113 protein-coding genes, 7 pseudogenes and 2 riboswitches (1 of these 122 running past the window's edge) are annotated in these 115,343 nt (G+C 36.1%); of the genes and pseudogenes, 33 read left to right on the forward strand and 87 right to left on the reverse strand.

Annotated features, from left to right (window positions below; all coding sequences use genetic code 11):
* Positions 1-40 precede the first annotated feature (40 nt).
* The 4 genes and pseudogenes from JMM81_RS10915 to JMM81_RS10930 all read right to left on the reverse strand — a co-directional run.
* On the reverse strand, positions 41-589 hold the full coding sequence (locus tag JMM81_RS10915) for a M20 metallopeptidase family protein (protein ID WP_256241611.1): 549 nt from the start codon (positions 587-589) through the stop codon (positions 41-43).
* Positions 567-719, reverse strand: coding sequence for a M20/M25/M40 family metallo-hydrolase (locus tag JMM81_RS10920; protein WP_256241612.1), 153 nt, complete (start codon positions 717-719; stop codon positions 567-569). Before JMM81_RS10920 ends, JMM81_RS10915 begins: the two co-directional genes overlap by 23 nt.
* A 32-nt stretch (positions 720-751) precedes the next feature.
* Positions 752-1,060 carry a BC1872 family protein gene (locus JMM81_RS10925; protein ID WP_256241613.1) on the reverse strand — a complete coding sequence of 103 codons (309 nt, stop codon included), beginning with the start codon at positions 1,058-1,060 and terminating at the stop codon, positions 752-754.
* Between the two features lie 387 nt (positions 1,061-1,447).
* A pseudogene (locus JMM81_RS10930) lies at positions 1,448-1,627 on the reverse strand (IS5/IS1182 family transposase); the annotation flags it as partial.
* Between JMM81_RS10930 and JMM81_RS10935 the strand changes: the two are divergent.
* The 4 genes and pseudogenes from JMM81_RS10935 to JMM81_RS10950 form a co-directional block, all read left to right on the forward strand.
* Positions 1,622-1,795: pseudogene (locus tag JMM81_RS10935) on the forward strand (IS3 family transposase); the annotation flags it as partial. The pseudogenes JMM81_RS10930 and JMM81_RS10935 sit on opposite strands and share 6 nt — an antisense overlap.
* A 188-nt stretch (positions 1,796-1,983) precedes the next feature.
* Entirely contained in the window at positions 1,984-2,619 is a 636-nt protein-coding gene (locus JMM81_RS10940) for an FMN-dependent NADH-azoreductase (protein WP_256241614.1), read from the forward strand.
* 124 nt (positions 2,620-2,743) lie between these two features.
* A complete protein-coding gene (locus tag JMM81_RS10945) occupies positions 2,744-2,890 on the forward strand; it encodes a hypothetical protein (RefSeq protein ID WP_256241615.1) in 147 nt (48 codons plus the stop codon).
* 430 nt (positions 2,891-3,320) lie between these two features.
* On the forward strand, positions 3,321-3,680 hold the full coding sequence (locus JMM81_RS10950) for a DUF805 domain-containing protein (RefSeq protein WP_256241616.1): 360 nt from the start codon (positions 3,321-3,323) through the stop codon (positions 3,678-3,680).
* 353 nt (positions 3,681-4,033) lie between these two features.
* Here the strand turns inward: JMM81_RS10950 and JMM81_RS10955 are convergent, their stop codons facing one another.
* Both JMM81_RS10955 and uidA read right to left on the reverse strand, forming a co-directional pair.
* Entirely contained in the window at positions 4,034-4,288 is a 255-nt protein-coding gene (locus tag JMM81_RS10955) for a DUF2164 domain-containing protein (RefSeq protein ID WP_256241617.1), read from the reverse strand.
* 266 nt (positions 4,289-4,554) lie between these two features.
* Positions 4,555-5,706: pseudogene (gene uidA, locus JMM81_RS10960) on the reverse strand (beta-glucuronidase).
* Positions 5,707-6,039: 333 nt separating this feature from the next.
* Between uidA and JMM81_RS10965 the strand changes: the two are divergent.
* Positions 6,040-6,480: a YaiI/YqxD family protein gene (locus JMM81_RS10965; RefSeq protein WP_256241618.1), complete on the forward strand. Its 441-nt coding sequence runs from the start codon at positions 6,040-6,042 to the stop codon at positions 6,478-6,480.
* A gap of 499 nt (positions 6,481-6,979) precedes the next feature.
* Here the strand turns inward: JMM81_RS10965 and JMM81_RS10970 are convergent, their stop codons facing one another.
* Both JMM81_RS10970 and JMM81_RS10975 read right to left on the reverse strand, forming a co-directional pair.
* A complete protein-coding gene (locus JMM81_RS10970; protein ID WP_256241619.1) occupies positions 6,980-7,249 on the reverse strand; it encodes a 2Fe-2S iron-sulfur cluster-binding protein in 270 nt (89 codons plus the stop codon).
* A 924-nt stretch (positions 7,250-8,173) separates the two neighbouring features.
* Entirely contained in the window at positions 8,174-8,410 is a 237-nt protein-coding gene (locus JMM81_RS10975) for a hypothetical protein (protein WP_256241620.1), read from the reverse strand.
* A 294-nt stretch (positions 8,411-8,704) separates the two neighbouring features.
* Between JMM81_RS10975 and JMM81_RS10980 the strand changes: the two genes are divergently transcribed.
* Positions 8,705-9,211, forward strand: coding sequence for a CBO0543 family protein (locus JMM81_RS10980; RefSeq protein ID WP_256241621.1), 507 nt, complete (start codon positions 8,705-8,707; stop codon positions 9,209-9,211).
* Positions 9,212-9,263: 52 nt separating this feature from the next.
* On the opposite strand, the pseudogene JMM81_RS10985 reads toward JMM81_RS10980, so the two are convergent.
* Positions 9,264-9,811, reverse strand: a pseudogene (locus tag JMM81_RS10985) (IS3 family transposase); the annotation flags it as partial.
* Positions 9,812-10,015: 204 nt separating this feature from the next.
* Between JMM81_RS10985 and JMM81_RS10990 the strand changes: the two are divergent.
* Genes JMM81_RS10990 through JMM81_RS11000 form a run of 3 tightly spaced genes read left to right on the forward strand, consistent with a single transcriptional unit; the run spans position 10,016 to position 12,592 of the window.
* Positions 10,016-11,014 (forward strand): ABC transporter ATP-binding protein, encoded by a 999-nt coding sequence (locus tag JMM81_RS10990; protein WP_256241622.1) that lies wholly within the window; start codon positions 10,016-10,018, stop codon positions 11,012-11,014.
* Positions 11,011-11,802, forward strand: a complete 792-nt coding sequence (locus JMM81_RS10995) for an ABC transporter permease (protein WP_256241623.1) — start codon at positions 11,011-11,013, stop codon at positions 11,800-11,802. Before JMM81_RS10990 ends, JMM81_RS10995 begins: the two co-directional genes overlap by 4 nt.
* 4 nt (positions 11,803-11,806) lie before the next feature.
* Positions 11,807-12,592: an ABC transporter permease gene (locus tag JMM81_RS11000; protein ID WP_256241624.1), complete on the forward strand. Its 786-nt coding sequence runs from the start codon at positions 11,807-11,809 to the stop codon at positions 12,590-12,592.
* A gap of 460 nt (positions 12,593-13,052) precedes the next feature.
* Here the strand turns inward: JMM81_RS11000 and JMM81_RS11005 are convergent, their stop codons facing one another.
* Positions 13,053-13,394: a hypothetical protein gene (locus JMM81_RS11005; RefSeq protein WP_256241625.1), complete on the reverse strand. Its 342-nt coding sequence runs from the start codon at positions 13,392-13,394 to the stop codon at positions 13,053-13,055.
* A gap of 425 nt (positions 13,395-13,819) precedes the next feature.
* Between JMM81_RS11005 and JMM81_RS11010 the strand changes: the two genes are divergently transcribed.
* Positions 13,820-14,566 carry a coiled-coil domain-containing protein gene (locus JMM81_RS11010; protein ID WP_256241626.1) on the forward strand — a complete coding sequence of 249 codons (747 nt, stop codon included), beginning with the start codon at positions 13,820-13,822 and terminating at the stop codon, positions 14,564-14,566.
* 66 nt (positions 14,567-14,632) lie between these two features.
* On the opposite strand, the gene JMM81_RS11015 is transcribed toward JMM81_RS11010, so the two are convergent.
* The 19 genes from JMM81_RS11015 to JMM81_RS11105 all read right to left on the reverse strand — a co-directional run bounded on the left by JMM81_RS11015 (position 14,633) and on the right by JMM81_RS11105 (position 33,923).
* Positions 14,633-15,316 carry a SurA N-terminal domain-containing protein gene (locus tag JMM81_RS11015; protein WP_256241627.1) on the reverse strand — a complete coding sequence of 228 codons (684 nt, stop codon included), beginning with the start codon at positions 15,314-15,316 and terminating at the stop codon, positions 14,633-14,635.
* A 746-nt stretch (positions 15,317-16,062) separates the two neighbouring features.
* The gene (locus JMM81_RS11020; RefSeq protein ID WP_256241628.1) at positions 16,063-16,533 is read right to left on the reverse strand and encodes a YjdJ family protein; all 471 of its coding nucleotides are present in this window, start codon (positions 16,531-16,533) and stop codon (positions 16,063-16,065) included.
* Positions 16,534-17,129: 596 nt separating this feature from the next.
* A complete protein-coding gene (locus JMM81_RS11025) occupies positions 17,130-17,465 on the reverse strand; it encodes a 2Fe-2S iron-sulfur cluster-binding protein (protein ID WP_256241629.1) in 336 nt (111 codons plus the stop codon).
* Positions 17,466-17,503: 38 nt separating this feature from the next.
* A complete protein-coding gene (locus JMM81_RS11030) occupies positions 17,504-18,418 on the reverse strand; it encodes a catechol 2,3-dioxygenase (protein ID WP_256241630.1) in 915 nt (304 codons plus the stop codon).
* Between the two features lie 113 nt (positions 18,419-18,531).
* The gene (locus tag JMM81_RS11035) at positions 18,532-19,557 is read right to left on the reverse strand and encodes an NADH:ubiquinone reductase (Na(+)-transporting) subunit F (protein WP_256241631.1); all 1,026 of its coding nucleotides are present in this window, start codon (positions 19,555-19,557) and stop codon (positions 18,532-18,534) included.
* Between the two features lie 108 nt (positions 19,558-19,665).
* Positions 19,666-19,950, reverse strand: coding sequence for an EsaB/YukD family protein (locus JMM81_RS11040; RefSeq protein ID WP_256241632.1), 285 nt, complete (start codon positions 19,948-19,950; stop codon positions 19,666-19,668).
* 26 nt (positions 19,951-19,976) lie between these two features.
* Positions 19,977-21,470, reverse strand: a complete 1,494-nt coding sequence (locus JMM81_RS11045) for a ferritin family protein (RefSeq protein WP_256241756.1) — start codon at positions 21,468-21,470, stop codon at positions 19,977-19,979.
* 24 nt (positions 21,471-21,494) lie between these two features.
* Positions 21,495-21,800, reverse strand: coding sequence for an MmoB/DmpM family protein (locus JMM81_RS11050; RefSeq protein ID WP_256241633.1), 306 nt, complete (start codon positions 21,798-21,800; stop codon positions 21,495-21,497).
* Between the two features lie 9 nt (positions 21,801-21,809).
* Positions 21,810-22,931, reverse strand: a complete 1,122-nt coding sequence (locus JMM81_RS11055; protein ID WP_256241634.1) for a ferritin family protein — start codon at positions 22,929-22,931, stop codon at positions 21,810-21,812.
* 369 nt (positions 22,932-23,300) lie between these two features.
* A complete protein-coding gene (gene prpB / locus JMM81_RS11060) occupies positions 23,301-24,209 on the reverse strand; it encodes a methylisocitrate lyase (protein WP_256241635.1) in 909 nt (302 codons plus the stop codon).
* A gap of 135 nt (positions 24,210-24,344) precedes the next feature.
* Entirely contained in the window at positions 24,345-25,781 is a 1,437-nt protein-coding gene (gene prpD / locus JMM81_RS11065) for a 2-methylcitrate dehydratase (protein WP_256241636.1), read from the reverse strand.
* A 100-nt stretch (positions 25,782-25,881) separates the two neighbouring features.
* On the reverse strand, positions 25,882-27,000 hold the full coding sequence (gene mmgD, locus JMM81_RS11070) for a citrate synthase (RefSeq protein ID WP_256241637.1): 1,119 nt from the start codon (positions 26,998-27,000) through the stop codon (positions 25,882-25,884).
* 69 nt (positions 27,001-27,069) lie between these two features.
* Entirely contained in the window at positions 27,070-27,285 is a 216-nt protein-coding gene (locus JMM81_RS11075; RefSeq protein ID WP_256241638.1) for a 2-hydroxymuconate tautomerase, read from the reverse strand.
* 390 nt (positions 27,286-27,675) lie between these two features.
* Positions 27,676-29,583 carry a XylR N-terminal domain-containing protein gene (locus JMM81_RS11080; protein WP_256241639.1) on the reverse strand — a complete coding sequence of 636 codons (1,908 nt, stop codon included), beginning with the start codon at positions 29,581-29,583 and terminating at the stop codon, positions 27,676-27,678.
* 770 nt (positions 29,584-30,353) lie between these two features.
* On the reverse strand, positions 30,354-31,316 hold the full coding sequence (egtD, locus tag JMM81_RS11085; RefSeq protein ID WP_256241640.1) for an L-histidine N(alpha)-methyltransferase: 963 nt from the start codon (positions 31,314-31,316) through the stop codon (positions 30,354-30,356).
* Position 31,317: 1 nt separating this feature from the next.
* Positions 31,318-32,580, reverse strand: coding sequence for an ergothioneine biosynthesis protein EgtB (egtB, locus tag JMM81_RS11090; protein ID WP_309143493.1), 1,263 nt, complete (start codon positions 32,578-32,580; stop codon positions 31,318-31,320).
* Positions 32,581-32,943: 363 nt separating this feature from the next.
* A complete protein-coding gene (locus JMM81_RS11095) occupies positions 32,944-33,189 on the reverse strand; it encodes a YkuS family protein (RefSeq protein ID WP_256241641.1) in 246 nt (81 codons plus the stop codon).
* 204 nt (positions 33,190-33,393) lie between these two features.
* Entirely contained in the window at positions 33,394-33,552 is a 159-nt protein-coding gene (locus JMM81_RS11100) for a hypothetical protein (protein WP_256241642.1), read from the reverse strand.
* 119 nt (positions 33,553-33,671) lie between these two features.
* Positions 33,672-33,923, reverse strand: coding sequence for a DUF1292 domain-containing protein (locus JMM81_RS11105; protein ID WP_256241643.1), 252 nt, complete (start codon positions 33,921-33,923; stop codon positions 33,672-33,674).
* Positions 33,924-34,310: 387 nt separating this feature from the next.
* Here JMM81_RS11105 and JMM81_RS11110 point away from each other — a divergent pair, with 387 nt between their 5' ends.
* Complete coding sequence (locus tag JMM81_RS11110; RefSeq protein ID WP_256241644.1) at positions 34,311-34,484, forward strand: hypothetical protein; 174 nt, start codon at positions 34,311-34,313, stop codon at positions 34,482-34,484.
* 222 nt (positions 34,485-34,706) lie between these two features.
* Positions 34,707-35,138 (forward strand): CHRD domain-containing protein, encoded by a 432-nt coding sequence (locus JMM81_RS11115; RefSeq protein ID WP_256241645.1) that lies wholly within the window; start codon positions 34,707-34,709, stop codon positions 35,136-35,138.
* A 79-nt stretch (positions 35,139-35,217) separates the two neighbouring features.
* Here JMM81_RS11115 and JMM81_RS11120 read toward each other — a convergent pair.
* The 6 genes and pseudogenes from JMM81_RS11120 to fabG all read right to left on the reverse strand — a co-directional run.
* Positions 35,218-35,385: pseudogene (locus JMM81_RS11120) on the reverse strand (cell division protein FtsZ); the annotation flags it as partial.
* A 209-nt stretch (positions 35,386-35,594) separates the two neighbouring features.
* Entirely contained in the window at positions 35,595-37,163 is a 1,569-nt protein-coding gene (locus JMM81_RS11125; protein WP_256241646.1) for a long-chain-fatty-acid--CoA ligase, read from the reverse strand.
* Positions 37,164-37,340: 177 nt separating this feature from the next.
* Positions 37,341-38,633, reverse strand: coding sequence for a GntP family permease (locus JMM81_RS11130; protein WP_256241647.1), 1,293 nt, complete (start codon positions 38,631-38,633; stop codon positions 37,341-37,343).
* Between the two features lie 202 nt (positions 38,634-38,835).
* Positions 38,836-40,431, reverse strand: a complete 1,596-nt coding sequence (locus JMM81_RS11135) for an acyl CoA:acetate/3-ketoacid CoA transferase (protein WP_256241648.1) — start codon at positions 40,429-40,431, stop codon at positions 38,836-38,838.
* A 124-nt stretch (positions 40,432-40,555) separates the two neighbouring features.
* Positions 40,556-41,776: a thiolase family protein gene (locus JMM81_RS11140; RefSeq protein ID WP_256241649.1), complete on the reverse strand. Its 1,221-nt coding sequence runs from the start codon at positions 41,774-41,776 to the stop codon at positions 40,556-40,558.
* 139 nt (positions 41,777-41,915) lie between these two features.
* A complete protein-coding gene (gene fabG / locus JMM81_RS11145) occupies positions 41,916-42,662 on the reverse strand; it encodes a 3-oxoacyl-ACP reductase FabG (RefSeq protein ID WP_256241650.1) in 747 nt (248 codons plus the stop codon).
* A 424-nt stretch (positions 42,663-43,086) separates the two neighbouring features.
* Between fabG and JMM81_RS11150 the strand changes: the two genes are divergently transcribed.
* Entirely contained in the window at positions 43,087-44,004 is a 918-nt protein-coding gene (locus tag JMM81_RS11150) for a LysR family transcriptional regulator (protein ID WP_256241651.1), read from the forward strand.
* A gap of 238 nt (positions 44,005-44,242) precedes the next feature.
* On the opposite strand, the gene JMM81_RS11155 is transcribed toward JMM81_RS11150, so the two are convergent.
* The 4 genes from JMM81_RS11155 to JMM81_RS11170 all read right to left on the reverse strand — a co-directional run bounded on the left by JMM81_RS11155 (position 44,243) and on the right by JMM81_RS11170 (position 47,882).
* A complete protein-coding gene (locus tag JMM81_RS11155) occupies positions 44,243-44,455 on the reverse strand; it encodes an aspartyl-phosphate phosphatase Spo0E family protein (protein WP_256241652.1) in 213 nt (70 codons plus the stop codon).
* A 548-nt stretch (positions 44,456-45,003) separates the two neighbouring features.
* On the reverse strand, positions 45,004-45,966 hold the full coding sequence (locus tag JMM81_RS11160) for a DUF561 domain-containing protein (RefSeq protein ID WP_256241758.1): 963 nt from the start codon (positions 45,964-45,966) through the stop codon (positions 45,004-45,006).
* A gap of 48 nt (positions 45,967-46,014) precedes the next feature.
* Positions 46,015-46,794, reverse strand: a complete 780-nt coding sequence (locus tag JMM81_RS11165; RefSeq protein ID WP_256241653.1) for an enoyl-CoA hydratase/isomerase family protein — start codon at positions 46,792-46,794, stop codon at positions 46,015-46,017.
* Between the two features lie 662 nt (positions 46,795-47,456).
* Positions 47,457-47,882 carry a DUF4395 domain-containing protein gene (locus JMM81_RS11170; RefSeq protein WP_256241654.1) on the reverse strand — a complete coding sequence of 142 codons (426 nt, stop codon included), beginning with the start codon at positions 47,880-47,882 and terminating at the stop codon, positions 47,457-47,459.
* 899 nt (positions 47,883-48,781) lie between these two features.
* Between JMM81_RS11170 and JMM81_RS11175 the strand changes: the two genes are divergently transcribed.
* From JMM81_RS11175 to JMM81_RS11185, 3 genes are all read left to right on the forward strand, one after another.
* The gene (locus JMM81_RS11175) at positions 48,782-50,020 is read left to right on the forward strand and encodes a saccharopine dehydrogenase family protein (RefSeq protein WP_256241655.1); all 1,239 of its coding nucleotides are present in this window, start codon (positions 48,782-48,784) and stop codon (positions 50,018-50,020) included.
* 1 nt (position 50,021) lies between these two features.
* On the forward strand, positions 50,022-51,149 hold the full coding sequence (gene nspC, locus JMM81_RS11180) for a carboxynorspermidine decarboxylase (RefSeq protein ID WP_256241656.1): 1,128 nt from the start codon (positions 50,022-50,024) through the stop codon (positions 51,147-51,149).
* A gap of 229 nt (positions 51,150-51,378) precedes the next feature.
* Positions 51,379-51,630 carry a DUF2535 family protein gene (locus tag JMM81_RS11185; RefSeq protein WP_256241657.1) on the forward strand — a complete coding sequence of 84 codons (252 nt, stop codon included), beginning with the start codon at positions 51,379-51,381 and terminating at the stop codon, positions 51,628-51,630.
* 141 nt (positions 51,631-51,771) lie between these two features.
* Here JMM81_RS11185 and JMM81_RS11190 read toward each other — a convergent pair whose 3' ends face one another.
* The 4 genes and pseudogenes from JMM81_RS11190 to JMM81_RS11205 all read right to left on the reverse strand — a co-directional run bounded on the left by JMM81_RS11190 (position 51,772) and on the right by JMM81_RS11205 (position 54,467).
* The gene (locus JMM81_RS11190) at positions 51,772-52,626 is read right to left on the reverse strand and encodes a gamma-glutamylcyclotransferase family protein (protein ID WP_256241658.1); all 855 of its coding nucleotides are present in this window, start codon (positions 52,624-52,626) and stop codon (positions 51,772-51,774) included.
* 74 nt (positions 52,627-52,700) lie between these two features.
* The gene (locus tag JMM81_RS11195; protein ID WP_256241659.1) at positions 52,701-53,087 is read right to left on the reverse strand and encodes a hypothetical protein; all 387 of its coding nucleotides are present in this window, start codon (positions 53,085-53,087) and stop codon (positions 52,701-52,703) included.
* A 47-nt stretch (positions 53,088-53,134) separates the two neighbouring features.
* Positions 53,135-53,440 (reverse strand): annotated as a pseudogene (locus JMM81_RS11200) (transposase); the annotation flags it as partial.
* 235 nt (positions 53,441-53,675) lie between these two features.
* A complete protein-coding gene (locus tag JMM81_RS11205; protein ID WP_256241660.1) occupies positions 53,676-54,467 on the reverse strand; it encodes a DUF2268 domain-containing putative Zn-dependent protease in 792 nt (263 codons plus the stop codon).
* 306 nt (positions 54,468-54,773) lie between these two features.
* Between JMM81_RS11205 and JMM81_RS11210 the strand changes: the two genes are divergently transcribed.
* Positions 54,774-55,046 carry a class I SAM-dependent methyltransferase gene (locus tag JMM81_RS11210; RefSeq protein ID WP_256241661.1) on the forward strand — a complete coding sequence of 91 codons (273 nt, stop codon included), beginning with the start codon at positions 54,774-54,776 and terminating at the stop codon, positions 55,044-55,046.
* Positions 55,047-55,213: 167 nt separating this feature from the next.
* Here the strand turns inward: JMM81_RS11210 and JMM81_RS11215 are convergent, their stop codons facing one another.
* Entirely contained in the window at positions 55,214-55,471 is a 258-nt protein-coding gene (locus JMM81_RS11215; protein WP_256241662.1) for a hypothetical protein, read from the reverse strand.
* A 336-nt stretch (positions 55,472-55,807) separates the two neighbouring features.
* Here JMM81_RS11215 and JMM81_RS11220 point away from each other — a divergent pair, with 336 nt between their 5' ends.
* From JMM81_RS11220 to JMM81_RS11235, 4 genes are all read left to right on the forward strand, one after another.
* Positions 55,808-55,924, forward strand: coding sequence for a YjcZ family sporulation protein (locus tag JMM81_RS11220; RefSeq protein ID WP_256241663.1), 117 nt, complete (start codon positions 55,808-55,810; stop codon positions 55,922-55,924).
* A gap of 37 nt (positions 55,925-55,961) precedes the next feature.
* Entirely contained in the window at positions 55,962-56,111 is a 150-nt protein-coding gene (locus JMM81_RS11225) for a YjcZ family sporulation protein (protein ID WP_256241664.1), read from the forward strand.
* Between the two features lie 510 nt (positions 56,112-56,621).
* Positions 56,622-57,191, forward strand: a complete 570-nt coding sequence (locus JMM81_RS11230; RefSeq protein WP_256241665.1) for a TetR/AcrR family transcriptional regulator — start codon at positions 56,622-56,624, stop codon at positions 57,189-57,191.
* 68 nt (positions 57,192-57,259) lie between these two features.
* Positions 57,260-58,372, forward strand: a complete 1,113-nt coding sequence (locus JMM81_RS11235) for an NAD(P)/FAD-dependent oxidoreductase (protein ID WP_256241666.1) — start codon at positions 57,260-57,262, stop codon at positions 58,370-58,372.
* A 141-nt stretch (positions 58,373-58,513) separates the two neighbouring features.
* Here JMM81_RS11235 and JMM81_RS11240 read toward each other — a convergent pair whose 3' ends face one another.
* Complete coding sequence (locus JMM81_RS11240; RefSeq protein ID WP_256241667.1) at positions 58,514-59,071, reverse strand: NAD(P)-dependent oxidoreductase; 558 nt, start codon at positions 59,069-59,071, stop codon at positions 58,514-58,516.
* A gap of 988 nt (positions 59,072-60,059) precedes the next feature.
* Here JMM81_RS11240 and JMM81_RS11245 point away from each other — a divergent pair.
* Positions 60,060-60,275, forward strand: coding sequence for a hypothetical protein (locus JMM81_RS11245; RefSeq protein ID WP_256241668.1), 216 nt, complete (start codon positions 60,060-60,062; stop codon positions 60,273-60,275).
* Between the two features lie 77 nt (positions 60,276-60,352).
* Here JMM81_RS11245 and JMM81_RS11250 read toward each other — a convergent pair.
* Positions 60,353-60,615, reverse strand: a pseudogene (locus tag JMM81_RS11250) (aldehyde dehydrogenase family protein).
* 308 nt (positions 60,616-60,923) lie between these two features.
* Here JMM81_RS11250 and JMM81_RS11255 point away from each other — a divergent pair.
* Positions 60,924-61,286, forward strand: coding sequence for a hypothetical protein (locus JMM81_RS11255; protein ID WP_256241669.1), 363 nt, complete (start codon positions 60,924-60,926; stop codon positions 61,284-61,286).
* Between the two features lie 128 nt (positions 61,287-61,414).
* On the opposite strand, the gene JMM81_RS11260 is transcribed toward JMM81_RS11255, so the two are convergent.
* Complete coding sequence (locus JMM81_RS11260) at positions 61,415-61,765, reverse strand: hypothetical protein (protein WP_256241670.1); 351 nt, start codon at positions 61,763-61,765, stop codon at positions 61,415-61,417.
* A 170-nt stretch (positions 61,766-61,935) separates the two neighbouring features.
* Here JMM81_RS11260 and JMM81_RS11265 point away from each other — a divergent pair, with 170 nt between their 5' ends.
* Positions 61,936-63,132 carry a glycosyl hydrolase family 18 protein gene (locus JMM81_RS11265; protein WP_256241671.1) on the forward strand — a complete coding sequence of 399 codons (1,197 nt, stop codon included), beginning with the start codon at positions 61,936-61,938 and terminating at the stop codon, positions 63,130-63,132.
* Between the two features lie 540 nt (positions 63,133-63,672).
* Here the strand turns inward: JMM81_RS11265 and JMM81_RS11270 are convergent.
* The 13 genes from JMM81_RS11270 to folE all read right to left on the reverse strand — a co-directional run bounded on the left by JMM81_RS11270 (position 63,673) and on the right by folE (position 79,718).
* Positions 63,673-65,343, reverse strand: a complete 1,671-nt coding sequence (locus tag JMM81_RS11270; RefSeq protein WP_256241672.1) for a hydrogenase maturation protein — start codon at positions 65,341-65,343, stop codon at positions 63,673-63,675.
* 23 nt (positions 65,344-65,366) lie between these two features.
* Positions 65,367-66,938: a methyl-accepting chemotaxis protein gene (locus tag JMM81_RS11275; protein ID WP_375162374.1), complete on the reverse strand. Its 1,572-nt coding sequence runs from the start codon at positions 66,936-66,938 to the stop codon at positions 65,367-65,369.
* Between the two features lie 210 nt (positions 66,939-67,148).
* A riboswitch (cyclic di-GMP riboswitch) is annotated at positions 67,149-67,234 on the reverse strand.
* 230 nt (positions 67,235-67,464) lie between these two features.
* On the reverse strand, positions 67,465-70,329 hold the full coding sequence (locus tag JMM81_RS11280; RefSeq protein WP_256241674.1) for an EAL domain-containing protein: 2,865 nt from the start codon (positions 70,327-70,329) through the stop codon (positions 67,465-67,467).
* A complete protein-coding gene (locus tag JMM81_RS11285) occupies positions 70,322-70,633 on the reverse strand; it encodes an STAS domain-containing protein (protein WP_256241675.1) in 312 nt (103 codons plus the stop codon). Before JMM81_RS11285 ends, JMM81_RS11280 begins: the two co-directional genes overlap by 8 nt.
* A gap of 18 nt (positions 70,634-70,651) precedes the next feature.
* Positions 70,652-72,742, reverse strand: a complete 2,091-nt coding sequence (locus JMM81_RS11290) for a flagellar assembly protein A (RefSeq protein WP_256241676.1) — start codon at positions 72,740-72,742, stop codon at positions 70,652-70,654.
* An 11-nt stretch (positions 72,743-72,753) separates the two neighbouring features.
* Positions 72,754-73,593 carry a PP2C family protein-serine/threonine phosphatase gene (locus JMM81_RS11295; protein WP_256241677.1) on the reverse strand — a complete coding sequence of 280 codons (840 nt, stop codon included), beginning with the start codon at positions 73,591-73,593 and terminating at the stop codon, positions 72,754-72,756.
* A complete protein-coding gene (locus JMM81_RS11300) occupies positions 73,593-73,910 on the reverse strand; it encodes an STAS domain-containing protein (RefSeq protein ID WP_256241678.1) in 318 nt (105 codons plus the stop codon). Before JMM81_RS11300 ends, JMM81_RS11295 begins: the two co-directional genes overlap by 1 nt.
* 14 nt (positions 73,911-73,924) lie before the next feature.
* Positions 73,925-75,490 (reverse strand): methyl-accepting chemotaxis protein, encoded by a 1,566-nt coding sequence (locus JMM81_RS11305; RefSeq protein ID WP_256241679.1) that lies wholly within the window; start codon positions 75,488-75,490, stop codon positions 73,925-73,927.
* A 22-nt stretch (positions 75,491-75,512) separates the two neighbouring features.
* Complete coding sequence (locus tag JMM81_RS11310; RefSeq protein ID WP_256241680.1) at positions 75,513-76,571, reverse strand: alpha/beta hydrolase; 1,059 nt, start codon at positions 76,569-76,571, stop codon at positions 75,513-75,515.
* Positions 76,572-76,637: 66 nt separating this feature from the next.
* Positions 76,638-77,576, reverse strand: coding sequence for an ATP-binding protein (locus JMM81_RS22915; RefSeq protein WP_256241681.1), 939 nt, complete (start codon positions 77,574-77,576; stop codon positions 76,638-76,640).
* Positions 77,577-77,609: 33 nt separating this feature from the next.
* Positions 77,610-78,311 (reverse strand): SDR family oxidoreductase, encoded by a 702-nt coding sequence (locus JMM81_RS11320; protein ID WP_256241682.1) that lies wholly within the window; start codon positions 78,309-78,311, stop codon positions 77,610-77,612.
* A 4-nt stretch (positions 78,312-78,315) separates the two neighbouring features.
* Positions 78,316-79,134: a 6-carboxytetrahydropterin synthase gene (locus JMM81_RS11325; RefSeq protein ID WP_256241683.1), complete on the reverse strand. Its 819-nt coding sequence runs from the start codon at positions 79,132-79,134 to the stop codon at positions 78,316-78,318.
* Positions 79,135-79,148: 14 nt separating this feature from the next.
* On the reverse strand, positions 79,149-79,718 hold the full coding sequence (folE, locus tag JMM81_RS11330) for a GTP cyclohydrolase I FolE (protein ID WP_256241684.1): 570 nt from the start codon (positions 79,716-79,718) through the stop codon (positions 79,149-79,151).
* A 112-nt stretch (positions 79,719-79,830) separates the two neighbouring features.
* Positions 79,831-79,916, reverse strand: a riboswitch (cyclic di-GMP riboswitch).
* Positions 79,917-81,152: 1,236 nt separating this feature from the next.
* Between folE and JMM81_RS11335 the strand changes: the two genes are divergently transcribed.
* The gene (locus JMM81_RS11335; protein ID WP_256241685.1) at positions 81,153-82,175 is read left to right on the forward strand and encodes an FUSC family protein; all 1,023 of its coding nucleotides are present in this window, start codon (positions 81,153-81,155) and stop codon (positions 82,173-82,175) included.
* A 309-nt stretch (positions 82,176-82,484) separates the two neighbouring features.
* Here the strand turns inward: JMM81_RS11335 and JMM81_RS11340 are convergent, their stop codons facing one another.
* On the reverse strand, positions 82,485-82,820 hold the full coding sequence (locus tag JMM81_RS11340; protein WP_256241686.1) for a hotdog family protein: 336 nt from the start codon (positions 82,818-82,820) through the stop codon (positions 82,485-82,487).
* Positions 82,821-82,833: 13 nt separating this feature from the next.
* Complete coding sequence (locus tag JMM81_RS11345; protein WP_256241687.1) at positions 82,834-83,712, reverse strand: enoyl-ACP reductase FabI; 879 nt, start codon at positions 83,710-83,712, stop codon at positions 82,834-82,836.
* Between the two features lie 501 nt (positions 83,713-84,213).
* Here JMM81_RS11345 and JMM81_RS11350 point away from each other — a divergent pair.
* On the forward strand, positions 84,214-84,351 hold the full coding sequence (locus JMM81_RS11350) for an FbpB family small basic protein (protein ID WP_256241688.1): 138 nt from the start codon (positions 84,214-84,216) through the stop codon (positions 84,349-84,351).
* 118 nt (positions 84,352-84,469) lie between these two features.
* On the opposite strand, the gene JMM81_RS11355 is transcribed toward JMM81_RS11350, so the two are convergent.
* Together JMM81_RS11355 and JMM81_RS11360 are read right to left on the reverse strand one after the other, a co-directional pair.
* Positions 84,470-86,557, reverse strand: coding sequence for a transglycosylase domain-containing protein (locus JMM81_RS11355; RefSeq protein ID WP_256241759.1), 2,088 nt, complete (start codon positions 86,555-86,557; stop codon positions 84,470-84,472).
* A 257-nt stretch (positions 86,558-86,814) separates the two neighbouring features.
* Complete coding sequence (locus JMM81_RS11360; protein ID WP_256241689.1) at positions 86,815-87,069, reverse strand: hypothetical protein; 255 nt, start codon at positions 87,067-87,069, stop codon at positions 86,815-86,817.
* Positions 87,070-87,296: 227 nt separating this feature from the next.
* Between JMM81_RS11360 and JMM81_RS11365 the strand changes: the two genes are divergently transcribed.
* The 4 genes from JMM81_RS11365 to cccB all read left to right on the forward strand — a co-directional run bounded on the left by JMM81_RS11365 (position 87,297) and on the right by cccB (position 89,247).
* On the forward strand, positions 87,297-87,704 hold the full coding sequence (locus JMM81_RS11365; RefSeq protein ID WP_256241690.1) for an Rrf2 family transcriptional regulator: 408 nt from the start codon (positions 87,297-87,299) through the stop codon (positions 87,702-87,704).
* Positions 87,705-87,770: 66 nt separating this feature from the next.
* Positions 87,771-88,409 (forward strand): NAD(P)-dependent oxidoreductase, encoded by a 639-nt coding sequence (locus JMM81_RS11370; protein ID WP_256241691.1) that lies wholly within the window; start codon positions 87,771-87,773, stop codon positions 88,407-88,409.
* Between the two features lie 165 nt (positions 88,410-88,574).
* Positions 88,575-88,733 (forward strand): hypothetical protein, encoded by a 159-nt coding sequence (locus tag JMM81_RS11375; protein WP_256241692.1) that lies wholly within the window; start codon positions 88,575-88,577, stop codon positions 88,731-88,733.
* 151 nt (positions 88,734-88,884) lie between these two features.
* Positions 88,885-89,247, forward strand: coding sequence for a cytochrome c551 (gene cccB / locus JMM81_RS11380; protein WP_256241693.1), 363 nt, complete (start codon positions 88,885-88,887; stop codon positions 89,245-89,247).
* Positions 89,248-89,470: 223 nt separating this feature from the next.
* Here cccB and JMM81_RS11385 read toward each other — a convergent pair whose 3' ends face one another.
* From JMM81_RS11385 to JMM81_RS11415, 7 genes are all read right to left on the reverse strand, one after another.
* Entirely contained in the window at positions 89,471-89,947 is a 477-nt protein-coding gene (locus tag JMM81_RS11385) for a PNPOx family protein (protein WP_256241694.1), read from the reverse strand.
* A 184-nt stretch (positions 89,948-90,131) separates the two neighbouring features.
* Positions 90,132-91,442, reverse strand: coding sequence for an MFS transporter (locus JMM81_RS11390; protein WP_256241695.1), 1,311 nt, complete (start codon positions 91,440-91,442; stop codon positions 90,132-90,134).
* Positions 91,443-91,627: 185 nt separating this feature from the next.
* Entirely contained in the window at positions 91,628-92,503 is an 876-nt protein-coding gene (locus JMM81_RS11395) for an alpha/beta fold hydrolase (RefSeq protein WP_256241696.1), read from the reverse strand.
* Between the two features lie 51 nt (positions 92,504-92,554).
* Entirely contained in the window at positions 92,555-93,538 is a 984-nt protein-coding gene (locus tag JMM81_RS11400; RefSeq protein ID WP_256241697.1) for a DODA-type extradiol aromatic ring-opening family dioxygenase, read from the reverse strand.
* 251 nt (positions 93,539-93,789) lie between these two features.
* The gene (locus tag JMM81_RS11405) at positions 93,790-94,638 is read right to left on the reverse strand and encodes an FAD synthetase family protein (RefSeq protein WP_256241698.1); all 849 of its coding nucleotides are present in this window, start codon (positions 94,636-94,638) and stop codon (positions 93,790-93,792) included.
* A gap of 99 nt (positions 94,639-94,737) precedes the next feature.
* A complete protein-coding gene (locus tag JMM81_RS11410; protein WP_256241699.1) occupies positions 94,738-95,922 on the reverse strand; it encodes an acyl-CoA dehydrogenase family protein in 1,185 nt (394 codons plus the stop codon).
* Between the two features lie 325 nt (positions 95,923-96,247).
* Complete coding sequence (locus JMM81_RS11415) at positions 96,248-98,116, reverse strand: XylR N-terminal domain-containing protein (protein WP_256241700.1); 1,869 nt, start codon at positions 98,114-98,116, stop codon at positions 96,248-96,250.
* A 572-nt stretch (positions 98,117-98,688) separates the two neighbouring features.
* On the opposite strand from JMM81_RS11415, the gene JMM81_RS11420 reads away from it, so the two are divergent.
* Both JMM81_RS11420 and JMM81_RS11425 read left to right on the forward strand, forming a co-directional pair.
* Positions 98,689-98,862, forward strand: a complete 174-nt coding sequence (locus JMM81_RS11420) for a hypothetical protein (RefSeq protein WP_256241701.1) — start codon at positions 98,689-98,691, stop codon at positions 98,860-98,862.
* A 142-nt stretch (positions 98,863-99,004) separates the two neighbouring features.
* Positions 99,005-99,565 (forward strand): sugar O-acetyltransferase, encoded by a 561-nt coding sequence (locus tag JMM81_RS11425; protein WP_256241702.1) that lies wholly within the window; start codon positions 99,005-99,007, stop codon positions 99,563-99,565.
* A 54-nt stretch (positions 99,566-99,619) separates the two neighbouring features.
* On the opposite strand, the gene JMM81_RS11430 is transcribed toward JMM81_RS11425, so the two are convergent.
* Together JMM81_RS11430 and JMM81_RS11435 are read right to left on the reverse strand one after the other, a co-directional pair.
* Entirely contained in the window at positions 99,620-100,015 is a 396-nt protein-coding gene (locus JMM81_RS11430; protein WP_256241703.1) for a (deoxy)nucleoside triphosphate pyrophosphohydrolase, read from the reverse strand.
* Positions 100,016-100,272: 257 nt separating this feature from the next.
* Complete coding sequence (locus JMM81_RS11435; protein WP_256241704.1) at positions 100,273-100,893, reverse strand: RraA family protein; 621 nt, start codon at positions 100,891-100,893, stop codon at positions 100,273-100,275.
* 893 nt (positions 100,894-101,786) lie between these two features.
* Between JMM81_RS11435 and JMM81_RS11440 the strand changes: the two genes are divergently transcribed.
* Positions 101,787-102,395: a hypothetical protein gene (locus tag JMM81_RS11440; RefSeq protein ID WP_256241705.1), complete on the forward strand. Its 609-nt coding sequence runs from the start codon at positions 101,787-101,789 to the stop codon at positions 102,393-102,395.
* Between the two features lie 49 nt (positions 102,396-102,444).
* Here JMM81_RS11440 and JMM81_RS11445 read toward each other — a convergent pair whose 3' ends face one another.
* The 14 genes from JMM81_RS11445 to JMM81_RS11510 form a co-directional block, all read right to left on the reverse strand.
* On the reverse strand, positions 102,445-103,098 hold the full coding sequence (locus JMM81_RS11445; protein WP_256241706.1) for a potassium channel family protein: 654 nt from the start codon (positions 103,096-103,098) through the stop codon (positions 102,445-102,447).
* A gap of 16 nt (positions 103,099-103,114) precedes the next feature.
* Complete coding sequence (locus JMM81_RS11450) at positions 103,115-104,422, reverse strand: TrkH family potassium uptake protein (RefSeq protein ID WP_256241707.1); 1,308 nt, start codon at positions 104,420-104,422, stop codon at positions 103,115-103,117.
* A gap of 828 nt (positions 104,423-105,250) precedes the next feature.
* On the reverse strand, positions 105,251-106,060 hold the full coding sequence (locus tag JMM81_RS11455; protein WP_256241708.1) for an HAD family hydrolase: 810 nt from the start codon (positions 106,058-106,060) through the stop codon (positions 105,251-105,253).
* A 15-nt stretch (positions 106,061-106,075) separates the two neighbouring features.
* On the reverse strand, positions 106,076-107,185 hold the full coding sequence (locus JMM81_RS11460; protein ID WP_256241709.1) for a cysteine protease StiP family protein: 1,110 nt from the start codon (positions 107,183-107,185) through the stop codon (positions 106,076-106,078).
* A 35-nt stretch (positions 107,186-107,220) separates the two neighbouring features.
* Positions 107,221-108,606: a phosphoribosyltransferase family protein gene (locus tag JMM81_RS11465; RefSeq protein ID WP_256241710.1), complete on the reverse strand. Its 1,386-nt coding sequence runs from the start codon at positions 108,604-108,606 to the stop codon at positions 107,221-107,223.
* Positions 108,603-109,811: an HpcH/HpaI aldolase/citrate lyase family protein gene (locus tag JMM81_RS11470; RefSeq protein WP_256241711.1), complete on the reverse strand. Its 1,209-nt coding sequence runs from the start codon at positions 109,809-109,811 to the stop codon at positions 108,603-108,605. The genes JMM81_RS11465 and JMM81_RS11470 overlap by 4 nt, the downstream gene beginning before the upstream one ends.
* 61 nt (positions 109,812-109,872) lie before the next feature.
* Positions 109,873-110,646: a TerC family protein gene (locus JMM81_RS11475; RefSeq protein ID WP_256241712.1), complete on the reverse strand. Its 774-nt coding sequence runs from the start codon at positions 110,644-110,646 to the stop codon at positions 109,873-109,875.
* A gap of 87 nt (positions 110,647-110,733) precedes the next feature.
* Positions 110,734-111,312: a TerD family protein gene (locus JMM81_RS11480; RefSeq protein WP_256241713.1), complete on the reverse strand. Its 579-nt coding sequence runs from the start codon at positions 111,310-111,312 to the stop codon at positions 110,734-110,736.
* A 196-nt stretch (positions 111,313-111,508) separates the two neighbouring features.
* Positions 111,509-112,243, reverse strand: coding sequence for an SDR family oxidoreductase (locus JMM81_RS11485; RefSeq protein ID WP_256241714.1), 735 nt, complete (start codon positions 112,241-112,243; stop codon positions 111,509-111,511).
* Positions 112,244-112,556: 313 nt separating this feature from the next.
* Positions 112,557-113,645, reverse strand: coding sequence for a GerAB/ArcD/ProY family transporter (locus tag JMM81_RS11490; RefSeq protein WP_256241715.1), 1,089 nt, complete (start codon positions 113,643-113,645; stop codon positions 112,557-112,559).
* 27 nt (positions 113,646-113,672) lie between these two features.
* Complete coding sequence (locus tag JMM81_RS11495) at positions 113,673-113,897, reverse strand: hypothetical protein (RefSeq protein ID WP_256241716.1); 225 nt, start codon at positions 113,895-113,897, stop codon at positions 113,673-113,675.
* Positions 113,897-115,078, reverse strand: a complete 1,182-nt coding sequence (locus JMM81_RS11500; protein WP_256241717.1) for a Ger(x)C family spore germination protein — start codon at positions 115,076-115,078, stop codon at positions 113,897-113,899. The genes JMM81_RS11495 and JMM81_RS11500 overlap by 1 nt, the downstream gene beginning before the upstream one ends.
* Before the next feature lie 4 nt (positions 115,079-115,082).
* Positions 115,083-115,214, reverse strand: coding sequence for a hypothetical protein (locus JMM81_RS11505; RefSeq protein ID WP_256241718.1), 132 nt, complete (start codon positions 115,212-115,214; stop codon positions 115,083-115,085).
* Positions 115,215-115,229: 15 nt separating this feature from the next.
* A protein-coding gene (locus tag JMM81_RS11510) for a spore germination protein (protein WP_256241719.1) crosses the window boundary here: on the reverse strand, positions 115,230-115,343 show its final stretch. Its footprint extends 1,455 nt past the window's final position; the window shows 114 of its 1,569 coding nt (coding positions 1,456-1,569); its start codon lies off the right edge, out of view; its stop codon occupies positions 115,230-115,232.

Below are 115,343 nucleotides of genomic sequence, written 5' to 3' on the forward strand. Positions count from 1 at the left end.
GGAGGATAGGTAGCCTGAATCGCTGGATTCATACCTCCTACTAGAAAGAAGGCTCCCGGTCGTTCGATGACATAGTAAGCAAAATCCTCCATTGCATTTGTAAAGGAATTTCCAAAACATTTTCTTTTCCCGCAACCACCTCGGCCGCCATGCGTCTTACACGCTGAGCTTCCTGTGGATGATTCCAAACGGAAGGGTAGCCACATTCTGCCCCTGCCATATGACATACCGATTCAGCCATGTATCTGATATTCTTTTCCACCGACTCCCGTGCTTCCTTAGAAAAGGTTCGAACCGTGCCGGACAATATCGCTTGATCAGGAATGATATTATAGGTATCTCCTCCCTGAAACGAACAGACAGTCACCACAGTCGGATCTGTAGTATTTATACGACTGTCTTCAATTTTCTGGAAATGCATTACAATCTGACTTCCAATAAGGACTGGGTCAATGGCAAGATGTAGCATAGAACCGCGGCCGCCTCTCCCCTTAATCCGGATTTCAAACTTATCACCGGCAGCCATCATATACTCTTCTCTGTAGCCAATCTGTCCAACCGGAATATTAGATAAGCACATGTGCACCATAAACGACGTCCACCCCATCTAAACATCCATCCTCAATCATTGCTTTAGCCCCACCTGGAATTACCTCTTCAGCAAACTGATAAATAAATAGTACGTTTCCTGCGAGATCTTCCTTTATCCCTTTTCGCATCTTAATCGATTTAATGAATGTTAGACAACTTACTAATATCTGTTTTCAGGTATTGAGTAATAATTTTCGATCAGGGAGTAAGCTGCATTTGTGATTGCTTCTGGTAAAGTAGCACCTGTTCCGGTTACATCATCAAAATGAACCTCAGAAACCCCATTTGTACTATATGTAATCCCGAACATATCTAATCTTTTTACAATTAACATAGCATGTTTCATGTATTTCTCAGGTTTAAAGTAAGATTCATGAACAAAGACATCTTTTTCAACATCATACCAACTATCCTGACTACGAGTTTTCCAGCCTAGTATTTCACGAGCGATTGTATCTTTTTTGTTCATCTCCCATTACCTCTTTCTGTAGTTTTTTAGTTTAATTGACCTCCCCTCTGTTATACATCATTATATTAGAATATAATACAATTGTATAACAGAGTGTTTTTAATTTCCACTATTTTTTTAAAATTTATCTATCTTCAATATATTAAATGACATCATTTTTATTGTTATTATATAAATCAAAAAGGAGATAACTAAGTTCTGAACTGCGCCCTATAAAGTAGACAGTTTAATAAAAAGGGATGCTGCTCTACGCAGCGATGAGATGACTTCGGTAAGCTACGAGGCCACTGAAAAACTTACATTTTTAAAAGTCATAAGTGTCCCTCAAATTAAAAAGGCGACATTTCGTTCAATTTTGACGAAATATCGCCTTTCTTTTTATACTTTTTACTTTGATTCTTTCATCAGGGTAATGATTCGCTTGAGATTAACAGAGAATATTGCCATAACACCTTGCATCTGCATACCAATAAGACCCGAGGAAGATGCCACATCATACCCGTGTCTGTGTTTAAGTTCACTATTTTTGGCCTCGATTTTATAACGCTCTTTCGCTTTTGCTTTAAAATCATCAAAACAGAGTTTGTGAAAGGTCAGCATTTTAATCGTTTAGAAGAATTAACAAGGGAATTACATGACTATGTCCACTGGTTTAATTACATACGAATTCATGGAACACTTGGTTATGTAAGTCCAATTGATTACAAACTTGAACACCTTAAAAAAGCTATCTAGTTTAGTGTTGACATACCAGAGTACCTGGTTGATTATTTTCATTCAGTATACTCTATGAAGTAACGACGCATCTTCATTCAAGTAGGACTTCTTTTTGCGCCTTTCATTTTACTTATGAATAGATTTTGGATAGTTGTTACATATTAAAAAAGGTAGAAAAATCCATATGAGATAAAGGTGATAAAATTATGGCAAAATTATTGTATATTACAGCTCATCCAAATGATGAAACACAATCATTCAGTATGGCAGCAGGAAAAGCATTCATTGAGACATACAAAGAAGTAAATTCAAATGATGAAATCGTTCATATTGATTTGTATAAAGAGAGTATCCCACATATCGATACGGATGTTTTCAGTGGATGGGGAAAACTTCAATCTGGTAAAGGATTTGAAGATCTTTCGGCAGAAGAAAAGTCAAAAGTAGGACGTCTGAATGAACTGAGTGACCAGTTTATATCAGGAGATAAATATGTATTTGTAACACCTTTATGGAATTTCTCATTCCCTCCAGTAATGAAAGCGTATATTGACTCCATTGCTGTTGCGGGTAAAACATTTAACTATACGGAACAAGGTCCAGTTGGTCTATTAACAGATAAAAAGGCACTTCATATTCAAGCTCGCGGAGGTGTTTATTCTGAAGGTCCAGCTGCAGATGTAGAAATGGGTCATCGCTTCTTAAGTGTGATCATGAATTTCTTTGGCATTCCTTCTTTTGAAGGTTTATTTATCGAAGGACATAATGCGATGCCTGATAAAGCACAAGAAATCAAAGAAAATGGAATGGCGCGCGCAAAGGACTTAGCTCATACTTTCTAAATGGTATCTAATAGGATCATTTTAGACTTTCCTTACTTTTAAAAAGAAAAATACTATAAAGTCTGAAATTTTTAGCAGGATACGGTTCTAAATAGTCAAATATGATTAGTATGGAGGTGAAAAAATGGAAGATAAAGCTATTCATTATGATGGCAGTGTACAAATGAATGATCAAAATAAGACGAACTCGGTTGCAACCGCCCATGAACCGTTCGAAATGACTGATGAAATACGAAAAAACATTAGTGGAAACCCCTTTGTAATAGAATAAACATTTGCAGGATTTGGCTTATTGAGCAAATTCTTTTTTCCTTTTTGTTTATTAGCTAGTTGATTAAAAACGCAAATATAACTGATAGAAAAGCTGAAAAGTAACATTAATCACGAATGAAATGGGACAGGTGACAGATCCACTGTCCCTATTTACTATTTACGAACAGTAACAGGGACTATTCGTATTTTCTTCCTTGTTCTTTTCCTGCCCTACGTTCACCCATTATGTTTGAAAGTTGGTCACGTAAATCCTTTAATCTCACTTCATATAATATATAATAACTAGGGGTCTCCCATTCAAACTCAGGCTTCACGTGCTTCCTGTTCGTTTAACGTAAACTCCTCCAGTTCATAAATGTGGGAATAAAATATGGGAACCGTACATATCTACTAAGAGTACCATATTTTTCTTTCAAGGGGGTTCTTACATGCATTGGTATGTAAAAGGATTAAAGAATTACGTAGGATTTCAAGGTAGGGCAGGACGTAAGGAATACTGGATGTTCGTTCTTATCAATTTCATTATTGCCATTATACTTTCAATAGTGGAAACAATCGCAGATCTTCCTTTAGTCTTGACAAGTCTCTATTATCTGGCTGTTCTGCTACCGTCTTTAGCTATTACCGTTCGTAGATTACACGATACCGGGAGAAGTGGCTTGTGGCTCTTAATTTCCTTGATTCCATTTATTGGTGCCATTGTTTTACTTGTATTTGCGTGCCAAAGTAGTCAAGAGTCTGATAATCAGTATGGATCCAATCCTCAAAATTCCTTTCAAACCATTTAGCTAATAAAGAACAGTCGTTTACAATGGAACCGTCTAAACATAGGCGGTTTTTTATAATGCCTTTCAATCTTCTGTTACATACGAACAGTCACAAGCACTGTTCTTAACCTAGCTTCTACTTCTTTTCTTTCTTTTCTTTTAGTGTTTTCTGTTGTGTAATTTGAAGGGGTAGTTGAGTTATATTTTTTGTAACACAACTCGCTTAGAAATGATCATTAATTGAATGGACACCCTCAACAATGAATGGTATTCTAATGGTAAGATCTTGGGTTTCAAAATCAAATTCAGTGTCTAGAGCACACTCATTGCATTCAACGGTCGAAGATATAAGTGCTTCAGAGCTAACAAGAAAATCAACCCCTATTATGTAGAATAGGTCTTTCGAGAGATTGAATATCCTCTTCTAAACTTATCATTTTTTGTTCAAACATATCTTTCGCATCTTTAACCCCTTGGTTATAAAGGTAAGGTCCAACTTCTTTTAAAATAAAATCAAGTACGTTTTCTGCTGCTAAATCCCCTATTTCTTCAGAACGTTCATTATAAAAAAATTCTTTTAAGTTATCTTTGATTTGGTCCTTATTTTCCTTTGGAAGCCTAATATACATTGAGTTCTCCTCTTATCTTTTAGTTATTCTTTTATGTATGTACCTACACTAGAATTAAAGAAAACAATCATTTAAACACCAACAGACTGAAATAAGGTTCAAAATAACGTTTAACATTCTTTAAAACCGTATCATACATCATATTATTTAGTACCCATTCCTACCTATTCTCCACTTTAACATAGATAAAAAAACAAAAAAATCATGCTTCAAAAACAGTCACGGATATGTGGAGTAACATATCCATGACTTTTTGAAACATGAAATCAAAAATTATTTCTTGTACCCAAAGTTTGAAAATCTGCGAAATTCCATAATTGTTCACCAACAAAGTTAGGAATTTCATCAAATACCTTACTATTCATATGATAGTAATCTTCTTGATATTCTTCACTAAATGGTTCACCATATGGACTATGGAACCCGGCTACCGTATCCGCACCATATTCGGTATACATAATTGGTTTATCTGGGTATTTTTCTTGCCATTCTAGCAGCTCTTTAGGTGTCTTTTCCTCCGCCGTCTTCAAATCACCTGTTTGTACATACCAGCCATAGTAGCGGTTCAATGTAATGACATCAACCAAGTCTGTACATTTGTCAGCCTTTAGATTTGCGAACATGATATTGACAAAGGTGCATGGACGGTTCTGCGGATCCAATTCACGGACCAGATTAAACAACGGTTCAAAGTACTCATGAGATCCGGTTTAGTAAGTGGCAGGCTCGTTGGCAATAGACCATATTACCACACAGGCATGGTTTTTATCACGAGCAATTAATTCACGAATCACCTGTTGATGGGCTTCAGTCGCATTCATTTTTGTCCAAGTATCGTCCTCTATGTCTTCACCCTTTTCTAGTGCGGACACATCAAAGGAGAAGGCTGCGAACAATCCGACAGCAGGTGTTTCATCAATGACGACAATTCCTTCACGGTCACATAACCGCATCATTTCTTCAGAATACGGATAGTGAGATGTACGGAATGAGTTGGCACCCATGTCTTTCATTAAATTGATATCAAGTACATTATAAGCTTCGTTAAGGCCACGACCATTGACATATGTATCTTCATGTTTACCAAAACCTTTAAAGTAGAAAGGCTCTCCGTTGATTAAGAATTTCCCATCCTTCACTTCTACCGTACGAACCCCAAACGGTTCTTCATACACATCTTCTACTTTTCCATCTTTAGTCCCTTCAATTCTTGCAGTATATAGATAAGCATTCATTGGCTGCCATAAATGAACGTTTTCTAACGTAACATTTACATTCGTTCCAGTAGCATTCGCGACCGCTTTGTCTTGTTCATCTAAAACAGTCATTCGTACTTCATCGAAATCTCCTACTGTTTTAACAGAAACTTGAACATCTGCCTGTTGTTTGGCTAAGTCTACATTGGGCACAATCGCAATATCTTCTACATAATGAAAAGGAAAGGAAGTTTATTAAAATAAAGATTCTCTGTTTAAGCTCTTTTATAAAAACTCATTTTACATAAACCCTATTTGCAAGAGCATGAATCCATTATAGTAAATCATGGAATTTTATAATCGTACTTTTTACATTATTAGTAATAATATTGCTTTTTTTCATTTTTCTATGTAAATTAGAAAAGGGAAAAAGAAAGGTGAATTCCTTTGGAGGAAGATTTTAGCTATAAAGATTTAATAAAAATTAGCCGAATTTTAAATTCAATTGCAAAAATAGCCATCTATCATTCAAACTTATTTATGGGAGAGATGAAGATGAAAATTTATATTGATGCAGATGCTTGTCCGGTAAAAGATATTATTATCTCTGAAGGTACGAATGCAGAAATACCGGTTATCCTTGTTACTAGCTTTTCTCATTTTTCTAGTTCGGAAAAACCATCAGGAGTAGAAACCATTTATGTGGATTCTGGAGCAGATGCTGCGGATTATCGGATTATGAAGTTAGTAGAAATAGGGGATATAATCGTTACGCAAGATTATGGTCTTGCTTCGCTAGGTTTAGCAAAAGGGTGTACGGTTCTTCACCATAAGGGATTTATCTATACAAATGAAAACATTGACCAATTATTACAAACACGTTATTTGAGTGCAATGGCTCGAAAAAGCGGAAAGCGTACAAAGGGGCCAAAACCATTTACATCAGAAGATAGGGAGAAATTTAGGGAGCTTTTTAAAAAAGCGATTTCACGTTAAAAAACCGTCCATTTTTAAGGATTTAAGGAAAACCCAGAAAAATAATATTGTGACATGTATTTCAGTTCTTTTTTGAAGTCTTACACTACACTCACAAGCTTATCTATTATTCTTGTTTTCCCTTTATATGAAATCGTTATTTCCACTTCGAGTAAACGATTCACTAATTCTAACTTCATCGGCTCATACCTCTTAAGCCTGTTGGGTTTCTCACTTCAATAACAATTTTTTCGGAACCTATATGATAAACAATGGTATTTAAAGATTAATTTAATCACCACAGACAATAATAGATTACCGAACCATGAGAACCCTGGAAATATAAGAAAAAGAACACTTTCTTTACTAAAGAAAAGCGCCCTATATAGTTGAATAGACTTGGTAGTTATTCAATAAGTTTTGGTTGTCTCTTTTTGTATTTAATAATTAAAAAAGCAAAATAAATTGGTAAGTATCCCTATACTCCTCCAATAGATATCTAATTTTCTTTATAGATAAGCTACTTCCTAATCCACTCGAGTTGCAGGTCACTCAAAGGGTAGGTTTTACAGAGGAATACAAACCCATTCTTTCTTTCTTCATCTGACAACGCATTTTTTGCATCATTATCCAATTTATATTGCCCTTCTACTACTTTCATTTTACAAATTCCGCAACCACCACCAATACAACCATAAGGAACTTTTGCCGTTTGTATCTTAGCTGCCTCAACTATTGTCATCGTTTCAGGACAAAGAAAACTTTCATTATTCAAAGTTATTTTAAACATTTCAATCCACTCCTTTCTATAAATCGGCTCTCTATATAAGTCTAGCTTAATTTTTCGACATAGTATAGAAACCGTCGGCCAACCATTTCTTATGTCGATTTAACAAGTTTAGCTTATGAATTAACAGACCATTTATCATGCTTTACTGAAAAGACGAATTTCTATGCGAATTCTCCTTAAAATGGACTTATTATTTCTATTTTTCTACCGCTTAACCGAACTACTTAGAGAACCCCTACGATCTTAATACTTTCACTAACTACTAATCATTCTCGTTTTTTTATGTACTTGTGAAAGTAATTCTTTCCTTACCACTTGTGCATGATTATGGATGGAATCCTTTGCTGCATATAATATTATTATTCTTTGCTCTTCTGCCATTTTTAATATTTAATATTCCTAATTATAGCACTCACCATTAACATTATTCACTACACGCTTAAAGAATCCTTTCACGTCCTAACCATTCCTTTACGAACAGTGCCTTGCCTGTGACTGTTCGTATTCAATCGAGGTATTCTGTCACAGGACCCAATCATTATATGGTTAAGGCTAATGTTCCATCCATTAGAGAGTTAAAAGCCTTAGTTGATCACTTAAAAAGGAGCAAGAGATGACCCTCCTGCTCCTTTTTGCGAAACACCCTCGGTAAAACCAGATTATCAAATTGTGTGATAGACACAACTAAGTATCAAAAATCTTACATTCTATCACTTCATTTATATTGTTCTGTGTTCAAACAAAAACTTCATTCTTATGAAGGGGTTGCATCATTCTTTGTCTTTTTTCGAAGGTTGCGATCTTTTTAACACAACAAGACAACAGTCCTTTTCCGTTATAATCATTTAAGAGCATTAGATATATCTAAAATGTACGTTATGAAGTAGCTTGTTATAAAACTAAGCTTGCATAAGTTGAAGAACATTACAAACTTGTTTCTCTTTCTCCTATTCTTTTCCTTTGTTCAAGATACCCACCAATTTTTACTGATTTATTTTTATAAATAGAACGTAAATTCATGTCAATTAGTGACCCAGCAATTAACCCTAGAAAAACGACTGCTATTGAAAAAACATCGGATCTTAAAGCGTAAAACAGCGCCACAACACATAAGGTTATACTAAAGAAAAACTCACTTACTAAAAAATGTATTTTTTCCATATTAGCACACTCCTTTATATTAATACTTAACTTTAAGTTCTTTGAAAAACGTCTGTTTCCTGCCTTTTTTTGAATTATCCTACTTCGTTTTTAAAAAACAATACTTTTCTCCTTGTTGAAACAAAACACTCGTTTCCCTTTTATCCACATATTTAACTGGGCCTAATGAAACATTCAAATGAATAAACAGGTTTTAAAACTCACCTCTCGCGGTTCCTGAGAAGAAAGTCTACTCATTATAATATTTCTACTCTTTGGGAAATATAAAATAAAACTTTCTAAAGGAATGAAATTATGTATATTTTCATTAATGCTTTCTATCTGATAGCAGGAATTATATGGGGTGATTGGAGGAATTGGAAAAAGTATTATCCTACCATTCTTTTCTTTATTTTGGGAGATTTTTTATATAATTTTTTACTTTATAATAAATCAACGTGGATGTTCCATGATTTAATCCTACCTAACCATACAACGATTACCATTTTAGCTATGACTATTTCTTACACTGCAACAGTATTGATCTATTTAGGAAGGTTTCCTAGTGGTTGGAAAAACCGTTTTTTATGGTTTTTGTTGTGGTCAGGTATATTCTTGGTAGCTGAGTATGTTAACAGTAAGTTAGGGTTTATTACATACCATAATGGTTGGAATATCTGGTGGTCTGTTTTATTTACAGGTATTATCTTTCTGATTTTACCCATTCACCACAAAAGACCGTTGATAGCTTGGTTATTATCAATTGTAATTATATTCACGTTGTTGAGTATCTTTGACGTGAAAATGAGTGATATGAAATAGAATGAGAAGGATATAAAAAAATGGAGACAAAAGGATCGTTAACATGACAGAGAAATATCCAACTTTCGATGTTTTTAGAATGCAAATCCAAAACAGAAGCTAAATAGCACCCACCATTGATATCTGCCGCCCATTTCTCATTAATGGTTGTCGTGCTGAAATCCTGATCTAGAAGATTTTCGCTCTCTACCACTTTTTATTTACTAGGCTGAGGACGGAATTTTTTTATTGTGATCGAACGGACATCCGTTTTATTCATAAGACGTTGAACTCGCTTGAGGCTTACGAAATAGCCTTCTTTTTGAAGAGTTTTATGGATCTTAGGTGCTCCATAAATTTGATTACTTTCCGTATGAATCTCAATGATTCTTTTCGTTAATTCTTTGTTTTCACGTTCGCGATTAGACTCTTCCTTTTGGGAAATCTGGTAATACGTACTTCTCGGTATTTCTAATACGTCACATAAAGTTTGAATGGCGTAATGATCCTTTTAATCAATTTATAAATCGTCACTTCAGATACGCCATATTCGCTGCTTAAATTTTCCACTGAGCTACCAGTATGATAAAGGTCAACCACCATTTTTTTTGAAATCATCATTTTAAATGCAATTCCAGATAGGACGACCTTCTTCCAATTTCCGGTTTGAGGGCAGCGTAATCATCATATAACTTCTGTTTGCCTAGATGTTTCTTCTAGTGCACTATACTTGCTTGAATACTAAGCTCACGATAAAATTAAATTTTGTGAAACACTTGCTTCGAAAATGTCTATTTTTCATAGTGAGTCTTTAGGGGGATCGAAATGAATGTAATTGAAGTTCAGAATTTACGTAAAGAATTTAAGTCTTTTTCAAGCCGGTCTGGGTTATCCGGAGCTTTTCGAGACTTATTTACAAGAAATTATAAAATCCATGCGGCCGTTGATAACATTTCCTTAACCGTCAAACAAGGGGAAATGGTCGGCTACATTGGGGAGAACGGTGCGGGAAAATCAACAACGATTAAAATGTTAACAGGAATTCTTACACCTACATCAGGTTCCATTATCGTCAATGGAATGAACCCGCATAAACAACGAGAAGAATTCGTGCGAACCATCGGAGTCGTATTCGGACAGCGGTCACAGCTATGGTGGGACATTGCGGTTCAAGAGTCCTTCCGATTATTGAAAAAGGTATACCGTGTTTCCGATGAAGATTATGACAGACATATGGGCCATGTCATTGAAACATTAGAAATTGGTCCTTTATTAAATAAACCCGTCCGAAAGCTGTCACTTGGGCAACGAATGCGCTGCGAATTAGCCGCCGCTCTTATCCACAATCCTCCCCTCCTCTTTTTAGACGAGCCAACGATTGGACTAGATGTATTAGTAAAACTAAGAATTCGTAAGTTTCTAAAGGAAATTAACGAGCAATATAAAACGACGATTCTGTTAACAACACATGACTTAACGGATATCGAAGCTCTTTGTGAACGAGTGGTTTTATTAGATGAAGGAAAAATTATTTATGATGGGAAGCTCAATCAGCTTCAATCACAGGCGGTTGAAGGAAAACAAGTAGAATTTGAGTTTTTAACAGAAATCGTAAAAACCAGCCTACCTGCGACAGAAAAAATTCAATGGGAACAAAAAAACGCAACAACATGGCTTGCTCATATCAATGGGGATGAACAACTTGTCTCACAATTAATTAGCGAGGTCGTGCAAAAGAATCCGATACAAAATGTTCGAATCAATGAGGTTTCTACTGAAGAGATTGTCCGTAAGATTTATGAAGAAGGAATGGCCCTCTCATGAGTATGTATCTAGAAATGATCCGGATGCGTTTTTTAATGATGCTTGCCTATCGGACCAACTATTATAGTGGAATTTTAATTTATAGCATTAACATCGGGGCTTACTATTTTTTATGGTCTGCGATTTATGGAGGGAAAGAGGAAATTGAAGGGTTATCCGTCCTTCAAATGACAACCTATATCGCAGTAGCGTGGATGGCGAGAGCTTTTTATTTTAACAATATTGACCGAGAAATTGCGGCTGAAATCCAAGATGGGAAAGTAGCCATAGAAATGATTCGTCCTTATAACTATTTAGGGATGAAAACGATGCAGGCCTTAGGAGAAGGAATCTTTCGATTATTGTTTTTCTCTGTCCCAGGCATGATGATTGTCGCCTTAATTTTTCCAATTAGCTTTTCTGCTAGCCCTGCGACATGGCTGTTTTTCTTTATCTCGCTCGTATTTAGTTTTATCGTGAATACGCAAATCAACTTACTAACCGGTATGATGACGTTCTTTTTATTTAATAACGCAGGATTAATTCGAGCGAAACGTGTCGTCATCGATTTATTCTCAGGTCTACTACTCCCCATCTCTTTTTATCCAGTGTGGGCTCAGGATGTGATGATGTATTTACCGTTTCAAGCGATAAGCTATATTCCCAGCATGATTTTTACAGAAGGCTTTATCGGGAAGGAGATTTATCAAGCTGTGTTGTTACAAGCGGTCTGGGCTTTACTCTTACTGATTCCGATTCGACTGTTATGGTCTCAAGCAAAAAAACAATTAATTGTACAAGGAGGCTAAGGGAGTGTTTTATGTTTCAATGTTCTTTCAATACGCCTCTCAATATTTAAAAACAAGGCTTACCTATCGCACGGATACGGTGATTGAAATCCTTTCTGATTTATTATCTCAAGCCGTGAATTTAATCTTCATTTTAGTCGTATTTGGTCATACGTCCTTTTTAGGCGGCTGGAACCGGGAAGAAATCATTTTTATTTACGGGTTTTTCCTTGTTCCTTATGCGTTATTTTCGGCCTTTTTTAATATATGGGACTTTAATGAGCGCTATATTGTCAAAGGAGAAATGGACCGTGTCTTAACCCGCCCCATTCATAGTCTTTTCCAAATTATTATGGAACGCATGGAGCTAGAATCTTTATTTGGTGTCATTACCGGATTAGTGGTGATGGGATATGCTGGGATGAACCTGGGGTTAACCTTCGCTTGGTATGATGTGTTGATCTTTATCGCTATGGTGATTGGCGGGGCTTTTATTTATGCAGGGCTTTTTATTAGCATCGCAACGATTGGGTTTTGGTCAGATAGTCGTACCGATATTATGCCAATGATGTATAATATCAGCAACTACGGCCGATACCCAGTTGATATTTATCACCGAGTGATTCGATTTGTGTTAACGTGGATTTTACCATTCGCCTTTGTCGGTGTGTATCCTGCTTCTTATTTTTTAAAAAGAGAGGAATGGTATGGGTATGCCTTTTTAACACCTGCCATGGGGATCCTTTTTTTCGGTATCGCTATTTTTCTATGGAATACGGGAGTGAAAAAATATCGTGGGGCTGGTAACTGATATTTTTGAACAGCCTCAAGTTATTACTTTGGTTAGCTGAATATATCCTAAAAAGCGATGGCAAGATCGTTTTTTAGGATATATTCACTTATCTGGCAAAAAATACATGTCATGACTGTAACCTCAATTACATTTATTTGCTTTATTTTTCCCGCTTATCTCTTCGCTCAAAATACTGATATTGATGAAATTTTTGATGTAAATATGCAAACTCTTTCGAATGGTCCAGCTGTGTAATCGCTTCAAGGGAATAAGTCATATCCTGCTCCTATTCTAATTCATTATTTTGTTTAAATATAATAGATCACCAATCATCATTCAAAGATGATGTTTATTTACTATTAGTAATCTTACAAAAATAGTAGATTTTAACCGATTGATAGGATAACGGTTTTAAAATGAATCATATGGTAATCAAAAAGACAAAAGCTTGTCCCACCGAAGTGAAATGCTTTTGTCTTTAATGACTGCTTATCCATCTATAAATAAGGGTTCCTTGGCGATTTGATCTAATACCCCCTTCATCAATCCTTACAATTTCACCACCATCGGAAGCTTCTCCATCCCAAGTAATCAAATATACTTCCGCATCTTCTATGTCTTCTTCCATTTCTCTAACAAGGATACCGTGGTACTCTCCCATCAATTTCAATTTACAGATGTTTATAGCATCTTTCGTCTTGATTTTTTCTACTTCATCACTGTTCTTTAATGACTGAATGATGGTATTGGCTACTAACATTTCATCCATGATATCGATTGTTCCTTGAATATCATCTTTATCCCACGTAATAACGTCCATATACATTTTCTCTCCTTTGATGACTTTTGATCACTGTAAGTTTATTACAAATTACTCTTATCAAATAGAATAATCATTTAGTAAAAAATCCATACTGCATGAAACAGCTAATTCTCACCTCTCCCTATCGTAATCAGAATTCTCGCGATCAAAGTCATAGTCTCTGTCCATAGTCAGAATGATTTCTTTCTTCATCGAAACGATCATTTTCTAGCGATCGTGATCAAAATAATCAAGTTCACTATAGAATCTATCAGTTGTACTTAGTGCTTGCACTTTTGTGACATGGTAAATGACTTATTAAAATAAATAGGTGCCAGGTACCATCCAGATAATGGATGACGCCTGGCACCTATTTAGCTTGTGTTCCCTCTTTCGTTTTTTACACATAAAATACTAAATATAAAATAATGGGGAGGGATAAAATGGGGTTATTTATTAATCATGATCACCATCGTAATATTTTTAAAAACCAAGAAAATGTTCATGCCTCCAATCAAGAGTTTGCTAAATACAATTATTTAACGGAGCTTCTAAATGAGCAAAAGAAAGCCAATATGGAGTTAATGAGATCTATAACTGAGCTAAAATCGCGCTATAGGCAACAAGAAGTAGCACAAAAAGATCAGTGGAATCAGATTAAATATCAAATAAATGATTTAAAAATGAGTAACCTTCACCATGAGGAGTTTGAAAGCCAGTTGGGTCAAAGGTTAGAAACTCTGGACGAAAAGAGTTCGTATCTCCAAGAAGTAGTAGAAAGTAAAAATTTTGTAGCAAAATCTATTTTAGAGGAGATCAATCGTCTAAGTGAATCCGATCGAGAAATTGCCGATCGTTTGAAGGAGAGTGAGGTGTCAAATCAGGTGCTTTCCGCCCAATTGAATGAGCAGATGGATCACCAAAAGGAAATAACCGAAAAATTGTCCATTCAGGAGGAACATCAAGTAGATGTATTAAAACGATTAGACACACAAGAAGCGTTAACCGAAAAAATTTCCCGTCAACTCAACCATATTCGATCCATTATCTTTGAACGTACCAACTATTTAGCGATTAAACTAGAAGAAGGGTATAAACTAACAGCCTCCCATGTCTATAAACTCATGCATGGTAACGACCAACCTCTCAACCTCTCCCTCATGAACCATAAAAAAGAAGAACAAAAATAAGATCAGGCACCATCCATTATCTGGATGGTGCCTGTCACCTATTAGGGAAGAGCTAATAAGTTGCCTCTAGAATAAGATCTCAATGTTTTTCTCATTTGTTTTTCTTAAATCTTCGATTAGTTCACTTACTTTTTGCTCTTTTTTTTGTGCAATTGCTTGTTCTTCCATTTGAGGTTTTATTGTTTCGAAGTCTGGAATCTCTTGTTGTTGACTCAAGGCTTGCTCTTTATACTGTTCATAAATTGCTTTTACCTCGTCCTCAGAAACAGAAGAATCATCAATATTACTATCAATATATTCAGTAATCAAGAGTTGATCTCTAAATTGCTCTTCTAGTGTTTCTTCTGTTAACATACTCTCTTCTAATGCCTCTTTATACTGCTCTTCATCTTCGAACTGGGATTTAATATTATTTAATTCAGAATCAATTTCACTTTGTTTAATAGATATTCCTTTATCTTGGGCAGTTTGGAGAAGCAACTCAGTATTGATTAGTTGATCTAATACTGACTGTTCTAATTCTTTACTGTCTAGGTTAGCTAGATCTAAACCCTGTTCCTCATAGGACGCTTTTGTGAGCTCTAATTGATTATCATAATCCTCTTTTAATATTTCGTTATCATTTACGGTTGCCACTATTTCTGACTTTTTAGTAGTTTTGCCCTCTCCTGAGTTTCCGCTACTACATGCTCCTAATATAAGCGCAGTAACGCCTAATAAAATAAAAAATGATGAAATTCGTTTCAACATAATGTATCCTCTCCTTTCGATAACTTGTCCGTCATTTTAACATATTCACTTTGATAGGAGAGGCAGTGTGAAAAATTGTTATATTTTTGTAACTTAGTAACATTTATCATTTTAGGCGAGAAGACTCCCACTTCAATTTTGTGAAGGGCAACGCCCAAAAATAAGCGGGAGATGAATCGTCTTTTTGCGTAGCAAAACATGTGTTTGCATGGTATAATATACCTGTACAAGTTGTTCTTTGAAAACTGAAGATAGGAGGTTCTAGCAGGAAAAACGTCTGTTAGGTAAAATCTTCAACGTTCTTTCGTCCCACACGTACTGAAGTTGCTAATCCTTAGCTAAAGTAGGACGTATGGAGAGTCAACGTACAAGTTTGCATGACCGGCAGGAGACTGAATTAGTCGTTTGTACTGCTAACCGTCGGTGCGACGGGGTTAGCCTGCTCAATATCTGTTCGATAGAACGGAGTTCGCAGGAATCCCCCACTTCAAATTTCGTCAGAAATTAAGTGGTGAGTAGTTCAAAAGTGACAGGCACTCATTAGATATATTCAAACAAACGATAACATTCTCCCCAAAGGAAATGACAGTTTAGTAGCTCCGCTTACTTAGTACATTTGTTAATTAGTCATTTCACTTTTAATATAGGTAAAGCATAGGGACGGTTCTTTGCTTCCTTTAACAAATAAGAAGCAAAGAACCATCCCTTTGATTTTTATTATCTTTGAGCGCCAAAAGAAACAAAAGTTAATATAGCTCTTTCGTCTTCGTACTAAAAATCCTCAACAACGCTGCAACGGTCATTAAAATACCAATTAAGAAAAAAAGATTGAAAAAAGTTTGTAAACCATCGATTGGAGAATTAGCTACTAAACCACTTATTCCTAAGAACAAAATTCCCATACAAGATAGGAAACCGGCAAACATCTTTTGGCTACGTTTGAACAGAATGTACCCGATCAGGATGACCAAGTATGTACCGCTTAGAAACATGAGGATAGGGAATGTAGGGAAAAATTTGGCTGCATAGACAAAATAATCAATGAGTAAAATATCGCTTGGATGCACGACTTCTCCATTCATCAATTGAGAGAAAATAGCCGTATACTTCCATTCCCAAGAATCCCCCAATATATTGCTGCCTTCATACCATGCAACTATAGTAGAAAATAGGAAAAGCATTACAACAAAACCAAGTTGGATCATTATCTTGAACATTTCCCTCACCTCAAATATAAAATTAAGATTTGGATGTTACACCTAAACAAAAATGGACATTTCACAATCCTACTAGTTAGTTGAAAATGTTGAGCCAGTACTATCTCTTTCAATAATAAGAGCCAGAATTCCTTTAAAATGATCGAAAGAAACTTCTAAACGATTCCCTTATTTCACTTCTGCCCCATTTTTTCAAAAAAACAAACTCTCTTCTTCAAGTATAGAACCCCATTTGTTGAATAAAAAATAGGACTATTTTCAACTATCTTTCTATCTTGGCCAGTTAATCCAGGTAGTTAGGATCGAAAATACGAGTCATCTCCTCTGAAAGCAGTTGAAATTCTTCTTCCATATTTAATTCATGTCGCATAAAAAACCTATCCTTTCTAGCTATTTAGTAGAAAGGATAGGCTTTTTCCTCGGTTTTTTTCTCTAAATTGGAATAATCTGCTTAACTTGATGGCTATGGTGCTAGGCACCATCCATTATCTGGATATGGTGTCTGGCACCTATTTAGCACTTATTTAATAAACAAACAAGAGGCTTTCCCTTGAGGTGTCTAATACCTTTGCCTACGGGGAAGCCTCCGGCAACCACTACTTTGTTTCAGCCAATTTTACTGCATTCGATTCATTTTGCCGTTTCTCGTAATCTTCTACTGTGATGATGTCAAGATCGCCTTTTGGTGTCATACAGCAAGCCAACGCATAACCATTCTTTAATTCTTCATTCGATAAAACCTCATGTGAGCGGACTAATTCTTGAGCATATTGCCCATCAAGTACTTTTACCTTACACATACCGCATCCGCCCTGCTGGCACCCTGTTGGTATTGGAATAAACTGGTCACGAGCTGCTCGTAATGGCGTTACATTCGGTGGACAAGAATACCCAAACTGCTGCCCTCTTGCTTTAAGAGTCACTTTATACATGCATATCCCCCCTATTTTTTCCCATAAGATATTCTAGATCAAGTTAACGCTTTCATAAAGGATTCGGATAATTCTCTACGATGGTAGAAAATACCTTGCCCAATTTTCTCCTCGGTCCAGGTGATCGTTGGCATATCTGCATAGGTCATATATCCACCTGCAAACGCCTCATTCCGGTTTCCAGATGGGTCAAAGAAATAAATCGTTTCCCCTCTTGTAATCCCATGACGTGTCGGGGTGACATCGAATGGAACTTCATACATGGATAAAAGATCCGCTGCTTTAAAGACATCATGAAGGGAGTCAACATGGAATCCAGCATGGTGAAGCTTAGCGTCCGGACCTTTCACAAAAGCGATATCATGTGCTTTATTGGTCGTAAACAAGAAGCTTCCTAGTAATTCTTCTCCGTCTACAGTTGTAATTCTTTCACTTTGTCTGAAGTTAAGGGCTTCAATAAAGAATCTTGTGACCGTTTTTAAGTCATTACCTGTTAATAAACAGTGGTCAAGGCGATGTGGGGCAATTCCCTTTGTCCCTAACGGCCATGGATGTGGATTTAAATTACCTACAGCTGTTCCTAGGCATTCGATTTCATGATACAGTTCGCAATGATGACCTGTTGGTAGAATAAAATGAACGGCTTCCCCTTCTGCCAATCTTGTACCATTAGAAATACGGGTTGTGGTACAACCAAATTCTTCAATTTTCTTTTCATAGTAAGCTAAGTCATCTAATGTCTCCACTTTAAAAGCTAAATGAGCCATTCCAGCAGTGTTAGATTGTGTTAAAATGACACTGTGATGATCAAATTCATCCCATGCTTTTAAGTAAACACTGTTACCCATACGTCCTGTTTCTTCTAAGCCAATCACATTCGTATAATAATCTACTGATTTCTCTAAGTCTAAAACTTTTAACTCTATTCGACCCATACGCATAACTCTAGCCATTATTTTTCCCCCTAGCTATTCATTTTAGCTTAATAAGCAATATTAAGGATCTCATTGTAGCCTTATAGATTCGTAGGCTACAAATGAGATTCCTATCCAATCACTATCTTTCCTTAAAACTCATCATAAGAAATATTGGTGCCCTTCATTCCGCCTTTATAAAGAGCATCACAGGATGTTTCAATCATAATCGGTGGTCCGCAAAGGTAGGCATCCATATTAGACATGTCTTCAATCTTGCTTGAAATCACATCCGCAATAAAACCAACTTCTCCATCCCATTCATCTGTAGCATCCGGTTGGGATAAAGCCGGAACAAAGTGGAAGTTTGGATGTTGTTGCGCTAATTCCATCCATTCTTCAACGTAATACAAATCTTTTTTCGAACGAGCCCCGTAGAAGAACCACACTTCCCTTTCGAAAGACTGTGAGAATACTTCTTCTAATAACGACTTAATAGGAGCCATTCCAGAACCACCAGCAACGAATATCAAGTCTTTGTCTCGATTACGAAGCTGCATGCTTCCATAAGGTCCTGAACCACCCGCAATATCCCCCACTTGTAAGTCACACATATAATTAGAACCTTTACCTTCTGAAACACGCTTGATATGAAACTCTAAAATACTTCCATCCTGATATTTGTTGGCCAATGAATACGCGCGTGTATCTTCTAAACCAGGTATATCAAACTCAAAAAACTGGCCTGATGCATACTCAATATTTTGTGGTTCCTGTAATTTCAGCTTGATCATATGAATATCATGCGTACAGGCTACATTTTCGACTATCTCCGCTTGAAAATCATGTACGGCAAAGAATGGGAGATCTGATTCTTCTTCTTCTATTTCAATTACGAGATCACTTTCTACCAATGTACTGCACATAAGTGTAAATCCTTCTTCGCGTTCGAAGCTCATTAATGAGTATTCCGATACACGGTCCATGATTTCAAAATCTCCATCAAGGACTTGGCACTTACAGGCTGAACAACTACCATGACGGCAACCATAAGCCACTTGAATCCCATTTCGAATCGCTGCATCTAGTATCGTTTGTCCTTCCTTTACCGTAATCGTTTTACCACTTGGCTCTAGTGTCACTTCATATGTCTCAAGTGCCGTTTTAGCTTGGCTCATCGTTCCGTCTCCCCTCTCCCCTATTCTTCTATATTTTTATAGGAATAGTAGTGTATAAGCGAAAAACTATACTCTACTATTTATCAGTTTGACCACTTATAAGATTTCTTACGCTGTTATGATTTGTAGATAATCTCCATTTCGCATCCCAGCTTCTTCCACGGTTTGATCTAAAGAAATTTCTACATCTCCAGAAGCTCGTTTTAATACGAAGCGATAGTTCTTTTCTTTATCTGCTTTATACATGTCTAAACAATCATCCAGCAATTCCTTAGTTGGCATGTTATAACGAGCCCTCATCCCAATATGACTCGTACACAATTTACTTTCTGTATACGGTTTTAGTACCGGCCAGACAATAAGATGATTATCATATTTCAAGTAGTTTGCCATGATCGTTCCCCCTATTCCACTTCACTTTAGAAAAATTTCTTATCTAGTCCTAGATGTCTCCGATGCTCTAACCAATGGGCATGTTCATTAGACGAGTAATGTTCGCCCGCTTCATCTGGAGATAAACCTGTATATTTGAATAAACCAGCTACTGGATCTTCACCAAATTCTCCGCTCAAATAGGCTTCTGCCGGCCACCAAACCTGCATATATTTAAATGGTTCTTGCTCAAAAATATGCTTACATCCTGGTGAACAAGTCAGATACGTTTTATTGTTATATTCGCTGTACTGTGTCCACAACTGTGTCGGTTTATCTGGATCTGGAAATTCTGCCGGAACTTGACAAACGGTACAAATGGCTGGAATTCCAGGACTTGCACTCGCAAAGATGTTATCATCATTTTTGCGAAAGTATGGCGCATAATACTGGTCGAACAGAGGATATTCCTTTGATAACCAGTCATAATCATCAGGCTGCAGTTGGAATCCTCTAAAAAGGTTCGCATGTTTAAATTGATCCAGAATACGCATAACCGCATGAGAATAATGGTCTTTTTCTTTTATGCTGTCTTCTGCATGTAAAGGTAAACGAATCCCATATTTTCTTAAATCTTTAAACAATCCGTTAAACACCTGTTCTTCTACATAAATTTCAAATGCTTTCTTCCAAGAGATTGGACGAATACGAGGATAATAATCTACAAGTGTTGCAATGACCGAGAACATACGATAGGCTCTCCAATACCATTTATCAATCCAGCCTTGAATGATTGGAACATTACGGTCATCTTCTTCTAACAGCATTTTCAAGGCGGACATTCCTAAAGCCATATGTCGTGATTCATCTGATTGCACTGTTTTACCAACAGCAGCGAAGTTATCATCGCCCACCGCACCCGCAGATGAAGCAAACGGTAAGAAAAGAATATTTGTAAACACGTACTCGAATGAGAAAGAAATGGCGATCAATGCTTCAAATGGACCGGCTGTCATGGCATCATCAAAGAATGATTTTGGTACCGTATTAAACCATAGATTTTGAGATGTTTTAGCAAAATTATGAAGGCCATCAATTTGTTTACTCATATGAGCATAGTGTTTAATTTCAATTTGGGCATGACGTAGTTCATCAATCGCCTGATTAAAGGTGGCAAAGCGAATCGCTTCAATTGGTATGTTTCTACCGACATAAGCCATCAGGCGGTGTGCGGCGTATTCTGCAGGTTGAACGGCTGTCGCAAATACTTTTACACCTTCATACCAGCGTGAATCGACCACTTTCGCATGACCATCATTCGCCTCAAAGGCATTTCGAACGGCATGATAAATCCCATCTTTCTCCGATTGAATCTTCACATATTGATTGTAGGCCATACGGAAAGGGTCTTCCCATCTGCTTGGATCTTTCAGGATAATGCCTTCTTTTTCAATTAAAGGATACACCTTATTGATATCAAAATCTTTTGGCTCCCACATTAAATCCCTTGTCATTGCATGATACTTTTCTTTCGTCCCCATTTTAGCCACTAGTACATTCCCTCCTTATTCTGCATCTTCCCATTCTATCGTTAATTGCTCTTCGTCCCAATCTGTAATAAAACCGAAACATGAACTCATCACCATGTGTACTTGATCCATATCAAAATCGGCCCCAAGATGTTCTTCCACAGTCTCTCTGTTTAACACCAGCTTCCCTGGTACTTTTACTTTTTTATAAACCATGTAGTCTTCCACAACAACGCCTTCATTATCTTCTTGAATGGCTGCGATAATCGCTGTCACGAGACTACCTCCGCTTGTATCTAAATCCATCCCGACATACGCTTGTTTTACCGCCATATTGATCATTCCTTTCTCCTAGTTAAGGACAATCTCGTATTGTTTAAACGGAATTTTATATTTTTTATAAATAGGAATAATCGCTTCTTCTTCAATCTTTTTCAATGTCTCTGGAAGATTAATAGATATTCCGTGTTTTTCAAACAATGGAGCCAATGCAAGAACAGCTTCGAATGCCTTCGGATACCATTTATCTACCCATTCTTGAATAATTTCTACATTCGAAAGGGTTTCTTCTGGTGTCTCCCTCGGATCACTTAATGTTCTTCCCCAACGATAATCGCCTTCCCAATCTTCATAGCCTAAAGTCTTTAAATAATCCCAGCGGCTTTGTGCCTCATCACCTGCTAAAAGTTTAAAAAGAGAGAATGCCCAATCACGATGCCAATCTAATTGCTTGGCAATGACCAAGTTTAGAATGGATAAATGGGTATCTCCTTGTTTGACTGCTTCTTGATTAAATTCACGATACATCAGATTTCCTAACAGAAGGTCTAATGTTAAATTTTCAGCCACAAGAACTTCTGCCCAATCTTCTGTTACCAAAATTTCCTCTACATAATGACGCAAGGGTTGAAAAGCTGGTTCGTTTAGTAACACCTGTTTTCCATGTGCAAGGTAGTCACCATGATGCTCCTGCATATTCATCGCCCATTGAGAGATCCACTGAGCCCTTCCTGTTTTGTCGTATGCTTGATACGTCGCACATTGCTCAATGGCTGACCCTAAAGCATAACGAATGACATGTTGCATTTGCACATTCTCGCCATATTCTAAATGTCTTAATGGCGTATAAAGGTCTCTCAGAGTATCCGCCCACTGTGGTGATAGATTTTGAATGACATCAAGTTGATCGGCATAAGAAAATCCATTTTCCACTTCTTCTGCCATTTTCTTTCGATTATTGACATAGGTTGTATACCAAAACTTTTTGGGATCACGGAAGGCTTCCCAATCGGATGATTTCAACCGGGTGTAGCGCGGATCGTAAATATCAAAATCCTTTTCATCATAAACATGACGATAATGTGTGTGAACATAAGGCTGTTGTCTTACCGTTACTTCTTCATATTCATTCTTCGTTTTCCAATCCCACGGCTGCTCCCGAATTGTTTTTTTGAACGTAGATTCTTTTGTCATTCTTTTTCCTCCTTATTCGGTTTCATCGTTTTCCGAAAATGATGAATGATTCTATTAAACATTCAATCAGGTCAACGCCTTCCCAAATGATTCGATTAGCTCTCTTCTATGTTAAAAAATATCTTCAATCATTTGATCTTATTTACAAATGATTGTTAGAAATCACCGCAAACAATGTATCCGCTTTCAAAAGCTTTGTTGCGATTTCTAGATACAACATAGAAATTCTTAATGCCCAGATGGGTTTTGTCTTTCATATCCTCTATGAAGGGTATTTTTCTCAGGAAGAACATGAACAGGTCTAGGATTAATTGGATCCAGCCCTTGTCCCTATTCAACAAGGAACTGAATCCTTCATTTTTATTGCCTTTATTGCCCTTTCGATAATAATGTTTTCGCAATCTCCTGATCCATTCCCTCAAACTCATAATAAGAGATCGTTGAATACAATTCACTTCTTGTTTGCATATCATCAAGGCCTTCCTTCTGTGTACCTTGTTCTTTTATGAGCTGAAAAATACGTTCGTATGCTTTCGCAGCCACCCTTAAGGACGTAACGGGATAAATGACCATTTGATACCCCATATCAGCAAATTCAGCTGCGGTATAATAAGGAGTTTTGCCAAATTCCGTCATATTCGCTAATAAAGGGGCCGAAATAGATTGAGCGAATAAACGGAATTCCTCTTCCGATTGAAGAGCTTCGGGAAAAATAGCATCTGCTCCTGCTTCTACATAAGCCTCTGCTCTTTTAATGGCTGATTCAAGACTTTCCACAGCTCGGGCATCCGTTCGGGCCACAATCACAAGAGACGGCGCCGCTTTTTTAACGGCTCGGATTTTTTGCACCATTTCCTCCGTAGAGACCAATTTTTTCCCATTTAAATGGCCGCATTTTTTTGGTAGCTGTTGATCTTCTAGTTGAACAGCCGCTACATTCGCTTCCCACATCTCTCGTGCTGTACGAGCCACATTCAATACACCGCCAAATCCAGTATCAATATCCACTAAAACGGGTAAATCAGTCGCTCGAATTAATTCTTTGGCTCTTTGCGCCACTTCAGTCGAGGTAATTACGCCTAAATCGGGTAAGCCACAGCTGGCTGTATAAGCTGCACCGGATAAGTAAAGAGCGGAAAACCCAGCTTGTTTGGCTACAAGAGCTGCCATCGCATCATGCGCCCCTGGGATTTGCATCATATCAGGGGCATTCATGAGCTGTTTAAATCGATTGGCGAGTTCCGCTTGAGTTGAAGGTTGATCTACAATCCATGCCATGTCCATTTCCTCCTTTAAATTAAGGCTGTGTTAATGATTTCGTGTGCATGGCAGCATGTTTGATTCGAATGAATAACGTAGCTGAACGTGCACATCAAAGGCCTTTGTAGCAACAACCATATTATTTAACAAAACCTAAATGAAAAATAAATCCATAAATTTATTTACTGGCATACTGGACAATCTTTCAGAATCCGAGCATACTTCTTGAATGTTCTTTACTTGTTTTTGTGAGAAATGTGTCTGAAGATTGGAAGAAAACTTTCTGATGATTTGGGGAATCGCCTCATCTCGACGGAAACGGTGCCCTAATGGATACTCACATTCCACTACGTCCGTTTTTGAACCATCCCTAAAATGTACTTGAACCGCATTCGCAATGGAACGCTTATTTGGGTCTAAGTAATCGGCACTGTACTGTTTATTTTCCACCACAACCATCTTGTCTCTCAATTGGTCAACTCGTGGATCTGACGCTGTTTCATCTTCATAGTGATCGGCTACAATATCTCCAAAGATCAATCCGATCGCTGTAATATACTGAATACAATGATCACGGTCAGCTGGATTATTTAAAGGACCTTCCTTATCAATAATACGAATCGCTGACTCATGCGTCGTAATCGTAATACGATCGATTTCGTCCAAACGGTCAATTACTTCCGGATGAAGCTGAACCGCACATTCTGCAGCCGTTTGTGCATGAAATTCCGCAGGGTAGGACACTTTGAAAAGGACATTTTCCATGACATAGGAATCAAGTGGACGAGCTAGCTTCAATTCTTGTTTATTAAATAAAACATCCTGGAATCCCCAGCCTGGTGCTGAAAGAGCCGTCGCATAACCCATTTCTCCTTTAAGTGCCATTAAAGCTAAATGAACTCCCCTACTTGTTGCATCTCCAGCAGCCCATGATTTCCGGGATCCTGTATTCGGGGCATGCCTGTACGTACGCAAACTACTATTATCAATCCAAGCATGTGATATAGCGTTTGTAATTTCTTCTTTTGTTCCTCCCAACATTTTCGCCACAACAGCCGTCGTTGCCACTTTGACAAACAGAACATGATCCAGACCCACTCGATTTAAACTATTTTCAAGTGCGAGCACTCCCTGAATTTCATGGGCCTTAATCATACTTTCTAGCACATCTTTCATCGTTAAAGATTCCTTCCCTTCTGAAAGACGGACACGACTTATGTAATCAGCAACAGCCAAAATCCCACCTAGATTATCTGAAGGATGTCCCCACTCAGCAGCAAGCCATGTATCGTTATAATCGAGCCATCGAATCATACAACCAATATTAAAGGCTCCTCTTACTGGATCTAAACAATAGGATGTGCCTGGTACTCTAGATCCGTTCGGAACAACGGTTCCCGGCACAATAGGGCCCATCAGCTTTGTGCATTCCGGATAATTTAAAGCTAGTATCCCACAGCCAAGTGTATCTAATAGTACATAACGGGCGGTGTCAAGAGCTTCGATACTCGTAATCTCTTTATTTAGTACATATTCTGTTACATCCTCTAATAATTGATCTGTTCGATTTAGTTCGTTTGTCTTTAACATGTTTTTCTTCCCTTCCCTCGGAAATTTGATTATGATAGTAACATGAATGTTGGCCAGAACATTCATGTTACGGTGAAGCTAAAAACAATTCCTCGGTTGTTTACTTGCTTAAGGCATGTCGTTCACCAATATAGTTTACTCGCGGGCGGAACAGGCGGTTATTGGCATGTTGTTCAATGACATGTGCACATAATCCGACTGTTCTCGACCCAAAAAAGATCGGTGTATATAAGGGAATCGGAATACCGAGCATCCAATAGACAGGAGCTGCGTAATAATCTAAATTGGGATAGAGTCCTTTTTCTCTTTCCATTAACCTTTCTCCCGCTTCACACATCCGGTATAAAAGGTCGTCTCCTTTGATATCACTCAGTTGCTTTAACGCTTCCTTCATCATGAGAGCTCGAGGATCCATTTTCTTCATATAAACACGATGACCAAATCCCATAATCTTCTCTTTGTTTAACAGCTTGTTTTCTAATAACGCTTCAAACTTTTCAACACTTTCTGCTTCAAGGAGCATGTGCATCACCGCTTCATTGGCCCCTCCATGTAAGTTTCCTTTCAGGGAAGCAACCGCGCCAGTCAGTGCGCCATACAAATCGGACTGAGTAGAAGCAATCACTCTTGATGTGAAAGTAGAGTTTGGCATCTCATGTTCACTGTAAAGCACTAGTGAAAGGTCAAAAATTTTCTCTTGAATGGCTGTAGGTTTAATGCCTGTAATCATATAGTAGAAATTGGCACTATAGGATAAGTCCTTGTCTGGATGAATAGGCTCTTGTTTAGTCAGAATCCGATAACTGTTAGCGACAATGTTTGGTATCGTCCCTAATAATCGGTAAGCACGTTCTTTATTCACGTCTAGTGATCGATTCTCAATATCCTCATCGTATCCTGAAATAAAAGAGATACCTGTTCTTAACGCATCCATAGGATGGGTCTTTTCAGGGAGCAATTTAAAAACTTCATAGAGCGCTTCTTGTATTTCATAGTAACTCTTTAATTTGTTTTGCAATCTATTCTTCTCTTCTTGATTGGGTAGACTTTCCTCTAGTAAAAGATGAACAATATCTAAATAACTATATTTCTTAGATAATTCAATTAAGTCGTACCCCTTAATGACGATTTCCCCTTGTACTGTATCAAGGAAAGAAATCTTTGTTTCTGCAGCTACTACTCCATCTAATCCTGGAAAAAAATTACTAACAGTACTCATTCTTTTTCCTCCATTTCACTTAAATTAACATTCATATACATAAAACAAGAGAAGAAGCTTATGATTTTGTTACAGCTTTGCTAAGCCATTATTTTTTTCTGCACGTTTTTTCACGGATTCTCCTGCAATTCCCCAATGTTCAGGAGACATTTCTTGTATCATGACACGGACAGTTTCCACTGGTGCCTCTAACACTTCCGCGACTAAATTAGACACTTCTCGAATCAATCTTTCTTTTTTCTCAGGCGAACGCCCTTCAACAATATTGACTTGAATAAGTGGCATGATTGAAACTCCTTTCTACATCCTTTTCATAAATATGTAAATCTAGCTTGATGTTTAAAATAGCGCTTTCGTAAACTCATTCGGTCAGAACTGATAGAGAAAGGGAATAGATGAATCGTTTATCTTCTGAAATAAAAGGACTTAGTAAAACTTTCCCTCTATTTACAGCTTTAATGGAATTCATTTATGAAATTCTAAAAGGTTTGCTTGTTTTCATATTACAAATTTTTAAGAATTTAAACAATAACATGAATATTCCGATTATTTTATTTTTTTAGTAGGTTCATGTCGGTTTTTTAAACAGATAGCAAAAAAGCCTCGAATAAAGAGGCTTTTCCCTAAAATCTACTATTCTCATTAAAAATAAAACTCACTGCAAAATGTTCTCTATCATGTAAGATTCAGATCTAATTCTCCTATTAAAATTAAAGACTGAAGTGCTAAATAGAGTTGATAGTTATAAAAAGGATTTCTTAAATTTTGCTTCAGCAAATCTTCAATTCGAGAAATTCGATATCTTAAGCCACTGAGAGACAACGTATTATCACATGCCGTTTGTTCCAGGTTTCCACCATTCTCAAGAAAAATATACAGGGTTTTAATTAAATCTAATTTCTTATGATCCACATTATCGATTAGCGATCCAAGCATACTGCGAGCAATATACCTAATTTCTTTTTCATTATTTTGATTAATCAATGGCCCAACCATACCGAGAGAATCAAATAACATGATCCTATTTTTCATTGTGGTCATTCGTAGAGCTGTATACGCTTCATTGTAGCAGTCTTTTGCTTTTCCGATTCTGTCCGACTCCTTGCTAATACCTGCAAAAAAGACAGCTTCTGAAAAATTCTCTGAAAGAAAACACAAGAAATGCTCAAGATACGTATCAATTCCTTCCTGCTCTATGTAACTGTTTGGAATGAGCACAATGACGCTTTTTGTACGATGACCGACTAAGATGTTTCCTTTTTTATTCTTAAAATAACTGGACGTTGCCTTTACCATCTCTTCATGGAACATAAACTCTTTTTTTAGGTTATTCTCCTGTACTCGATACTTAACGATTGCGATTCTATAAGGCTCAGAAAGATCGAGATGAATAAAGCTGCCCCGTCTTAAAATTTCTTCTTCATCTTCGTATTCTCCCCTTAGAATTTCATCAAAAAAATTCCCCATCATCCGCTGTTCTGTCTCAAACTTCGTTGCCTCATTTAGAAGAAAATGAGAACTAACTAGAGCTATACGTTCTAATATCATTTTATGAATTTTTGAATGACTGACTTGTTCATCCAGATAAATGAATGAACAGTACCCTTTTATTTTTCTTTGCAGATAAATAGGCGTAATCAGTCGAGTATGATGATCTAAACGAACCCACTTCGTTTCGTGAATTTCCTGAAAAACTTGTTTATCTTGTTTATTTCTTGAAGTTTGTTTACTCTGTAAGTAAGATTTAAACTCTTCATTTACTTCATTTAATTGAGAAGAGGAGATTCCAGTGTAAGCTAGAGGATTATGTTTGTCATCTGTAATAATTCCAGGTGTAGTGGTTTCTTTATATACGACCTCAGCAATGGATTTCAAGTTGTTCCCTTGCAGAAGTTCTTCCGTTAATTTTTTATGGATAATCGCACTCTTCTCTAAATTACCTTTTTCTTCCAAAAGTTTTTCGTACGTTAACTCCAACTCTTTAACAATGGGTGATTCCTGATAAAATTGAAGTTCATCATCCACTTCACCGTCCCAATAATCTAATGATTGTCCAACCCATTTGCATTCACGATGACTTTCTGCCTGACACGATAGTTCTTTAAATATCACCATCTGATTACAAATCCTTGAAAGATACCCGCTAGCATACCCGATCAATGTATAGCAGACAGGTGTATGGGAAAAACCAAACTTCCTAAGATGCTCTTCAGCCTCATAGGAGTCTCTCCACACCCCTTCCATATGTACCGATATTTTATCATTTGCCGGTTTCATTTCCAGGTTTGTTACCTCAATCTCTGCATTTCCTCTCATCCTATGCAGGATCGGGCCATATTCAATCACATCTTTCATGGTATTAAGGTTTTTCTTTAATACTTTTTTGGCATCCTCTTGACCAAGCTCCCAACCATGGCGAATTAAAAAACCTTTCACTCTTTCGTTGCCAATGTTTTTGATTAAATTTTTCCGGAGTGTTCCAAATGCAGAAATAGAAATTAAAATAGAGCGATCATCTTCCATAAAAAGGGACCCATTCTCTTTTACATACAGATTTTCATTTAAATTTAGATTGATACCCATATTTCCATCACGTCCTATTCGCCTATTAACTTATTACCCCAAGCAGTGAATACTGTTTCTGATTGAATAAACACTATTAATATTGATCATACCGAGATTAAACTATATATTCATAAAATTAGGAAGGAACCTTTCTGCTTTTCGACAGAATGCGTTCCGCTCCCTCCCAACGCTGCACAATTCATGCACACAGCTCTCTTCCAGATCTCTTGTTCATGACTCTTTCTCGTATTGTCACTTATAAGGTAGTTCCTGTTATCCTATAGTTAACTCTGTACGATGTGAAATCTTTAATAGGCATATCCACGAGTTCTAAGGTTTCTTCTAAAGTTATATAGTTATCAACTGAAAAAGCACTCCCATACATACTGACAATTTGATATTTTCTTTATTACTATTATTTTGGATTAATTATCGGAATAATTCAATAATTTTATTTGAAAATAAGACTTCTCAGCATCCATCACTTTCCCAAAATACAATAATTCTTTTGCGATGCCTTGTAGGTACCGCCACCTCCTAGGATGACTCCTAATCCAATTTCAGGAAAAGCAAATAAGACTTCCTTTCTGAAAGTCAAGATACGAAGAATCTAAAAAAGCCATTCACGTATAGTGAACAGCTTCATATACAGGATATTAATTGCCAAAAGACATCTCCCACAATTTTTCAATAGTCAGAACATCTGCAGACGCCTAGTCTGGTGATTAGTTCTTCCTCCTCATTTTCATGTAATGATAAAGTAAATATCAAACCGAATCGATGCACCCTTACAATGGTTCAATATACGTTACAGCAAAATAATTGTGTTTATCGGTCCAGACTTTACGTAGGCAAAGTCCTATTTTAACCAGTATTTGTTGGAATTCTTTGAGGTCGAACTTATAAGAATTCTCTGTATGAATCGTTTCTCCTGGAAGAAAAGAAAACGTTTCATCTCCAATTGATACCTCTTGAGCAGTCTCACTGATGAGATGCATTTCAATTCGATTTTTAACATGATTAAAAAAAGCATGGTGAGTGAATTGTTCCATTTGAAAATTGCCATCGAGCTCTCGGTTGATTCGGTGTAACAAGTTCTTGTTAAATGCAGCGGTAATACCTTTTGAATCGTTATAGGCTGCCTCTAGTAAACGGGGTGATTTTTTTAAATCAATACCAATAAGCAAACCATCATTTGGGTTTAGATTTTTAGCTAACTGGTGTAAAAATCTATCTCTTTCATTTTCATCAAAGTTGCCAATCGTCGAGCCTAGAAATAAAATGACTTTCCTTTCTTCTAAACCGTGACATAAAAACGACAAGGCTTGTGTATAGTCAGCACGAATGGCTTTTACATCCAATAAAGGATAGGAAACGAGTAATTTTTCAACTGTATTGTTCAAAGCTTCTCGTGAAATATCAATGGGAATATAACGATTTCCCCTTTGCAACGATTTTAAAATTAGTTTTATCTTTTCTTCACTTCCGCACCCTAACTCAATTAGAGTTGCCGTACTTCCAATAAATGAACCAATATCATCGTGAACACTTGCTAGTACCTCTTTTTCAGCACGGGTTAAATAATATTCTGGTAATGTGGTGATCTGATTAAAGAGCCCGCTCCCTTTTTTATCGTAAAATAACTTCGGATGTAACTGCTTTTGGGTTTGACTTAATCCCATCAGTACCTCTTCTTTTAAAGAGGAGAGAGGAGGATTCAAATCAAGGATCGCATTGTCTGTTTGCGTCAAGTTATTGTTCCCCCTTAGCTAAACGAATTCCGCTAAACTGCCACCTTTTTTCAGGATGGAAGAAATTACGGTAGGTTAGTCGAATATGATTGCGGGGAGTTGCACTCGAGCCGCCACGCAATACCATTTGATTGCTCATAAATTTCGAATTATATTCCCCTAATGCCCCCTCTAGTCTTGCACTTTGCGGATAAGGGATATAAGGGCTATTCGTCCATTCCCAGACTGTCCCAAAGATGACTTTAGTCGATTCGTAGTTTTCATTAAAAAGAAGGTTTTCTAAAAATTTCCCTTCTACTGGTTCATTTCGAAAAGCATGTTCCCATTCGTGTTCAGTCGGAAGGCGGTATCCAGCCCATCTTGCATAAGCATCGGCTTCATAAAAGCTGATATGTGTTACAGGCTGATTTTTTTCAACTGGTTTAAATCCCGAAAGCGTAAAATAATACCAAATTCCATCAATGTATTCCCAATAAAGTGGTGCCTTCCATTTTTGGTTAAGAACGGTTACCCAGCCATCAGAAAGCCAGTAATCGGGTGTCTCATATCCATTGTCTTCGATGAATTGAATATATTCTCCGTTTGTTACGGGTCTGTTTGCGATGGCAAAAGGATACAGAAAGTGTTTGTGAGCAGGTTGTTCATTATCGAAAGAAAAATCTTTATGATTGGTTCCGATCATTGTGAGACCTTCTTGGAAATAATTCCATTCTAGTGGGGGTACAGTCGAATATTTAAATGGATCCTCAATGTCTTTTTTATAGACTGGCTTTAAAGGGTTGATCGAAAAATTATATTTAAGATCTGTCATTAATAGTTCTTGATGCTGCTGCTCATGCTGAATACCTAATTGAATCAAGAAAAGAAATTTTTCACCGTGGTCATCACCATGAGTGAATAGATCCAGGATTTCTTCGTCTACCGCACACCGGTAATCTAGCACTTCTTTTACAGTCGGACGAGCAATCAGTCCCCGCATTTGTCTTGGGAAAGGCTTGCTTAATGTTTCATAATAGGAATTAAACAACTTACGTGCGTCTTCTAAATAAAATTGATATCCTGGTTTATAGTTCATTAGTATAAAATCTTCAAAAAACCAAGTTGTATGGGCTAAATGCCATTTGGGAGGACTCGTATCTTCCATTGCCTGCAGGACGAAATCCTCGGTCTCTAAAGGTTCTACGATTTTTAGTGTTAAGTTCCTTGTATATTCGTATTGCTTTAACAGGACATCTCTTCTGCTTGTTCCAATAGTAATAAGGATCCCTCCTTGACGATTCTATCGGCGAATCTTTGCCTCTTAAAGTGTGTAAGTTGATAATCAGCTGTACATCATGACGAAAAGAGTATATGACTTTAGAAGATCTATATAAATAAAATATGTAGTCGTACCTCGAAGAATTTAATAAAATTGGGTGTTAAAGGTGTTATCTATTATCTATATCTATTTGATAGCTTGGTAGCTTAAGTGAAGGCCAAAACTCAATTAAAAGTAAGGACACTTTTTGATTCTCCTTTAGGGTTTGTCTTTATATTACATATATTAAGGAATTGTGATATTATGCCAAGAACCGAAAAAGGTGCCTGGCACCATCCATTATCTGGATGGTGCCTGGCACCTTTAATATCAATGATTCATTTTATTTTCAATTCGCTTGATAACCTCGTCTGCTGATAAGCCACTTGCTTCAATAACCGAACCTTTGCTTAAAGCATCTTGCATTCCCATAACATCTGCATCTAATCCTGACACAACACAACAATCCATATTTTGTATGTTCGTTCCATTATTTAGTTCAACAAAATCATAGCCTTTGTCACGCAATGCTTGCTGAATATTTGTTAATGATCCCTCAACACCTACTTTTTGCATAATTACACCTCCTCTATTTCTAATTTTTCCCTTTGGAGGCCTTAATATGTATATATTTCTATTTCATTTAGCCTAGCAACTAAACCATTCATATCTCATACTATAAATTTCTTTTGATTATTCCCCTAATTTTTGTTGAAAAGGAGACGGAGTCACCTTATACCAGCCCCGTCTCCTTGACAATCCCGAATTGATAAGTGACTTCTACTTAACTTTATTTGAATAAACCTGTGTGGTTTTTGTCGTTTGTGTTTTTTCTGTAACGATTGCATTAGAAGATCCGTTGTTCTCAATATTTTCAAGAGCTTGGTCCATTGTATTTGTAACATTTAATTTATGCTCTGGGATCCGCTGACTTTTCATAAGACCACCGCCCTCCTTCCTTTCCATTTCACTTGGATATTTGGATATACTTTTTCAGATAAATCCTTTTACTTGTGCAGCTGATTAGATTCCTCAAAAACCCACTAATCAAGCACTCTTTATTCAGCAGGTACATTTTCAACAGCGATCTCGTATGCCTCCAAAATGGCTTCACTTTCTAAGGGATCCGATATGCCTATTAAATATTGGTCACCTTCATCTTCCTCCACCTTCATGACAATGGTCTCATCCTCTGCCTTTAGGAGGGCATAAGATTCTTCCTCCATATCAAATAAGGCCTCAACCGCATAATCTTTGCACTTGCCTTTCTCATCTTCAATGGTTATATAATCCCTATGGTCATCAAGCATGATCATCTCACCTCAAGTAAAAGTTCTTAAGACATAATGTCCCCTTTACGCAAAAAGTTATAAGATAAAAAACTTTATTTCCATCCTAGTAAAAACTCCTACTTATTACATCTCTTTGATCGTTGGTTAAAATCCATTTTTTATATGCATTTTTAGAGGAAAAAAGGATAAATTAGAAATATGGGGAAATACCAATGTATACTCCAAAAGGGGATATAGAAGAAATTATAGGAATGGGTGTTCGATCTCACCAAAAGAGGAAATGTAAGTTAAGGACCCATTTAAAAAACCGATTATACATAGACAGATAAATGGGAATAAAATATACATGCCATTAACTAAAGTTCTTGATAGATAAAAAATTCCATTTAAAAAGGAGGAAATGTAATGCCAGAAGTTAATAAGGACAATAAAATAACAAAATCTAAAAACCGATCAAATGATAGTATGAGTGGGGGAGCAATTGGTAATCAATTAAACAGCGATAACGCATTTAGTGACAGTGGTCTAGAAAATACTAGGTTACTGAATAAAGCAATGAATAAAGAGAAATCTGAATAACCCTTTATAGCCCCTAATTTAGATCGTATTTAGCGAACAGGAGACTGTTCGCTATTTTTACGTTTTACGTGTCTAATCTTATAAACAATCACAGACACGGTTCGTGCTATATAAAAGAAAAAAATTAAACCTCATTTACCTTCCTCTATGATAGTAGTACAAGCCATTCATCTTCAAAAACATATAATTAAAATATATGTTAGAAATTTTGGAGGTGAAAAAATGGATAAGAATCAACTTTTTTTTGCTAAATTAGAAGGATCTGAAGAGGTTCCCCCGGTTAAAACCGATGCTGATGGCTTCGCACAATTTAAAGTAAGTAGAGATGAAAGAAAGCTTCGATATCGTTTAACCGTAAATAATCTCGACAACTTTACTCAGGCACATATTCATCTAGGTAGAAGAGGGATGAATGGTCCTGTTGTCGTCTTTCTATTCGGTCTAGTTGATCCTGGTATTAGTGTTAATAAAGGAATCGTAGAAGGTATCATTACCGCAGATGATCTTGTCGGTCCCCTACAGGGAGAACCTCTATCGACTTTAATAGACCTTATGAGAGATGGAAAAACATATGTCAATGTTCATACTACCCAAAATCCTGACGGAGAGATTCGCGGACAAATCGAGCCTATTTATCCTGAAAAGGACTATTAGAATAAACCAAAATTCTTGTATTGATAATCAAATCAATTTGTTAAAAGAGCATCTGCCTATATCCAAGCAGATGCTCTTTTAAAGCTGTTCCCTGGTTGGACATGATGGTTTTCACATCAGCAAAATCAAGGTTGATTAAACCGGGTACAGCAATTAAATCAGAAATTCCTTGTACACCCTGCCTGAGGACATTATCCGCTTCACGAAATACTTCAAGCATAGGTGTTTTTTTACCTACAACATCTAATTAATATTGTTTGAATTTCTCTTTTTTCATAATTGAGGAAAGCCTGATCAGGAACAGATTACATTTCCCCTTTTTCATTACTAACCATTCTAAAACAAGAACAGAGTGCTATGCTGGTTAGCCTACCCTATTAATAAACCCTTACCTTTATAGGTACCGTAAAGCAGAATGAGAAAGCCACGACTGAACCATCCTGATTATGTTCTTGACTATACGATATCCCTTATTCTATTTTGGTCTGAAATCATAGGAAGGAGTCTTTTTTTATCTATTTTCCCATTCGAGTTCTTTGGCAATTTATCTAAAAACTGAATTTTATAAGGTACTTTGTATTTTGCTAAATTTCTTGTACAAAATTCAATCAACGTCTCTTCTGTAATGGAAAGATTATTTACGACTACAAACCCGATAATCGCTTCTCCTGTTTCCGGATGTGGAGTTCCCACTATAGATGTTTCTATAACATTGGAATGCGTATAGAGAATTTCCTCTACCTCTTTTGGGTAAACATTGTAACCGTTTATAATAATCACATCTTTTTTACGATCAACAATGTAAAAGTATCCTTCCTGATCCATTCGAACTAAATCACCCGTATAAAGCCAGCTGTCTTTTAATGTAGCAGCCGTTTCTTCAGGCTTTTTATAATACCCCTTCATAATATGTGGCCCTTTTACAAGGAGCTCGCCTACTTCTCCCATCCTAACTTCTTTACCAGACTCATCGACAATTTTACATTCTACATGCGGAACTATTTTTCCAATCGAACCAGGTGTTGGAGGATGATCTACTGGATTATACGTAACTGGAGCTGCTTCTGTTAAACCATACCCTTCCGTTATGGTTACATGAAACGTTTTCTCAAATTTTTTCAATAATGTAAGAGGAATAGATGCACCGCCAGAAAGACATAATCGAACCCCACTAAAATCCCCTTTATACATGGGTTGATCATTTACTGTTTGAAGTAGGTAATTGTACATCGTTGGCACTCCAGCAAATACCGTTGCATGATATTGTTTAGCGATTCGAAACACTTCTTTTGGAGAAAATTTAGGCATGATTAAAAGGGTTACTCCTTTTAACAAAGGGCTGCACAATGCCGCCCCAAAACAAAATACATGAGCCATTGGCAATACACTTATTACACGATCATTTTCATTATATTTTAAATAATCAGCAGTGATCTTGGCATTCGCATAAATACTTTCATAAGATAACATGGTTCCTTTTGGTTTACCGGTTGTTCCAGATGTATATAAAATAATGGCCGTATCCTTTTCGTCCAATAGTGGGGGAATATATTCTACATCTCCATCCTTGACTAATTGTGTAAATGATTTCAACTTACCTGTTAGCACGGGTGACTGAAAAGAACGTTTATGTTCGGATGGATAAATGATATAATGTCTCACCCTCGGAAGCTCTTCGGCCATTTCTTCAAACTTGTCCAATAATGAATCCATTGCCACAATTGCTTTCACATTTCCATCGTGCAATACATACTTCATTTCATTTGCTGTCAGAACTGGCTTAATCGGAACTACTACTGCTCCCATTCGTAAAATCCCGTATAGGGCAATGACATATAATGGACTATTCCAAGCAACTAACGCAATATGATCTCCTTTTTGATAGCCTAACCGTTCTAATCCCAAGGCAAATGTATTAACCTGTCTTTCCAATTCCCCATAGCTTGTTTCTTGATGTTGATAAATAAAAGCAGTTTGACCTGGATTATTTGCTGCTATTATGGATAATTGTTTAGTAAGCTTCATCTTCCATCCCCCTCCCTTAAGATTGACTGATAGTAGATAAACTCCTAATAAAATAATCCCCTGCTTGACTCCGTCTATATTTCTCTGAGGATTTTCGCAGGGGACTGATTATTTAGATGTCCATTAAACTATCACTAATTCTTTTTACCATATTCCTATAAATGCTTATCCGATTAATTAATAGAATAATGGTCCAAATAATGCGATAGCGAGTGCACCAATTATTGGTAAAATAACACTTGTTACGAAAGCATGCTTGTATCCTTTTGCATAAGCAACTCCACTTAATGTAAATATAACAACGATTACAGAGTTCCAAGGCAATGAATCAAATCCAATTGCTGTAGCCGCCATTAATCTGTGAATGAACTCTGGACTTAATCCCATACCTAAAAATTCATTTCCAAATAAATCTAAAATCATCGTTAAACTTCCTGATGATGAACCAGTCATAGCAGAAACGGTTGATACCGTTGCCATAATTTTTAAGCTGGCATTAACCGGTAGTTCAAGCAGAACATTTTTCATTACTTCAAAGAATGGAGAAGCCTCTACAACTCTGGCTACACCAACAACGACAGAAACATAAATTAAAGGTAATATACCATTTTCAACACCTTTACTTACGGTTTCTAGTTTTTTACCAAACGACTTCCAGAATAAGATAATACTGAAAATACATGCTATAATTAACCCGTAAATAATGTCCATTTTGACAACGTTAATTAATAACAAAGCTACAATAATTGGAGTAATTGATAACCATACGTTTGGTGCTGTCTTCTCTAATTGCTCCGTATTAATATCTGTTGATTCTGCTCCGTTAAACTCCTCTAAGTTAAAATGCTTTTCAGAACTTCTTAAAATCCATTTAATATATAATGCTGCTCCAATAAGGTAAACGGCTGTGGCAAGTAATCCAACTGCTGCACCGGCCATTAAGTCAGTCTCTAGTATTTTCGTTGGAATAATATTTAATATTTGTAAAGAACCAGGCAGCATTCCTACTGGAGGGATTGTTCCGATTAAGGCAATCCCAGGGAAGTAAGACCATGGTATGCGCAGTTTTTGGAACAAACTTTTTCCAATAGGAAGAATAAAGAATACGATAACAAATATACTTACTCCTCCATACAATAACAATAAAGTAATACCGATAAATGATGGCAAAGCCCACTTTTCGCCTGCTTTATTTGCAATTGTATTTGCAAGTCTCCATCCTGCGCCGCTGTCTTCGAGAATCTTACCAAATAAAGCTCCTACACAGAAAAGCAAGAGATACTGACCAGCAAAACTTGTAAATCCACTCATATATGGACCTGCCCATGATTCTGCAACTCCCAGCCCGCTAAATACAGCAATAATAGCAGTGGTAATAAGTGTTACAACTAGTAAATTGACCTTCTTCCATGCTCCAACGGCTAGAAAAATAAACCCTAATAAAATGCCAATTCCACTCAATGTTGTCATTGAAATCCCACATTTCATATAATTATTTTTTAATCTGTTATATGTTACTTATTATCATCATTGAATCCCCAGCAAACCTTGTTTCCGTACTCTTGTATTTTAATAGTCCAGTACGGGGTATTTATGAAAGAATCCCTTAATATGTTCTCCCAATCATGTATGAAGGATAAGATATGAAGGGATCCAGTTTCGTTAAAATGGTTTAAATTTTCACTAATTGTTTTTCAACCTTATCTTTTTTAGACTCTATTACATCTTTTAGTCCACCCCAAGTTTCTTGGAAGATGGCTTTATCCATTACTTTTAAATCTTCTGCAATTAATGGCGTGAAGTCCATCCACTCAAGGATATCTTTTTTAAGATCAACACCAGGAGCGATTTCAATGAGACGCAATAAACCATCTTTAATATCGAATACTGCCCGTTCCGTTACAAATAGTACCGGAAGGTTGTTTTCACTTGCGTATATACCACTGAATGTAACTTGTTCTACATACTCGAGAAATTTCTTTGCTTTCCCTTGGTTTAAAATGACTAATTTACCATTTTCAACTGTTGCTTTGGAACCTACAGTAAATGTTCCCATGAATACAGCTTTTTTCGAATTTTGGCTGATATTGATAAATCCGCCTGGTCCAACTGCTCTCTTACCAAACTGGGAGACATTTACATTTCCGTATCGATCCATTTGAGCAGAACCTAAGAAGGTTGTATCAAGACCACCGCCATCGTAGAAATCAAACATAGAAGTATGTTCAACAATGGCCTCCGCATTATAGGCAGCACCAAAATCAAGCCCTGTTGCAGGAACTCCGCCAAATACACCTAACTCAAGGGTCATTGTTAATTGATCAGCCACACCTTCTTCTGCAGCTACATTCGCTATCCCATCCGGCATGCCAATTCCAAGATTAATCACCGCATTTGGAACTAATTCCATTGCTGCACGACGTGCGATAACTTTACGAGCATCTAATGGAAGAGGTTTAATACTATTAACCGGCACTCTAAAATCCCCTGTCAATGCTTTGTTATATTGTGTACCCATTGTTTGCATATGGTATTTTTCAGTTCCGACAACGACATAGTCGATTAACGCACCTGGAACCGTTACTCTTTTTGGATGTAAAGAACCAAATTCGGCAGTATTTTTCACTTGGGCAATCACAATTCCACCGTTATTTTTAACAGCTGTGGCAAGAGCTAATGCTTCCATTGTCACTACTTCTTCTTCAGAAGTCAGGTTGCCATTTTCATCAGCAGTCGTTCCTCTGATTAAACCAACCGTAACTGGGAAGTTTTTATAACGCAGCCATTCCTCACCATCCATTTCAATGACTTCAATAATATCTTCTCCTGTTTTTTCCGTTACTCTTGCTCCTTGAAGACGTGGATCTACGTATGTGCCTAACCCAACCTTTGTAATAACACCAGGCTTTCTGCCAGCTGTAGAACGATAAATTTGGGCAATTGTCCCTTGGGGCAGCAAGTAAGCTTCAATTTTCCCTTCCGCTACGGCATTGGCCATTCTTGGCGAACTCCCAGTGTGACCGGAAATTAACCGTTTGATTAACCCTTCATGCGCAAGATGGTCAGATCCTCTTCCTTCCTGCCCATTTCCAATTCCGCATGCATGAATAAACGTAATATCCTTCGGATGATGTTCACTAAGATACCTTTCTTCAATTGAAGCAACCACTTCTTCTGCGAATGTAGCAAGTCCCATAGTTGTTGCGGCAATAACATCATTATCTTTAATTAACTTTGCAGCTTCTTGAGCCGAAATAACTTTAGACATATATCTCTCCCCCATTCTTTTCAACAAATGAACCTCTACCGAATGAATACTGTCATGAGGACATTATTCACTACTAATCAATCAGCTTATGAACCTACTAAACTGCGTATGGTGTTGATGCAATTTAAGCATTAGGATTTTTAATTAATAAAGCAATTCCCATACCGCCGCCGATGCATGCACTGGCAATCCCGTATTTCGCTTTTCTTTCAATCAGCTCGTACATTAAGGAAATCGTGATTCTTGTACCGCTCATTCCCAGTGGATGCCCAAGTGCCACGGCACCACCGTTGACATTGATGCGGTCATATAGCAGGCTGTCTAAGTACATGTCTAGTTCTTTCATGCAGCCAAGCATTTGACCTGCGAACGCTTCATTAATTTCATATAAGTCAATATCTTCTTTTGCCATGCCTGTTTTTTCAAGCAACTTACGAATCGCAAACACCGGTCCAAGCCCCATCACAGATGGATCCAATCCTGCTACAGCAAAATCAACGATTTCTGCCATTGGCGCAAGCTCTAGTTCTTTCGCTCTTTCTTCTTTCATAACCACGACTGCTGCACCACCGTCATTTAGTCCTGACGCATTACCTGCCGTAACCGTACTGTCTTTTTCAAAAGCTGGTCGCAACTTAGAAAGCGTTTCCAAAGTTGTGTGTGGCTTTGGATGTTCATCGTGTTCAAAAATGGTAACCGCACCTTTTTTGCCTTTTATTTCAACCGGCACAATTTCTTTGGCCATTCTGCCACTTTCGATTGCTGCTTTTGCTCTCATTTGGCTGTTGTAAGAAAAAAGGTCTTGGTCTTCTCTTGGAATTTCATATCGTTTTACAACATTTTCGGCTGTATTTCCCATATGCATAATTGGGAATTGCGGATATGGCTGGGCATTATGATGGAATTTTGTATTCGCATCCCGTAACTCCTGGTTTCCCATTTTGAAGCCGTCGTAACGAACTTCTAAAGGAAGATAATATGGAGCCCGAGATAAGCTTTCTGCTCCACCAGCTACAACAATTTCTGAGTTTCCAGTTAAAATATCTTGCGTCGCATTGACAATCGATTGAATGCCTGAACCACAAATCCGGTTCACTGTATAGCCTGGTACATGATCTAAGCCGGCAAGCATCGCTGCATTTCTGCCCAAGTTCGGTGCATCACCAGATGATTCTACATGGCCTAATACCACATCATCCACTAATGCAGGAGCCAACTCATTGGAACGTTTTAACGCTTCTTTAATGGCAATCGAAGCTAGTTGTTCTACCGGCACTGTTTTTAAGCCGCCCAGGAATGCTCCTACTGCTGTTCTAGCCCCGCTTGTGATAACTACTTTACCCATTTATATACACCCCTAAATATACTTGTCTTATTTGATTAATCAACTTTATGCTAAAGCCTGTTCAGGAACGAGGTTTTTTCTTAAGAGAAGCATACTTATAATACTAGTATGCTTATATCCCTGTCCATGAAAGTTCCTCTTACATATACCAACCGCCGTTAATAGATAATACTTGTCCAGTAACATACCCCGCTTCTTTTGACGCTAAGAATGCCGCTGTAGCCGCAATATCTTCCGGTTCTCCAATTCGTTTGGCAGGGATGGATTGGATCATGTTATTTTTAATTTCTTCTGGGATTTGATCTGTCATTGGCGTTCTTACAAATCCTGGGGCAATCGCATTAACAGTAACCCCTTTTTTGGCATATTCAATCGCTGCTGTTTTCGTCAAACCAATCACACCTGCTTTTGATGCAGCATAGTTTGCTTGACCAAAGTTACCTTGTAAACCTGCAATAGAAGAAGTATTGACGATTCTTCCATATCCTTGTGCAGCCATGATTTCTGCGGCTGCTTTACACGTAATAAAAGTACCTACTAGGTTTGTATCAAGAACCATTTTAAAATTATCGACTGTCATTTTTTTCAGTGATGAGTCTCTCGTAATACCTGCATTGTTCACTAGTATATCTAATTTACCAAATGCTTGAACTGTTTCTTCCATCATGGTTTTAACTTCTGTTTCATTAGTAACGTTTGCTTTAATGGCAATCGCTTTCCCACCATTTTTTGTAATTTCACTTACAACATTTTCAGCTTTCTCTGCTTCAGAATCAAAAGGGTAGTTGATAACAACTGCAGCGCCTTTTTCCGTAAAATATTTTGCCAATCCTGCTCCGATTCCTTGACTGGATCCTGTGATAATCGCTACTTGATCTTTTAACATAAATAATACGCCACCTTTTAGATATTTTTTAATATTTTGAAACCGTTTTCAATTTATTACCTAAAATATTTATGCATTAAATTGAAAGATCATATAGCAGAATTATTTCGAACTTATAAATATATTTCTGCTATAATGAACTCATACATGTCATTACCTTACACATTTATTATCACATGGCTTAGGATTTTATTGAAATACCTTTTAGATTTTCTATCTATAATCAAATAGTTATAGCTTGGATGAACTATTTTCGTAAACGCTTTCATTTCAGATCGTCTTTTTCTAGAAAGAGCCGATAAATAACCATTAATATTATTATATAACAGACTGGTTTTACACTTCTTTTAGATAACAGATAATGAAATCGCATATGCCCAACCAGAATTATTATGATAACTAAAAGGATATATGGAGGATCTATATGACAAAAGATTTATCAGGTGAATACTTAAGAGCAATTGCTGAACAAGGGAATTTTTCCAGTGCAGCTAGAGCTTTATTTATATCCCAGCCCTATTTAAGTAAATTTATTAAAAAATTAGAGGATGAATTAGGGATTGAGTTAATTAACAGAAATGAAACTCCAATCACTCTTACCTATGCTGGTGAACGGTATTTAGCCTATACGGATGAAATCGAAAAAACATATCTAAATATGAAATATGAAATAGAAGCCATTACCAATATGAAGAAAGGCCGTCTAACACTTGGGATTAATCCTATTTTAGGCTCTCATACACTCTATAATTTATTACCTCAATATATTTCGACTTATCCTGGGATTGAAATTGATTTAATTGAAGAAACTTCTATTGTGATTGAACAATTATTGCTTCAACGTAAAATTGATATCTCTTTAAATATGCTGCCTATTTTTAATCCTGATGTCATGTATGAGAGTTTATATGAGGAAAGAATATTTCTTATTGTTTCCGAAAGACATAAATATTATCGTTCAGATCAGGGCAACAACATCATACATTTTCCTATGGATATCCAAAGTTTAACGGGAGAAAAATTTATTCTACTGAAACAAGGACTTGGTTTAAGAAGACTAACAGATCAATTTTTTTATGACTATTCTGTTAAACCTGATATTATTTTAGAAACAACCAATATTGAAAATGCCTATCGATTAGCGGATAACGGAGTCGGTTTAACCATCATTCCAGAGGTGATCCTAAAAAATAACCAACTTTCCAAATCAAATATTTATACAATTGGTAAACCACCTATTAAATATAATGTAGTTGTTGCTTATAAAAAAGGCGAAGTATTATCAGCTCCGGCACTTGCTTTTCTCAATATGGCAAAAGATAATTATAAAGTGATTAATTAATAGAAGGAAATAGAATAGAAAGACAAAAACACCACAAAAAATGTGGTATTTTTGTTGATAGCGTCTTTTTCAACAACGTGGAATATGTATGATTTCAATATGGATATGCTTCGCCCTATAGTTATGAATGATGTATGTTGTCCTGTGGTTTAGACTTCTTCTTCCATATTTTTATATCCTCCAGCTGTATCACTAATCATTTTTTTGCTATTTCAGGATTTTCGACTTCCTGAAGATTTTAAGCAAGTTCTGCTGCCTGCAGATTTTTTAGATTCTTCATTTTAAAGATGATAAGTTGATCTAATTCCTGGCTACATCGTAGGGTATCTGGGCTATTTAAACCAGCTGCTCCAGCAACTTGGATCAACTCTTCTTTCAACTCATTAATCCTGATATCTAATAGGTCCACCTCTAAATGTCTATGACAATAATGCATCCGATAATAACACATACAACAATCCCCTTTATTCAAATACATTTTATTCACTATTTTTCATCCGCCGTCCACGCAAACACCGGATGCTCCCATTATACCTTGCCTTTTACTGCCCCGTCGTATTTCATCTCACCGATAGAGATTTTATAATTCCTATTATTCAAATTGTTTTTTTGAAAAATAAAAAAGACTTCCATCAGCGGGGATTTTTCTCATCCCTCACACATTTCATGATCTTACATATTTATTATCACATGGTCCACAATTTCATTGAAATAACTATTTGATTTACTATTTATAATCAAATAGTTATAGATAGAGCGAAGTGACTCCGACACAATACGAGGCCACTGAAAAAGTCTACTTTAAAGAAAGAAGGAGTTGATTACCTACTATCTATATGTAGATGGTCAACTCCTTTTGTTTACTGTATATCGGTAAAAATACCTGTTAAGGATTTAAAGGGAATAGTTTTTCAGTGGCCTCACACAATACCGGAGTCATCTACTAACTGCTTAAACTATCCATTTTATCAGGCACGACCACGAGGAATGTAAATCAACTTATGCCAAGACTAACTCTCTTTCCACTAGTGGGCTCGATTGAATATTTTGGATAGTATCTTGTGCGCTCTCAACCATCTCCTTGATGACTTGTTCGCAAGTTTTGACTTCATGAATCATCCCACTAATTTGACCAGCCATTACCGAACCTTCATCTACGTTTCCTTCAGCTACAGATTTACGTAAGGATCCTAAAGTTAATTCTTCTAGTTCATCTCTTGTTGCATTTCTTTTCTCCATTTCAAGATATCTTTCAATCATAGAATTTTTAATGCTTCGAACTGGAGCTCCTAAAGAACGGCCCGTAACCGTTGTTGCTTCATCATCTGCATTTACAACAGCTTGTTTTAAGTTTGGATGTACAGGGCATTCTTTTGTTGCTAAGAATATCGTCCCCATTTGTACACCTACTGCTCCTAAAGCCAATGCCGCTGCTACTCCTCGGCCATCAGCAATACCGCCTGCTGCTAGTACAGGAATGTTTACTGCATCAACCACTTGAGGAACAAGTGCCATTGTCGTTGTTATTCCAACGTGACCACCAGATTCTGTTCCTTCAGCAATAAGACCATCCACACCAATCGCTTCCATTTTCTTTGCAAGTTTGACAGATGGTACAACCGCAAATACTTTCACATTATGGGCTTTTAATTTTTCCATATAAGGTTTTGGTGTACCTGCACCAGTAGTAATTGCTGTAATTCCTTCTTCACAAATAACATCAATGATTTCAGGCACAGCAGGGTTCATAAGCATTACATTTACACCGAATGGTTTGTCAGTAAGTACTCTTACTTTGTTAATTTCTGAACGTACTTCATCAGCAGACATACCGCCAGATGCGATAAAACCAATTCCACCTGCATTTCCTATAGCTGCCACTAGAGGAGCTAATGAAATACGAGCCATGCCACCTTGAAAAATTGGATACTGAATTCCTAATAATTCTGTAATTGTTGTCATCATAATCTCTCCATTCATTTTTTAGTTATCTATTATTTAATAAAGTGATTACCTATTTTGATAAATTGGTTTGCGTTTTTCTTTAAAGGCTTGGATCCCTTCTTTGCGATCCTCTGTATTGAACATATCAAGGAATGAATAATTTTCGTATTGCAATGCTTGCTTTAAATCAAGTTCTGCACCTATTTGAATAACATCTTTTACATTTGAGAGGGCAATCGGTGATTTCTCTGCTAATTCATTTGCCCACTTCAATGCTTCCTCAAGAAGTTGATCATTCGGTACAACTTTATTAACTAGTCCCCATTTTTCGGCTTCTTCAGCATTAAATACTTTTCCGAAATAGATAAGCTCTTTTGCTTTCGCTTGCCCAATTATTCTTTGAAGGCGTTGTGTTCCACCTCCACCTGGAAATATCCCAACATTGATTTCTGGAAGAGCGAAGTTGGTATTTTCACTACAGATACGAAGATCACAACTTAAGGCCATTTCTAATCCACCGCCACGAACAATTCCTTTCATAGCGACAATAATTGGTTTTAAAACGGTTTCAAAAGTTGAAAAGACTTTCCTTGAACCGATAAGATATTCATGAAGACCATTACGATCCAACCCCGTCATCTCATCTAAGTTCATACCAGCTGTATAAACCTTTTCTCCTGCAGCAGTAAAAATAATGACACGAATTTGTTCATTTTTATCACATTCAAGTACTAATTGTTGTAAATCATATAACATTTCAATGGTCATGATATTTAAAGGAGGATTATTAAGTGTAATAATGGCTACTTGGTCCTTTACTTCAAAATCAAACTTATTAATATCCATATTCTCACTCCTTATATTCAAAACAAATATACTTAATATTGCTCACAACTTCACAATAATTTTTATAAAAAGTATCTTACTATAATTAATTTGGGTTTAAATGAAAATATTACTTGCAAGTAATTTTCTTGTGAATTAATTCACATTTATCTGATACATAGAATATTACAACCTAATAAATCTTTCGTCAATTAGGTTTAGGCTATATTAGTTAGACTAATTAGGCATATAATATATACCTTAAAAGGAATACTAGTGTGTATTTTAAAAACCCTCTTTACATTTCTATTTTTTTGTCTTACTTGATGACATGATCTGTGAAAAAAACAAGCTGTCATCACAGGATAATGACCAATAGAATCGCCATTAAATTATACAAGTTATAATGAATTGTATTCAAATTATCTTAAAGAAAGATCTCAAAATACGCGTTCTAGTACATGGACTGAAATGGTGGCTTCCTTCTATAGTAAATCTTACTATAATGGGGTATCTGAAATGCTAGAAGCGGTAACGGAAAGGAAACAAAATGCAAACAATCCGGTTCCTAATGGATAAGGGAATACCGATTATCGTTAAAGAGCAAGAAATCAAAAAAATGTCTGCTTGCACAAATAGATTTTTGCATCTGTGCAAGCAGACATTTTTTAAACATATGTTATTTATTGATGTGCTCGTCTATATTTGTACTGTTTCCACTGATAATGCATAAAACAACCAATGCAAAATCCGAGAATGGCTACTAATGCTGCTGTAGCAACAAGAGTGGTAAAGACATATCCCACAATATCCCAACCAAGCAAAAAACTCAAAAATCCTGCTCCTAAGCAAACAACCGCTATTTTTTGATTAAACTGCTGTTGTTCCCACTCCTCAGGAATATAGCTCTTTATTGGTTTCTTTAAAAAACGTTTGGCGATCTGCATGATAGGATTAAAACCAAAAAGAATTCCTGACAGTCCTGCAATCAAGGGGATTAATAAAAACCACTCACTATTGGTTAACCAGGTTAAAACGACACTTATGACAATGACCGATTGATTCGTTTGAACAAGCGGTCTTGGAATCGAACGAATATTTTCTAACATAAATCCCTACATCTCCCATTGGTTTTATATATTATATACTCATTCTAACCACGTTTATACTTTTTGTACAGTATTAAGTACCAAAATATTTCATAAAGAAGACTTCCATTGTTCAAAGGGGAAAATCATGAAGAATTATTTTATTTCACTCGTACTTACGATAGCCAATCTATTGATCCTGACTTCATGTTCGAATAATAACGAAATCAAGATGCAATGGACAAGGGGATTAAATAAATATTCTACCCATGAATGATTTCACATGTCGAAATTTGTAGCAATAATCATTTTGCCTATTGCTATTATTAATATATGCTGATAATATAGAGAAGCGTTAATTGGAAAGCTACTATTCAATCAATTCGAGTCTTTCCAAGCAGATAATTTTGACCACTTCTTTAAGGGAAGTTAAGGCCATACGGACAGCCGGGTCAAATGCCGATTGGCAACTTTAGTTGCCTTATTGATTGAGTTAAAAGCTCAAATTTTATAAGTTGGTTACTTTAACAACCAGTGCATATGCACATCAACTTGTGAAACGGTCAATAAGAGTAGTAAAAGTAATTATTTGCTATACAGACTCTGATCCTATTATGATATATTTTAAATATTAAAGAGCTTTCTATCATAAAGTCCTAGAACTTTTATGATAGACGTATACATATGGCTTTTGTCCTGGATATACTTATGCTTTTTTCATATTGATATTATATCTAAAGCAAGTGTTGTGCGCGATTATGCGTTTTTCACTTGCTTTTTTTGTTGTTAAAATTTTTTCGAGGGGTTCTGACAATAATCTTTTTCCTACAAACCTCCTAAATAGTAGATATACCGCTAGTTAGGTTGTGATGGAATTCCTCTTTGCTTTGCAAAATCTATTTAGTTAGGAGATTAGAGAAATGGGAAAAGCACTTATTATTGGTTGTGGAGGAGTGGCTTCAGTTTCCATCCACAAATGTGTTCAAAACAGTGATGTATTTGAGGAAATTTGTATCGCAAGTCGTACAAAATCAAAATGCGATGCTTTAAAAGAAAAATTAGATGGTGGAAAAACAAAAATTACAACTGCACAAGTTGATGCGAATAATGTTGATGAATTGATTGCTTTAATTGAAGAAGTACAACCAGACATCGTCATGAACTTAGCTTTACCATATCAAGATTTAACGATCATGGATGCTTGTCTAGCAACAAAAACAAACTATATGGATACAGCAAACTATGAGCCAGAAGATACAGCAAAATTTGAATACAAATGGCAGTGGGACTATCGCGAACGTTTTGAAAAGGCTGGTATTACGGCTCTTTTAGGTAGTGGCTTTGACCCTGGTGTAACAGGTGTATTTTCTGCCCATGCGCTTAAACATCATTTTGATGAAATTGAATATATCGATATTCTTGACTGTAATGCAGGCGATCACGGCTATCCTTTTGCCACGAATTTCAATCCTGAAATCAATATTCGTGAAGTTTCTGCAAATGGAAGATATTGGGAAAACGGTGAATGGATCGAAACGAAACCAATGGAAATCAAACGGGTTTATAATTTCCCTGAAGTTGGCGAGAAAGATATGTATTTGTTGTACCACGAAGAACTTGAATCTCTTGCTGTAAACATTCCTGGAATCAAGCGTATCCGTTTCTTCATGACATTTGGCCAAAGTTACCTTACTCACTTAAAATGTCTTGAAAATGTCGGAATGACTTCCATTGAGCCAATTGAATTTGAAGGAAAACAAATCATTCCACTTCAGTTCTTGAAAGCTGTATTACCAGACCCTGCTTCACTTGGACCACGCACGAAGGGGAAAACCAACATTGGTTGTATCTTCCGTGGTAAAAAAGATGGAAAAGATAAAACGTATTATGTGTACAATGTTTGTGATCATGAAGAATGTTTTAGAGAAGTAGGTTCTCAGGCAGTTTCTTATACAACAGGCGTTCCTGCGATGATTGGTGCGATGATGTTGATGACTGGAAAGTGGAGTAAACCAGGCGTATACAATATTGAAGAATTTGATCCAGATCCATTCATGGAAGCATTGAACAAATGGGGACTTCCATGGAAAGAAGACCTTAATCCAGAGCTTGTTGATGGTGAGCCTGCGAAAGAATTAGAGCCGGAGCTCGTTCGTTAATATGCAGTTTAAAGAATTACCCACACCATGTTATGTAGTCGATGAACGTCTTCTGGAAAAAAATCTCAAAACCCTGAATGGAGTCATGGAACGTACAGGATGCAAGATTGTTTTGGCACAAAAAGCATTTTCAATGTATACGATGTACCCTCTCATGGCCAAGTATTTAAGTGGTACAACAGCAAGTGGCTTATACGAGGCTCGTCTAGGTTACGAGGAAATGGGGAAAGAAAATCATGTCTTTTCCCCTGCCTATCGTGAGGATGAAATCGACGAAATTATATCCCTTTGCGATCATATCATCTTTAATTCCTTCTCACAGGTGGAAAAGTTTAAAGATAAAGTTCTTCAAGCTGGTAAAAAAATGGGCTTACGCATCAATCCTGAATGCTCCACACAAGTTGGGCATGCCATCTATGACCCATGTTCACCAGGTTCTCGATTTGGTGTAACAAAAGAGCATTTTCGTCCCGATTTGCTTGAAGGTGTTTCAGGGCTGCATTTCCATACACTTTGTCAGCAAAACTCTGACGATTTAGAAACAACTCTTCATGCAGTGGAAGAAAAGTTTGGACCATGGCTTTCGCAAATGGAATGGATCAACTTTGGTGGCGGTCATCATATTACAAGAGAAGATTATGATATCCCATTACTAGAAGATTGTATTAAGAGAATGCAACACCGATATGGTTTGGAAGTTTATCTGGAGCCAGGAGAAGCCGTTGCTCTTAATGCTGGATATTTAGTTACATCTGTACTCGATACATTGCAAAATGATATGGATATCGCTATTCTTGACACTTCTGCATCTTGTCATATGCCTGATGTGTTAGAAATGCCTTATCGTCCCCCTCTTCTTGGTTCAGGGGAAGTGGGAGAGAAGCCATATATGTATCGACTTGGAGGACAAACTTGTCTTGCTGGAGATATAATCGGAGATTATTCTTTTGATCAACCATTAAAGAGTGGAGAGCGATTAGTGTTTGGTGATATGGCAATCTACACGATGGTGAAAAACACCACTTTTAACGGTATGCCATTACCAGCCATCGCCGTACAAGATAGAGATGGAGATTGTCAAATCGTTCATGAGTTTGGCTATCAAGATTTTAAGATGAGACTATCATAAAAGATTAGTAGAAATTTCATATGTTATTTCTCTATAACGGAAAGTACGATCTTGAAAATGAGACTGCTCATACAGAGTAGCCTTTAAAGAACCAGATTCTGAAACAGGAGTCTGGTTTTTTATATAAATAAGTATATTCCAATTATTTTCTACGCTTGATATTTTAGACATGTTTCGAGATGATTAATAGGTTATAATAGAAAGAAACGGGTAAAAAGAGGATGATATTTTGTTATATAAGAGCCTAGAGTTCAAAAATGTTGTCGGACAGAAGATAAAAATTATTGAAATCCCTGTATTAGGAGAAAATAATCGTTATTATTTTATGATTCAAGTTCGTTTGCAAATCTTTATTTCATCGCTTTACAATAAACCTCAAGATAAAAGCAGCTTTTCCTTTCGTGATTATTTGAAACGAAAAATGAGATGGCCTGATTTCAAGGATTTATTTAGTGTTCAAGAGTTTAGAAATAATGCTTAATCTCCGGGTGGTCTGCGTCACTGCGACCACCCGAAGATTGCTAGATTTTGTCGAAATGCTACTAGACTCCAAGATACGATAAAAAAAACCCTTCAGCCCATTCGGTTACTTTTTGATCTCCAACTTGATTTTTCATGTTTCTTAATGAAACTTTTCTTCCACATGCTTCTTTAGTTTTTCAAGATAAGCATGGCTAAGAACACCATTTCCGCCCCGTAATATTTCATGAAAATAATGAGTTGGCGGAGCGGTTTCCGCTTCTTTTTCGACGACCACAAATGTCAATACGTTTTTTGTACTCGTCCCATTTATATCGACGTCAACAACTGCTGGCCTATACCACCCTACTTCCACACCTTCTCGCTCATACAAATACTCCAAGCACTCCTTTGTCACCTCATACACTATTCCTTCCACTGTCCCGCCTTCCTCAACAATGTCCGCGCGGCCCCCATCATGAGCATGTATGGTAAAACGCAGCTGGTATCCTTCTAGAACACCACGGCCTTTTACGTTCTGAAAAAGTTCATTTACACCCGCCTTTTTAAACCGTTCACGGTCCATGCAACTGCCGTAAGCGAAATATAAAAATGTATCATTGTCTTTCAACAGACGGTATACGCTCCAGTTCCCGCTTGTCATATAGGTCAATTCCTCTATTTGCTTATTCTCCGGTAGAACATAGACAAGAGCCTGAAAGGACCCGGTATCGGTATAAACCGTTTGTACGACTCGATCGTAGAGATTATCTTCGTCCAGACTGTAATCCTCTAAATCATCTAGTACTTTCAATTGTTCTTCGTTCACCTGATAGAGTTCCCCATATACCGTTCCTTTTTTTGACTGTTTCATAAACGGGTAGCCATATGGAGAATCATAGATTTCACCGTTCGTCCAACACTGTACCGTAATAAGGATTGCATCCTTAAGTAAATGAGCATTACTTTGATGCTTTCTTAATGTTCCATATACAAAAACAAGATTCTTTTTCTCCATTCCTTTCACTCCTAACAGGATACCAAGTGCCACAAGCACCATTCCATATTTTGGATATTACCAATCATTCATCCTCACAATTCACTAAAATACTTAATAAGCTCTCTCTTCTCTATACTATCTTTAATATCCCTTAAATTAAAGGCTACCTTAACTCCTCTTTTTTTACCTACTGTTTGTATAAGATTATGTCCATCTGCATCTAATTCCTTTTTTATAGCTGTGCGCAAACGAGAAATATCTGTTTTAACAGATTTTTTATCCTTATTTCCAATACCTGTTGTGTTATCAAGGATTTCTTGGTTTATAAGTGCACCTTCCCATTCAAAAAATAACTTTAAGATATCAGACTGACCGATGGTTAACGCCATAGATCCCTCTTTTCCATGAAGCGTTGAACCATTACGCCCACCAATTTCCAACACATAGCATTCGCCACGACGGCTTCTTTCAATCAACACATCCCGTTCTGCTTTTTTGTTTACTCTTTCTCTAGAATGATTTAATTATGTTGATTATTCTTGATCACATTTACTTCCGTCCTAGTATCAGCTCGGCTTGCTTTAAAATGTCATTTTCTATTTCGAGTTGCTTATTTCGCTTTCGGAGTTCCATCAGTTCTTTTTGTTCGTCTGTTACATTGTCTTTTTCCTTAAAAGAACCAGAGTTCTGACTTTGACTCACCCACTTATCTAAAGAAGAAGGAGTCAGGTTATACTCACGAATAATCTCTTTTCTTGGTTTCCCATTTTGGTACAGCTGCCATCTGTTGTTTAAAATCTTCAGTAAATGTTCGGCGTTCTCTTTTGGTCATGTAGATTCTCCTCAAATGTATGATCTGTAGTCTACTTGACCTTAAAAAATCTGTCCAACTAAGTGTAGCCTATTCAATTCAAATGAAGCGAATAAAAGAGGTCCGTGGGACTGGTTTTGGGGGTTATCGAGATGAAGCGAAAGAAAAGTAACTCACATTAGTTTCTAATTGAATTCTTATGTGATCAATAAGTAACCACCTCTGTTTAGTTTCCTACAGTTGAACTCCCCCCCATTTAGCTAAGTGGGGGGAAGTTCAATTGAGCAATATGGGTAGCTTCGATACTTAGTAAATCTTTACTGGTAAGACTATTTGCTTCAATATAATTCTTCACTAAGTAATATCCAACACAGTATCCTGACATTTTGGGATAGTAACCTAATCCAAATAAAATATCTTGATGTTTACGGTCAGCTTTTAAAATATTTCTATTTGGGCACACTAATTTTTTCCATATTCTATCTAACTCTTCATTTGAATAATACGATGTCCAAGTAGACACAAATTCCTTGCCCAACCTTTCACGAACTGCATTTTCAGCTAATCCTTCTAAAATAATGGTGTCTAACAATACGTAATCCTCTTCTTTTTTTTGAAGTTTGGCTAACCGACAAACATGATTGTATTCATGTGTAAGCAATGCCTTTATTTCCGTTTCCTCGTTATCCTCTGAGATAAATAAGAATAGTTTATCTTGAAAGGCTAGCCCTGATTTTCCGTTAAAGTCTCGTTTGATCTTTCGGTTATTTATATCAGATGGAAAAATGAAGACTGGAACATCGGGTCCTTCCCACATATTTTGAAGTTTTCTTTTTTCCTTGTGTACAATTTCCCAGACTTTATTTTCCTGTAAGCTCCTCACGAGCTTGTTTCCATTCTGGAGAGGACGGTACATCCCATGTAGTGTTAAGTAATGATAGATTTCGGAAGCGCGAGCACCATCAAAGTACTCCTCTATCTTTTCACACATTTCAATTGGTTTATCATATAAATTTAATAACCATTTATCTGTTCGAACAACGCTCATATTAGCACCCCTAACCACATAACGTCTAAATAAAATATGCATTTATCAAATAAGCGTTACGAATCCTTCTTGATTATCCTCCAATAAGCCATCAAGGGAGTCATGAAGAAAAAGTCATACCAGTGGATCCTCTCTCAAAGCGTCAACAAAGATTTGCATAAGTTCCTTCAAAATAATGATATAGGGCAGATGCCTTCTCATAGACATTTTTTCTGAATATATATAGATCAGACTTTAAAACTTTGGATATAGACAATGAAATATTCTTTGTATTTTAGTCATTTTATAATAAGGGTAGAATTTAATTTGGAATACACATATCTTGATTGTTTGGCATTATTGAGAGTTGGCGGTGCCCACCCTGGAGGCCTTCAACTAACGAAGCATATTTTATCAAGAGAAAAAATAGATGAGACAACGAAAATTCTTGATGTTGGGTGTGGAACAGGTCAAACCTCTGCCTATATAGCAGAACAGTATCGATGTTATGTTACGTCTTTAGATTGCAACAAAATCATGTTAGATAAGGCAAATCAAAGATTTCAATCCTTTGGAGTTTTTTTAGTGATATTGTATTAAACGATTGGACAATAACAGAATAATCTACGTTTTATAAGAAAAAGCGATTTTTGTGTGCTTTAAAATAAAAAAAGGGCTGTCCCAAAAATGGATTTTCATCGACTTTTTAGCTAGGCCCTTTTATTTTTAACCTGTTTATAAGTCCTGCACTACTAAATTTAAATGAACTACCAAAAGAATAGCGGAAGTAAAGCCAATGCAGCAATAGAACCTAATGCAAGGCCCCAGCCAAAGCCCCAACCACCATAATAGTATCCATAACCAAAACCACCTAAGTTTCTGGGACGACCTAATGGCTGTAAATAAACCCTGTTGTTTCTAACATGTTGAATAATCCCTCTGTGAATTCTTCCGTCATGGGTTCTAATTTCAACAGCTCTACCTCTGTATTTTTGGCATAGTCCATAATAATGTCGAACTGACACTTTTTCACCCCCGTATCTAATGAGCATACGACATTCTATGTATCAACTTAAAATAATGTACAAGACAAATGTATTAGGGTTTTAGTGGGTATTGAGGATCCAAAATACTATTAACAAAGATAATTAAGGCAATTGTCTAGCATTAGATCAATTTCACATATCATGTTAATCAACATTTCACTTCCAGCATGTAACCCCTGCTTTTTAAGCTATCTTTAAAGGTAGTTTTATTGCATCAAATCCTATATATTCATAAAGGATGGGATACTGTCCATTTCACAAATCAGCTAAAGTGCATATATATGTTATGAATAAAGTCAATAAGGTGGTGTGGTTATGAGCGGTGTAGTTGGAGGTGCTGGATACGGTGCCTGTGGAGGATTTGCTTTAATTGTCGTGTTGTTTATCCTTCTTATTATTGTAGGAGCTTCTTTCGTTGGATACGGTTACTAAAATTCTTAAAAAATAATGAGCGTTAGGAGGATTTTTTATGGGCTTTGGTGCTGGATATGGTGCTTGTTGTGCTGGTGCATATGGCTATGGTGCACCTGTTGCTGGTGCTTATGGTGCTGGTGGAGGATTTGCTTTAATCGTTGTGTTGTTTATCCTTCTCATAATCATCGGTGCGACGTGGTGTTAGCTTCCTCTAATAAAATAAAGTGATTTTTTAAGGTTACAATGCTAGTAAAAAAGTTTCTAAAAAAGCATAATAGGCTGTCGAATCCTTCGACAGCCTATTATTATCTACACATTTAAGCGATTGCCTAATTAGTAATAATTGGAAGAACTTTTCATTTAACAAAAAAGAAATCGTAATATCCCATGGTAATTGACTAGTATTATTCATGTTTCCTTGATAGTAAAATTCCCCTTTTAGCGCATCGATTATTGACAAATACAAAAAATTGCGCCACTGATGAGATTAACGCAATGAGTACAAAAGCGAATACAACCATTTTTTTATGTTTTATAATTCGTGCTGCAATGCCGATAATAGTTCACCCTCTCTTGTTATAGCATCATTTTTACTTTATCATTATAAAGACAGAGTGTTGTTTATTTAACAAGCAGTTCCCTTACATACGTCCAGTTCGCAACACAACACTGTAGTTATGTTCGATTACGTAAAAAAAGAAAAGGATGATTCCTATTGACTTCTAAATTGGACAGACGCAAAAAATATACCCGGATGGTTTTGAAGAATAGTCTCATCACATTATTAAAAGAAAAGAAGATTTCCGCTATTACGGTAAAAGAAATATGTGAACAGGCTGATATCAATCGCTCGACTTTCTATTCCCATTACTCGGACCATTATGACCTTCTTAATAAAATCGAAGAAGAAATTATAGAGGATATGAACAAGACACTTAGTGAGTACAACCTTACTGAAGAAACAGCAGCATTACAGATGACAGAAAAATTATTAGATTATCTGGCTGCCAATAGCGATGTATGTCAAACTCTCTTAAGTGAGCACAGTGATACGTCCTTCCAAAAGAGAGTCATGATGATCACGCATCAATTTACAATGAAAAGCTGGATGCCAATCCATAACTCCAACAAGAAAGTCTCAGAATATATCAGTCTGTTTGTCGTTAGTGGAAGCATCCATGTAATTAAAAGTTGGTTGGATAATGGAATGGATAAATCTCCGAAGGAAATGACAGAAATCATTAATAATTTTACCAATAAGGGACTTTCCTCCCTACGAGCATAGGCTTTCAGGATATTTTTGAAGTGAAAAATCGATAGAAACGATTAAAGCATTAAAAAGGAGTACGAATCATGAAAAAGATCATTGTTATTGGTGGTGGGATTCTTGGAGCATCAACAGCCTACCATTTGGCCCAAAAAGGTGCAGAGGTGATCATCGTAGACCGAAAAGATCAAGGTCAAGCTACGGATGCAGCCGCGGGAATTATTTGCCCTTGGTTAAGCCAGCGCCGTAATAAAGCCTGGTATGCTTTGGCAAAGGCAGGAGCTCGTTATTACCCATACTTGATCGAAGAGTTAAAAAAGGATGGGGAAACAAAAACAGGCTACGCAAAAGTTGGAGCCCTTAGCTTACATACGGATCAGAAGAAACGAGATAAAATGATCGAACGGGCACTTATCCGCAGACAGGAAGCCCCTGAAATAGGGGAAATCACTCCACTGAGTCCACAAGAAACCAAATCCTTATTTCCACTGGTCGATGAAAAGTTTGCATCCGTTCATGTTAGCGGTGGAGCACGTGTTGACGGTCGAAAACTGCGCGATTCTTTATTGCGGGCTGCCCATAAGAACGGGGCTATCCTCATTCATGAAAATGCAGATCTATTGTTTGATGAAAAAAAGGTAGTGGGTGTTAGAGCAGGTGATGAAAATTTGTATGCAGATACAGTCATTATTTGTGCAGGTGCATGGGCACATCCATTACTGAGTCCGTTAGGGGTTGATTTTAAAATTACATTTCAAAAAGCCCAAATTGTCCATTTAGAACTTCCAGATGAACATACAGACAATTGGCCTGTTGTGATGCCCCCGGGAACTTTGTACTTATTAGCCTTCGAGGGAAATAAGATTGTAGCAGGTTCAACTCATGAAGATACAGACGTATTTGATACGCGGACCACAGCGGGAGGACTTCAAGAGCTTTTCAATAAATCCTTTGAAACAGCTTCCTGCCTAAATAAGGGTAGCTTTTTAGAAGCACGAGTTGGCTTTCGTCCTTTCACACCAGGATTTCTTCCCATTATTGGGGAATTACCAGGTTGGGAAGGGATATTGATCGCAAATGGATTAGGTTCATCAGGACTCACGGTTGGACCTTATCTAGGAGCTGAACTGGCAAAGCTGGCTCTCGGGCTCGAACTGGACATAGATTTGGAAAATTATTCAGTCGAAGGGGCCATGTAGAAGCAGGACGGTTCTCTTGCTTCAGTGAAAAGGACTGAAAAGACACGGTAGAATAGTCTGACACTACTGAAAAAGTATTCATTTTGAGTAATTAACAGGTATTTTTTTATCAACATACAGCAAATAAAAGAAGTTGATTATCTACATAGAGTAGGTAACCAGCTTCTTTTTCTCTTTAAATGGACTTTTCCAGTGGTCTCGAACCCTTCCCATTTCCCCCCATATAATAAGCGTTTTCCCCATCACTAAAAACAAATCCATACATTTTTCATAAATTTCTTTTTTACCACCAACCATAAACGTTAAAATTCCTTCAATGGCTTGTGGTTCACTCCCTGTTACGGGTGCATCAAGCATGTCAACATCATGCCGTGAAAGTTCTTCAGCCACTTTTTTACTTGTAGCAGGAGAAATCGTACTAGAATCGATCACAATTAATCCTGGATAAGCACCGTGAATAATACCCTCTTCACCAAGAATGACTTCCCCAACCGCAGCATCTGCTGTAAGCATGGTGAATATGATTTCACTTTTCGATGCCACTTCTTTAGGCGAATTTGCAATCATTGCCCCTTCTTCTTCAAGAAAACTCATTTTCTCTTTTGTACGATTATAAATCGTTAGTTCATACCCATTTTTAAGCAAATTATGTGCCATTGGAAGACCCATGGTACCCAAACCTACGAAACCAATTTTCATAACCATTACACTCCTTTAGTTAGAAATGAAATTAAAACACTTTCTAAATATAGAAACTCATAACACTTTCATAGTTAAAAGAAAAGCCAACTGAACCTTCCTTTTGATAAAAATCCCTCCGTATTAATATCTAATTAGTATGATAAATCAAAAAAATATCTTTGTAATCATCCAATTGGATTGTTCTAAAATAATCCAATTATGAAATAACTAAAATAGAAAGCAAACGTTTTTTACTTCCTATGACAAAGAAAAAGAAACAAGAGAATCGACCCTTGCTTCACTCACCAATCGTTCCCCTTAGTTCCATATGTTTACCTAAAATAAAAAGACCGCCTTATGACGATCCACTTTTAGTATCTATAAAAAACATGAGGTTAATTTTGGGGGACAGAGGGACAGGTTAACTGCCCTCTATTCTTTACTTATTTTGACTTTTTTTGGGCTCTTAATGCTATTTTTTCAAGTCCATTTTCTCCCGCAAATTCTACATCTCTTTTTGGAAGAACATTTTGATTTTTAAATTGGTTATTCTTATTTTTCACCTTGTTTTCACCACACTTGTCATTTGATTTAGTTATTCCTTCAAAGGTGCCAACCATTATAGATATACTATATAGAGATATCGGAATAGTATTTTTTCATATTTTTTTGTTATCGACACCCACGATTTTAGTTTACTTTCTTTTTTGTAGGCTATGCGATGTAAAAGGTGCTAGGTACCATCCAGATATTTGAAATTGAATAACTGGAATGCATTCTCTTTTGAATATAGAAAGAGGAAACGATAGATTTTCTTTTTGTATAAAATGTCCACTTCAATATGAGTATTTTATAATGAATTAAATTCAAATTAATTGCATAAAGTGAAAAGTTATTGGATCTTCCTAAAAATAATTTAAAAACTTAAAACTGTACATAAAAAATGTAGTAAGCGAGAAAATAGTATGGTGTTAAAGATAACATTCATTAAAAAGGAGGAATTGATATGACACAACAAATTGATACAAACCAATTAAAGAAAGCAGAAGCAGCAATGGCCATTGGTAAAGAGCTTGTTACGAAAGCTATTCAGCAATCTGCTGCAGATCAAATGCAATGTGAAGAAGCTTTAAAACAAGCTTCAACTGAGATTGCCCAAGCTCAAACGATGATCAGTCAGGCACAATCAACTATGCAAACACAATCATCTATGGAATTATAATTCTTTTGGATGTCATGCAAAAAGCAGGTGCCAGGAACCATCCAGATAATGGATGGTTCCTGGCACCTGTAATTGTCTTATAGGTCTAACGGATAGTCTCGGTATCCATTTTGAACACTAATCCATTTAATTGTCTTAAACTTTTCAATCACCCATTCACCGTTGAATCGGCCAATACCCGAGCCCTTTTCCCCTCCAAACGGTACATGTGCTTCATCTTTAACAGATTGATCATTCACATGAATCATACCTGTCTCAATCCTCTTCACTACCTCAACACCACGTGGATATCTTCTGTAAAGACAGAACCACTCGAGCCATATGGTGACTCATTCGCCATCTTAATCGCTTCTTCTTCATTTTCTGATTTACTAAAAGCTCTTGAAGTACATTTAGTTGCTCTTTTTTATTTCCAATTATCTGGATGGTTCCTGACACTTATAATAGTAAATTACATAAATGAGATATTTATTTCTTTTATTAAGCAGGGTTAACAGTTCTTTTAAAATTAGGTAAATATTCAATCATTCGACAAATTATATAGAATAGCTTGTTTATAATGGCTTTAGCTTTGAATGAAGGGAGTTGAAAATCCTCTATTATTAGATTCTTGAATAATCACTTTGAACAAAAGAAGGAGGAAGCAAAATGACATTTAAAAAATATTGGAAGCTATCGGCTCCTATCCTTGCTGTAATGCTAGCTACTGCCTGTAATAATGGTGATCAAGACATGCAAGAAGAGGATGTGAATCCCCAAGAAGAGCCTACTAGTGGAGAAGTGAGTCCTGAAAATAGTGATATCAACATAGAAGAGCCTAGTAATGAGGAATTAACTCCTGAAGAACCTACAAATGGTGATCTAAATACAGAAGAACCTAGTAGTGAAGAAATGACTCCTGAAGAACCTGCAAATGGTGACCTAAATACAGAAGAACCTAGTAGTGAAGAAATGACTCCTGAAGAGCCTGCAAATGGTAATCTAAATACAGAAGAACCTACAATTGAATAAAAACAAGCGCGAGGAACCATCCACTATTTGGATGGTTCCTCGCGCTTGTAATAACAGGAGATCATGGAAAACTATTTACATTGAAATATCTTTATCTAATTTTTACATAATTCACGTCTATTGTTGCCTTATATTTTAGTGAAAGAGCTACTAATAGACCTTAAGATATGAAGTTTCCCAGTAAAAATGAACAAATCGTCGTAATTATTTTCAATAAATTCCCCGATAATAGTAATTCCCTTTCTGAATTTATTCACTAAGATGGTCGTGTATTTCTCATCGTATATAAACTTATTGATTCTTAAAAGTTCATCTGCGATCATACGAAGTCGAAATTCCTCGACAAGAAGTTTTAGTCGATACAATTTATCAGGATCTGAAATATAGCTTTTATTTTCTTGATAATGCTTATGGACATATTCGATAAAACCCTTAATGTTTTCCGCTAGCATATTCGCTTTTATCATGTCGAAGTTCAACTTCCCCTCACCTCTCTAGAATCGTTCTTAAGAAAGTGTATGAACTTCATGACACGATATTCTTATAAAATCAAGCAGGTGCCTGGTACCTGCTTGATTTTACCATCCCCTATTGATCTACTTTTTTGATACTATTTAAATGTTATAGACTAATAGAGGAGGCCACATCCATGACGAAACGTAATCTCCTCCTATCACTGGTTCTCGTTTTGACCTTTATCGGAGGTTTTTTTACAGGAGAATGGTATTCAACGAACAACAAGCCTCAAGAGTTGACGGAGGAAGTTGAACAGATAGAGAAGAAACAAGCTTCAAAATCAACAAAGGATCAAAGTGAGAAGGAAAAGAAACAAACAATCGAAGACACTGAACCCTTGACTGAAGAAGCCGACGACAATAAGGTGTTAATGGGCTATGTTCAGGATTTTCGTGATCCTCAAACGATCGATTATTCCGAACTCACTCACATCATTTTCTCCTTTGCCCATCCAACAAAGGACGGCCAACTACTGCTAAATGGGGAAACGGCTCTAAACAACTTACGTACAACAGTTTCAAACGCACACAAACAGGATACAAAGGTCATGTTAGCAATTGGTGGATGGTTTCATATCAACAGTGGCGAATCCTATGATTATTTTAAAGTGGCTATTTCCGATCCAACAGCTAGAACGCAACTCGTTCAAGAGCTAGTCAGTATAGCAGATCGTGAAAATCTTGATGGCATTGATATCGATTTTGAACATCCTCGTTCAAATCAAGATGCCCAAAATCTAACTTCTTTTACAAAAGAATTAAGCAATATTCTACATCAAAAAGAGAAGGAACTCTCGATCGCTGTAAACGCTAAAGTTCATAGTGTTGTCGGAACTGAAATCAACAATGTCGTGTATGAACCTTCTATGTTCCAGTATGTAGATCACGTCAATATCATGGCATATGATGGTCATTGGGATGATGGGTACAATGCATCCAATTTGTCTCCTTATCCTTATACTGAGAATATCGTTAACTATTGGACGAACCTATTTGATACTCATCAGATTTCAAGAGAGAAACTTGTTTTGGGTGTTCCCTTTTATGCTCAGCCGGAAGACCCCAATAGTAAGCAGATCTCTTATGCGACGATCATCAATAATAGCTCTGATCATGCAGAAAGTGATACGGTTAGCATAAATGGAACGACTTACCACTATAATGGCGAAGCGACCATTATAAAGAAAACAAATCTAGCACTTGACCATGGTTTCGGTGGAATGATGATGTGGGAGATTGGCCATGATGCAGAAGGATCACATAGTTTAACACTCGCTATTTCCGAAGTTCTCGAGTCCGCCAATCAATATGCTTTCGAACAGAATCAGTAATACTAAAAAAAGAGAGAGTCCTTTAACTCGATTAAAAGTCCTTGTAACACTCCGAATAATCTTGTTTCATCTAAGCAGGGGTACGTTTTGTTGCTTCCTTTAACAAAATGGAAGAGAAATTATAGGATTGATGTAAACTTTTTTATAAAGAAAACTTCCATCAGTGGGGGTTTTCTTCATCTACCACTGATGGTTAGTCACGCGAAGCCTGATTGGCTTTTCTAAGAGCTCAAGCTCTAAGAAAAGACCGTATCGGATCTTTACGGACAGTTTGATCCCCAACAATCCTTCCTCGATTCTCTCGAAGTCTTGAGGTAGGGGTCTTACTGCCCGTTAAGACGGGATAAAAGAATGATTCAATTGAATATATTAAGAGCGTGTTTTGATCAATCTTTTTTCAAAACACGCTCTTTTATTGACGAATTACTTCTATAAATTTTTTTTGATATATTCGCTTCATCTAACTTCCATTAACTTAGATGAATAATCGTAGTTTCGATACCATTACTCTTATCATCCAACCCGTCTCTTTTCTCACATTTATATCTTCGTCATCTGTTCACTTAAACAAGAAATCTTATAAACAAAATTATATCTAGCTATATGATAACTTCTATCTTCTCCAAAAAAGTTTTTCCACATATGTTCTAATTCTTCATTACGATAAATTTCCAAAGACTTAATAATCTCATCTCTTGTTCTATTATCTATTTTGTTAAGTAGCAGTTTTTTATATTCTGGTAATTGGATAAGTTTTTCTGCCAACTTCCTTATGTTTAGACAAAATTCTTCTGCGGTTTCGCCAAATGTATCATCGATTAATCCTATAGACTTTGCAGTAGTTGTACTAACTGGCAAACAGTCTTCCATTAATTCCTTAGCTTTTTGATAGCCTACCCTTTTTGGCAAAAGGTAAGTCCAATATTCTGAACCATACAAGCCTCCCATTTTCTTGTAATGCGGATTTAGTACAATTCCCTCTCTGGCATATACATAATCTGCAGCTAAAGCTAAAATAACACCACCTGCACCCGCATTTCCTTGCATGGAAGAGATAACTAAGTGGGAGTCTGTTAAAATGATCTCACGGACCAAGTCATCCATTCCGTTGATATTATTCCAAGATTCTCCACCTGGATTTTCAGCATTTTCAATAACATTTAGGTGAATCCCATTTGACCAAAAATCCGAACCACCCATCAAAACAATGGCTTTTGTGTTTCTTTGTTTGGCCTCAATAAAAGCTTGTTTTAGCCGATTACACTGATCAGTACTCATAGCACCATTATAAAAGTTAAAGTGTAAGTATCCTACTTCATTTCTTTCCTCATAAAAAATTTCCCTAAATGTACGGCCTGGGTACTTTTCAAAGGGTGTTAACGGTAACTCAGGTACTCCTGTTAATTTATCTTTTAGGACTGAGGTTGCTGAAAGCTTAAAATAATTTTTTTCTTTTAGATGAGTGATCCAAACTGCTCCATTACCAGTGGCCCGGCAGATTGCTCCATCCCGCATAGCTAAAATCTCTCCTGGATTTCCTTTTAGATCACTTTCTTCATGCACACCGAATACATAATATTCTTCGTCAAAAATAGTATCTAACACACCTGGATTACTATCAGCTGCACGGATTTTTCTTATAATGACGTCAGTCTGTTGGGTCCAGTCCAATTTGCGATCTGCCTGTCTCAATTTAGGATGAAGCTGTCCTTTTACGTCCGATTTTAAGTAATCTAAAGGCTCGGGTACAAATGACTCGCTTTCGAATTTCGTAATAGTCTCCAATAAACACTTCATTGCCGCTTGTGTAACTTCGTGTCTATATAAATGGCTTTTACTTATATTTCTAACCTTAAACGTTTTAGTAGACCAAATATCTCCTGCGTCCATTTCATGATTGGCTTGAAGTAATGTTACCCCCCATTCTTCTTCATTGTTCATAATTGCCCAATCCAGTGAGTAGGGCCCACGGTCTCCTTTTATACCAGGATGTATGATAATGCATATATATTTAGTCCAAATCGTTTCAGGGATGGCTGTTTTTAAAAAAGGGGCAACAATTAAATCTGGATTAAATCTTTCCACAGCCGAACTCATTTCATATTCACTTGTAGCCAGCTGAACTTCCACACAATGACCTCTATCAGTTAATTCCACATACGATCTTTGGCTCATACTGTTATGTGCAGAGGTAATAAACAAAATACGCATAATAGCTTACTTCCTTTCTTCATTTAACTTTTAAATTCCTCTATCCCAATGACCTTTATTACATTCTCAAGTTCTTCGGAAAATTCTTTTAATCTTTTTGCTGCTTCTGTTATCTCTTCCATAGATTTTAATTGCTCTCCTGTAGCAAGTTCCACATCGTGAGTATTAGTCACAGACTCATTTGCAATCGACTCTACTTCCTCAACTGATTCTGTAACTTGTTTAAAACCAGAATGGAGTGCTTCTGTCGATGTAGAAATCCCCTGTATCTGTTCATCAGCTAATTTTGTAGATTGAAATATTTGATTAAATATCCCTCTCGTTTCCTTCACTATTTCTAATCCTGAACTAACATTTACATCTACGTCTTTCATGCTCCCAACAGAATACGAGGTATTTTTTAAGATTTCTTGTATAAGTTCTCCAATTTGTTGAGCTGATTCGGATGATTGCTCTGCCAGTTTTCGAACTTCACTCGCAACCACAGCAAACCCTTTTCCATGCTCTCCCGCCCGAGCTGCTTCAATGGCTGCATTAAGTGCTAAAAGATTTGTTTGATTGGAAATATTAGTTATCACTTCTATTATTTTAGTAATCTCTTCACTTTGCCTATTAAGCTGTATAATAGCTGAATGTGAATTCTCTACAGATGCGTTAATGGCTATCATTTGCTCCATAAGCTTTTCAACAAAGTTATTTCCTTTATCTGCTTTTTCGTATGATTCCTTAGAGACACGCGAAGCATTATTTGAAGATGACGCTATCCCTTGGATAACGATTGATATATCTTGTATAATTTTTGCGTTTTTCTCATGATCTTTTAGCTGTATTTCTGCGCCACTAGCCACTTGTTGAGTCGATTCAACAATTTTACTGTTTGCTAGTGATGTCTGCTCTACTTGTTGAGTAAGCAGATTTGCCGTATTGATGATTTGATTTGAAGCATACGCTATTCTTTGAATAATCTCATTGAGAATCGTTTTTCGTTGTTCCTTTTGTTGATCTTGCAAAGTTATCTTTATTCTTCGGCTAGAATATACTTGCCAACTTGTAGCTCCAGAAGTAAGTACTAAGAACAAAGCATGGGTAATCAACATGCTTAAATTAACACTTTTTGCCCCATATACTATTTCCGGCAGAAACCAAAATCCAATTAAGTGTTGAACCGTAAAAATTAACGTCATTATGAGTATTAGTATTAAACTCTCATAGTAAGAAAGCGCGGCTATAACCATAAAAATTGAAAAATGAAATTCGACTCTTCCAGTTGCCCCTACAATCATTGAAATACTTCCAAAAGTTAAAATCAATGTAACCAAGATGGGGATAACAGGATGATCTTCCTTCTTTCGATACCATATTGTACTAATTATCAATAATACGATAGGAATAAGAAGTAAAATATTTAATATAAATCCAAAATGCTCTTCGTTTTGAATTGATGTTACCATCCCCTCCATATGTGTATGAATATCAAATAAGGAGAAAATACGCCCTAAAACATGAAACACGATTGACAAAGCTACAACTCCCAGTGAAACAAGTAGCATTAATTTATTTTTTTCCTTTAACATCAAATCCCTCTTTTCACTCATTTACCTTTCACTAACCATATTCACAAATGAATCAGACCATTAGGAGTTTTGAATTAACATCAATATCATGAATTCTACTAAGCCTAATGATCACAGTTTCTTTTAAAAGCCCATAATTCTACTATCCATTAGCTTTTTTCCACATAAAAAGGCTAATCCTTATCAGGAATAGCCACAGATTCTCTCACCTAAAAGAAATTATTAACACTTTCCGGTAACCCAGCCGTCATAGTCATTAAGACTTTAGACCTGTGACTTTGCGTCTCCACCTTTCGATGAATTTGCCTTTATCATATGTAGATATTATCCCCTTAATGTACGATTAACAATAACACAACTATATACCTATCACTATATCAAATTGCTCAATTTTTGTAGAAAAACCACATATCAACTTTTATACCGTAGACGCCCTTCTAGGAACAGAAATTCTACTTCCATTGGATTTGAACCACAAAATCATGTGACTGCGGGACATACCCAAAAACAAATCATACGTTTGCAACCTGCTTTTTAGCTCGTATTATTATTCATAAATTGGTAATTTAACTTCTACTGTTGTACCTTGATTTTCCTTGCTTTTAAATGTAATTGTCCCATTATGTTGCCTTAAAATACGAAAACATGCCGTTAATCCTAAACCAATTCCTTTTTCTTTATTGCTAAAGAATGGTTCCCCTAATATTTGAATACGCTCTTCGCTTATCCCTATTCCGTTGTCAATAATTTTTACTAATAAATGCTTTGCTTCTGTGCAAACTTTTATAGTGATTTTTCCACCTTTAAGCATTGCTTCGATACTATTTTTAAGTAGGTTAATAAACACTAGTTTTATTTGGTTTGGATCACATAGAATTTTGGAGGTATTATGATCAAACTCCTGAAAAATCTGTACATTATTTAAATTTGCTTTTGATTCAAGTAATATTTTAACTTCTTTTAGCAAAGTTTTAACTTCTACATTTTTTAGTTCCATAGCTTGCGGCTTTGCAAAAGTTAGAAAATCGTTAATAATATCTTCAATACGATTAAATTCAGCATTAACGACATCAAAGTATTCTTGCTTTGAAACACCTTGAGAAAGCAATTGAAAAAAACCTTTAATTGAAGTCACAGGGTTCCTTATTTCGTGGGCAACGCCAGCTGCTAATTCTCCGACAACGGATAACTTTTCAGATTGCCATAATAGTTCTTCGGCTTTTCTCTTTTCAGTAATCTCTCTTGAAACCTGGACAACATATTGAACAACTCCTTTTTCATCAAATAAAGGTGTTAACACTGCTTCAAATATCTTCCCATTATTATCACCTGTAGAGGTTCGAAATTCGAACTGACAAGGTTGCTTATTTTTAACGGTTTCCTCAAAAAGTACTGAATGTATCACTTGATCATCTGAAGGAATTTCGTTTAATGAATGCTTACCTTCAAGATAGATTGGAGGATATCCCATTACACATTCATGAGAAGGTGAAGCATACAACATTGTCCTATTCAAATCAAAAACTGCGATAAGATCAGTCATATTTTCTGCGATTAGTCGGTACATTTCCCGACTTTCCCGTAATGCTTTTTCAGTTTCTTTAAGTTTTGTAATATCTATACAAGAACCAATAACCTCAACAACTTCTCCCCCTCTTATTATTGGGCTTAACGCAACAAGATAATTGATACCATTAAATTCTGCTTCATAGGTTACATTTTTTTCGCCATCCCAAGCTCGTTGATAATACTTTGTTTTTTCTATAGCCACTTCTTTTGGGAGAAAATCAATTAACTTTTTCCCTATTACTTGCTCAGGAACAAATCCTAATCGATAGACTAGTTCCCCCTCACATAGAGTATGAATAAAGTGTCCATTAATTCTTTTAAATTTTTTCGTCATACCTTGCTGAAGACGAACTGTTTCATGTATTTCTTTTTTAGCATGACTAATTAATTCTTCTGCCCACACTTGTTCATTTAGATCTTGGGAGATACCAAATGTACCCACTATTTGTTCAATTTTTATACTATTCTTTTCAAACTCAGTTGCAGAAAGTGGCTTACTGAAGAAATAGCCTTGGCCTTCCTCACAAAGATGTTGCTGAAGAAAGACAAACTGCTCATTCGTTTCGATTCCCTCTGCCACTACATGTAATTTCAAGTTATGAGCCATAGAAATAATGGTTTTAACAATCGTTTCGTCATTAGGGTTATTATGAAGTTCACGAATAAATGATTGATCAATCTTTAATGTATCAACAGGGAACCTTTTTAAATAATTCAAGGAGCTAAACCCTGTGCCAAAATCATCTATACTAATTCCTACTCCTATACGTTTTAAATCTTGTAAAGTATTGATCGTACGTTCAATATCAATTGTCATACTTTCTGTAATCTCAAGTTCTAAATAATGTGCCTCTAACCCTGTTTCTTTTATAACTTTTGCTATTATATCAACTAGATTTGCTTGTGAAAATTGCCGTGCAGATAAATTAACGGATATAACCATGTTTAAAAAACCATTATCATGCCATTTTTTATTTTGAGCACATGCAGTATACAAGGCCCACTCACCGATCGAATTTATGAGTCCAGTTTCCTCTGCTATTGGTATAAAATTTGCAGGTGAAATCATTCCCAATTCCGGATGGTTCCAACGGATTAAAGCCTCTGCCCCCACAATTCTTCCGGTTTTAAGATTCACTTTTGGTTGATAATGTAAAATTAATTCTTCTCGTTGTATCGCTTTATGCAAATCCATCTCCATCATTAATGGATTAATACTTTTGTTATCATCTTTAGACGAATAAAACTTATACATATTCTTTCCTGCAGACTTTGCTTGGTACATAGCAAACTCTGCATATTTAATTAGCGTCTCTACCGTCTCCCCATCATTTGGAAACAAACTGATACCAATACTTGGAGAAGTAAAGATGTCATTTTGATTGATCTCAATAGAAGAAGTTAGAATATTAAGAACTCGTCTAGCGACTGTTGTGGCTATATCTCCATTTGCATCATTTAAAACAACAATAAATTCGTCTCCACCTTGTCGGTAAACAACACCTTTATCATAAACAGATGATTTCAATCGTTTTGATACTTCTTGTAATAGTAAATCTCCTATAGAATAACCTAATCTATCGTTAATGACCTTAAAACGATCAAGATCAATAAATAAGATGGCCATTTTTTGATTTTTACTTTTAGATAAATTTAAATGATTGGAAAGATGATTCTCAAGCATATTTCGGTTTGGTAAGCCCGTTAAATAGTCATGGTAAGCCATATATTTGATCACTTCTTGTATTTTCTTTTGATCAGTAATATCTTTAGTAATCCCATCAATACCTACCATTTGTTCATTTAGCATTTTCATTTCGTTAAGACTAGTTGGATTACACAAAAACATCATCCCCTAGAATATCTGGTAATTGTAAAAGCTCGAACACTTCCATTACTTCTTCTCTGACATTTGAAACGGTAACTTTTGTTCCTGCCTCATTTAAGGTTTGCACCAAGTTCAATAGCAGTCCCATACCTGAAGAATCTACAAATGGAACATTTTCAAATTTTATATTTATTGCTTTTTCACTCACTAATTTTGGGATAAGTTCCTCTTCAACAACTTCTGTACTATCAATATCTAAGTCTCCCTCCAATATTACGTCTAAATGTTCTTCTCCTGGATTTAGTAAAAATCTGATCATCCTATTCTCTCCAATTCTCTAGTATTCAAATACAATTTTTTCATTCTCATCAAGACGAGCATTAAATCGATATCTAGTATCTTTTAAGGTATGTTTTACATTCCCAATTTTTATAATAGTACCTTCCATCGCTTTGTTAATGATGATTTTTTGATCACTTGGTACTGTGATGACTGTTGGTGTTCCACTTTCTGAGCCCACCTCATTGATTTCTACTCCTAATCTACCGTACACTTCACCACCACGAAGAATACCATTGATTTTTAATGTTCCCCCAGCATGTATCTTCGTGTTTATACATCCTTGCCCTAATATCAAAATATTTCCTCTGCAATATAGACTGCTATTTTGTGCATTAGGTATAGTAATATAGGAATTCGATTCAATAGGAATCTTACTAAACTCATGGAGTTCCTTTATTTTTTGAGACAATTGTTCAATCCGTTCAAGAGAGGTTATTTCATTTGTTAAACTTAGAAATAATTGAGTTAATAAAACTGAGACTTCTCTCCAATCATCATCATCTAAAAAATTTTCTCCTCTTCGAACAGCGGTAACGTATTTTTTTACTAAAGGAGGGAAATTTTTAAATTTCTTTTCTAGTATTATTCGAATCAAAGGTTGTAAACCACCGCGAGAAAAATCACTTGATTTAAAAGCTGCAGATAAAGTTAGCTGTTTTATTAGGGAAATGATTTTTTCTACTTGTTGATGAATATTGCCAAGTAAATGACCTAATTCCTCAACAAGTAGATTATTTTTTCCAGCTGATAATTCAGATCCTATGATATTGCCGAAAGTAGTAATCGCCCCTGATGCAGTAAGAAAAGCAAAATTGACTGATTTATCAACACAAATATCACCTGCTGCTTCAACTACCATTCTTTCCTCTACTTCTCCAAATATCTCGACATCGCCCACAAAGTGGATATTACCTGTGGATAGATCAACATTTCCTAAATATGTAAGCTTAGGCATATTGGAAATTTTCACTAGTTTCCCTCTTTGTTCGATTAAAGGTCGCCCAGATTCCGTTGAGACGATTTTATCCTCTACTACAGCAATTCCATTTCCTGTTTCAAGAACAATTGGGAACGTCTGCTTTGGGGGGATCGGATCATTTGTTACCGTATAACCTAACTGTCCTGGAATAGGTAGGTGAACCACTGCAATAATGGTTCCTCTTTCAACTGTTGGAATCCTTTTAATTTCACGGAAGTCAATGCGGCCATCCTCTTTTTCCTTCAGACCGGCTTGTGTATTCATGTCAACGATTACTTCAATCCATCCATCTTTTCCAGGGAGCGAATTTTGTCCATATGCAATTTCAAATGTACTAGGCTCATTGACTTCTAAGGCTTTAACTATTTCATCTTGGTTAAATCCATGTGTCACTCTCAGCAATTCTAATTTTCGCATTACATCTGTGTAATTCAACGAATTATGAATCTCTTTCGTTTCTTCAACTACTAGTTCAATATGGTGATCTGCTGCAATGTTCGGCACATTTCGAATGATTTTATAACCCGGCTCTACATGCAAATGTACTTTTAATTTATCTTTATCGATTGAGACCGTCCATTTTGTCTCTTTTTCCTCGCTTTCCACCTTAATTTGATATAAATCTTTTTCTGATATAATCGTCGTTTTTTCTTTTACAAGTTGATTATTTTTGTACAGTCTAATGCCGTTGTTTATAGTAACCATTGGGAAATGCGTTGGTGAAGATTTACAAAATAACTGTCCATTCTTTACCCAGACCTTTCCTTCAAGTAAATCTGTTTCAATCTCTTCATTCATCGTTTTATCTCGTATATAATTTTTTGTTGACGTAGTGGTAATTTGCTCAATGTTTTCATCTGGAATTCCAGTGATAAGTTGCTCTAAATCAATATGATCAATTATTTGTTTATTATTTATAAGAAGAGATGAATTAGATTCAAGCTTTGTCAGTTTTACGACAGCTGGCTTTGAACCAATCCCCATAAAACCTTTCGTTTCAGACTGAATGATTTCGATATTTACTTCTATTTTTGTTAAATCTAATATTTCAAGTCCTAATTCAATAGCATTCGTTATATCTTTTCCTTTTGAAATAATACTTTGCATATTTACCCCACCTATATAGTTAATACTGGTGAATTTAAGCTGGTGATATCTGATTTTTCTTTATCTACTTTTAATAAAACCATGGTAATATCATCTTTTTGTGGAACTCCATCTGTAAAGGCTTGAATGGAGTCCATGACACAATTTTCAATTTCTCCAACTGCTTTATCTTGATGTTCTGATAATGTAGACATTAAGCGATGTAACTGATACTGTTCTCCTTCTTTATTTGTAGCCTCAATAATTCCATCTGTATAAAAGAAAACAAGATCAGAGTTTCCTAGAATAATAGATTCCTCACTATACTTTTGATTTGGAAGTCCCCCAACCATAACACCTTGTACTTTAGGAAGCGGCTTTACCTCTCTGTTTTCCCCTTTTATTAACAGTGGGAGATTGTGTCCAGCATTTGCAAAGGTGAAAATTCCTGTTGCAGGGTCCCAATCGGCGCAAAATAACGTTACAAATGACTTTAAAGTCCGTAAATCTTGATAGATCGCTTGATTCATTGCCGTCAATGTTTCGCCAGGGCTTTGTGTACTTTCTGCAGCACTGCGAAAGGCACCTCTCGTTAGGATCATAAGCATTGCAGCTGGTATTCCTTTTCCCATTACATCACCAATTACAATCCGTATTTTCCCATTTAATAATGGATAGAAGTCGTAATAATCTCCGCCAATCAATCGAGCAGGAAGAGAGGTACCGGACACTTCTCCACCTTCAAGTTCAGGAGTATGACCATTTAATAATTTCGATTGGATGTTTTTTGCTAGATTGATTTCTCGTTGCAGCGTTTTATTCATTTCCTGATTGCTATAATCATGGGAAAAAGAGCGTCCATCATAAAACATCAAACAACCTCCCCTTGAAATGCCTCAAGAATTTGATACAAACCAACCATTTCGAAAACAGTATGAGTTAGCTCATCAACCCCTTTGAGCTGTAATTTAAAGCTTTTTTCTTGTGATAAATAGATGGCATTCATAATTGAACCAATGCCTGTTGAATCAATAAATTCTAAGCCAGAAAAATCGATGATTAAAGTTTCCATGTTATCAATTTCGTCTAAATATGGATCGATAATACTAGTAGTTGATATATCTAAAACCCCTTGAAGTTTCAGAATTATGATTAACTCTTGCACCTCTTTTTCTACTATTAACGACATCGTATTCCTCCTTTTTAAAGTTTAAATTTACTTACATATTCAAGTAATGTGTTTGAAATATCGGATAGCTCACTAGATTGTCCATGTAAAGATTTAAGTAAATCTGAGAGCGTGATTGTAATATCTGTTGTTGCCGAAGTACGTTCGTTTGCAACCTCTCTCATAAGTTCAATTTTCTCAATAATTGAAAGTACCTTTTCATTTTCTTTATATTGCTCAAATACAACTGAAACCTCATCTAAAAATGAAGTTATATCATACAATTGATCCCTTGCCTTAATGGTTGACTCGGTTGATAACTCGTACATTTTTTCAACTGATTGGGAAGCTTCAGCTTCTAACAAGATAGATAGATTTTGAGTTTTAATTGCTTGTTCCTGTGTGTCCTTTACTAGGTTATTCAATGTATCTACCATTCGGTTGACACTTTTAGATAAATCACCTAATTCGCTATCGTCTTTAACTGTATTTTTGGCTGTTAAATCCCCTTCTTCTAATTGTTTAATTTGAGATTTAATCCGTGAAATTTTTCCGTAAATTTGGTTAAAGAATTTAGCAGTTAACAAAAATAGGCCTACTAGAGAAACAAGACTTGAAACGATTAGAATAATTGAATGGCGATAAAGAGGGTCACTCATTTCTCCATAATCTAGTGCTAAATAAATTACACGGTTTTCATCTAATGGAATAAATACTTTGTATAATTTCTTTCCATCTACACGCTCTATATAGTTTTCTTTAGTAACACTTGACTTTGTTAGCAATTTACTATCTTGACTAGTTTGATAGTTAAAACTACCAGATTCAACTTTCTTTAATGGTGGATATAACTGGTTTTCGAGTGAAGGGTCAGCAAAAACCTTAGGATTTAACACGGCAATTTCTTTTACTATTTTACTTTCTTTTATTAACTGATTTATTGTGGTGTTTGTCCCAACTTTCTCTATATAGTTATAAACTTCATTCGCCTCAATATAAGGATTTATAATATATTTTGTATTGGGAACATGATAATAAGCATACTTAAAAAATGTTGGTTTTTCTTTATGAGATGCTGATTGTGCTATTGGTAAAACAGCAATATTTTCATCAGTAAACGTTGCACCTGGGAGAGTAGGTTCTCCTTTTTCAAGTAAAATTTTTCCAATTTCAAAAAAACCTGCCTCTTTCAAACTAAAACCAACTTCTTCCTGTTCAGTTGCTGCAAACCCTACAATATCATCTTTGGATTCTGTTTCAGAAAAAATGGTTATTCCCGCCAAGCCTAAATTATCTCTAATTTTTAAAAGATCCTCATTTGTAATTTCACTTTTTTCTTTGTGCTTAATTAAGTCGGCTATGTGTTTAGAATAAGCAACTAATTTTAAATCAATTTGATGTTCAATTGTTTGCGTTGCCAAATCTGTTTCCTGTATTCCTCTTAAAACATTATTTGCTACCGCCTCTGCTTGATAATTAGTTTGCTTAACAATCTGATCATTCATTAAATAAAGTTGAACTGTTCCCGAGAAAACAGCTATGACTAGTAAAATGGAAAAGATTCGTATTAGGAATTGCCCACGTAGTGTCTTACCTCTCATTTCAATTAACCTCTCTTATCTTTTAGTTGCCAGAAAACCAATTTAATGATAATTGACGAATTTCGTCTAACCTGTTATTGCAACAATGACCTTCTTCTTCAAATTCTATTAACCTTTTTCCGGCTGGAAGTTGTTGATATAGATCATAGATTTCTTCAGTTGGTACCATCATATCTTTCTTACCATGAAAAACTAAAATTGGACATTGATAATTGATATTGTTAAAGTTCGGCATTGTCTTTTCATTTGGTCCTAAATTACAGGCAATGTTAATTCTTTCTTCAAAATAATTGGGGAAATTCATTTTGTTAAGATCAACCGCAGGGCTAACTGCTACAGATTTCTTAACAGCTGGATGGCCACTTCCAAGAAGTACCCAACTTGCTCCTAAGCTAGTTCCAAATAAATAAAGAGGCAAAGTAGGAAAACTTTCTTTTGTGTAATTTATTAAATCCATCGTAAATATTTCCCAATTAGTTCCTGAACCAATTAAGCCGTTTAATGTATATGTTTCTCCTTGTCCAGGTCCATCAAAACTTACAGTAACATATCCATCTTCTACAAAGTCCTTCTCGTATTTAAATAACTCTTCCTTAGATGAGTCAATCGGATTGATGATCAAGATACATCCTTTTGGGTTAGAGGGAATCCTGATTCTTCCTGGACATTTAATACCATCAAAGTATAGTGAGACATATTTTGTTTCAATATCTGATAGAGAATCGCCTGTATACATATACTCCAAACATTTGTAATACCAATTCTGCTTTTCATGTGATCGTTCTGGATAAATCCAATAACTCAGGTTATAACAAAGAGAAGCTTGGCGATAGAAATATTCAGACTCTTTTAAAAAACCATTTCCCTCCATGATTAAAGCTTTATTTATCTTTTCTTTGGCTAAAGTATCCCAAGAATTAAGCCAACCCTCTAGAGTTTTTAATTGTGGCTTAAAACGATTTAGATCATCAGATTCTATACCATGGACGATCCACCTTTCCCAAAATCCATCAATTAGTTGAGCAGTTCGCAATGTTCTACTGATCGTTTTTGAGATTGGCTGTTGATTTTGTACTAGCAATATAGTCATCTCTTTTCTTGTTAGATTTAAGATGTTTTATTTTTAAATGTTAATGTGGAAAAATTATTAACCGGTAAGATTAAATTTATCTTTATTTCCTTTACTACTATCAAAAATCAATATGATAATCGACCCTTTTGGTGAAGTAAACAATAAAACACGTTTAGCCAGTTTCATCATAAGCGTAAACCCTTGTCCCATTGATTTTTTAGTTGAGTATCCTGCTAAAAGAGTTGTTTTTGGTAAATCTTTTAGAGGAAAACCAGGCCCCTTATCCTCAATGACAAAACGAATTTCATTATTTTCTACATCTTCAATGAGTGCCATTTTTCCTTCTTCTGCATGTTTAATCGTATTTGTAATTGCTTCAGACAAAACTAATAGCCAACTCATTATTTTAGCTCGATCAAATCCCTTTTGTTCAAGACTCTCTTTAGCATGATTGCGACATAATGGTATATCCGAACGTTCCTTAATCGTTCCCTCACAAAACAATTGGCCCATTTTATACTTACTAAGTTCTACTTCAGATATAAGCAAAAATTGTCCTTGAGTTGCAGCAAACATGATGTCTCGATATATTTCCCATTCATTATTTTCTTTCTTTGTATTCAATTGTTCCTTTTCTAAATATTTCGAATACGGAGTAAATAAGTCTTGTTTATAAACGTCATAAGCCTTTAACATAGCATTTTGAATATCATTTCTAATTTCCAAATTTTTAATTTTTTGTGGAATATCTTGTTTTAACTCCCACCAATTTAACATTTGTTCACTTAACTGAATTAAATATTCTTCCTCCGCTGTTGAATTTGAAAAAGAAGATTTGGATAATGAAAGATAAAACAGAGTATCCCCTTCATTTATTTCTAAACCAAGATAGTTACCTAATTTTCTCGCTAGAAACCCTCTTTTTGTCCTAAAGCTAACATCTGTATATGATAAATTTTGGGGAAAAGACGTACCAATAGGTTGATTTTTTTCTATTGAAGAATCTTTAAACACGTTATTAAAAAACCGTCTCAATTGAATCTCCCCCTATAAGATCCCTAAAGGCGGCATAATTGTAATTTCATCAACAAACGCACCCGACGGCTGGTTAATTAAGTATAATAAGTGCTGCGCAACAGTTTTTGTCGGAATCATATTTGACAGATCTGGCTTTGGATCTATTTGGTCCCAGAAGCTACTGCTTATTGATCCTGGTATGACAGATGTAACTTGAACACCTGTTTGTCGAAGCTCGGCTTGCAAAACTTTAGTTAATCCCATCACCCCAAACTTTGAAGCAGAATAACCCCCACATCCAGGTAATGCTGTTGTTCCCGCAATCGAGACTAGATTTAAAATATGTCCCTTACCTTGCTTAGCCATATGTTGACCAAAATATTTACAAGTAAGATAAGTGCCGCGTAAATTGACGTTAATCATTTGATCAAAGTCTTCCGTCGCAGAATCTAATAAACTAGCAAACATTCCAACACCAGCGCTATTTATTAATACATCGACAGTTCCAAAATGATGAATAGCTCCTTCATAAAAGGCCTTTACTGATTTTTCATCCGTTACATCTAATGGCAAATTCAAAACATTACTATTCACTCTTTGTTTACTACTGCGACTTCCTAATACAAGATTTGCTCCTAGGTTCTCTAGTAAAGTAGCAGTTTCTTTCCCAATCCCTTTACTTGAACCTGTGATGGCAATTGTTTTTCCAGATAGTTGCATGTTTTTCGCCATTTTCCTACTCCTTTTCCGGTCCGCAATATTCAAAGTAATTCTTTTCAGTTTCATATAAACCGATTTTAAATAGATTCGTAAGTTTCGGGGAGAGTAACTCCCAAATAACAACAGAAACATTTTCTGAAGTAGGGTTTAAATGTTTGAATTCTTCCGTATCAAGATTTAAATGTTTATGATCAAACCTCTTCATAATTTCTTGTTCTACAATTTGGTCTATAACACCTATATCTGCAATCATTCCAGTAACAGGATTAGGCTTACCACTAACTGTTACTTCCAAATAGTAGTTATGACCATGACCATAAGGATTATTGCATTTTCCAAATATTTCAATATTTTCCTCATTGCTTAGTTGTTCACTGTGTAAACGATGCGCCGTACAAAAATGATACTTTCTCGTTAATCGAACCATGGAATCCTTCTCCTTCTCTGAATATAAGAAATCATTTTCACGTAGTCTTATTTTATGAAGCTCACAGTTATCTATTTTTCCATATAAAGAATTCCATAAATAAGTGACAATGTTTTCTGTTGTTGGTATCTCTTTTTGAAAATAGGCAACTTCTTTGTTTAAAAACTTTCCATCTAACTCTGTTTGAACAAATGATTTAACAACCTTATCGATATCCGTTATATTCACAACAATACCTGAATGACGATCAAGTTTTCCTTTCACCGTAACTTCTAACGTATAATTGTGACCATGTCCGTGTTGATTACTGCACAGGCCAAATACTTTGTTATTCTTTTCATCGCTCCACTCATCAATACGGTAAGAATGTGCTGCTGAAAAATACATTTTCCTTGAAAGGTAAAGCATGCGAAGTCCTCCTATTAGTCTCTTAAAAGAGATCTCTCAAATTCTTCTGCTAGTGAAACATTCTCTTTAAATACACCTTTTTTTATCGTTGTTACTGTCGAACTACCAGGCTTTTTTACACCTCTTGCACACATACAAAGATGTTGACCTTCTATACTTACGATTACACCTTCTGGTTGAAGCACATTCATTACAGTATCAGCAATTTGCTGAGTCATACGTTCTTGCACTTGGGGTCTTTTTGATACAAGTTCTACTAGACGAGCAAATTTACTTAATCCTACTACCCTACCATTTGGAATATAGCCAATATGTGCTTTCCCAAAGAATGGAATAAGATGATGCTCACAAAATGTGTAGTAACTAATCTCCTTAACAACAACGATTCCATCATAATTTTCTTCAAAAGTGGTTGTAAGTGCTGTTTCGGGATTCACACCTACTCCTGAAAAAACTTCTCCATACATTTTTGCAACACGTTTTGGTGTATCCAATAATCCTTCTCTCTTAGTATCTTCACCTATTAAATCTAAGATAGCTCGGATATGTTCTTCTAATAATGCTTTTTTTAGCTCAATAGCCATGACAAGTCCTCCAAAGTGTTTAATGTATTAAAAAATGCCCACCGAAAAGATCGGTGGACACTAGTATAATTCTTACACAACGTGTAAAAATACTTACTCTGTTCCAATCCTTTTCGGTAACCCGGCGACCGTAGAGAACTTTTCCTTAGGCCCGTAGCTTTGCGTCCCCAACTTTCGATGGGTTTGCCTTTATCGAAGCATTTATTCTTTTATCGTCAAAAACCACTGTAATTTATAATGGTAAATTATCCCTAAACTATTAAAACTATATTTTCGGTAAATGCTGTAAATAAAATTAGGAATAAAAAACTATTTTAGTATGAGTATGTTATTATCAGAATTTTATTCTACCTATGTTCCTAGATATAAGATATCACCAACGATTCCTATCTTATATCTTGTTTGTCCGTAGTATTTTACCAAATATATAGGAATCTACTCCTATTGTTATTTTATAAAAACATTATGTGGTCGCTATTGGTATTGTGTTGAAAATGGGGATTTTGCTTAGATAATTTGAGTCACTCTTATAAATACTTCATCATCTCAACAATAAACATTTTTGAGATGAAATTCGTCCTCTTCTTTTTATTAACTGTAACTTTCTTTTTTATTTGACTTAAGTTTTCATATTTAAATGATAGAAAGAACTTAGGTGCTTCCTATAAGCTTGTTAGCCGTTCAAATTAATTAGCTGTTTTACATTTAGAACAAGTAATAGCATTTACTGGTTTAAACTTAATCTTCTTAAAATCACTTTGAATAAAAGTTGGAAAAACATTATAGGCAAAACCACATTCACAAGTACCCCGATCCTTTACCATGTGTATTAAATTAGACCTCTTATCATAAACTGTTGGATAAAACATACCTTTTCCCTTCCCTTCTCTATTTTCAAAATAAAATTAAAATCTTGATCGATTATGGTTTCTATTATGCTTTAAGTAAACTACTTAAAACTTGTCATTCTTTAATATTTCCATTATCTTTCCTTATCCCTATTATTCTGGAATATAAATGGTAATGGTATCACCTAGTATTCTCAAACTTAAAAGAAACACAGATTAGGAATACAGTCCTATTACACTTCCCAAATAAGTCTTGATAATCTTACTTAATGTTTTACATATACATACAAAACACCTAAACCTAAAATCTTATATTTTGGTTAGATAAGATAAATTCTCTTCTGTAAATCAATATTAATTGCCACTTTGGAACTGTTGAAATAGCTAAAATATTACCGTTACCTAAAAATAATAAAATGAAAGCAACTCCACTTAATTGCCATTGATTGAATCTCGTCAAAAAATAATTGAAAAAACCGAGGTTACAAAGTATATTTGAAAGTGTTATTCATGAAACAACATCATCATGGAAATCACAAAAGATTTAATTTAAAAAGTTAGCTTAAAAAAGGTGGATTTGAGGATTGTGAAGGTAGGCCCGCGCGTTATTAAAACAGGAATTGCTGTAACCTTAGCTTTATATATTTGTTCTTTACTCAATCTAGAATCAGCCGTCTTTGCTGGAATGGCTGCCATATTTACCCTCCAACCATCCATTTACCGAACATGGAAACAGGTTTGGGACCAAGTACAAACGAATACGTTAGGCGCTATTATTGCTCTAATTGGTCTATATTTCCTTGGCAATGATCCGTTCTCTATCGGGCTTGTTATGATCATCGTTATTGCACTCAGTTTAAAAGTAAAGATGGCTGATACCCTTTCTCTTACATTAGTGACCGTCCTCGCCATCATGAGTGCGCCTGGAGATGAAGATTTCCTCTATGCGTTACATCGGTTTGGAGTTACTTTTATCGGAATGACATCAGCCTTGCTCGTGAATATTTTCATTGCTCCACCCAACTATAAGAAAATGTATCTAGACAAAGTACATACCGTTTTTCAAAATATGTCCATCCTTATGCGGACCGCTGTCTCTAATGAAATGACCGAAAAATCATTTCAGGATCAAATGAAACAATTAGAGAAAGATATTCTAAAACTAGAAGAACAATTTAGGCTATTTGATGAAGAACGTGAAAAAATGGCAAAAATAAATAACATGGATTTACGCGAGATCGTCGTGTTTAAGCAAATGTTTAAATCTCTTCAGCAAGGATTTATTGTACTAGAAGACATCAACGCCTTTTATTTTCAAAGTAAACCAACCATGGAAGAAAATCAGTTATTTGATCAACATTTAGAACTTTTAATTAAGTATCACGAGCTTTTTCTATTAAAGTATGATAGAAAAATTAAAATGGATGAATCCCAACTTGAAGAGGATCGAATGCAGCAAACAAGCGCCTTTTTAGAAAAAGTGATTCAGTCTTATCAACAAGATCATAAAATCCAACTTACGATCATTGGTTCATCGATTTACAATTATGCCTACCAAATTGATCGTTTAGATCGACTCGTCGAACAATATATCAAGAAATCACAATAGTAAACACAAAGGATCGGCTCGAGCCACTGAAAAAATCGATTTTTTAGCGGTATCACGTATTTTAATTGTCTTGAACTGTCTCTTTGTTCTTTTCCAATAAGAAATGAAGCAAGAGCCCCATCCCCTGCTTCATTTCTTAATTCTGTACTTTCACGAAAAAAATAGCGAACAGTCTGTCACTGTTCGCTATTGAAACGTTTTCTTCATCCTAATTCCCCTTTGTATCCTTTAAATATTTCTTCATGACCAATGCTTCCCCATCTACAACCATTTCTTTCCGTTGATTCCATACCTGTGTTTTTAATTTGGCTATGTTAAATAACTGTGTTGATGCTCCAATGGCTTTTGGTATACGTGTCTATTAAATGATTCATGCTGAATCAAACACATGGCCGCATACACCAAAGGCCATTTATCAACAATCATCCTTAACACAGCCTTTAATTTAATAAATTTCTTTTCATCCTGTTTTTCGATCACTTCTACAACTACTTTCACCGTATCTGCAAACTCTTCATTAATATACATCGGGTTAAAATCATCTGTAATTCCTGCAAATTGATAAATATCAAATTCAGAAACCGTTTTAGAAAAAACTTCCATATCCCCATTTTTAATCTCTTCATATGTCAACTCATTTTGCATACACACATCCTCCTTACCCGTTATTAAGCGTATCCCCTTTCACACTATAGCCGGAATCCACATAAATAGTTTGACCTGTGATCCCTGTACTCAAGTCACTTAATAGAAAAAGAGATGAGTTAGCGATTTCTTCTAGCGTTGCGTTCCGCTTTAACGGAGAATGTTGACTCGTATACTCAAGTAACTGATCAAAATCATCGATTCCGCTCGCTGCTCGTGTTTTCACCGTTCCTGGTGATAATGCATTCACTCGAATGCCGTATTCCCCTAAATCCGCCGCTAAATAACGTACACTGCTTTCAAGCGCCGCTTTTGCCACTCCCATGACATTGTAGTTTTTGACGACTTTTTCCGAACCATAATACGATAACGTAATAATAGATGCATTACGCCCTTCCATCATATTCGAGGTTCTTTTCACAATATCGGTAAGCGAATAGACACTAATCACCATCGAGTTGACAAAACCTTCTAAAGAAACATCCATATACCTTCCTGACAGTTCCCCTTTTTTGGGACCTCCTGCAACAGCATGTACTATAAAATCAAGCTCGCCATTGTAATGTTTATCGAGCTTATCAATCAGGGTTGATACATCTTCTGGATTCGTTAAATCGACCCTTTCATAAAATAGACTATTGATCGATTGAAACAATGGAATGACATATGTACCTGTCTTTTCAGTATGATACGTAAAAGCAAGCTCAGCCCCCTGATCGGCTAAGCGCTTTGCAATCGCCCAAGCTATACTATGCTCATTTGCTATCCCAAGAACTAACCCTTTTTTTCCCTTCATTAACTTCTCCATCGTATCCCCCTTTTCTTCATTAAGAATGGCTATTTTCGCATAGATTGTTGTTTCCGAGTGAATGTCTAAACCCGTATGAATCAAGATGTCGGGACATCTTTTCGTAATAATTCTTATGTGTTCAATAGCAAAATGAGTATGTAGTTTCTATTTATAGTATAAGAAGCAACAAAGTTTACGAAAAGAGCCTTAAGAATATATTTATTTATAATAATCTCATAAGTACAAAAACTCAAAAAGCCAATTATGTACCTAGATGATCATTCACGCTCATCAAATATTACCAATAAGAAACCGTATCAGAATAGTATGCCCAAAAGACAATACATTTGTTTCCTAAATACTCTCTTACGTCTTAACCATTTCTATTTTACAAGAAAACATCCCTTTTAGTACTTCTTTCTATCTTTTAATGGAAAATTTAATAAAATTTTCCAAAGATTCAGACCATCTATATAAATAATATTTTGTGAATAGTCTAAAAATCAATTTAAATTTCTATTGGAACATTTCTGAAAATTTAGATACAATGTACTTATAGACAATGTTCGACAAAATTCATTAATAAGAGAGGATGTAAGAGATATGAGAAAACAAAAGTTAAATATGCAAACTTTAATTAATGCGAATCGAAAGGAAATCCTTTCAAGTAAAGCAGAAATGGAGCGTATTGAAAAACAACTTGACGAGAAATTTAATAAACAACTACAAAAAAGTAGTTAAAAAGAGAAAAATGATACAAAAAAAAACGGCAACTGAATATATAACTTTCAGTTGCTGTTTAACTAACTATCGCTTAGTGGCCCAGTGTTTCCTCGATTTTAAGAACTATCCTCATCTTTTAATCTTTCTCTTCTTTTTTCCTTTCTTTCTGCTTTTTCTTTTCTTCTTTTTCTTCCTTCTTCTTTGCCTGTTCTGCTTGTTTCCTAGCTTTTTCTTCCGCTTTCTTCTTTTCTTCTTTTTTCTTGGCTTCTTCTTTTCTTATCTTTTCCTCTTCCTCTTTTCTCTTCTGCATCCCTTGTTTGTATTTCTTTTCAATCGGAGCGATGTTAAAGGATTGGTTCGAAAGCTCTGATGCAGACTTTAATAGGACTTCTTTAAAAATAACGGGTACTGTTCCACTGCTAGAGGATGGAAGATAGTGATCTTGGTCGGTTTGATCATACCCTAACCATACCGCTCCAACTAATTCGGGGGTATATCCGACAAACCAATGATCCTTTGCGCCTCCTCCGTTTTCAAACGGAAGCTGTGTTGTACCGGTTTTACCTGCAACCTCTAACCCATTTACTCTAGCGTTTTTTCCCGTTCCTTCTTCGACAACCCCTTTAAGCATATAGGTGATTTTCTGAGCGACTTCTCGTTCTGTCACTTTTGTACTTTTATTCTGCCATCCTCCAAGTAGTTCTCCATTAGCATCCTCGATTCTTTGAATCGCATGTGCTTCGACCATGACTCCATGATTGGCGAAGGTTGAATAGGCTTGTGCCATTTTTAATGGAGAAGTTCCTTTTGACATGCCCCCAAGAGCTACACCAAGTGTATGATCTTCTTCTTCTAACGGGATACCAAAACGCTCTACTGCCTTTATACCACCTTGAAGTCCTATTTTATTCAGTAGCCATACGGCTGGTACATTATAAGAATGTATCAAGGCCTCATACATCGTCACTTTTCCGTGGAATTGCTTATCATAGTTATTAGGCTGGTATCCATCTAGATTAAGTGGTTGATCCTCTAATAGGTCAAATGGATCATACCCCTTTTCCAAAGCTGGCGTGTACACGGCTAATGGTTTCATGGTCGATCCAGGCTGACGGACTAATTGCGTGGCATGATTGAAACCACGAAACGTATGGTTCCCTCTTCCACCAACAAGCGCATTAATACCGCCACTTTCAGGATTAATAAAAATACCTCCGCTTTGAATCAACTGACTCCCTTGACTTTGAGGAAATAGATCGTCATTCTTATATACTTCTTCCACACCATTCTGAATGGTGGGATTTAATTCCGTATAAATATGAAGTCCACCAGATAGTACTTCATTTTCTGTCAAACCATATTTTTGAATCGCCTCATCCATAATATGATCAACATAATAAGGATATTTCCCTTTATACTCGTCCTCTTTCTTCTTACCTCCTAGTACAATACGCTCATTCTTAGCCTTTTCGATATCACTTTCATTAATGTATCCTTCATTCTTCATTAAAGTTAATACAAGGTTTCTTCTCTCCGTTGCCTTGTCTATATTCTTTATGGGTGAAAAAGCAGAAGGTGCTTTAATGATCCCAGCTAACATAGCAGACTCGCCTAAAGTTAACTCGCTCACGTCTTTTCCAAAATACGTCTGAGCCGCATTTTGAATCCCCCATGCTCCTTCACCAAAGTAAATCTGATTTAAATATCGTTCGAGAATATCATCTTTTGAGTAAGTTCGTTCAATTTTTTTCGTGAGAATCCATTCTTTTAACTTTCGTGTATACGTACGTTCATGTGTCAGAAAAACATTTTTAGCTAACTGCTGTGTAATGGTACTTCCACCTGCCACAACTTCTCCGCTCATTGTGTTTTGGATCAGTGCCCGTAAGATTCCTATATAATTGATTCCATTGTGTTTATAAAAGCGTTGATCCTCTGTTGAAATAACAGCATAAATGACCTCTTTTGGAATTTGATTAAAACGAACTCCTTCGATCTTGGAATTGGAAATCTTACTAGCAATCTCACCGTTTTGATCATAGATGATTGTTGGCTGTGGAACTGGTTTTTCTAATAGACTCACATCACTCTTCCAGATAAAGATATTCACAATAAGAAAACTAATGAGGAATAATAGAGTCCCTCCTCCTACTAGTTTAACGCCCAAACGATTGGATCGTAACCTATTCCATAACCCCTTCTTACGTTGCTGCCTTCTTTCCATTCTTCCCACGTAATCCCAACCTTCATGCCTTTTATGTCATAACATCCTGTTGCGCAAAAAACGAATATTCATTATTTGATTTAAGAGATTCAATATTCTAGTTCTAGTAAGGTAATAAGAGTTTTCAAATCGTAATACTTCACGTAAAAAAGAATGACTCTAATACAACGAATCTTTCATAACGCTTAAGAGGGTATTTGTCTGAGCCATCCGTTTAAGAAGTCTTGACTCACTTACTCGAATCATTAAAGAACCTTTTACGGTATTTGTAACATTTTATTTTCTATCACATAGGGTTTCTGATGTTCATCCAAAATGCGAATATAACGTATTTTGGATGTGCTAATGATATGATGGTGATTTTCATTTTTTATCATAAAATACCTACAGCGATCCACTTTTTTTAATACTTCTTCTAAAATATCTTCTTTGTTCATACTAGACTTTTTTCTAATTTTCCCCCACTTAACATCCGATTCGAGAGTATAGCATACACTGAATTCTTTCAACAAATCCATCTTCTCCTTACCATTAATTCCAAACAAAAATACTTATTTCTTACTTACCTACTCTAATAATATTCGCAAGGACCACCGGGTTTAAGAGGGTAGAAGCATAAAAATGGTCAGGTTCCTGGCACCTGACCATGAATCACTGGCTGAACGATCTTTTTAATATAATAATATTATTTGACATACAATATTAATTGTAACTATAATAGTTACATGGTGGTGATCTTATGAAAAATAATCGTTTTGCAGTTGCCATTCATATATTGGCTTTAGCCTCCATACAACCTGGAGCAACGTCTGAATTTATCGCTTCTAGTGTTAATACGAATCCAGTGGTCATACGCCGCATAAGCAGTATGCTAAAAAAAGCAGGACTGTTAACTTCACAAGCAGGAATTCCGGGTGTTACGATAACAAAGGAGCCTTCCGCTATTTCTTTATTGGATATTTATAAAGCGGTCCAAAGAAAAGAAGAGATAACCTTTGCCATGCACGAAAACCCTAACCCTAAATGTGTAGTTGGTCGTAGTATACAGACCGCACTTGAGAAAAAATTTAATGCTGCACAGAAGGCAATGGAAAATGAATTGGCTAACCAAACACTTGACGATATATTACATGATCTCTTTGATTAAAGAGATTTTTTCGCCACCTAAATGTAACTATAATTGTTACAAATAAACAATTGGAGGATACTAATCATGAACATTGCCATAATTGGAGCAAGCGGAAAAGCAGGTAGTCTTATTTTGAAAGAAGCTGTTGAACGAGGACATCAAATAACAGCTATTATAAGAGATGCAGCAAAACTTACAGATAAAAACGTAGCCGTTATTGAAAAAAATATATTGGATCTAAATTCAGATGATCTAAAACCGTTTGACGTAGTCGTCAATGCTTTTGGTGCTCCTCTTGGCGAAGAGCAAGCTCATGTTGACGCTGGTCATGCTCTAATCGAAGCATTAAAAGGTACCGATACCAAAGCTGTTATTGTTGGTGGAGCTGGAAGTCTTTATGTGGACGAACATAAAACAGTGAAGGTAATCGACACACCTGATTTTCCGGATTTTGTGAAACCAACAGCAAAAGGCCAAGGACGAAACTTGCAAGAATTACAGGAAACAACTGATATCACATGGACATTCATCAGTCCTTCTGCCGTATTTGACTCTGAGGGAAAAAGAACGGGGTCTTATCAGGTGGGAAAAGATCACTTACTGATTAATTCAAAAGGCGAAAGCTATATCAGCTATGCAGATTACGCAATCGCTGTACTCGATGAAATTGAAAACCCTCAACATATTAATGAACGATTCACTGTCGTAGGTGAAGCCGAATAAAAAGTACTGTCATCTAATAAAAAGTACTTTATAGAGTAGACAAAAAAAGTCTACCTATAGAGTACTTTTTTGTATAATTAAGCACAATTCAAATGGTCCTTAATTTTTGGGGTTATCTTACTCTTTATAGGCGGGTTAGTATTTGGCACAAGTAAGTGGAAATTCATGAATAACCTGTTTAAAGTATTACTCGTTTCATTGGTATCCGTCGTCTTTTTTGGAAGCAGCTATATTGCTGAAAAGTACTTAAACATCAAAAAAACAGCCTTTGCTTTTATGACATTGGGTAGTTTATTCCTTCCAATCTCGATTATTTCCATTTGATCAAATATTTTTGAAAGTGAAAATTCTTTTACAAGGGAGATAGGGTTCTTTTTTAACTAAAACCTGCACTTTGATTGATTCCAGAAAGGGATTGAGTATGAATATTAAAGGGCAATAAAGAAAAATCTATAATCAAATGGAGGTGAATAGGATGAAAAAACTGCTTTATAGTGTGGTTTATGTTGCTCTTCTTGGCTTTTTTCTATCGGCTTGTGGAGGCGGTGCTGAAGAAGCAGAACCAGAAAATGCAGCTACTGAGGAACAGGCTACTGACGAGCAAGCCCCAACAGCAGATGCAGGTGAAGTAGATGCTAAATATCAGCAAAGCTGTTCAAAATGTCATGGAGGAGATTTAGTTAGTGGAGGAGCTCCTGACCTAAACGCAATCGGATCTAAATACTCACAAGATGAAATTTTAGGAATCATTGAAAATGGAAAAGGCAATATGCCTGGAGGACTTCTTACAGGAGAAGACGCAGAAGCTGTTGCTTCCTGGCTTGCAGAGAAAAAATAATAATTTGAAAAACCAGAATGGAAATCCACTCTGGTTTTTTGTATGTTGATTACATTCAAAACTGATTTCTTAGAGACTATTACGAACCACAAGGTTGATAAGGAGGGGAGTATTCATAAACGTGTTACTCCGTGACCAACTGTGTCTTCGTTCGCTGTTTTTTCTCGCTTCTAATCGTCACGACAATTTTGAGGTGCCAGGCACCATCCATTAATAACCATTTTTATTTTGAAACGATATCAGATGTCTGTCCCAAAGTTTCTCTTAATACACCATAAACTTCATTATCTAGTTTTTCAGCCAGTTCTTTATTATATGTTTTTTCATACGCTGGTTCCGTTGTTACTTTACCGCCATAGAACATCACATCTTCAACGGATTCAATTTCTACACTAACAACGCGCAGCTTAATTGTTTTTTCAATAATATCAGAAACTTCACCTTTCCCTTTAATAGAAAAGCAACTTCCTGCTCCAATAACCCCTAAAATAACGCTAGGATCATTTTGAATATTACTTGCACTTGAAGCATTATGTCCAATGGCGAAGTTAATACGATCTCCTTCGGAATTAGCCACTACCCATGAAATCATAGCTAGGTCAGGTTGGCCTGTTTTTACATCGTTGGTTATTAAAGAAACCACTTTTTCCCCTTGTAATAAATCGATTAGTTCACTATTCAGTCTCTTTTGTTCTTTCATTTATCTCACTCCTAATAAAAAATAGACGATCTTAAAAACTTTCTATTATTTTCTAGTTAGAATCACATTTCAAAATATTAACTATAGAAATGTATCTACCTTATTTATAAACTCTATACTAATTTACCTGTTTTTTCAAACATTCTGAAATCAATATTTTCATCCCATCATTAGAATTTCCCTATTATATGTTCTGTGCTGTATCCGTGTCAATCATAACTGTATTTTCCACTTTCTTTGGACGAACAGCAGCCCATACGAGTCCTCCACAAACGAGAAGAATAAGTGCACAAGTCTGAAAAGCGTAATGAAACCCTGACATTGGGCTTGAAGAATTTTGAATAAGAAGACCTGTCACATAGGGTCCAGCAATACCACCTAATGATGTAAACGCCATAAACCAGCCTTGAATTTTCCCTTGATGTTTCTTGGAAACAAGTTCCATTAATATCGCCGGCCCAAGAACTAGTGTAATACAACCAAAGGTTAAGCCGAGAGACAGTAAAGCAATTGCCATTAAGTTAGAGCTAACCATCGTTCCTAAAAAGTAGCAAGCAGCTCCCGCCAACATAACAGGCCCTAGAACAAACACCCGTGCCTTAACAACATCTTGCGTTTTACGATACATCCGATCAGAAATCGTTGAAAATGTGATCTGTGATAATGTGATAAGAATCCATGGTAAGGCAACAACCATTTGTAATTGTCCTGCACTTAATTGACGAACATTCTCCAGATAGTTCGGTAACCAATTTAGACCAATCGTAAATGACCAGTATGTAGCAAAACCACATAAAGCAATAAAGATGAAGTTTTTCGAAAGCAAGACAGATGAGAATTTTGATTCTGATAGGTTCGTCGATAGGTCAGAACTGTCTTTGATCATTGAAGATTCTTTTTTTGAATCCCCTTTCTCTTTTACGATCCATAACCATACTGCAATCCAGATAACCCCAACAACTCCAGTAATGATAAAAGCCGAACGCCATCCGTAATTGATGATAAGATTCATTAAAATGGGAGCTGATATTGCGACTCCAAGAGGTCCACCAACGGATATAATTGATATCCCTATTCCACGTTTTTCCTTAGGAAGCCATTTGGACGCTGCCGTCATGGCTAAAGAATAAGAAGGACCTTCCCCGGCTCCTAAAATGATTCTCGTAATCAATAAAAAAGTAAAGCTTGATACAAATATAGTTGAAAACTGAACAAGAGACCAAACAACTACCATACCAGCTATAACGACTCTCGTTCCAACTCGGTCAGCGAGTGCTCCACCTAATACAGCTGAAAGCGAATACAATAAAAAGAATACACTACCGACAATTCCCCATTGCTCCGAAGTCAACCCTAACTCCTCTATTATGGGAACAGATGCAAATCCGATAATGGCCTTATCTGCATTACTGATAACGGTTAATAAGAATAATAACGCAATCACAATCCACGCTCTTTTTGTGATCTTCGTCTCTTTAGCTTTCTTTTGAACCATAACGCACCTCCATGCCTAAATAATAAATAAAATTATAAATATTTAGAATATTAGTTACAAAAAATATTCTAATAGTACATGTACAACCCCATCCCTATGTTGCCAATCTTTAAAGACAAAACACTTGCCACTCCCTAACTAAAATCGCTTATATAGGGAAATGACAAGTGTTGTAAACCAATTAATTATTTAATCGAACTTACTGCATATTCACCCTTTTTCAATAAAAAGTTGGTTAATAATCTATTAAATTCTTCAGGCTTCTCCCATTGCGGCCAGTGTCCTGCGTCTTTAATGACTGCGAATTCACTATTTGGAATCATATCTTGAAGCGGTTTTCCTTCTTCTACCGTTGAAGTCGGATCATGGTCCGTCCATGCTAATAATGTCGGAACATTAATTTTACCACACCATGATGGATCCCAAGAATACTGTTTTCTTACTTCAATATCTTGAAGACAGACAATATTATAGACCGCTTCTTGATATTCTGGTCTTGTATAGATATTATAACGAGCTTGAATCAATTCATCGGTCACTTGGCTTTTATCATACATTAACCACTCAAGTCTCGTTTTGACATTTTCATAATTGGCTTCGATAACAGCCTTTATTGTTGAAGCTTTTAGTCCTGCCATTACTTCAGGCTTGTTATTTACATTACCTGGTGTATTTAACACCATAGCTTTCACATATTGTGGATGATACGCTGCAAACCAAGCCGCTACCCAACCTCCTAATGATTCTCCTGAAAGATACACATTTGACAAATCTAATGCCTGTATAACCCCTAATAGATGATCACTATAATCATCTATTCCATATGGTCGATTTGGTTTTTCTGTATACCCATGACCCAGCATATCAATGCAAATGACGCGAAACTTTTCACTTAGACTTTTGATATTTCTTGCGTAAGCCTCAATATGCCCCCCTGTCCCATGAAGCAAAATAAGAGGTTCTCCACTACCAGCTTCTAGCACTCTTGTTTTGATTCCATTTGCATCTAAATAATAAAGTTTAAACTCTAAATCTGCTAAATCAGTCCACATTGTCATCATAATCTCTCCCTATTTTTTAATATACAAATCATTTTTTGAACTAAGATATCATTAAACTCTTACTTCAGATTCAGTTAACTGTTTCTTTTCATCCTTATTGAACGAACCGGCAAACCGTACGATCGCCATTCCTGTTACCCATTCTGGAATCGGTTCATAGAATGCTACACCTGATTCAAAATCTTGAAGAGCACCTAATAAGACAAGCCAATTTCGAATTTCTTGGCCACCATTGCCACCCTTCTCCTCAATAAATTCTGAAGTCCATTTCCTTAAAGAATCAAAATCTTTATCCTTAATCAATTGTAATAACAAGCGATCCCATTCTTCATTCACTGGACCCGTTTGGAGTGAAGTGACTCTCGTTTTACGAGAATCCAAATATGCTTCAAGCTGTTCAATCTCTTGTCGACCATTTCTTAAAATATGAATCAATCCTTGATCCTCTTCTTTTTTACTATCAATTTTTGGAATTGGCACCCAATGGGATAAACCACCTGAAGCCACAATTGCGACTTTTTTATCACATTCCCATGACTCGATCGATTGACGTAACATTTCACCTAATTGGAAACAACGATCCATGGTTGGTAATGGGGGAGCAGCGGTATTTACAGCGATTGGAACCACCGGTATATCTAGATCTGAGTTTAAGAAATAAATCGCTTGTGTATGGCCATGATCCACTTTCATTTTCATGGTAAAAGCAAAGTCTACGTTATTTTCTAATCCAGTGTTTAAAATATGTTTGGCCAAATCTTGTTGAACAGGGATTTTATATTCTGGTATTTTCCAGTCTCCCCATCCTTCACATTCACCAATTCCAACGGTAAATGAAGGCATATGGTCGTAGAAATAACTATTGAAATGGTCATCAGAAACCAATACAATCACATCTGCTCCTGTATCTTCTATCCATTTCTTCATTTCCTTTGTTGTCTGAAGAAATCGTTGTCCTTTATCTCCAGCAGCCTCTTCGCTTGTCATGATCAAAGGACTGTGTGACATTGCCACACCTGCTATCACTTTAGCCATTTTTTTCCTCTCCTTTTTAAAAATGATAAGATTACTATTTTTCTATATTTCGGACCTTTTGCAGCCTATATGCTTGTTTCTAAAAACTCTAGGAAACGATCATATAGTCGATAAAGAAGACTTCCATCAGTGGGGTTTTTCTTCATCCCCACTGATGGTTAGACGCACTTACCGGACCTTTGTGGGCAGTTAATCCCCCACCTATCTTCTTTGTTATACTCTAAATCTTGATGCCGGGATTTTACTGCCCGTTAAGAGTGGGATAAAATCCTATTTGTCTCATAGTGAGTTTGAATGTTTTCATCAAAGATACGATGATGCCAAACAATTGATATTTTCCCTTTCATAAGTAGAGGGATCTTGATCCTACTTTTTAGTGAATGACCTTCTTGATCTTCCATCACAATCATTTCTGACGATAAGGATCGCAGGCCTTTTTTCAATGTAACCGAATAGCGGCCAGGAGCAGGCAGTGTATAATACGAACTTAAGTTGAATGAAAACCCGTCCCAGTCGCACTTCACTTCATAAGGGCGCCCGAGAAAGGCAGGCAACTCTGCTACATTCCCTTTTAACAGTCTTTCCCGAATACAAGTTGAACTGATTTTCTCGCCTTGGCACTCCACTTTTGCTACTTTTGTTACCTCAATACATCCACCAGAATCACTTTTTAACCGATCCATATGTCCAGTACCCTTATAGCCGTACGAAAAGTCAAAGCCAGCGACTGCATGGACAACACCAAGCTGAATCAAGTAGTTGGCAACAAACTGTTCAGGTGGAAGAGAAGCAAATTCCTGATCGAAGTTAACAAAATAAAACGTATCGACTCCTAGTTTCTCAAGCATCTCCTCTTTTTCAGACGGAGGCATTAAATAGTGCACTTGTTTTTTTCCATTCGATATCACGGTTTTCGGATGAGGAAAGAAACTCATGACAGCTAACGCTACATTTTTCCTCTTTGCCTCCTGTAAAGCCGTTTTGATCACTTCACAATGTCCATTATGAAGTCCATCAAAAAATCCTAGGGCCATGACATTTGGTTTTGCTTTCTCCTGCCAATGACATAAATTCTCTCGGGTTACATAAATCGTTTCCATACAGTCTCCTTTCACATCACTATCATGCAGCTGGTTGTTCTATGATCAATGAACGATAACGTTCACTATAAAAAATCAAATGTGGGTTTTGTTCTCTCTTTAACCCCTAGTTCCTGAATCAAAACCAAATAAATCCATTCCATAAGCAGCTACCGAATCTTCATATAATGATGTTTTATGTGTCGCCACTGATAAAATATCTCTTATCATTAATTCGATGATCCCGCCTTTATAAAGAGCTCCACCGCCAAGGGTTAAAAGAATTCTTACAGCAATATCGGTACATAGCTTCGTGATTTGTGTCCGAATCGCAAAGAATTCTGAACGATGTGTTTTCCGACCATCTTTTTCATAGTTTTCTAGTAGGTTAATATATTTGTCCATCAATGCATCTGCTGCATGAAATTGTGTGGTAATTTCAGCGATCACTCTTTGGCTTCGAGGAGATTCACTTTCTCTCATTCCGTCCATTAATCGAACACGTTTTTCAGTAGCTTTTTTAAACTCTTCAATCAATCGTTCCGTACCACCTAGTGCCATGTTCGGAAATCCAAGATAAAAGGCTGGATAGAATGGAACATGATATAAAGGATAGTCTTGATCATAATCTTCCTCTGGAGGTCTTCCAGTCGCATCGGCTGTCGTTAGACGTAAGACGCGTTCCATTGGGACATACACGTTATCAGCAATAACTTGGTTGCTTCCACTGCCTCTAAGTCCAAACGTATCCCAGTTTTCCACAATTTGAACTTCGGATGCCTCTAACATCGGTAAGCAAACCTCAGGCTTGTCACGATCAGGGAATTGGACTTCAACACCAAGACCGATCCAGTCACTGTATAGACAGCCACTAGCAAAGTTCCACTTTCCGCTGATTCGATAACCGTCACCGTCCTTTTCCGCTTTTCCTACTGCCGCAAACACATCACAGATCAGTCCACCTTGATTGACAATTTCATCTCTACCTTTTTCTGGAAGGTAAGCAGGCAATATATTGTGTAGTGGGTAAAGATAAGTCAACCAACCTGCTGAAACATTATGGTAGGAAACGGTACGGACAATTTTTGCGAACGTTTTCAAATCCACTTGGGGTCCGCCATATTTCTTTGGAAGCATGATTCTGGATATTTGCGTTTCTTTTATTAGATTCACAACATTTTCGGAAATCGTTGCATTTTTCTCAGCTTGTTGTGCTTCTTGTTCTGCTAGTTCACCAATTCTTTTCGCACCCTCTAATAACTCTTCAACTGTTATCGTTTTTTCCTTTAGTAATTGTCCTGACATATGAAACACTCCATTCTATTTTATTGATTGATGGTTTGCTAGTCTTATCAAAATAAGATGAACCTTATCGAGCCCGTTATTCGACTCTTGTTATCGCTTACAATAACTGTGTTTTAAACTTGTTTATGTTGTTTATCATTGATTAACTATAGTGTAATAAATTTTAAATTTTCAGACTAGGGCAAAAAATGTTCATATTTTTGAATTTTATGACTACTTTTTGTTCATTCTTTTAACATCAAGTTCCTTTCTCATCTCAAAGAACAAAAAAATAGACCAACCAGATAGAAACTGGTTGGTCTATTTTAGATGAAGAAATATATTTCTAATCGATATCTAATTCCCCTAAAGCAATTAATGATTTAATAATCAGTAGCAATTGATGCATTTCATTTGGATCTCGAAGATCCTTTTCTAGTAAACTTTCTATCCTTTTAATCCTATGCCGTAATCCACTCATGGAAAGAGCAAGATCACTCATAGTCTGCTCAAGTTTTCCACCATTTAATAAGTAAATGTATAACGTTTTAAGGAGTTCGATTGCTTTTGGATCCTCTAGATTATATAAAGACCCCAACTCCTCTTGTGCAATCATTTTAATCCCACTCATGTTTTTGGAATTGATCAGCACACCAACGATTCCTAACGAACGAAATTCAACCATTTTCTTTCTCATCGTTAATCGTAAAGCAATCGTCGCTTCCTCATAATGTTTTGATGCATTTTTAATATCATCAGCTTCATTACTGATTCCAATCTTAAACTCACCTTTAGGATATTTTTGCTTCATACGATCATGAAATTCTTTCATCACGTCATAGACCGCAACATTCTTATTCGTTTCTTTCGTCATTAATAAAACAATGTTTCCTTCACGCTGACCTACTAATATAGGATGTTTTTTTTCATTAAAGAATCGAAAAGTCGTTTCAAGAATTTGTTCTTGTAAAAGAAATTCTTCTTCAATAGACAATGTTGATGCTTTGGTTTTCTTATATTCCATCACCATGATACGATAAGGCTTTCCAAGGTCTAGACCTGCAAATTTCCCTCTATTGATGATGTCGTTGACAGGTAATTGTGCACCTAATATTTGATCAAGAAAGCTCCCCTTCATTCTCTCAAAAGATTCAAACTTCGTTTTCTCATTTAATAGAATGAGCGATGCTGCGTTTGCAAAACGATCCAAAAGCAAATAGTCCTCCTCGGGCTTATCATTTTTTATGTCATCATAGAGAAATGAACAATATCCCAAAACCTCCTTTTGGACGAGAATGGGCATAATGAGTCGTTCGTGATTCATCGTTTTGATTGTTTTTTTTCTAAATGGCAATAGATGTTTTTCTTTTTCTTCTTGAATATATTGATCCATTTCCTCTTTCACATTCATATATTTTTCTTCCGATAAACCTGCATATGTAATCATTCGATGGTCTACATCTTCAATCAAAATAGGAATTTGAGCAATGTCATATACCATATTAGCAATCGTTTGCAATTTACTTCCATTGGATATCTCTTCCGTTAATTTTTTTTGAAAATCAGACAATTGTGTAACGAATTCTTGTTGTTCAAGCAATTGTTCATACGTATACTCCAGTTCTTCCATGATAGGGGTTTCATGGTAAAAATGCAGTTCTTCTTGCATGTCACTTTCCCATTCTTTTTGTGTCCGAGTAATCCAACTACACTCGGAATCACCCTTTCCGACACAGGTCATTTCTTTAGCAAGAACGGACTGACCGCATATCGTTGACATAAAACCACTTGAATAACCAATAAGTGTATGGCAAACTTGAGTGTCTGATATACCCAACCTTTTGACATGCTCTACTGCCTCATAGGAATCAATCCAAGTTCCTTCTCCTAAAAGGGATATGATATTATGATCGTCATCAAAATGGGCGGTGCATTCATGCGTGAATCCTCTAATATGTCCATTCATCATATGAACAATCGGTCCTTTTTCGATTAATGACTCTAAAGATATACCTGTTTTCAATGCTTGTTTCGCATCATTTTCACCCATCTCCCATCCGAAACGAATAAGAAACCCCTTTATTCTATCTACGCCTATATTTCGAGCCAGCTGATGCCGAAGGATCCCCAGAGCTGTCGAGGATGTAATCATTTTTCGGTCATTTACTTCTATTTGATGATCATAACTCTGATCATTTATCTTGATTACTCTCAATCTCGCACCCCATTTCATACTGAATAAATGACTATAAAAAATTCTTTTACATGTAAGAGTAATGAGCTCTAACTAAAAAGAAGAAGTGCTATGTCTAACTACTATTGTAGAATAAAAATCAAATATTTAAAATATTTTATATATTAATCATAAAGAAAGTCACTGAGAACACCTTCTTTCACTCCTAACAGGATACCCAGTGCCAAGCACCAGTCAATTTGTCGATCGTTACGAATAGTCACAGACAATGTTCGTCAGTTTGTTTTTCCCCTCTAAGATAGAAAAAACTTTCGTGTCTAGTTTCGTTTGATTTACAATGCTCCTTTTTTACTTATTTTTAGGCTCTGTTAATGATGATGGTTAATAAATCGCTTTTGGTGTATGCGGGTATGTAGTTTATTCCGTGAATCACTTCACTTAATACAAAGGCTTGTAGAGCAGCAACATGAGAGTTTAACAAAGTCCATTTTAAAGACAGACTAGCTTGTTATATTTAACCGTATAGTTCACTAAATATTCAAATATTTTTATTCTCATATATGATATACTATGAAAAAAGGAGGAGAATGAATATGGAAAAGTATTGTAGTGTGTGTAACGCTGAGTTTAAGGATGATGATGAAGTAGCATTAGATCTTATGGATAAACTCGCTCATATGGATTGCTATGATGGCAACATCGGCTTAATTCTCTTTTCTGGCACGTATAAAGACATTTCAGAGAACTATGATAAAGTATTGCGTTAAGCATTAAGCATAGTTGGTTCGTTTTATTGAAAAATAATAAAATCAAAGTAGCAACTAAAAACTTTTAAAACTCATTTAGTTGCTATTTTTTTATTTCCAATTATCTGGATGGTGCCTGGCGCCTAATAAGGAGATTCGAATAATGACAACTGAAAAAGAGAAAATGTTAGATGGGGGACTTTATAACGCAGGTGATTCCCAACCACTAAAAGAAAGAATAAATGCTCGAAGACTAACCAGATTATATAATCAAACACTCGAAACGGAAGAGGACAAAAGAACAGAACTATTAAAAGAACTGTTCGGTTCAACTGGAAACAACCTTTACATAGAACCAGTATTTCGTTGTGATTATGGTTACAACATTCACGTTGGTGAAAATTTCTATGCTAACTTTGATTGCATATTTTTGGATGTTTGTGAAATTAAAATAGGTGATAACTGTTTTATTGCTCCAGGTGTACATATCTATACAGCAACTCACCCATTAAATCCGACTGAAAGAATCTCAGGAGCAGAATACGGTAAACCCGTAAATATCGGTCAAAATGTCTGGATTGGCGGAAAAACCGTGATCAACCCTGGAGTTAAAATAGGTGATAATGTCGTTATCGCTTCTGGTTCAGTCGTAACTAAAGATATACCAGATAATGTTTTGATAGGTGGAAATCCTGCAAAATTGATTAAAGAAATTGAGATATAAATTATCTTGTTGTCTGATTCCACTAATGAGTAGAGTTCGTATCATGTGTACTAATCAAGAAGGTTTCTTTGATATTTTTTCTATAGCAGGAATATCTGCAGGTGCCCAGTCTAGAGGTTTCAACGCTTCTGGTGATAACCATTTAATCGATATATGCTCTGTTAATACTGGTTTCCCTTCGATAAGCTTGCAATAGAATGTAGTTAAATGAACGACTCCAAAGTCATATTCATAAACCGTATGTTCAATTTGATCACCGACCTCTATTTTGCATTGTATCTCTTCATTAATTTCTCTTTTTAATGCCTCCTGAGGTGATTCACCTTCTTCGATTTTCCCACCTGGAAATTCCCATTTTAAGGGTAATGATTTTGAAGGACCTCGTTGTGCACACAAGATTTTTCCATTTTCAATGATGACCGCCCCGACGACATAAATATTCTTTTTCATTGTATCCTCCATGACAAAAACGATGTAGTACTCCTAGCTTAACAGATTAAGCTTTAGAAGCAATTGATCAGCCATATCACTTATGTCTTTTACTCACAAAGAAAAATGGGCATTATAGCTTCAAAGGAAAGCTTTACATATGAGTATTGAACAAACAAAACGAACGAAGCCAACAAAAAGGCAACAACCTGCAACAAAGCAGGAGACGCTTCTCTCACATCCAAGGACTAAAAGGAAACGGTAGAACCCGTCCCCTTTTACTCGTCTCCAAGTACCGTATTTAGATACTGAAGAGCCTTCTCCCGGTTTCCAATATATTGCTCTTCTCTTTGACGATCTTTTTTAAGTTTTTCCAAAGTTACGTGCAGAATTTTTTCCGCTTTTCCTTTTGGAATAACAATCACACCGTCTGCATCTCCAACGATTATATCATCAGGACTAACACTCACCCCACCACTTGAGATTGGAACTTGCAATTCACCTTTCTCAGCTTTGACACTGGCTGATATGGTTGCTGCACGATAAAATACGGGGAAATTCAAGTCTCTAATGCCCTGTATATCACGAATCGCTCCGTCTATGACAATTCCTTGCAATCCAAGGTTCTTTGCGAGACTGATAACAAAATCACCAGCAACAGCTCGCTCTGTATATCCTTTTCCGTTCACTACCAACACATCTCCTGGCTTTGCTCCTCTTATTCCTCGTAAAATCCCAGTATTATCTCCTGCCGGAATATTAACAGTGAACGCTCTTCCTGCTACTTTGTCACTTTCCTTTAATGGTTTAATAGTCGAATCCATATGATTAAAGCCCTGTAATGCATCTGAAATAGCTGTTGTTGGCAATCCATAAAACCTTTCTTCCATTGACGCCATAATAGATTTCCTCCTCTTAAAAAGATAATGTTTGAATAGAAAAAATAAACCCCGACATATCTATATATATTTATAGATATGTCGGGGTTTTTATGATGAGAAATCGCTTAGCATTATACGCTACAGATGGCAAGAAAGCCATCCCCTGTCCGAAGGCGATTCATCCCTTCCCTACTCACTATCGTTCCTTGAGGAAGGGGTATTCTCGCCTATTTACAATAAATTGCATGTCTTTTCGATTATAAGAATAGGTGATACTTTCCGTTTTCTCTAAAGGCTCTTTAAAGGTTTTGTCCTCAAAGGCAACCATCCAATTCCCTTTTAGGATAGTCCTCGCTTTTTCATTTTTTAAAAATCGACCTTGCTTGTAAAATGCAAGTAACCACACAAACACTTAAACAAGAAGCGACTTTCACATGCCCCACAATGTCAATTTCTTCTTTTATCTTAATTTCAAGGTAACATAAATATTTCATTTTTATTAATAATTCATAACTAAATTAACTATTCCGTTAAATAAGTAGGAATAATATTGAAATTCCCCTTTTAACATCGTATGATCATCATTATTGAATGGTACGGTTTAAAATTCCATAGCAAGCAAGCTACTTGTTTAGCCCTAACTAAACGATGCATGTAAGAACTCAAATCAATGAAAAAGATGAGAATAAGATTTTCAGATAAATACTCCCGTCACTTCAAACTTTCTAATATATACTCTCATTCCAGCTATTAGGACGTTTAAACTCTAAGGACCACACTACCTACAGTACTTAGTTATGTATTTTTTATGCGAAGAAGTGAAAAAAAGAGTCATTTTTTCTTAAAATATCATAGCCGCTACTATTACTCCGTGTAATAGTCCATAACATAAAAAGAGTGAAAGGGGGAGTATGTTGAATACAGATCAAGCATTTGACCTGTTAAAAGAAGTGGGAATAACAAATAGCCCTGAAACTTTTAGACGTTGGCTACGTGAAGGTAAGATTAAAGCAACTGGATTTACCGTTGATGATCAAGACTTGAAACTGTTTATAAATGAACAAATGTATCAAGATAAAGACGAGACTATACGACAATTGAAATTAAAGATTAAAGCACAAGATCAGTACATAGAAGGAATTGAAGAACTTCATAAAATTTCGACAAAAGAATACATCAAGCAAAGAGATCAGTTAAATAAAGAAATAATCATTTTAAAAAATGAACAAAGTAAATTACAAAAAGAAACAATGGACTTATTAAGAGAAAATATTAAATTACGTGATAGATTGATTGAACTAAAAGAAAACAAAAGAGATAATCATCATTCTCACCCCACTTCTTCATTAGATCACTATAGTCAAAAATTAGGACTCTCAAAAATGGCGAGCAATAAAGAAGTGTTAACGGGATTTAAAGCGTTATTAAAACGGTCTCACCCAGATCAGGGTGGTGATGCAAAGTTATTTCAATACCTAAAAACCGATTATGATCATTTCAGAAAAGGTTTCACAAAATAATAAGGTGCCAAGTACCATCCATTATCTGGATGGTGCCTAGCACCTCGGATTAAGAAAATTTTTTCTTGAACTTATCTATCTTTTTGTTATTACCAACAATGAGAACATAATCTCCCTTTTCGAATGGTGTTTCAGCCAAATGCGTTTGTAACGGTTCTCCATTTCTCAATAGAAGAGAAACCGTAAGACCGAATTTCCTGGCAAAATCTAATTCCATTAATGTTTTTCCAAAAAGTTGCTCTGGAACTTCGATTTCAATCACAGAAACATTTTCAGTAATCTCTAAGTATTCGATAGCACCCGTCATTAATTCTTGTCTTGCAATTTTTTTACCGGCCTCTTCTTCTGGGTAAACGACTAGATCTGCACCCAAACTATAAAGGATTTCTCCTACTTCTTGCGTAATCGCTTTAGCAATTATTCGCTTTGCCTTTCTGTCTTTTATTTTCTTTGTTACGAGTATAGCGGAATAAGCATTGGTTCCAATGGCAATAAAAACCGCATCAAACTCATCGATTCTTAATTGATCCAATACATCATTATCTCTAAAATCTCCAACAAAACAATAGGTAGTGTATTGATCAATTTCATCTAACTTTTTTTTATTTAAATCGCAGACCACAACCTCTTTTTTTTTATGATATAGTTCTTTAATCAATCCTTGACCAAACCTTCCAGCCCCAATTACCAAATATTGATTCATTTTATCTCTCCTCACCTTATCCAACTGCTATATCCTCTTCTAAATATTTAATCTTTGAACTTTCTGCTCTAAACACAAAATAGATGAGTGTAAAAATACCAATTCTACCCACAACCATTAAAAACATTAAAATGATTTTCGAAATATTGGTTAGTTCATTTGTCATTCCCATTGATAATCCGGTGTTTGTTAAAGCAGACAATACTTCAAATGCTATATGTACTACATTCTCTGATTCAAATAATGTCAAAACAGTTGTTGACACAACGGTTAAGGACACAAAGCTAAAAAAGATAAAAAATGATTTATTAACAGCCTCTTCTGTTATAGCCCTCTTTTCAATGACAACTTGTTCGTGTGTCCTTACAACAGCTACTACTTTAGCAATAATCACTCGAAAAGTCGTTAACCGTATTCCCCCACCCGTACTGGATGAAGCACCACCAATAAACATTAAGCACATTAAAATTAACAAGGTTGTGATCGTCAACGAGGAAATATCAAATGTAGCAAGTCCTCCACTTCTTGTTGATGCAGATAAAAAAATAGAGTTTGTGATCTTGTCCGCAAAATCCAAATGGCTAAACGCCTTATTATATTCTAATAAAATATATAAACCAGAGCCAATGATTAATAAGACAAGATGCATGCGAATGTTTATTTTCGCAAACAAACTTTTTTTCTTTTTAAAAGAAAAGATGTATTCCATAATCGTTGGAAATCCAATACTACCTAAAAAAATAGCAGCGGTTGTTGCAAATAAAAACAGATTATTCTTTTCAAAAATTTCTAAGTCGATCAGCGAAAATCCTGCATTTGTAAAACTGGCAACAGAATGAAACACGGAAACAAATATGGCTTCTGCTGCATTACTATATTGTGTATTGATATCACTATAAATGAAGAGAAAACAAATTGTTTCGATCATTAACGTAATAATCAACACGGAAAAACTTAAAGATTTAATCGTTTTTAAATTACTTTGATTTTGGTCTTTCGAGATCAACAACATATTGGACATGGTGATTTTCTTACCCATTACTAAAAATAAATAACTGATGATCACTAGGATTCCAATACCACCAAGTTGCATTTCGATAATTAATAATGTTTGACCTACTCTTGTTAATTCCTTCGTTATATCAATAGTAGACAAGCCTGTAACACTTAGACCACTCGTTGATACAAACAAAGAATCAATATAAGATAATTGGCCAGTCTGTGAAAATGGCATAATGTATAAAAACGAAAAGCAAATAATCATTGATATATATAGAAAAAATATATATCGAAATGCGCGAATCGTCGATTTGTTCTGTAGCATTATATTTCTCCTTATCTATCCTTAAAAAAGAATACCCACTGGTGCTCAGTCTACTGATTTCAAGTCGTCTAGTGATAACCGTTATAAATAATAAAAATACCTGAAGTTGATTTCACACTCCAGGTACCAACCGTCTGTTTTTACTTTTGTATAGCAACCCAAAGTTTCATCGTGTATGCCGAAAGTATAATAGAAAAGATAGTATATTTGCAAACACTAGTTCAATTCCTACTCTGTATACAAAAACCATCCATTATCTGGATGGTTCCTGGCATCTATCTTAGGGAAAACCATGTAAGAAAATGTTACAAAGTATGTGATTTTTTTAAGGTCCAATAGTATATTTTAAATATATCTTTGGGAAAGGGATGATTATTTATGAAAAAGCCGATGAATAATTTAATGAAAAATATCTTGTGTATCTCCGAAGTCATTTACTTGTATTTACTGTTCATTCTAGTCGAGTTACAAACCATTACTGTAGACAAATTAAAGTAGCCATATATGAAGTTTCAAAGGACTTTTTTCATAAAAGCCGTATTAAATAAGAGCTTAATTATATCATGGGCATCATCAATGATAGAAAAACCACTAACTTCCCCTCCAACTACGGGCCTCATACACAGTCGATTCTTATCTATTTTCATCTCTGCATAAGATTTTTTAAATCCTCTACATTCTTCTATAATGCGTTTTTCATATATGTGAAAGAACAGCGCAAATTCTACCATGCTTTGAATTCACACTGTTCTTTCACATATACATTTCATCTAACATGCTTCATCATCCATCCCTGATAAGCAAATTCTCTTTCTAATGACGATTGAATCACTTAAATACAGTGGGATTTAATTCTAAAAGCTTCATCATGAGTTCTTCTGTTGAAGCAGCACCATTATGATGAATCCATTTTACTTTTGAGTCATCACCCTGTACTTCAAATAATTCACCATGAATCGGACTATATCCTATATTGGCTCCAATAAGCATATCATAATCCAAAATCGAATCTCCTGCAGCTACATGAATATCGTAATCGACATAACTTTGTAAATGTTCTACAGCAAATACTTTATTTAAATGATAAGGAAGAACATATAACTTTCTCCCATGAAGGAACATTCTCCATCCTATTTCAACTAATTCTTTTTCGAATACAGCTAGTTCTGCATATGGTATATGTTCTTTATTCACACGAAACATATAGAATAAATCATCCACATAAAATTCTCCTTCTACCCACGAATAATGACGGATTTTCGCAAATGTTCTTAACATATCTTCATTAGGTGATGAATTTGCTGATAATCGTTGACGGATTAATTGACTCCATTCCCTATCTGGTTGTCCATCTATTAAAATCGTTCCACCATTACTCGTAATCGCATACTTCGGTTTGATCATATTTGTCATTCCATAGATTCTTTCATACTGGTACAAAGCCCTTGTTGTCACTGGTACAAAGAGATGTTCTTCATTAAATCGTTGTAAAAGATCCATTGAACGTTGAGACATAAAGGTAATAACCTGATCACCCTTAGATTCAACCGGTGTTACTTCCCCATTTAGAGGATATGCTTTCATCATTTTATCTGAATATATTAAAGTACGATCTAAATCCGAAGTAAATAAGATCAAAAAAACACCCCTTTTCTATAACTTTTTAATAATTCCACAACATGAATAAGACATATCTGTAAATTCTTCAATAGGCACATTTTGTTCTTTCGCAAGCATGAAGATATGTGTTAAATCATGAGAAGAATTTGGATTAACAAGGATTTTCCACGGTATACGACGAAGTAAAACTCGTGTTGTTTCACCAACACCCGGTTTTACAAAATTTTGGTTGTGAATATCAAACTTTTCTTGAATTCGTTCAACCGATTTTAGCCCCTTCCACGAGGGTGCTTTATCTTCTTTTTCAAGTTCTACTAATTTTTCGGCTACTTCTTGTTGCACTTTTTCAAATTCCCTTTCCACTCTATCTACATAAAGATTGGACACATCCACACCTGCTAATTCTTTATAATATTTGGCTCCATGAAAATCGCCTTTTTTCATAAAATCATAGTTTAATACTGTTCGGCTTACCAGTCCAGATACGGTTGAATTTAAACATGCGGATGGAATCAAAAAGTCATCTCTCGTTCCGAAAATACGCACACAATAGCCTGGGTCTGCTAATACAGCTAGACTAGAATCTATTTTGTTTTCGTGAGAATGATTGTATTTCCTACACGCCTCCTCTAACTCGTAAGTGATGGCGCCCTTACCTGTCCAACCGTCAATAAATTGAACCTTTGCTTGAGGATGATTTTCAAAAATATAATGAATCGCGGTTTCATCAATGCCCCTGCCGCGTATAATAGAGATCGAATAATGGGGAACTTCTACTCTATATTTAAAAGATAAGTATCTTTTAATTAATATTCCAATAGGTATGCCCGCTCGTGCTAGGCTAACAAGCACTACCTTTTCAAGTCCCTTTTTTTCTTTAATTTGTTCTGCCACTACGCCAACAGCAATAGCAATACGTTTAGCATACAGTTCTAATGTTTGATGAAACAAAGAGATATATTTTTCTGTTGGTTGATATTCTACAGGAAGCATCTCAGAATAATGTACTCCGGATTGGATCAGACTTTCTTTCTCTTCTGTCTTTGTTTCCGATACATAGTTGCTAATGTCTTGTAATAAAAAAGTAACGTCTTCTTCTTTATAACTTCCCATCTTATCTGGCTTTACATTCGTTTTAAGCATGTTTCTCCCTCCGATATTCATGCTGGTATCCTTTTCTACTCAATGGTTTCTGTCATGGTTACTATATGAATATATGGAATCTTTGTTTTCCTTAATTCAGCTATTAATGAATGTGAATGATGTAAAGCTGACATTCTTTCAACAAAAATGAAAATCTCATCATATTGGTTAGATTCAATGTTGTATAAATGGTTGATCACACCACTGTTCTCAGGGCTATCAAACTCAAATTTTTGTTGTATCGTATAGGATTCTCGATCGGTTTGATAGATTGGACTACGAGTTGTCGATTGGAAATAAATATCGGGACCCATCTCTGAAGCCACTCGCATCGGAACATACATAAACTCTCCCGTTCCAATGACTAATGTTTCCCCCCCTTTTCGATACTCTTTTAAATAGTTGGCGATCACACGAGATTGATGGGAAAATTCTTCTTCACTTTCGATCGACAGTCCAAATCGACCCGTTGTTTGTAAATAAGGTGATTGATTCTCAGTTCCATTTGCAGTAGTAGAAGTAACCTTATGCAACATCGTTGAGTTCATAAAATGGTGTATAGGGATATAGGTTATTTCTTGATGTTCTGCAAGGGTTGATTCCATCTCTTTTTCCTCTAATACCGGTTCTCCGGTAACAGATACAACTCCGTCTATTAAAGAAATGGCATGAATTTTGACCTCTAATTCTCTCTCTAATTGGCGGTATTCTTCTCGATGCTCCTGTGTTCTCCAATCTAGAATGGAAACAACCGTAAAGACCTTTTTAAGTGGGTAGTTGGCTTTTATGGTTCGAATAATATTTAAGGCTGTTTTTCCAGTGGTTATTTCATCATCCACTAGTACCACTTCGTTATCATCGTTAAAAAAATGAGAGTCCATCGCATAAACTCTATGACTAGTAGCATGAGAATGCTCTTCTTCAAAAGTAATGACTGATGTAAGCTCATCGATTTGTTCTCTTGTTGTATGGATGTATTTTGCATGATTGGCGAATGTACTAAATACGGAATGACCTAACGCTGTAGCCGTCTCTGCAAAACCGATGAACGTTGTGGGTCTTGGAAGTGAAATAGGTGAATTTTTCATGGAAGCCCATGCACCTTCTATAGCGATATCTGTATTTGTTTGAATCGCTTCTGCTATTTTTTGTGCACGTGGATCTTTTAATCCATAAACCATTTCCATATACCGTAAAGATAATAAACTTCCTACAAGTAAAGGGATTGCAGGATTTACAGCAAGATGTTTTCCTAATACCTTGCTAACAAACAGGAAGCTTCTTTTTTTATTGATACGTGTAGCCATTTGAAATAGCTGATCCAATTGAAAGTGATAAGGATTATTTAATACTTCTACTTCCACTCTTAAATCATCTAAGACGTTATACGTTTCTTTCTGTAGAACAGTCACTCTTTTCATGATTTCACCTCATATAGCTCTTTTTCTTCTTGATTCTCCATAATCAAACTTGTGTAATCTTGATCTTCATTATAAACACCAAACGTGTTGGCTCGCAGTAAAATTCGTTTAGCCCAATAATAATGCGGTTTTACCTCGTTCATCTTGTTCTCATATGTACTTTTTAATACACCTATTTGACCTTCACTATTTGAAATAATACTCAAAGCATCCGTATATTCTTCATGGGTGACGGTATATAAAGAATGAACGGGTTTAATATGTGTTGGATGAATAATCGTTTTCCCGATAATTCCGTTTAATTTATCTAATATCACTTCATTAATTAAACCATCCATATATTCATTCATTAGTTCAGTTCGTTTTTGCATACCTGTTCTTCCATAACTCTTGAAAGGACTCATACGCAGTTTAGGTTTTAAGATACGTTGATCTTTTGAAAAGAACTCCCAAACCGGACCTGAAATGACATACCCCTCTTCTTGTCTATTAAATACGTTAATAACGTCTGTTAAACAATCTCTAATAACAGATACATCATAAATCGTTGTGTCTACTTGCCTTCTAATGCCAAATAATCCACAGAAGTCAGTAGCACCTACACGAACATTAAGAATATACTTTTTATAAGGATCTAAAAGGTTTTTAATGTCTAACAATGTTTTCATTCTTGACTCTTTGTATAAAATATCGGAAGATTCTAAAATTGGCATGCCGTAAAGCACGAGATTATCCCTGTTATTCTCTTCAAGGATTTCTAAAAACTCTTTTCCATTATTATACGAGAATTTCGGGAAGACATATCCTGTTAAAACTTGTTGGAAATAGCCAAGCTTTACGGTTAATTTTCTCAAGTGCTCTGGTTCTCTAACCCGGATGAAAATAAGCGGTAAATCTTCTATGGTTATTTTTTGTTCTTCAAGCGCATAGTAAATGGCTTCAAGATGTTTCAATAACTGATTTTCGGCCTCTTGTAGTTGATTGTCACCGACAGCATCCTCCAAGTCAATGACCATTGACGTCAGGTCTTTCAACTTTTTCTCAATTACATCCTTTGCAATATTTTCTCTTGTTGCAGGCATATAGAGAGTTGCACCTAAGGCATAAGAAAGAACCTCTCTATTTGTATATTTGGAAAAAGATTCCGGTTCTTTATAGAAGATGATTTTTATTCTTTCTTTTGTTTCATAGTTAAAATGTTTCATCGGTTTCTCCTTCCATTCCCATTAAATAAAGGCTACTGCTTGTACAGTAGCCCACCAAACATTATTCTTTAGTAGCAGCCATTTCCGTCTCTGCTGATTTTTTCTTATTCGTAAAGTGAATGATAAAGGTAATGATAAAGGCAAGAATGATGATTGCGAAGAATGCATAATGCGATAAGTGGAATCCGAATACACTTGCGAACATTTTTGCAGAGATAATACCAATTAAGATAAAGGCTGTATTCTCAAGTTCAGGAACTTTTTCAATGAGAACTAAGAAAACACCTGCAATCGTACGCATCATTAAGATCCCTAACATACCCCCAACCAAAAGCACCCATACTTGGTCAGAAATAGCAAATGCAGCAAGGATCGAATCGACTGAGAACGCAATGTCCATCATTTCAACTGATACTACAGTTGCCCAAAAAGTACCAAATATGCGAACTAACCAAGAATCTTTTTTGAACTCTTTTGCTTCATCTTCATCTCCACCCTTTTTACGGAAGTGGTTGATTACAATCCAAGCTAGATAAGCAGCACCTAAGACTTTAATAAACCAGAATTTAATCAGATAGACACCAATCCCGATAAATAGAAAACGGAAAAAGTAAGCACCGAACATCCCGTACATCAGGGCTTTCTTTCTTTGTTTCTCTGGGAGGTGTTTGACCAATACTGCTAAAACAAGGGCATTATCTGCAGATAACAAACCTTCAATGAGAATCAACGAACCGATTAGTCCCCAAGCTACAGGGTCTGTTAATACTTCTCCCCACATTTGCCAATCAAAAAACATAGCATAGGTGCTTAAAATTTGTTCGATAATTTCCAAAATATATTCCTCCGTCGTCTTGCCTATAATAGTTTGAGAGGAAAAAACCTCTCAAACTTGATGTTCAAAGATTATCAAGTTATAAAATTATGCGTCAAGCCCATAAGCATGAACAAGTGATTGTAAACCTCCTTGATAGCCTGACCCAACAGCATTAAACTTCCAATCATTTCCGTGTTTGTAAATTTCACAGAAAATAACAGCTGTTTCGATACTGAAATCTTCGCCAAGGTCGTAATGTAATACTTCGACACCTGTATCTTCATTGACTAGTCGCACAAATGCGTTTGAGATTTGACCAAAGTTTTGGTGACGAGCATCTGCATCATGAATCGTTACCGTAATGGCTATTCTCTGCACATCCTGTGGGATTTTTGAAAGGTCAATCTTGATTTGTTCATCGTCGCCATCGCCTTCTCCAGTTCTATTATCCCCTGTATGAATAACAGATCCATCCGCACTTTGAAGGTTATTATAAAAAATAAAATCCAGTTCACTTCGGCATTTACCATTTGCATTTAAAATAAATGCTGAAGCATCAATGTCATAATCTTGTCCACCATCAAATTGTTTAACATCCCAGCCTAAGCCGATTACCATTTTTTGTAGAGTAGGATCATTTTTTGTTAAATCAATACGTTGACCTTTGCTAAGTTGAATTGCCATATTCAATATTCCCCTTCTATAGTCTATATTTTTTATAGTTGAGCGGTAAATCTCTCTGATTAACCACTTAACTCATATTGATATATGCATGAATTAATCATATCAATTGACCTTTCATTATACAAATAAGAAGTTTGAAAAAAAGTAATAGGTGCCAGGTACCATCCACTATCTGGATGGTACCTGGCACCTATTTTTACAGTTTCGGTCGAACCGTAATTTCGTTTACGTTCACATACGCTGGTTGTGTAACTGCATATACAATTGCATTCGCAATATCCTCTGATTTTAAAAGAGTTTTATCTTGTTTACTCTTCAAATTAGCACGTACCTCTTCGTCTGTAATATAGTCTCTGAGTTCCGTCTCTACTGCGCCTGGTGAGATATTGGTTACACGTAATCCTGTATTGGAAAACTCTTTTTCCATCCCCATTGATAAAGCGCGAACAGCAAATTTTGTTGCGGAATACACCGTGCTAGTGCGAGACACTTCCTGTCCTGATACAGAAGAAATATTAATGATATGTCCGGTATCTTGTTCAAGCATCGTTGGTAGAACTGCATGAAAAGCATGAAGGACGCCTTTGATATTCACGTCCACCATCTTTGTCCATTCATCAACAAGATCGTTTTTTAAATACGAAAGCAGCATAACGCCTGCATTATTGACTAGAATATCGATCGATCCAAATGCTTCCTTCGTTTTTTTCGCCAGCATTTCTACTTCAACCTTGTCCGTTACATCTGTCTTGACTACGATCGCCTTTGCCTTCGTTTCCTTTTCAATTTTCTCTTTCAGTGCTTCGAGACGTTCTGTACGCCGTGCTGCTAACGCAACATTTGCACCTGCATTCGCTAAAGCAAATGCTGTCGCTTCCCCTATACCACTACTAGCTCCTGTAATAATCGCCGTTTTTCCATCCAGTGTCATATCAAGACCTCCCAATCCTTTTTTAACCATTAAATTGTAACAGAACACTTTTTATTTTGAAATAAATTGCAATGAATAAATTCATATTCGTACCCTTTTATTAGATTAGAACAAATATGTTTCTCTAATGCAACATTTTGTCATGAGTGCATAGACTATAGAAAAGGAGATGGTACGGATGAATTGTACTCGTCGGACAAGGCTTAAAGTTTTAGGCTATTCCATTCTGTTTAAAAAACTAGGTATCATTAATGAACAAGAGTATAAAAATATTACACAAAAATAGGTGCCAGGCACCTATTTTTTATTATCCTCAGGCCATTACCTTTTTTCGTATAACGACAATCAGCAGAAGCAAAAAGGGAATAGCTATATTAAACCCAAATGCATAAAAGGGCAAAACGGTCCCTATAACACTTGATAATTCGGAAAAATTCTCTATCCCCCAAAAACTGAACAATACATTAAAAACTCCTATCGGAAAAACGATAGATCGGGTATCAGAAAGTCCTAATACTTGAGCAGTTGCCAGTACAGTAATATAGTACTGCACGCTTAGTTTAATAAATGTCCCTGATACCCAGATTGCGATCACAATAGACTCAAGATGTTCCAAGAAATCAGCAATACTAATATATCTTGCAGCACTCAAGACTGGATAAACATAATTGCTTGTCGTTCCTCCAAACACAAAAAGAATGGTGATATTTGTAATAACTAGAGTCAGCATCACAGCACCTACAGAGATCAGACTCCATTTCCTTCCTTTTTCTTCATCTGTGACGTATGGAAGAAGATAGGCGATGAAAAAGAAAAGAGTAAACATGGACAGAGGTATAGCTGATCCTTTTATAGGGGGCATAAGACCATTTTCCATGATCGGCAAAAGGTGCTTAAAATTGAATTCAGGTATAAGAAGGATAATGATGACGATTAGAGAAACCAAATAAATAGGAAAGAACATCTGCGCAGCTCTCCCTACAACTTCCAGCCCTCCTCGAACAGCAAAACCACAAACTAGAACCAACCCAGAAGTAACGACGATCATCGGAGTATTGGGCAGAAAGGCTCCTATCGAAAGCTCAGTGTATTGCCTTATCGTAAACCCATTTGTAAAAAGCAAGTTAAAGATGAATAGGAATCCGAGCGCTTTCCCCAATACTTTACCGAGAATATGTTCACTATATTCGATCAAGGTTTGTTTAGGAAAAAACTTATGCAACCGATAGGCCATGTAAACGGCTAGAAATCCTATGACCGAAGCCATAATGGGGGAAAGCCATAAATCATTTTTGGCATGTTTCGCTGTACCACTCGGAACAGAAAGAAGCGCACTAGCAATAATGGTCGGATAAAACATAATTCCCATTTGTAGGGACGAGATTTTCCCTTTTTCGATCATATCGTTGTCTTCTCCCTTTTGAAATTACTATTCAAGAAATTGGCCTAGAGGCTTAAGAATAATCTTAATTAAGTGAGTAGGTCCCGGCATATTGGGAAAGAAAATAAGAAGGACGGCCAGCAGCCATCCTGCTATTGTTAATGTTAGAAAAGCCCATTTTTCCTTTTTCTGATTCTTATTCATTTTTGGCCATTCATAGAGTGTCATGAGAATAGCAACAAATGTAATCCCAAATATAGAGGCTACATCCATTACTCTTTTACCTCTTCTTCTGTTATTCCTTGCGGTACAGTGGACATTCCTGGTCTTCTTATATACGCTTTCGCTTGGATTTCAACATCTATTTCTGAAAACTTCTCATCCCATTGACCTTTTACCTCTGACCATTGATCTGGAAATACACGGTGAAAAGTATCAGCAAAACCAACAATATCAACGTTCATCTTTTTTTGCACTTTTTCAAGCGCCAGGCATATTCGCGCTTCAATCCTTTTTTCCATTTGTTTTTGAAGCGTGTTCACAATTTTAGGATTCATAACATTTAGTTTTGTTTCGTTTTCAACAATATCGTCCTCCGTCGTCACTTTAATGATCATTTTCCAGCGATCATTCTCAATTTTCGGAATCAACTCCGTACGAGAGCGAAGAAGGTTAAATGAAATCTGACCTTCAGCCTCTTCTGGTTCTATGACGACAGCAGCCAATTGAATTTCATCTCTTAACCATAAGATCCCTCTTGTGACTTCTTCATCAATTCGACCAATCATTTTATCCTTCTTAAACACAGCCGTTCCATTCACTTTTAAACCGCCCTTTCCTTGTTCTTCCTTTTCTACTTCAATCCAAGGAAGTACCGCTGCCCCACTTTCCCCGCTTAACATTTCTAGTAACTCTTTTAACGTCATACTCATTCCAATCTGAAAATTGGCTATTTCTCTAGCGACTTCAGCTGAACTATTATCAAAATCAGGAACCACCTTCAAAACATCAGTGGCTTTACCTTTACTAACAAATACATACGCTCTAAGTCGTGGTCCTGGGTGACGGGCGAAAAAATCAATATGTCTCTGCATTCCGTCTTCGGCTAATTTCTCCCCAATAATGATCACCCGATTATGTCCCCAAAAAATACGGCGGGAAACACTTGCTTGAAGCTTGGACATGGCATCGAAAACCGTTCTGCCTGTTACTTTTTCGACGGTCGTCGGCTGTTCCCCTCCCCCTTGACCACCACTAGATCCCTGACCTACCCCCATCGCTTTTGGAATCGCCATCTGTACGGAAAGCTCCAATTCTCCATCATCAGTTAGATCAAGCCCAGTTGCCATAACAAGCCCTATGTCATTGATTTCTACACGATCCCAGCAGCCTGTAAGGAATAATGTAGATAAACAAATAAAAAAGCTAATGGCTATTTTAACTTTTGTTATCATCTTTTTATTCACCCGTTTCCCTACTTTCCTGTAATGGCCCGAGTATAACTGCTGACCGAATGATCGGATGAATCATGGTCAACATCTGCAAGGAACGTACCCTTTTTCCATCACCTTGTTTCACTTCTTTATCCATGAAAGACAGGAATCTTTAGTTGTTATCCTCTCTAGTCGGACCAGGCTTCTGTCCAGGGGCTTGTCGATATTTCTTATACTCCCCTGTAAAGTGGGGCCTTGTATCCATCTTCCACCATGGAGCCCGAAT

The sequence above is a fragment of the Bacillus sp. V3B genome (assembly GCF_024494465.1).
Taxonomy (GTDB): Bacteria; Bacillota; Bacilli; order Bacillales; family Cytobacillaceae; genus Bacillus_BD.

What these genes read in the sequence shown, in the direction of transcription:
- JMM81_RS10915 (WP_256241611.1), bottom strand. Translation starts at nt 589, where the DNA reads ATGGTGCACATGTGCTTATCTAATATTCCGGTTGGACAGATTGGCTAC.
- JMM81_RS10920 (WP_256241612.1), bottom strand. Translation starts at nt 719, where the DNA reads ATGCGAAAAGGGATAAAGGAAGATCTCGCAGGAAACGTACTATTTATT.
- JMM81_RS10925 (WP_256241613.1), bottom strand. Translation starts at nt 1,060, where the DNA reads ATGAACAAAAAAGATACAATCGCTCGTGAAATACTAGGCTGGAAAACT.
- JMM81_RS10940 (WP_256241614.1), top strand. Translation starts at nt 1,984, where the DNA reads ATGGCAAAATTATTGTATATTACAGCTCATCCAAATGATGAAACACAA.
- JMM81_RS10945 (WP_256241615.1), top strand. Translation starts at nt 2,744, where the DNA reads ATGGAAGATAAAGCTATTCATTATGATGGCAGTGTACAAATGAATGAT.
- JMM81_RS10950 (WP_256241616.1), top strand. Translation starts at nt 3,321, where the DNA reads ATGCATTGGTATGTAAAAGGATTAAAGAATTACGTAGGATTTCAAGGT.
- JMM81_RS10955 (WP_256241617.1), bottom strand. Translation starts at nt 4,288, where the DNA reads ATGTATATTAGGCTTCCAAAGGAAAATAAGGACCAAATCAAAGATAAC.
- JMM81_RS10965 (WP_256241618.1), top strand. Translation starts at nt 6,040, where the DNA reads ATGAAAATTTATATTGATGCAGATGCTTGTCCGGTAAAAGATATTATT.
- JMM81_RS10970 (WP_256241619.1), bottom strand. Translation starts at nt 7,249, where the DNA reads ATGTTTAAAATAACTTTGAATAATGAAAGTTTTCTTTGTCCTGAAACG.
- JMM81_RS10975 (WP_256241620.1), bottom strand. Translation starts at nt 8,410, where the DNA reads ATGGAAAAAATACATTTTTTAGTAAGTGAGTTTTTCTTTAGTATAACC.
- JMM81_RS10980 (WP_256241621.1), top strand. Translation starts at nt 8,705, where the DNA reads ATGTATATTTTCATTAATGCTTTCTATCTGATAGCAGGAATTATATGG.
- JMM81_RS10990 (WP_256241622.1), top strand. Translation starts at nt 10,016, where the DNA reads ATGAATGTAATTGAAGTTCAGAATTTACGTAAAGAATTTAAGTCTTTT.
- JMM81_RS10995 (WP_256241623.1), top strand. Translation starts at nt 11,011, where the DNA reads ATGAGTATGTATCTAGAAATGATCCGGATGCGTTTTTTAATGATGCTT.
- JMM81_RS11005 (WP_256241625.1), bottom strand. Translation starts at nt 13,394, where the DNA reads ATGGACGTTATTACGTGGGATAAAGATGATATTCAAGGAACAATCGAT.
- JMM81_RS11010 (WP_256241626.1), top strand. Translation starts at nt 13,820, where the DNA reads ATGGGGTTATTTATTAATCATGATCACCATCGTAATATTTTTAAAAAC.
- JMM81_RS11015 (WP_256241627.1), bottom strand. Translation starts at nt 15,316, where the DNA reads ATGTTGAAACGAATTTCATCATTTTTTATTTTATTAGGCGTTACTGCG.
- JMM81_RS11020 (WP_256241628.1), bottom strand. Translation starts at nt 16,533, where the DNA reads ATGTTCAAGATAATGATCCAACTTGGTTTTGTTGTAATGCTTTTCCTA.
- JMM81_RS11025 (WP_256241629.1), bottom strand. Translation starts at nt 17,465, where the DNA reads ATGTATAAAGTGACTCTTAAAGCAAGAGGGCAGCAGTTTGGGTATTCT.
- JMM81_RS11030 (WP_256241630.1), bottom strand. Translation starts at nt 18,418, where the DNA reads ATGGCTAGAGTTATGCGTATGGGTCGAATAGAGTTAAAAGTTTTAGAC.
- JMM81_RS11035 (WP_256241631.1), bottom strand. Translation starts at nt 19,557, where the DNA reads ATGAGCCAAGCTAAAACGGCACTTGAGACATATGAAGTGACACTAGAG.
- JMM81_RS11040 (WP_256241632.1), bottom strand. Translation starts at nt 19,950, where the DNA reads ATGGCAAACTACTTGAAATATGATAATCATCTTATTGTCTGGCCGGTA.
- JMM81_RS11045 (WP_256241756.1), bottom strand. Translation starts at nt 21,470, where the DNA reads ATGGGGACGAAAGAAAAGTATCATGCAATGACAAGGGATTTAATGTGG.
- JMM81_RS11050 (WP_256241633.1), bottom strand. Translation starts at nt 21,800, where the DNA reads ATGATCAATATGGCGGTAAAACAAGCGTATGTCGGGATGGATTTAGAT.
- JMM81_RS11055 (WP_256241634.1), bottom strand. Translation starts at nt 22,931, where the DNA reads ATGACAAAAGAATCTACGTTCAAAAAAACAATTCGGGAGCAGCCGTGG.
- prpB (WP_256241635.1), bottom strand. Translation starts at nt 24,209, where the DNA reads ATGGCATGGATTGTAGATCAACCTTCAACTCAAGCGGAACTCGCCAAT.
- prpD (WP_256241636.1), bottom strand. Translation starts at nt 25,781, where the DNA reads ATGTTAAAGACAAACGAACTAAATCGAACAGATCAATTATTAGAGGAT.
- mmgD (WP_256241637.1), bottom strand. Translation starts at nt 27,000, where the DNA reads ATGAGTACTGTTAGTAATTTTTTTCCAGGATTAGATGGAGTAGTAGCT.
- JMM81_RS11075 (WP_256241638.1), bottom strand. Translation starts at nt 27,285, where the DNA reads ATGCCACTTATTCAAGTCAATATTGTTGAAGGGCGTTCGCCTGAGAAA.
- JMM81_RS11080 (WP_256241639.1), bottom strand. Translation starts at nt 29,583, where the DNA reads ATGGGTATCAATCTAAATTTAAATGAAAATCTGTATGTAAAAGAGAAT.
- JMM81_RS11095 (WP_256241641.1), bottom strand. Translation starts at nt 33,189, where the DNA reads ATGCAAAAAGTAGGTGTTGAGGGATCATTAACAAATATTCAGCAAGCA.
- JMM81_RS11100 (WP_256241642.1), bottom strand. Translation starts at nt 33,552, where the DNA reads ATGAAAAGTCAGCGGATCCCAGAGCATAAATTAAATGTTACAAATACA.
- JMM81_RS11105 (WP_256241643.1), bottom strand. Translation starts at nt 33,923, where the DNA reads ATGCTTGATGACCATAGGGATTATATAACCATTGAAGATGAGAAAGGC.
- JMM81_RS11110 (WP_256241644.1), top strand. Translation starts at nt 34,311, where the DNA reads ATGCCAGAAGTTAATAAGGACAATAAAATAACAAAATCTAAAAACCGA.
- JMM81_RS11115 (WP_256241645.1), top strand. Translation starts at nt 34,707, where the DNA reads ATGGATAAGAATCAACTTTTTTTTGCTAAATTAGAAGGATCTGAAGAG.
- JMM81_RS11125 (WP_256241646.1), bottom strand. Translation starts at nt 37,163, where the DNA reads ATGAAGCTTACTAAACAATTATCCATAATAGCAGCAAATAATCCAGGT.
- JMM81_RS11130 (WP_256241647.1), bottom strand. Translation starts at nt 38,633, where the DNA reads ATGACAACATTGAGTGGAATTGGCATTTTATTAGGGTTTATTTTTCTA.
- JMM81_RS11135 (WP_256241648.1), bottom strand. Translation starts at nt 40,431, where the DNA reads ATGTCTAAAGTTATTTCGGCTCAAGAAGCTGCAAAGTTAATTAAAGAT.
- JMM81_RS11140 (WP_256241649.1), bottom strand. Translation starts at nt 41,776, where the DNA reads ATGGGTAAAGTAGTTATCACAAGCGGGGCTAGAACAGCAGTAGGAGCA.
- fabG (WP_256241650.1), bottom strand. Translation starts at nt 42,662, where the DNA reads ATGTTAAAAGATCAAGTAGCGATTATCACAGGATCCAGTCAAGGAATC.
- JMM81_RS11150 (WP_256241651.1), top strand. Translation starts at nt 43,087, where the DNA reads ATGACAAAAGATTTATCAGGTGAATACTTAAGAGCAATTGCTGAACAA.
- JMM81_RS11155 (WP_256241652.1), bottom strand. Translation starts at nt 44,455, where the DNA reads ATGTGTTATTATCGGATGCATTATTGTCATAGACATTTAGAGGTGGAC.
- JMM81_RS11160 (WP_256241758.1), bottom strand. Translation starts at nt 45,966, where the DNA reads ATGACAACAATTACAGAATTATTAGGAATTCAGTATCCAATTTTTCAA.
- JMM81_RS11165 (WP_256241653.1), bottom strand. Translation starts at nt 46,794, where the DNA reads ATGGATATTAATAAGTTTGATTTTGAAGTAAAGGACCAAGTAGCCATT.
- JMM81_RS11170 (WP_256241654.1), bottom strand. Translation starts at nt 47,882, where the DNA reads ATGTTAGAAAATATTCGTTCGATTCCAAGACCGCTTGTTCAAACGAAT.
- JMM81_RS11175 (WP_256241655.1), top strand. Translation starts at nt 48,782, where the DNA reads ATGGGAAAAGCACTTATTATTGGTTGTGGAGGAGTGGCTTCAGTTTCC.
- nspC (WP_256241656.1), top strand. Translation starts at nt 50,022, where the DNA reads ATGCAGTTTAAAGAATTACCCACACCATGTTATGTAGTCGATGAACGT.
- JMM81_RS11190 (WP_256241658.1), bottom strand. Translation starts at nt 52,626, where the DNA reads ATGGAGAAAAAGAATCTTGTTTTTGTATATGGAACATTAAGAAAGCAT.
- JMM81_RS11205 (WP_256241660.1), bottom strand. Translation starts at nt 54,467, where the DNA reads ATGAGCGTTGTTCGAACAGATAAATGGTTATTAAATTTATATGATAAA.
- JMM81_RS11220 (WP_256241663.1), top strand. Translation starts at nt 55,808, where the DNA reads ATGAGCGGTGTAGTTGGAGGTGCTGGATACGGTGCCTGTGGAGGATTT.
- JMM81_RS11225 (WP_256241664.1), top strand. Translation starts at nt 55,962, where the DNA reads ATGGGCTTTGGTGCTGGATATGGTGCTTGTTGTGCTGGTGCATATGGC.
- JMM81_RS11235 (WP_256241666.1), top strand. Translation starts at nt 57,260, where the DNA reads ATGAAAAAGATCATTGTTATTGGTGGTGGGATTCTTGGAGCATCAACA.
- JMM81_RS11240 (WP_256241667.1), bottom strand. Translation starts at nt 59,071, where the DNA reads ATGAAAATTGGTTTCGTAGGTTTGGGTACCATGGGTCTTCCAATGGCA.
- JMM81_RS11245 (WP_256241668.1), top strand. Translation starts at nt 60,060, where the DNA reads ATGACACAACAAATTGATACAAACCAATTAAAGAAAGCAGAAGCAGCA.
- JMM81_RS11255 (WP_256241669.1), top strand. Translation starts at nt 60,924, where the DNA reads ATGACATTTAAAAAATATTGGAAGCTATCGGCTCCTATCCTTGCTGTA.
- JMM81_RS11265 (WP_256241671.1), top strand. Translation starts at nt 61,936, where the DNA reads ATGACGAAACGTAATCTCCTCCTATCACTGGTTCTCGTTTTGACCTTT.
- JMM81_RS11270 (WP_256241672.1), bottom strand. Translation starts at nt 65,343, where the DNA reads ATGCGTATTTTGTTTATTACCTCTGCACATAACAGTATGAGCCAAAGA.
- JMM81_RS11275 (WP_375162374.1), bottom strand. Translation starts at nt 66,938, where the DNA reads ATGAGTGAAAAGAGGGATTTGATGTTAAAGGAAAAAAATAAATTAATG.
- JMM81_RS11285 (WP_256241675.1), bottom strand. Translation starts at nt 70,633, where the DNA reads ATGATCAGATTTTTACTAAATCCAGGAGAAGAACATTTAGACGTAATA.
- JMM81_RS11290 (WP_256241676.1), bottom strand. Translation starts at nt 72,742, where the DNA reads ATGCAAAGTATTATTTCAAAAGGAAAAGATATAACGAATGCTATTGAA.
- JMM81_RS11295 (WP_256241677.1), bottom strand. Translation starts at nt 73,593, where the DNA reads ATGTTTTATGATGGACGCTCTTTTTCCCATGATTATAGCAATCAGGAA.
- JMM81_RS11300 (WP_256241678.1), bottom strand. Translation starts at nt 73,910, where the DNA reads ATGTCGTTAATAGTAGAAAAAGAGGTGCAAGAGTTAATCATAATTCTG.
- JMM81_RS11305 (WP_256241679.1), bottom strand. Translation starts at nt 75,490, where the DNA reads ATGAGAGGTAAGACACTACGTGGGCAATTCCTAATACGAATCTTTTCC.
- JMM81_RS11320 (WP_256241682.1), bottom strand. Translation starts at nt 78,311, where the DNA reads ATGGCGAAAAACATGCAACTATCTGGAAAAACAATTGCCATCACAGGT.
- JMM81_RS11325 (WP_256241683.1), bottom strand. Translation starts at nt 79,134, where the DNA reads ATGCTTTACCTTTCAAGGAAAATGTATTTTTCAGCAGCACATTCTTAC.
- folE (WP_256241684.1), bottom strand. Translation starts at nt 79,718, where the DNA reads ATGGCTATTGAGCTAAAAAAAGCATTATTAGAAGAACATATCCGAGCT.
- JMM81_RS11340 (WP_256241686.1), bottom strand. Translation starts at nt 82,820, where the DNA reads ATGCAAAATGAGTTGACATATGAAGAGATTAAAAATGGGGATATGGAA.
- JMM81_RS11350 (WP_256241688.1), top strand. Translation starts at nt 84,214, where the DNA reads ATGAGAAAACAAAAGTTAAATATGCAAACTTTAATTAATGCGAATCGA.
- JMM81_RS11355 (WP_256241759.1), bottom strand. Translation starts at nt 86,557, where the DNA reads ATGGAAAGAAGGCAGCAACGTAAGAAGGGGTTATGGAATAGGTTACGA.
- JMM81_RS11365 (WP_256241690.1), top strand. Translation starts at nt 87,297, where the DNA reads ATGAAAAATAATCGTTTTGCAGTTGCCATTCATATATTGGCTTTAGCC.
- JMM81_RS11370 (WP_256241691.1), top strand. Translation starts at nt 87,771, where the DNA reads ATGAACATTGCCATAATTGGAGCAAGCGGAAAAGCAGGTAGTCTTATT.
- JMM81_RS11375 (WP_256241692.1), top strand. Translation starts at nt 88,575, where the DNA reads ATGAATAACCTGTTTAAAGTATTACTCGTTTCATTGGTATCCGTCGTC.
- cccB (WP_256241693.1), top strand. Translation starts at nt 88,885, where the DNA reads ATGAAAAAACTGCTTTATAGTGTGGTTTATGTTGCTCTTCTTGGCTTT.
- JMM81_RS11385 (WP_256241694.1), bottom strand. Translation starts at nt 89,947, where the DNA reads ATGAAAGAACAAAAGAGACTGAATAGTGAACTAATCGATTTATTACAA.
- JMM81_RS11390 (WP_256241695.1), bottom strand. Translation starts at nt 91,442, where the DNA reads ATGGTTCAAAAGAAAGCTAAAGAGACGAAGATCACAAAAAGAGCGTGG.
- JMM81_RS11395 (WP_256241696.1), bottom strand. Translation starts at nt 92,503, where the DNA reads ATGATGACAATGTGGACTGATTTAGCAGATTTAGAGTTTAAACTTTAT.
- JMM81_RS11400 (WP_256241697.1), bottom strand. Translation starts at nt 93,538, where the DNA reads ATGGCTAAAGTGATAGCAGGTGTGGCAATGTCACACAGTCCTTTGATC.
- JMM81_RS11405 (WP_256241698.1), bottom strand. Translation starts at nt 94,638, where the DNA reads ATGGAAACGATTTATGTAACCCGAGAGAATTTATGTCATTGGCAGGAG.
- JMM81_RS11410 (WP_256241699.1), bottom strand. Translation starts at nt 95,922, where the DNA reads ATGTCAGGACAATTACTAAAGGAAAAAACGATAACAGTTGAAGAGTTA.
- JMM81_RS11420 (WP_256241701.1), top strand. Translation starts at nt 98,689, where the DNA reads ATGGAAAAGTATTGTAGTGTGTGTAACGCTGAGTTTAAGGATGATGAT.
- JMM81_RS11425 (WP_256241702.1), top strand. Translation starts at nt 99,005, where the DNA reads ATGACAACTGAAAAAGAGAAAATGTTAGATGGGGGACTTTATAACGCA.
- JMM81_RS11430 (WP_256241703.1), bottom strand. Translation starts at nt 100,015, where the DNA reads ATGAAAAAGAATATTTATGTCGTCGGGGCGGTCATCATTGAAAATGGA.
- JMM81_RS11435 (WP_256241704.1), bottom strand. Translation starts at nt 100,893, where the DNA reads ATGGCGTCAATGGAAGAAAGGTTTTATGGATTGCCAACAACAGCTATT.
- JMM81_RS11440 (WP_256241705.1), top strand. Translation starts at nt 101,787, where the DNA reads ATGTTGAATACAGATCAAGCATTTGACCTGTTAAAAGAAGTGGGAATA.
- JMM81_RS11445 (WP_256241706.1), bottom strand. Translation starts at nt 103,098, where the DNA reads ATGAATCAATATTTGGTAATTGGGGCTGGAAGGTTTGGTCAAGGATTG.
- JMM81_RS11450 (WP_256241707.1), bottom strand. Translation starts at nt 104,422, where the DNA reads ATGCTACAGAACAAATCGACGATTCGCGCATTTCGATATATATTTTTT.
- JMM81_RS11460 (WP_256241709.1), bottom strand. Translation starts at nt 107,185, where the DNA reads ATGCTTAAAACGAATGTAAAGCCAGATAAGATGGGAAGTTATAAAGAA.
- JMM81_RS11465 (WP_256241710.1), bottom strand. Translation starts at nt 108,606, where the DNA reads ATGAAAAGAGTGACTGTTCTACAGAAAGAAACGTATAACGTCTTAGAT.
- JMM81_RS11470 (WP_256241711.1), bottom strand. Translation starts at nt 109,811, where the DNA reads ATGAAACATTTTAACTATGAAACAAAAGAAAGAATAAAAATCATCTTC.
- JMM81_RS11480 (WP_256241713.1), bottom strand. Translation starts at nt 111,312, where the DNA reads ATGGCAATTCAACTTAGCAAAGGTCAACGTATTGATTTAACAAAAAAT.
- JMM81_RS11485 (WP_256241714.1), bottom strand. Translation starts at nt 112,243, where the DNA reads ATGACACTGGATGGAAAAACGGCGATTATTACAGGAGCTAGTAGTGGT.
- JMM81_RS11490 (WP_256241715.1), bottom strand. Translation starts at nt 113,645, where the DNA reads ATGATCGAAAAAGGGAAAATCTCGTCCCTACAAATGGGAATTATGTTT.
- JMM81_RS11495 (WP_256241716.1), bottom strand. Translation starts at nt 113,897, where the DNA reads ATGGATGTAGCCTCTATATTTGGGATTACATTTGTTGCTATTCTCATG.
- JMM81_RS11500 (WP_256241717.1), bottom strand. Translation starts at nt 115,078, where the DNA reads ATGATAACAAAAGTTAAAATAGCCATTAGCTTTTTTATTTGTTTATCT.
- JMM81_RS11505 (WP_256241718.1), bottom strand. Translation starts at nt 115,214, where the DNA reads ATGGATAAAGAAGTGAAACAAGGTGATGGAAAAAGGGTACGTTCCTTG.